Annotated in this window: 99 protein-coding genes (1 of these 99 running past the window's edge); 35 read left to right on the plus strand and 64 right to left on the minus strand. The window is 50.4% G+C overall.

All coding sequences use genetic code 11. The features are described from left to right. On the minus strand, window positions 1–564 hold a 564-nt coding region (locus L2725_RS05270), incomplete at its 3' end, for a hypothetical protein (RefSeq protein WP_249248005.1). A gap of 1,099 nt (window positions 565–1,663) precedes the next feature. On the opposite strand from L2725_RS05270, the gene L2725_RS05275 reads away from it, so the two are divergent. Beyond that, a complete protein-coding gene (locus L2725_RS05275) occupies window positions 1,664–2,260 on the plus strand; it encodes a Yip1 family protein (RefSeq protein ID WP_115135616.1) in 597 nt (198 codons plus the stop codon). 89 nt (window positions 2,261–2,349) lie between these two features. Here the strand turns inward: L2725_RS05275 and glnS are convergent, their stop codons facing one another. The 3 genes from glnS to L2725_RS05290 all read right to left on the minus strand — a co-directional run bounded on the left by glnS (window position 2,350) and on the right by L2725_RS05290 (window position 6,715). Continuing rightward, complete coding sequence (glnS, locus tag L2725_RS05280) at window positions 2,350–4,020, minus strand: glutamine--tRNA ligase (protein ID WP_249248007.1); 1,671 nt, start codon at window positions 4,018–4,020, stop codon at window positions 2,350–2,352. A gap of 165 nt (window positions 4,021–4,185) precedes the next feature. Continuing rightward, window positions 4,186–6,483, minus strand: coding sequence for a Fe(2+) transporter permease subunit FeoB (gene feoB, locus L2725_RS05285; protein WP_249248008.1), 2,298 nt, complete (start codon window positions 6,481–6,483; stop codon window positions 4,186–4,188). Continuing rightward, window positions 6,476–6,715 carry a FeoA family protein gene (locus L2725_RS05290; RefSeq protein ID WP_249248009.1) on the minus strand — a complete coding sequence of 80 codons (240 nt, stop codon included), beginning with the start codon at window positions 6,713–6,715 and terminating at the stop codon, window positions 6,476–6,478. The genes feoB and L2725_RS05290 overlap by 8 nt, the downstream gene beginning before the upstream one ends. A gap of 418 nt (window positions 6,716–7,133) precedes the next feature. On the opposite strand from L2725_RS05290, the gene L2725_RS05295 reads away from it, so the two are divergent. The 11 genes from L2725_RS05295 (at window position 7,134) to panP (ending at window position 24,787) form a co-directional block, all read left to right on the plus strand. Beyond that, on the plus strand, window positions 7,134–9,329 hold the full coding sequence (locus tag L2725_RS05295) for an OmcA/MtrC family decaheme c-type cytochrome (RefSeq protein ID WP_249248010.1): 2,196 nt from the start codon (window positions 7,134–7,136) through the stop codon (window positions 9,327–9,329). 271 nt (window positions 9,330–9,600) lie between these two features. Beyond that, window positions 9,601–11,583 carry an OmcA/MtrC family decaheme c-type cytochrome gene (locus L2725_RS05300; RefSeq protein WP_249248011.1) on the plus strand — a complete coding sequence of 661 codons (1,983 nt, stop codon included), beginning with the start codon at window positions 9,601–9,603 and terminating at the stop codon, window positions 11,581–11,583. Window positions 11,584–11,687: 104 nt separating this feature from the next. After that, complete coding sequence (locus tag L2725_RS05305) at window positions 11,688–12,629, plus strand: DmsE family decaheme c-type cytochrome (RefSeq protein WP_283164234.1); 942 nt, start codon at window positions 11,688–11,690, stop codon at window positions 12,627–12,629. A 13-nt stretch (window positions 12,630–12,642) separates the two neighbouring features. Then, window positions 12,643–14,751 carry an MtrB/PioB family decaheme-associated outer membrane protein gene (locus L2725_RS05310; RefSeq protein WP_249248013.1) on the plus strand — a complete coding sequence of 703 codons (2,109 nt, stop codon included), beginning with the start codon at window positions 12,643–12,645 and terminating at the stop codon, window positions 14,749–14,751. Between the two features lie 333 nt (window positions 14,752–15,084). Next, entirely contained in the window at window positions 15,085–17,418 is a 2,334-nt protein-coding gene (locus tag L2725_RS05315) for a M4 family metallopeptidase (RefSeq protein WP_249248015.1), read from the plus strand. A gap of 288 nt (window positions 17,419–17,706) precedes the next feature. After that, complete coding sequence (locus tag L2725_RS05320) at window positions 17,707–18,297, plus strand: hypothetical protein (RefSeq protein ID WP_249248017.1); 591 nt, start codon at window positions 17,707–17,709, stop codon at window positions 18,295–18,297. Window positions 18,298–18,331: 34 nt separating this feature from the next. Continuing rightward, on the plus strand, window positions 18,332–18,952 hold the full coding sequence (locus tag L2725_RS05325; protein WP_249248018.1) for a uracil-DNA glycosylase family protein: 621 nt from the start codon (window positions 18,332–18,334) through the stop codon (window positions 18,950–18,952). A gap of 1 nt (window position 18,953) precedes the next feature. Continuing rightward, window positions 18,954–20,102: a sugar diacid recognition domain-containing protein gene (locus tag L2725_RS05330; RefSeq protein ID WP_249248019.1), complete on the plus strand. Its 1,149-nt coding sequence runs from the start codon at window positions 18,954–18,956 to the stop codon at window positions 20,100–20,102. Window positions 20,103–20,333: 231 nt separating this feature from the next. After that, window positions 20,334–21,692, plus strand: coding sequence for a GntP family permease (locus L2725_RS05335; RefSeq protein ID WP_249248020.1), 1,359 nt, complete (start codon window positions 20,334–20,336; stop codon window positions 21,690–21,692). 83 nt (window positions 21,693–21,775) lie between these two features. Next, complete coding sequence (locus L2725_RS05340) at window positions 21,776–22,948, plus strand: glycerate kinase (RefSeq protein WP_249248021.1); 1,173 nt, start codon at window positions 21,776–21,778, stop codon at window positions 22,946–22,948. Between the two features lie 177 nt (window positions 22,949–23,125). Continuing rightward, complete coding sequence (panP, locus tag L2725_RS05345) at window positions 23,126–24,787, plus strand: pyridoxal-dependent aspartate 1-decarboxylase PanP (protein WP_249248022.1); 1,662 nt, start codon at window positions 23,126–23,128, stop codon at window positions 24,785–24,787. 105 nt (window positions 24,788–24,892) lie between these two features. On the opposite strand, the gene L2725_RS05350 is transcribed toward panP, so the two are convergent. Next, entirely contained in the window at window positions 24,893–25,927 is a 1,035-nt protein-coding gene (locus L2725_RS05350; protein ID WP_249248024.1) for an alpha/beta hydrolase-fold protein, read from the minus strand. 353 nt (window positions 25,928–26,280) lie between these two features. Here L2725_RS05350 and L2725_RS05355 point away from each other — a divergent pair, with 353 nt between their 5' ends. Beyond that, window positions 26,281–28,179, plus strand: a complete 1,899-nt coding sequence (locus tag L2725_RS05355) for an EAL domain-containing protein (protein WP_249248025.1) — start codon at window positions 26,281–26,283, stop codon at window positions 28,177–28,179. Between the two features lie 113 nt (window positions 28,180–28,292). Here L2725_RS05355 and L2725_RS05360 read toward each other — a convergent pair whose 3' ends face one another. From L2725_RS05360 to L2725_RS05370, 3 genes are all read right to left on the minus strand, one after another. After that, complete coding sequence (locus L2725_RS05360; RefSeq protein ID WP_249248026.1) at window positions 28,293–29,012, minus strand: helix-turn-helix transcriptional regulator; 720 nt, start codon at window positions 29,010–29,012, stop codon at window positions 28,293–28,295. Between the two features lie 94 nt (window positions 29,013–29,106). Beyond that, window positions 29,107–29,490: a VOC family protein gene (locus L2725_RS05365; protein WP_249248027.1), complete on the minus strand. Its 384-nt coding sequence runs from the start codon at window positions 29,488–29,490 to the stop codon at window positions 29,107–29,109. Between the two features lie 168 nt (window positions 29,491–29,658). Further along, window positions 29,659–31,377 (minus strand): phospho-sugar mutase, encoded by a 1,719-nt coding sequence (locus tag L2725_RS05370; RefSeq protein ID WP_249248028.1) that lies wholly within the window; start codon window positions 31,375–31,377, stop codon window positions 29,659–29,661. A 208-nt stretch (window positions 31,378–31,585) separates the two neighbouring features. Here L2725_RS05370 and L2725_RS05375 point away from each other — a divergent pair, with 208 nt between their 5' ends. Further along, complete coding sequence (locus L2725_RS05375; RefSeq protein WP_249248029.1) at window positions 31,586–32,122, plus strand: GNAT family N-acetyltransferase; 537 nt, start codon at window positions 31,586–31,588, stop codon at window positions 32,120–32,122. A 58-nt stretch (window positions 32,123–32,180) separates the two neighbouring features. Here L2725_RS05375 and L2725_RS23320 read toward each other — a convergent pair whose 3' ends face one another. Together L2725_RS23320 and L2725_RS05385 are read right to left on the minus strand one after the other, a co-directional pair. Beyond that, window positions 32,181–33,197, minus strand: a complete 1,017-nt coding sequence (locus tag L2725_RS23320) for a M48 family metallopeptidase (RefSeq protein WP_249248030.1) — start codon at window positions 33,195–33,197, stop codon at window positions 32,181–32,183. Then, window positions 33,194–34,297 (minus strand): YjgN family protein, encoded by a 1,104-nt coding sequence (locus L2725_RS05385; RefSeq protein WP_249248031.1) that lies wholly within the window; start codon window positions 34,295–34,297, stop codon window positions 33,194–33,196. The genes L2725_RS23320 and L2725_RS05385 overlap by 4 nt, the downstream gene beginning before the upstream one ends. Before the next feature lie 484 nt (window positions 34,298–34,781). On the opposite strand from L2725_RS05385, the gene L2725_RS05390 reads away from it, so the two are divergent. Next, window positions 34,782–35,990, plus strand: a complete 1,209-nt coding sequence (locus L2725_RS05390; protein WP_249248032.1) for a NupC/NupG family nucleoside CNT transporter — start codon at window positions 34,782–34,784, stop codon at window positions 35,988–35,990. A gap of 68 nt (window positions 35,991–36,058) precedes the next feature. Here the strand turns inward: L2725_RS05390 and L2725_RS05395 are convergent, their stop codons facing one another. The 9 genes from L2725_RS05395 to L2725_RS05435 form a co-directional block, all read right to left on the minus strand. Beyond that, the gene (locus L2725_RS05395) at window positions 36,059–36,769 is read right to left on the minus strand and encodes a phosphatase PAP2 family protein (RefSeq protein ID WP_249248033.1); all 711 of its coding nucleotides are present in this window, start codon (window positions 36,767–36,769) and stop codon (window positions 36,059–36,061) included. Window positions 36,770–36,828: 59 nt separating this feature from the next. Continuing rightward, window positions 36,829–37,332 carry a GNAT family N-acetyltransferase gene (locus L2725_RS05400; RefSeq protein WP_249248035.1) on the minus strand — a complete coding sequence of 168 codons (504 nt, stop codon included), beginning with the start codon at window positions 37,330–37,332 and terminating at the stop codon, window positions 36,829–36,831. 76 nt (window positions 37,333–37,408) lie between these two features. Next, window positions 37,409–37,636 (minus strand): hypothetical protein, encoded by a 228-nt coding sequence (locus L2725_RS05405; RefSeq protein ID WP_249248038.1) that lies wholly within the window; start codon window positions 37,634–37,636, stop codon window positions 37,409–37,411. 149 nt (window positions 37,637–37,785) lie between these two features. After that, window positions 37,786–38,883: an NAD-dependent epimerase/dehydratase family protein gene (locus tag L2725_RS05410; protein ID WP_249248040.1), complete on the minus strand. Its 1,098-nt coding sequence runs from the start codon at window positions 38,881–38,883 to the stop codon at window positions 37,786–37,788. After that, window positions 38,844–40,529, minus strand: a complete 1,686-nt coding sequence (locus L2725_RS05415) for a fatty acid CoA ligase family protein (protein WP_249248041.1) — start codon at window positions 40,527–40,529, stop codon at window positions 38,844–38,846. Before L2725_RS05415 ends, L2725_RS05410 begins: the two co-directional genes overlap by 40 nt. Further along, window positions 40,526–41,440 (minus strand): alpha/beta fold hydrolase, encoded by a 915-nt coding sequence (locus tag L2725_RS05420; protein ID WP_249248042.1) that lies wholly within the window; start codon window positions 41,438–41,440, stop codon window positions 40,526–40,528. The genes L2725_RS05415 and L2725_RS05420 overlap by 4 nt, the downstream gene beginning before the upstream one ends. Further along, a complete protein-coding gene (locus L2725_RS05425; RefSeq protein ID WP_249248043.1) occupies window positions 41,440–42,483 on the minus strand; it encodes a 3-oxoacyl-ACP synthase III in 1,044 nt (347 codons plus the stop codon). Before L2725_RS05425 ends, L2725_RS05420 begins: the two co-directional genes overlap by 1 nt. A 98-nt stretch (window positions 42,484–42,581) precedes the next feature. Further along, on the minus strand, window positions 42,582–43,928 hold the full coding sequence (locus L2725_RS05430; protein WP_249248044.1) for a methyltransferase: 1,347 nt from the start codon (window positions 43,926–43,928) through the stop codon (window positions 42,582–42,584). 130 nt (window positions 43,929–44,058) lie between these two features. After that, window positions 44,059–45,225: a chemotaxis protein gene (locus L2725_RS05435; protein ID WP_249248045.1), complete on the minus strand. Its 1,167-nt coding sequence runs from the start codon at window positions 45,223–45,225 to the stop codon at window positions 44,059–44,061. A gap of 132 nt (window positions 45,226–45,357) precedes the next feature. On the opposite strand from L2725_RS05435, the gene L2725_RS05440 reads away from it, so the two are divergent. Beyond that, entirely contained in the window at window positions 45,358–45,585 is a 228-nt protein-coding gene (locus L2725_RS05440) for a DUF1289 domain-containing protein (protein ID WP_249248046.1), read from the plus strand. Window positions 45,586–45,657: 72 nt separating this feature from the next. Here L2725_RS05440 and L2725_RS05445 read toward each other — a convergent pair whose 3' ends face one another. Beyond that, window positions 45,658–47,190 carry a peptide MFS transporter gene (locus tag L2725_RS05445; RefSeq protein WP_249248047.1) on the minus strand — a complete coding sequence of 511 codons (1,533 nt, stop codon included), beginning with the start codon at window positions 47,188–47,190 and terminating at the stop codon, window positions 45,658–45,660. Between the two features lie 216 nt (window positions 47,191–47,406). Continuing rightward, entirely contained in the window at window positions 47,407–47,766 is a 360-nt protein-coding gene (locus L2725_RS05450; protein ID WP_115135650.1) for a YajD family HNH nuclease, read from the minus strand. A gap of 255 nt (window positions 47,767–48,021) precedes the next feature. Here L2725_RS05450 and L2725_RS05455 point away from each other — a divergent pair, with 255 nt between their 5' ends. From L2725_RS05455 to L2725_RS05465, 3 genes are all read left to right on the plus strand, one after another. Further along, complete coding sequence (locus L2725_RS05455; protein ID WP_249248048.1) at window positions 48,022–49,911, plus strand: DUF294 nucleotidyltransferase-like domain-containing protein; 1,890 nt, start codon at window positions 48,022–48,024, stop codon at window positions 49,909–49,911. Continuing rightward, the gene (locus L2725_RS05460; protein ID WP_115135652.1) at window positions 49,908–50,657 is read left to right on the plus strand and encodes a 3'-5' exonuclease; all 750 of its coding nucleotides are present in this window, start codon (window positions 49,908–49,910) and stop codon (window positions 50,655–50,657) included. Before L2725_RS05455 ends, L2725_RS05460 begins: the two co-directional genes overlap by 4 nt. Before the next feature lie 250 nt (window positions 50,658–50,907). Then, a complete protein-coding gene (locus L2725_RS05465; RefSeq protein WP_249248049.1) occupies window positions 50,908–52,551 on the plus strand; it encodes a BCCT family transporter in 1,644 nt (547 codons plus the stop codon). Window positions 52,552–52,654: 103 nt separating this feature from the next. On the opposite strand, the gene L2725_RS05470 is transcribed toward L2725_RS05465, so the two are convergent. The 5 genes from L2725_RS05470 to L2725_RS05490 form a co-directional block, all read right to left on the minus strand. Beyond that, window positions 52,655–53,131: an energy transducer TonB gene (locus L2725_RS05470; RefSeq protein ID WP_249248050.1), complete on the minus strand. Its 477-nt coding sequence runs from the start codon at window positions 53,129–53,131 to the stop codon at window positions 52,655–52,657. A gap of 155 nt (window positions 53,132–53,286) precedes the next feature. Next, window positions 53,287–53,997 (minus strand): phosphate signaling complex protein PhoU, encoded by a 711-nt coding sequence (gene phoU / locus L2725_RS05475; RefSeq protein ID WP_115135655.1) that lies wholly within the window; start codon window positions 53,995–53,997, stop codon window positions 53,287–53,289. A gap of 74 nt (window positions 53,998–54,071) precedes the next feature. Further along, window positions 54,072–54,890: a phosphate ABC transporter ATP-binding protein PstB gene (pstB, locus tag L2725_RS05480; protein ID WP_249248051.1), complete on the minus strand. Its 819-nt coding sequence runs from the start codon at window positions 54,888–54,890 to the stop codon at window positions 54,072–54,074. Between the two features lie 33 nt (window positions 54,891–54,923). Continuing rightward, a complete protein-coding gene (gene pstA / locus L2725_RS05485; protein ID WP_249248052.1) occupies window positions 54,924–56,576 on the minus strand; it encodes a phosphate ABC transporter permease PstA in 1,653 nt (550 codons plus the stop codon). Window positions 56,577–56,621: 45 nt separating this feature from the next. Further along, window positions 56,622–58,874 (minus strand): ABC transporter permease subunit, encoded by a 2,253-nt coding sequence (locus L2725_RS05490; protein WP_249248053.1) that lies wholly within the window; start codon window positions 58,872–58,874, stop codon window positions 56,622–56,624. A 206-nt stretch (window positions 58,875–59,080) separates the two neighbouring features. On the opposite strand from L2725_RS05490, the gene L2725_RS05495 reads away from it, so the two are divergent. Next, a complete protein-coding gene (locus L2725_RS05495) occupies window positions 59,081–59,575 on the plus strand; it encodes a glycine cleavage system transcriptional repressor (RefSeq protein WP_249248054.1) in 495 nt (164 codons plus the stop codon). Window positions 59,576–59,639: 64 nt separating this feature from the next. Here the strand turns inward: L2725_RS05495 and L2725_RS05500 are convergent, their stop codons facing one another. Next, window positions 59,640–59,981, minus strand: coding sequence for a DUF805 domain-containing protein (locus tag L2725_RS05500; protein ID WP_249248055.1), 342 nt, complete (start codon window positions 59,979–59,981; stop codon window positions 59,640–59,642). A 187-nt stretch (window positions 59,982–60,168) separates the two neighbouring features. After that, window positions 60,169–60,420 carry a hypothetical protein gene (locus L2725_RS05505; protein ID WP_346347853.1) on the minus strand — a complete coding sequence of 84 codons (252 nt, stop codon included), beginning with the start codon at window positions 60,418–60,420 and terminating at the stop codon, window positions 60,169–60,171. Between the two features lie 262 nt (window positions 60,421–60,682). Here L2725_RS05505 and L2725_RS05510 point away from each other — a divergent pair, with 262 nt between their 5' ends. Beyond that, a complete protein-coding gene (locus L2725_RS05510) occupies window positions 60,683–61,504 on the plus strand; it encodes a DUF2797 domain-containing protein (protein WP_249248056.1) in 822 nt (273 codons plus the stop codon). An 81-nt stretch (window positions 61,505–61,585) separates the two neighbouring features. Here the strand turns inward: L2725_RS05510 and L2725_RS05515 are convergent, their stop codons facing one another. Together L2725_RS05515 and L2725_RS05520 are read right to left on the minus strand one after the other, a co-directional pair. After that, window positions 61,586–61,972, minus strand: a complete 387-nt coding sequence (locus L2725_RS05515; protein ID WP_249248057.1) for a cupin domain-containing protein — start codon at window positions 61,970–61,972, stop codon at window positions 61,586–61,588. Between the two features lie 164 nt (window positions 61,973–62,136). Beyond that, on the minus strand, window positions 62,137–64,986 hold the full coding sequence (locus tag L2725_RS05520; protein WP_249248058.1) for a M9 family metallopeptidase: 2,850 nt from the start codon (window positions 64,984–64,986) through the stop codon (window positions 62,137–62,139). A 589-nt stretch (window positions 64,987–65,575) separates the two neighbouring features. Here L2725_RS05520 and L2725_RS05525 point away from each other — a divergent pair. The 4 genes from L2725_RS05525 (at window position 65,576) to L2725_RS05540 (ending at window position 68,736) form a co-directional block, all read left to right on the plus strand. After that, a complete protein-coding gene (locus L2725_RS05525; protein WP_249248059.1) occupies window positions 65,576–66,520 on the plus strand; it encodes an esterase/lipase family protein in 945 nt (314 codons plus the stop codon). A gap of 25 nt (window positions 66,521–66,545) precedes the next feature. Further along, window positions 66,546–67,496 (plus strand): lipase chaperone family protein, encoded by a 951-nt coding sequence (locus tag L2725_RS05530; RefSeq protein WP_249248060.1) that lies wholly within the window; start codon window positions 66,546–66,548, stop codon window positions 67,494–67,496. 64 nt (window positions 67,497–67,560) lie between these two features. Continuing rightward, window positions 67,561–68,157 (plus strand): LysE family translocator, encoded by a 597-nt coding sequence (locus L2725_RS05535; protein ID WP_249248061.1) that lies wholly within the window; start codon window positions 67,561–67,563, stop codon window positions 68,155–68,157. A 3-nt stretch (window positions 68,158–68,160) separates the two neighbouring features. Next, window positions 68,161–68,736, plus strand: a complete 576-nt coding sequence (locus L2725_RS05540) for a DUF1415 domain-containing protein (RefSeq protein ID WP_249248062.1) — start codon at window positions 68,161–68,163, stop codon at window positions 68,734–68,736. A gap of 36 nt (window positions 68,737–68,772) precedes the next feature. Here the strand turns inward: L2725_RS05540 and L2725_RS05545 are convergent, their stop codons facing one another. The 5 genes from L2725_RS05545 to L2725_RS05565 form a co-directional block, all read right to left on the minus strand. Further along, on the minus strand, window positions 68,773–69,639 hold the full coding sequence (locus L2725_RS05545; RefSeq protein ID WP_249248063.1) for a hypothetical protein: 867 nt from the start codon (window positions 69,637–69,639) through the stop codon (window positions 68,773–68,775). 264 nt (window positions 69,640–69,903) lie between these two features. Then, complete coding sequence (locus L2725_RS05550) at window positions 69,904–71,427, minus strand: TerC family protein (RefSeq protein ID WP_249248064.1); 1,524 nt, start codon at window positions 71,425–71,427, stop codon at window positions 69,904–69,906. A gap of 503 nt (window positions 71,428–71,930) precedes the next feature. Further along, window positions 71,931–72,488 carry a GDYXXLXY domain-containing protein gene (locus L2725_RS05555; protein ID WP_249248065.1) on the minus strand — a complete coding sequence of 186 codons (558 nt, stop codon included), beginning with the start codon at window positions 72,486–72,488 and terminating at the stop codon, window positions 71,931–71,933. Then, window positions 72,478–73,788 carry a DUF2157 domain-containing protein gene (locus tag L2725_RS05560; RefSeq protein WP_249248066.1) on the minus strand — a complete coding sequence of 437 codons (1,311 nt, stop codon included), beginning with the start codon at window positions 73,786–73,788 and terminating at the stop codon, window positions 72,478–72,480. Before L2725_RS05560 ends, L2725_RS05555 begins: the two co-directional genes overlap by 11 nt. Before the next feature lie 135 nt (window positions 73,789–73,923). Continuing rightward, window positions 73,924–74,556 (minus strand): DUF998 domain-containing protein, encoded by a 633-nt coding sequence (locus tag L2725_RS05565; protein WP_249248067.1) that lies wholly within the window; start codon window positions 74,554–74,556, stop codon window positions 73,924–73,926. Between the two features lie 244 nt (window positions 74,557–74,800). Here L2725_RS05565 and sodC point away from each other — a divergent pair, with 244 nt between their 5' ends. Then, window positions 74,801–75,322, plus strand: coding sequence for a superoxide dismutase [Cu-Zn] SodC (sodC, locus tag L2725_RS05570; protein ID WP_249248068.1), 522 nt, complete (start codon window positions 74,801–74,803; stop codon window positions 75,320–75,322). Window positions 75,323–75,414: 92 nt separating this feature from the next. Here the strand turns inward: sodC and L2725_RS05575 are convergent, their stop codons facing one another. From L2725_RS05575 to L2725_RS05610, 8 genes are all read right to left on the minus strand, one after another. Next, complete coding sequence (locus L2725_RS05575; protein WP_249248069.1) at window positions 75,415–76,014, minus strand: glutathione S-transferase family protein; 600 nt, start codon at window positions 76,012–76,014, stop codon at window positions 75,415–75,417. Window positions 76,015–76,116: 102 nt separating this feature from the next. Then, the gene (locus tag L2725_RS05580) at window positions 76,117–77,712 is read right to left on the minus strand and encodes an ABC-F family ATPase (protein WP_249248071.1); all 1,596 of its coding nucleotides are present in this window, start codon (window positions 77,710–77,712) and stop codon (window positions 76,117–76,119) included. Between the two features lie 257 nt (window positions 77,713–77,969). Then, on the minus strand, window positions 77,970–79,055 hold the full coding sequence (gene rlmM, locus L2725_RS05585; protein WP_115135673.1) for a 23S rRNA (cytidine(2498)-2'-O)-methyltransferase RlmM: 1,086 nt from the start codon (window positions 79,053–79,055) through the stop codon (window positions 77,970–77,972). 166 nt (window positions 79,056–79,221) lie between these two features. Then, the gene (locus L2725_RS05590; RefSeq protein ID WP_115135674.1) at window positions 79,222–79,608 is read right to left on the minus strand and encodes a DUF423 domain-containing protein; all 387 of its coding nucleotides are present in this window, start codon (window positions 79,606–79,608) and stop codon (window positions 79,222–79,224) included. After that, window positions 79,601–80,281 carry an alpha/beta fold hydrolase gene (locus tag L2725_RS05595; RefSeq protein ID WP_428985271.1) on the minus strand — a complete coding sequence of 227 codons (681 nt, stop codon included), beginning with the start codon at window positions 80,279–80,281 and terminating at the stop codon, window positions 79,601–79,603. Before L2725_RS05595 ends, L2725_RS05590 begins: the two co-directional genes overlap by 8 nt. Continuing rightward, a complete protein-coding gene (locus tag L2725_RS05600; RefSeq protein WP_115135676.1) occupies window positions 80,262–81,173 on the minus strand; it encodes a transcriptional regulator GcvA in 912 nt (303 codons plus the stop codon). The genes L2725_RS05595 and L2725_RS05600 overlap by 20 nt, the downstream gene beginning before the upstream one ends. A gap of 259 nt (window positions 81,174–81,432) precedes the next feature. Further along, entirely contained in the window at window positions 81,433–82,509 is a 1,077-nt protein-coding gene (locus L2725_RS05605; protein WP_249248072.1) for a class II histone deacetylase, read from the minus strand. A 50-nt stretch (window positions 82,510–82,559) separates the two neighbouring features. After that, window positions 82,560–84,860, minus strand: coding sequence for a TonB-dependent receptor (locus L2725_RS05610; RefSeq protein ID WP_249248073.1), 2,301 nt, complete (start codon window positions 84,858–84,860; stop codon window positions 82,560–82,562). Between the two features lie 241 nt (window positions 84,861–85,101). Between L2725_RS05610 and L2725_RS05615 the strand changes: the two genes are divergently transcribed. After that, window positions 85,102–86,133, plus strand: coding sequence for a helix-turn-helix transcriptional regulator (locus tag L2725_RS05615; protein ID WP_249248074.1), 1,032 nt, complete (start codon window positions 85,102–85,104; stop codon window positions 86,131–86,133). A gap of 24 nt (window positions 86,134–86,157) precedes the next feature. Here L2725_RS05615 and L2725_RS05620 read toward each other — a convergent pair whose 3' ends face one another. The 18 genes from L2725_RS05620 to paaG form a co-directional block, all read right to left on the minus strand. Next, window positions 86,158–86,715 carry a c-type cytochrome gene (locus L2725_RS05620; protein ID WP_249248075.1) on the minus strand — a complete coding sequence of 186 codons (558 nt, stop codon included), beginning with the start codon at window positions 86,713–86,715 and terminating at the stop codon, window positions 86,158–86,160. A 16-nt stretch (window positions 86,716–86,731) separates the two neighbouring features. Next, complete coding sequence (locus L2725_RS05625) at window positions 86,732–87,166, minus strand: c-type cytochrome (protein ID WP_249248076.1); 435 nt, start codon at window positions 87,164–87,166, stop codon at window positions 86,732–86,734. 2 nt (window positions 87,167–87,168) lie between these two features. Further along, on the minus strand, window positions 87,169–87,684 hold the full coding sequence (locus L2725_RS05630) for a methylamine dehydrogenase light chain (RefSeq protein WP_249248077.1): 516 nt from the start codon (window positions 87,682–87,684) through the stop codon (window positions 87,169–87,171). Beyond that, on the minus strand, window positions 87,681–88,304 hold the full coding sequence (locus L2725_RS05635) for a thioredoxin fold domain-containing protein (protein ID WP_249248078.1): 624 nt from the start codon (window positions 88,302–88,304) through the stop codon (window positions 87,681–87,683). Before L2725_RS05635 ends, L2725_RS05630 begins: the two co-directional genes overlap by 4 nt. Then, window positions 88,304–88,837, minus strand: a complete 534-nt coding sequence (locus tag L2725_RS05640) for a MauE/DoxX family redox-associated membrane protein (RefSeq protein WP_249248079.1) — start codon at window positions 88,835–88,837, stop codon at window positions 88,304–88,306. Before L2725_RS05640 ends, L2725_RS05635 begins: the two co-directional genes overlap by 1 nt. Beyond that, window positions 88,837–90,081, minus strand: a complete 1,245-nt coding sequence (locus L2725_RS05645; protein ID WP_249248080.1) for an amine dehydrogenase large subunit — start codon at window positions 90,079–90,081, stop codon at window positions 88,837–88,839. The genes L2725_RS05640 and L2725_RS05645 overlap by 1 nt, the downstream gene beginning before the upstream one ends. A 13-nt stretch (window positions 90,082–90,094) precedes the next feature. Then, window positions 90,095–91,516, minus strand: a complete 1,422-nt coding sequence (locus tag L2725_RS05650) for an aldehyde dehydrogenase family protein (RefSeq protein WP_249248082.1) — start codon at window positions 91,514–91,516, stop codon at window positions 90,095–90,097. Window positions 91,517–91,935: 419 nt separating this feature from the next. Continuing rightward, entirely contained in the window at window positions 91,936–94,047 is a 2,112-nt protein-coding gene (locus L2725_RS05655) for a 3-hydroxyacyl-CoA dehydrogenase NAD-binding domain-containing protein (protein ID WP_249248084.1), read from the minus strand. 20 nt (window positions 94,048–94,067) lie between these two features. Continuing rightward, a complete protein-coding gene (locus L2725_RS05660; protein WP_249248085.1) occupies window positions 94,068–94,385 on the minus strand; it encodes an EthD family reductase in 318 nt (105 codons plus the stop codon). A 31-nt stretch (window positions 94,386–94,416) separates the two neighbouring features. After that, on the minus strand, window positions 94,417–95,352 hold the full coding sequence (locus L2725_RS05665; RefSeq protein ID WP_249248086.1) for a PaaX family transcriptional regulator: 936 nt from the start codon (window positions 95,350–95,352) through the stop codon (window positions 94,417–94,419). A gap of 113 nt (window positions 95,353–95,465) precedes the next feature. Continuing rightward, entirely contained in the window at window positions 95,466–96,539 is a 1,074-nt protein-coding gene (locus tag L2725_RS05670; RefSeq protein WP_249248087.1) for a 2Fe-2S iron-sulfur cluster-binding protein, read from the minus strand. A gap of 54 nt (window positions 96,540–96,593) precedes the next feature. Continuing rightward, window positions 96,594–97,088 carry a 1,2-phenylacetyl-CoA epoxidase subunit PaaD gene (paaD, locus tag L2725_RS05675; RefSeq protein WP_249248088.1) on the minus strand — a complete coding sequence of 165 codons (495 nt, stop codon included), beginning with the start codon at window positions 97,086–97,088 and terminating at the stop codon, window positions 96,594–96,596. 26 nt (window positions 97,089–97,114) lie between these two features. Next, the gene (gene paaC, locus L2725_RS05680) at window positions 97,115–97,861 is read right to left on the minus strand and encodes a 1,2-phenylacetyl-CoA epoxidase subunit PaaC (RefSeq protein WP_249248089.1); all 747 of its coding nucleotides are present in this window, start codon (window positions 97,859–97,861) and stop codon (window positions 97,115–97,117) included. 9 nt (window positions 97,862–97,870) lie between these two features. Further along, window positions 97,871–98,167, minus strand: a complete 297-nt coding sequence (gene paaB / locus L2725_RS05685) for a 1,2-phenylacetyl-CoA epoxidase subunit PaaB (RefSeq protein ID WP_249248090.1) — start codon at window positions 98,165–98,167, stop codon at window positions 97,871–97,873. A 10-nt stretch (window positions 98,168–98,177) separates the two neighbouring features. Next, on the minus strand, window positions 98,178–99,134 hold the full coding sequence (gene paaA / locus L2725_RS05690) for a 1,2-phenylacetyl-CoA epoxidase subunit PaaA (protein ID WP_249248091.1): 957 nt from the start codon (window positions 99,132–99,134) through the stop codon (window positions 98,178–98,180). 98 nt (window positions 99,135–99,232) lie between these two features. After that, window positions 99,233–100,435, minus strand: a complete 1,203-nt coding sequence (pcaF, locus tag L2725_RS05695) for a 3-oxoadipyl-CoA thiolase (protein ID WP_249248092.1) — start codon at window positions 100,433–100,435, stop codon at window positions 99,233–99,235. Window positions 100,436–100,447: 12 nt separating this feature from the next. Continuing rightward, window positions 100,448–100,906 (minus strand): hydroxyphenylacetyl-CoA thioesterase PaaI, encoded by a 459-nt coding sequence (paaI, locus tag L2725_RS05700; protein ID WP_249248093.1) that lies wholly within the window; start codon window positions 100,904–100,906, stop codon window positions 100,448–100,450. A 25-nt stretch (window positions 100,907–100,931) separates the two neighbouring features. Next, a complete protein-coding gene (paaG, locus tag L2725_RS05705; protein ID WP_283164213.1) occupies window positions 100,932–101,720 on the minus strand; it encodes a 2-(1,2-epoxy-1,2-dihydrophenyl)acetyl-CoA isomerase PaaG in 789 nt (262 codons plus the stop codon). Between the two features lie 69 nt (window positions 101,721–101,789). Here paaG and L2725_RS05710 point away from each other — a divergent pair, with 69 nt between their 5' ends. Continuing rightward, on the plus strand, window positions 101,790–102,392 hold the full coding sequence (locus tag L2725_RS05710) for an acyltransferase (RefSeq protein WP_249248095.1): 603 nt from the start codon (window positions 101,790–101,792) through the stop codon (window positions 102,390–102,392). 12 nt (window positions 102,393–102,404) lie between these two features. Here the strand turns inward: L2725_RS05710 and paaZ are convergent, their stop codons facing one another. Further along, window positions 102,405–104,456, minus strand: coding sequence for a phenylacetic acid degradation bifunctional protein PaaZ (gene paaZ, locus L2725_RS05715; RefSeq protein ID WP_249248096.1), 2,052 nt, complete (start codon window positions 104,454–104,456; stop codon window positions 102,405–102,407). A 190-nt stretch (window positions 104,457–104,646) separates the two neighbouring features. Between paaZ and paaK the strand changes: the two genes are divergently transcribed. From paaK to L2725_RS05730, 3 genes are all read left to right on the plus strand, one after another. After that, window positions 104,647–105,942, plus strand: a complete 1,296-nt coding sequence (paaK, locus tag L2725_RS05720; protein ID WP_249248097.1) for a phenylacetate--CoA ligase PaaK — start codon at window positions 104,647–104,649, stop codon at window positions 105,940–105,942. Window positions 105,943–105,964: 22 nt separating this feature from the next. Next, window positions 105,965–106,678 carry a helix-turn-helix transcriptional regulator gene (locus tag L2725_RS05725; RefSeq protein ID WP_249248098.1) on the plus strand — a complete coding sequence of 238 codons (714 nt, stop codon included), beginning with the start codon at window positions 105,965–105,967 and terminating at the stop codon, window positions 106,676–106,678. Window positions 106,679–106,935: 257 nt separating this feature from the next. Next, window positions 106,936–108,276 (plus strand): MFS transporter, encoded by a 1,341-nt coding sequence (locus L2725_RS05730; RefSeq protein ID WP_249248099.1) that lies wholly within the window; start codon window positions 106,936–106,938, stop codon window positions 108,274–108,276. Window positions 108,277–108,432: 156 nt separating this feature from the next. On the opposite strand, the gene L2725_RS05735 is transcribed toward L2725_RS05730, so the two are convergent. Continuing rightward, entirely contained in the window at window positions 108,433–108,645 is a 213-nt protein-coding gene (locus L2725_RS05735; RefSeq protein WP_249248100.1) for a DUF2783 domain-containing protein, read from the minus strand. Continuing rightward, window positions 108,642–110,333 carry an FAD-dependent oxidoreductase gene (locus L2725_RS05740; RefSeq protein WP_249248101.1) on the minus strand — a complete coding sequence of 564 codons (1,692 nt, stop codon included), beginning with the start codon at window positions 110,331–110,333 and terminating at the stop codon, window positions 108,642–108,644. Before L2725_RS05740 ends, L2725_RS05735 begins: the two co-directional genes overlap by 4 nt. A gap of 328 nt (window positions 110,334–110,661) precedes the next feature. On the opposite strand from L2725_RS05740, the gene L2725_RS05745 reads away from it, so the two are divergent. From L2725_RS05745 to L2725_RS05760, 4 genes are all read left to right on the plus strand, one after another. Beyond that, a complete protein-coding gene (locus L2725_RS05745; RefSeq protein WP_249248102.1) occupies window positions 110,662–111,624 on the plus strand; it encodes an MBL fold metallo-hydrolase in 963 nt (320 codons plus the stop codon). 109 nt (window positions 111,625–111,733) lie between these two features. Then, window positions 111,734–112,198, plus strand: coding sequence for a MarR family winged helix-turn-helix transcriptional regulator (locus L2725_RS05750; RefSeq protein ID WP_249248103.1), 465 nt, complete (start codon window positions 111,734–111,736; stop codon window positions 112,196–112,198). 433 nt (window positions 112,199–112,631) lie between these two features. Then, window positions 112,632–113,984 (plus strand): amidase family protein, encoded by a 1,353-nt coding sequence (locus L2725_RS05755; RefSeq protein ID WP_249248104.1) that lies wholly within the window; start codon window positions 112,632–112,634, stop codon window positions 113,982–113,984. Between the two features lie 12 nt (window positions 113,985–113,996). Then, window positions 113,997–115,343 carry the 5' portion of a TonB-dependent receptor gene (locus L2725_RS05760; RefSeq protein ID WP_249248106.1) on the plus strand. 852 nt of this gene lie beyond the right edge of the window, so only the first 1,347 of its 2,199 coding nucleotides appear in the window; its start codon is at window positions 113,997–113,999; its stop codon lies beyond the right edge, outside the window.

Consider the following 115,343-nt stretch of genomic DNA (forward strand, 5'->3'; position numbering starts at 1 on the left):
GTTACCTTCTGAAGGGTTAGTAAAGTCTGGAACTTCACCACCAGTGCCTGAACCAGGATTGTGGATACCATGGTCTTGTTCAAAACCCGGCTCCAGTTCACCAGAGCCGTCTGGGTTGATACCAGAACCCTCACCCTCTGATGGGTTACCTTCTGAAGGGTTAGTAAAGTCCGGCAGCAAACCACCACCTGCTTCCGGATGACCCCACTCTGGCATTTCTGCACCTGCCATAGCAAGGTTCATACTATCCACTGTACCTTGCAGGTCACCATTCATATCGGCGACATTTTGGTTGTGGCCTAAGACCTCATCATACATATCGGAAGTAATATTATTATTAGCAATAACATCTACCGCGGGCGCACCACCAGTGCTAGTAAAAGTGGTATCTTCATCCACGATATACTTGAACATGTTACCGTTAGCATCATGAATATTTACTACCCCTGTATGCAAGGCATTCGCGGTTGCAGACCAACCATCAGGGAGAACCACTTCGTTAGCAGTTGCCAAGGAACATGTACCAAAGAAGGAGCACAAAATTGCGAGTTTTTTAATTTTCATTTCGGTTTACTAAAACTGAGGAAAGAGTTGATATTTGGAGTAAATAGTCATTTAACTCCTTTCTTCATCACCTTGTTCATGCTCTAAATCGGGTTAAGCATGGACATAGTAAAGAATCAAATTTAGGGGCTCTTATCCAACAGCCAGCAATCAGCAATCAAAGCCAGATAGACCCAGACAAATTTGATGGGAGAATATTATTTGGGCGGGATGAGGGGAAATAGTTATTTATGGTTAAATCTATTGTGTAAGTACTATGTAACATCGAGAATACGTATTTAAGTTTGAGCCAGTAATAGCCACATATCTTACTGTTAGCACCACACGTCCAATTTTGCCTCCCCATAATAGCTATCGCTTTCCATTAGCAGGCGCTCCCAAACACCATTACAGAACACCGGCAACCATTTGTTTTTAATGTAATTTATATCTAACGTAAGCACAAGTATAACTACCTTACATTGCTCACAGCGGTCTGTAACTTCGAGTACATTGATAAAACTATTTCTGAAAACTCAATCAATAGCCCTTATTGCACAGGAGCTTGAGGATTTCCTTGCATTGTTACTGACTAACTCAGAGGATTCAGTCACTTAATCACCTGAATAAAGAACATACCAGAAGCTAAAAACTCGATGCTGGTGTATGTGCATCGCAAATGTTGCCAAAGAGACAACTAGAAAAGTGTACGATATTCGAAAGAGCGATTGAAACCAAAGAAAATACTCTACTATTCTCGGTACCCTATCTTGTAAACAATAAATCTTATCAATTCGGAAACTATTTGCTTATCGAACACCACCAGCCTGACGTCACAACAACATAGACCTGGCAAGTTTGTCACACACAATCGACTCTTCGAGGGCGCACATATCCCTATGGTTTATAGGGGTAATTTTAAAGCATGATTTGGCGTTAGTGCAGAAACCTATGAGTTTGAAGGATAAATACCTGACAGCTTCAGATGTATATACAGAGTGATCACTCACATCTTGCCTCTTGACCCAAGTTAAAATTTAGTTAATAACTAGAGGTGTGCAGTATCAGTTCGTCTGATGTTTGGCGAGCACAAGGTTTCAGCTAAACGAGGATAATTATAATGATATTGAATCACTTGATGGGGTTGTATATTCATCCCAAGCAGGAATGGCAAGCAATTGAACGCAATCACGAAAAAACCGGCAGCAGTCTGAGCCACATCCTCCTTATTTCTCTAATACCGGCAATCTGCAGCTATATTGCCAATACCCGTATTGGCTGGAACCCGGGTGCAGGTGAGCCACTGTTTCTAACTGAGCAAAGCGCCCTGTTCATGTCCGTAGGTATGTACTTCGGACTGATCGCAGGCGTATTCGCACTGGCCTATCTGGTATTCTGGATGGCCAAAACCTTTGACGCCGACCCAAGTTATACCCAGGCACTTGAACTGGCAGTGTACACAGCAACACCTCTGTTTATGGTGGGCTTTGCGGCTCTGTATCCAATACTTTGGTTTATTATGCTGGTTGGTTTGGCGGGCTTAAGTTACTCAGTTTATCTGCTGTATACCGGCGTACCCATCCTGATGAAGATCCCTGAAGAGAAAGGCTTTATCTACGCCAGCTCTGTGGTGACCTGTGGCCTGGTATTGCTGGTTGCGCTGATGGCGACCAGTGTCATTCTCTGGTCCTACGGCCTCGGCCCTGCTATCCAATAGACATGACAAATACCTGATTACATACGCAAAAAACAAAAAGGCCACCCATGGGTGGCCTTTTCAATTTCAGCAGTTAATCACTTACACGATTAAGCGAAAGAGTCACGCAGTGCAACAGTCAGGTTGAACACCAGGTTTTCCGGCGTGGAATCCTTGCTGTCAGCGCAGAAGTAACCTTCACGCTCGAACTGATAAGCTTCGCAGACTTTGGCATTAACCAGGCCAGCCTCGGCAAAACCATGCTCAATGACCAGTGACTCAGGGTTCAGTACTTCGTCAACAGTTTCTGCTGCGCCTGGGTTGGCATCGCTGAAAAGACGGTCATACAGACGGAACTCGGCCGGTACAGCAGTAGTGGCTTCTACCCAGTGAATAACGCCTTTCACTTTGCGACCGTCGCTTGGATTCTGGCCCAGAGTTTCTGGATCATAGGTACAGTAGACAGTGGTTACATTACCTTCTGCATCCTTGTCACAACGCTCTGCTTTGATCACATAGGCGTTACGCAGGCGCACTTCTTTACCCATTACCAGGCGCTTGTAGTGCTTATTGGCTTCTTCGCGGAAGTCAGCAGCGTCGATGTAAACTTCACGACCAAATGCCAGTTCACGGCTACCCATCTCCGGGTGGTTAGGGTGAACCGGGGCAGACACATATTCCAGCTCGCCTTCAGGGAAGTTTTCAATCACGACCTTGATTGGCTTGATAACAGCCATGGCGCGTGGTGCATGTTCGTTCAGTTCTTCACGAATACAGGCTTCCAGCATGCCAACTTCAACCAGGTTGTCCTGCTTGGTCACACCGATGCGCTTACAGAATTCACGGATAGACGCCGGAGTGTAGCCACGACGACGCAGACCAGCGATAGTCGGCATGCGAGGGTCGTCCCAACCGGAAACCAGTTCACGTACCACCAGATCGTTAAGCTTACGCTTGGACATCAGGGTGTATTCCAGGTTCAGTCGGCTGAACTCGTACTGACGGGTACGATCAGGAGCCTGGAAATCGTTCAGGTTATCCAACACCCAGTCGTACAAACGACGGTTGTCCTGGAACTCCAGCGTACACAGGGAGTGAGTGATGTTTTCCAGCGCATCAGAGATACAGTGAGTAAAGTCGTACATTGGATAAATGCACCACTTGTCACCAGTCTGATGGTGATGGGCAAACTTCACGCGATAGATAACCGGGTCACGCATACACATAAATGGTGATGCCATGTCGATCTTGGCACGCAGAGTACACTCACCCTCTTTGAATTCGCCTTTGCGCATTTTTTCAAACAGCGCCAGGTTCTCTTCAACAGGGGTGTCACGATATGGGCTGTTCTTGCCAGGCTCTTTCAGGGTGCCACGGTATTCGCGAGTTTCTTCACCATTGAGGAAACACACATAAGCCAGACCTTTTTCAATCAGCTCAACCGCATAGCCGTGCAGCTGGTCAAAATAGTTGGACGAGTAACGAACGTCACCGCTCCATTGGAATCCCAGCCACTGGACGTCTGCCTGAATAGAGTTCACATAGTCGATGTTCTCTTTCTCAGGATTGGTATCATCAAAACGCAGGTTACACTCACCCTGGTAATCACGGGCGATACCAAAGTTTAAACAGATAGATTTAGCGTGACCGATATGAAGAAAGCCGTTCGGCTCAGGCGGAAAACGGGTGTGTACACTGGAGTGTTTACCGCTTTTCAGATCTTCATCGATGATGTTACGGATGAAGTTGCTTGGACGAACTTCGTTGTCCACGTGACTCATGGAATTCCTCTTGGTGAACAGTGGCAAAATAATCAATGGCGCATGATCCTACAGATCCTGCTTTTACACAATGGCTGTTAGAAAAAATGCCGCCAAACTATGGCCGAAAAGCATAACAAAAAAGCAGCCCGCAGGCTGCTTTTGCACATTAACAACCCGACATGATTATCCGGTAATCACTTTAACGCCCGGAATAATCTGCTGGGTGCGACGTCCTTTGCGCTTCAGCCAGAAGAAGAAGGCAACCAATGCTGCAACCAAACCAACCATCCAGGCTGCACTGCTTACCGGGTGGGCCGCAAAACTGGCCGCTTGATAAACGAAGGTAGCAACGCCATAAGCCAGACCGAAGGTCCACAGGGCTGCAAAGCGAGCCCAGCGCATGCCAAATTCGTTAACCAGCGCACCCATTGCTGCCACACATGGCGTATAAAGCAGTACAAACAGCAGGTAACAGAAGGCTGCCAGCGTAGTGCCAAAACCAACCTGCAGCGCACTGAAAGTAGAGGTATCAACACCCTGCTCTTCTGCCGCGACTTGCTGGTCTGAAACATCTCCCACATCAAGAGACATAGGATCTCGCAAATTAATTCCAAACAGGTTATCAGGAATAGTATGCAGCGCTTCGGTAAAGCTCTCGCTCAGCGGTGTCAGATCGCCGTCATCACCACCGGTTGCTGGTGAGTACAGGCTATTCAGGGTGCCAACAACGGCTTCTTTGGCGAAGATACCGGTCACGATACCCACAGTTGCCTGCCAGTTGTCCTGCTCAAGACCCATAGGAGCAAATACAGGAGTTACCTTCTGGCTCACCACACTCAGCACAGAATCCCGGCTGTCCTGATGACCGAAGCTACCGTCAGTACCGATAGAGTTAACAAAGTTCAGCAGAGTCACCACCACCACAATGGTTTTACCCGCGCCCATAATAAAGCCCTTGGTGCGCTTGGAGGCACGTTTCAAGGTTGGCTTCAGCTTTGGCATTTCATAGTCTGGCAGCTCCATCACCACCGCACTTGAGCTACCTGGCAGCAAAGTATGGTGAAGCAGCAAACCAGTTCCGATAGCCGCCAGAATGCCGATGATATACAGCAGGAATACCAGGTTCTGACCGCTCTCAGGGAAGAAGGCCGCTGCAAACAGGGCGTATACTGGCAGACGGGCACCACAGGACATAAATGGCGCCATCATACCCGTCACGATACGCTCGCGTTCGTTACCCAGGGTACGGGTCGCCATAATAGCAGGCACAGAACAGCCAAAGCCCACAATCATAGGCACGAAAGCTTTGCCCGGTAGACCAATACGACGCATCAGACCATCAATGACGAATGCGGCGCGGGACATATAGCCTGAGCTTTCCAATACAGACAGCGCCAAAAACAGCGCCGCAATAACCGGGATAAAGGTCGCTACGGTTTGAATACCGCCACCGACGCCTCCGGCCAGAATGGTGATAAGCCACTCAGGAGCGCCAATGTTGGCAAGCAGAGCACCGAAGTGGTCTACAAACACAGCGCCCGCTGTGATATCAAAGAAGTCGATGAAAGAGCTGCCCACGTTAATCGCGAACAGGAACATCAAATACATCACCAACAGGAAAATAGGTACGCCCATAATCGGGTGCAACACCACCTTATCCAACTTGGCGCTAAAGGTTTCGTGGGGCCTGGTTACCACAGAAGCATTGAAAATCTGCTCAACGAACTCGTAGCGACGACCAGCGATCATCACTTCGATATCCTTGCCCTCGGCCTTGAGTTTGTCGGCACAACCCGTTACTTCATGACTCAGCTGACCATTGGCGCAAGCGCCACATCCCAGACCGTGACCGAACAAGGCCAGTGCACGTCCACGACCCAACTCCGGCTGACGTTCACGGACAACAGACACAGCACTTTCGATGGCTGCATCATAATCCAACATCAAAGGTGATTCGTCGATTTTGCCTTCCAGCAGCTCAACAAACTTGGCCTGAACCAGGTCAATATCAGTGCCTTCACGAGCAGAGACACCAATAACAGGACAACCCAGTGCCTGACTCATTTTGGCAAAATCAATCTCAATACCGCGCTCCAGCGCAGCATCCATTTTGTTGATCACCACCACCATAGGAATGCCCAGCTCACGCAGCTGTACAGACAGGTACAGGTGACGCTCCAGGTTGGTCGCATCTACCAGGTTGATAATGCCATCAATCTGCTGTTCAGACAGATACTGCTGCGCAATTTGCTCATCCAGGGAGCAATCACACTGGTTGCCCGCAGGCAGAATATCGTAAATCCCGGGCAAGTCAGTCAGGAACACTTCGGCGCCGTTCAGGCTGAACTGACCAGTTTTTTTCTCAACTGTTACACCAGACCAGTTACCCACCTGCTGGTTGGCACCTGTCAAAGCATTAAAAAGCGTGGATTTACCGGCGTTAGGGTTACCGACCGTCACACAATGGAACTGCTTAGTCATTGGTTTTTACTACCTCAATAATGTCGGCCAAATCGCGACGCATACACAGCTTGCTGCCACGAATATCCAGTTCCAGTCCCGAGCCCATTGGCGCACGACGGATAAGGGTAAGTTTGGTCTGGGGGGTAATCCCCATAGACAGGAGTTTGCGCTTGACTGTTTGAGGCAGCTCAATATGCCCAATGTCAGCAATCACGGCGATATCACCGGGATTGAGTTCACTTAACTTCATGTACGATTTCCACCTTTGGCAATACGGGTTGCCAGAAAAACTGTGGGGATTCTACCCCAGCCAATCAGAGAAAAGTTTTATCTTGATCAAGCTTTCAAGCGAAAACGATAATGGTTTTCAATTGTGATTACCAGTCACCCCGCTCCGCTTTCGTCGAAAGCGACTCAACGCCTCCCATGACAAGCCTGAACCCAGGCTTAACCTCCTGCCAAAAAACACTTATCAATCAATACATCAGCACGCCAAATACCTATAAAGAAATAGTCAGATCCAGTTCACATATCCGCCCTAAAACACCTGCGAAAAATCGCGCATTTGTTAGCCTTGTCGTTGGAAAACTAATTCCATACATCTTCTAAGGGCTTATTTAGCTAAGCCCATGAAAAGATGATGAATATAACAATTGCAGGGAAATATTATGATGAAACGGTTTAACCTGAAACGCAGCTATCTCGCGCTGCTGGGTGCCGGCATGTTGTCCATGGCTATGGTGGGCTGTGGCAGTGACGGGGATGATGGTGAAGACGGTAAAGATGGTGTTGTAGGCTCTCCCATCTCAGCAGTTTCCACAGTATCAGCCAAAATCACCTCAGCTTCTGTCAGTGATACTGGCATCCTCACAGTAAACTTCTCCCTGAGCGATGCCAACGGTGCAGCAGTCCTGGCGCTGAAAAATACCGATATCTCTGCTGTATCCTTTGGTCGTATGGGCACTGAAGATGAAGTGGGCCTGACAGATCTGGAAGGCAAGCCAAGAGATATCTGGCTGAGCTACTTCAATAAAGACAAAGGTGACGGTCACTACACCGGCTCATCCTATTTTAAAGGTGGCGATTGCGAAGACTGTCTGACCGACAATAACGATGGCACATACACGCTTGTCCTCAATAAAGAGATAGATACTCTGGACAAGTACGCCTATGTGGCTGATGTGACCAATGGTATCTATCTGGGCATCAAGGCAAGCAACACCGCCGGTGCAACCTTGCGTGACAACAGCTTCTTCTACTGGCAGCCAAGTTCAGACACTGCTCAGGAAAAACCTAAGGCCGTTATCGCCAACGAAACCTGTCAAAGTTGCCACCGCCCTGGCCATGCCGGCGAGCTGGCGTTCCATGGTGGAAAACATACCACGTTGGAGTCCTGTACTTTCTGTCACGCAGACTACAACACTTATTCCAAGCAGGATAAAGATGAGAATGGTCAGCCTGTAGGCGAACCATACGTCTTTGACGGCTCTATCAAAGGTATGGCTCATGATATCCACAGTCATGAGTACTACAACGGCATCTACCCTCAATCCGGTGGTAACTGTCTGACCTGTCACCAGCCTGATGAAAACCTGGCCATGGCTGATGCCTGGAAGGCTGATCTGGATACTGCAACCTGTATGAACTGTCACAACAGTCCGTACGCAGTTCCTTCCTGGCACTGGGACAGTGACAAAGGCCAAATTGCCGAAGGTAAAGAAAACTGCGTCAGCTGCCACAGCGCAGAAGGCGAAGGTTACCGTGGCGCTGAGCGAGGCCATTACACCGAAAACGCCAATGCCAATTCCACTCAGTTGAAAGTCGTCTTTAACTCAGTGAATGTTGCAGCTGACAAGCTGTCTGTCACCGCCAACTTTAAGGTAATGGATGGCGAAGATTTGGTACCTCTGTCCCAAATCGACCCTCGCCCATACAAGTACGGCGGCTATAACAGTGCAGTTGTGTTCAACGGTATTAGCGGTGATGACTTCAATGTGAACTATCAGAAAGTTGGATTCGACAACCTGACCCAACTGGAAGATGGCAGCATCCAGGCTGTTATTGCAGAGCCGACTTACAAAGTAACCCAGGCTCTGGCAGGTGATGCTGTTGTCGCCATGTCCAGCCAGCTGCATGTGTGCTATGAGTCAAAAGGTAAGCGCACAGACTGTGTGGCCGCGGATTTGGACAGTGGAAAGCAGTCCGCTCCTTACCTGGTCAGCGACACCTTCTACTTCAATCAGGATGGTACAGCCTGGGAAGGCAAGGATAACGCCACTACACCTCGAACTCAGCATGCTGAGATGAAGGCTTGTCAGGACTGTCACACCACATCTATTACCCATAGATACAGCCATGATATGGACGGTTGTGCCAGCTGCCACAACGGTACCCGCGACAAGAAAGGTCAGGGCCCTTCCAATCTGGCTTACATTGTTCACAGCCAACACTACCTCAACGGCTTCTTCAAGAAGACTGATTGTCAAAGCTGCCACGGCACCGACGGCTTTAGTCTGAATAAGATTGCCGGTGATGCTGCACCAGTGGCATTTGGCACAACCGATGGCCAACGTCTCGGTGCATCCAATGAGCAAACTGTGGTTTCTCCTCAGACTGCTGCTTGTGTGAGCTGTCACCTGCCTCCTTATGCACTCAGTGACGCTGCTGTGGGTCATATCAAGTCATTTGGTGGTGTGATTGAGGTCAACACTCTGACCGTTGGTGAAGAGCAGGTTAAAGTTCTTGGTGTTGCCGCTTCAGATTATGACGCAGAAGCCCAAGCTGCAGGTCCAGAAACCTGTTCAACCTGTCACACCAGCGACAAGTTGCTTGAACAGCACAAAAACTGGGGATTTGGTTGGTAAAAACCTTTCCCTGAAATCTGAATGAGGGAGGCTTGGCCTCCCTCTTTTTTATCTATCCGCTTCCATCTCCACTCAAGATTTATACCTCTAAAGAAATAGCCGGATCCAGTTCACACTCTGGGGCCTCTTCTGCAGCTTTTTCCACCATAAAAAGGTACTTTTTATGTGGGGAATTAAATTCCAGCACCTATCCAAGTCTTTAATAGATTTATAAAAAAGAGCTGCATAGACAGCCAACTCTTGGAAGGTGTATCACTATGCAGGGAAACAAATGATGAACACTAAATACACTAAATTGGCTATGCTGGTCGCTTCAGGCGCCCTGACCGTCGCCCTCTCTGGTTGTGGTGGTGATGATGGCAATGCTGGTAACCCCGGAAATCCGGGCGGTCCGGCAGCCACCTCAGTTGCCCAGCTGAATCTTGATGTTACTGGCATCAGCCACAGCGACAAAACAACAACCGTCACAGTATTTGCTACCAATGAAGAAGACATTCCGGTTGTTGGTCTTAAAGACTTTGAAATTAAAAAAGTCGCCCAACTGATCCCTGTAGGAGCCACTGGCGCAGGTAACGCGGCTTCCTGGCAGATCATTGGTTCGCAAAAGGTTTTCACCGATAACAAAGATGGCAGCTATACGTTCACCGTTGAAACTGAAGGTTTCAATCCTGAACTGACCCAGAGATACAATCTCATCGCCGCTGCATCGACACTGCTGGATGGCACTACCTCAGTACCCCGCACTGAATATACAGAAGACATGGCCAGCGATGGCAGCGACGCCAAGTACACAAAAAATGTAGTCGCCGCAGAAACCTGTAACACCTGTCACACTGACACCAAGAAGATTTACCACGGCTATACCGATCTCGATACCTGTATCACTTGCCACAATGATGAGTTGGCAGCAGATCGCAGAGTAGAAGCTGGTTTCAATCACCTGATCCACAATGTCCACAACAGCGCCAAACCATGGGGCAAAGATGGCAGCAAGGATGCCGTTGCCGCCCACGCTATCGTGCAGGACAACTGTCAGGCTTGCCACATCAAGCCTGCAGATGACAACCATGAACTGGCAGAATGGGGCAACTGGTCTCGCGTGCCCACCATGGAAACCTGCTCCAGCTGTCACACTGACATCGACTTCAAGACAGGCAATGGCCACCCGGCCCAGAGCGATAACTCCAACTGTATCGCCTGTCACAATGCCAGCTGGACAGAAGAGATCCATCTGGCTAAGTCAACTGATAAGCGTGACTTCATTAACAGCTACGGACTGGATTCAAGCCTGAGCGTTTCAGCAGATAACATAGGCACCATCAGCGTTGGTATTGTCGATATCAACGGTAACCCTGTCGATGTGCAAAAGATGATTGGCCAAATCCAGCAATTGGAAACCATTACCAACGTTGGACCAAACTTCCCAATCATGGGTTATAACCCTGCTCCGGAAACAGACTACAAAAAAGTGGTGATTAACCTGGTTAAAGCAGGTCAGTTGCAGGATGGCGTAGAAGTTGTCGACAACCGCCTGGTTGCCAACACCACCACCCTGCCGGTAACAGCCACAGGCGCAGATACAGACACAGCCTTTACCTTCATTGGACTGGGCGTTTGTAACGATGGCAAGCAAGCTGTTGATTGCGTTGAAGGCTCAGAATATACAGGGATGAAAGCCGACCTGGTGTTTGCCACCAAAACCGGTGAAGCACCTTCCATGCGCCACACTGACTCTGTGAACTTCGATACCTGTATCGAGTGTCATGGTGACAGCTTCGACATGCACAAAGGCTACCACCCAGGCTTTGTGCTGAGTGACCAGTTAGCCCGCATCGTAGACGGCAAAGAAGTGGTTGGTGTTGATGGCTGCGTATCCTGCCACACCCCACACGGAACCTACGCATCTGGTGGTAACCGTGGTGCGCTGGAAATGAAACTTCACAAGACTCACAGCGACTTCTACGGCCTGATCGGTGGTGATTGTGCTCAGTGTCACAACGACTTCAACCTGGATTCCTACAAAGTGAAAGGTGCTCTGGCAACTGAAGGGGGTTACACCACTCCAATCACGGCAACCTGTACCTCCTGTCACAGCAGCGACTATATGGGCCATAGCCTGAACGATCTGCAGAACTTCGGTGCAATTGTTGACGGTACATTCGCAGAAGCCAATGACGCTGCAGTAGCAGGAACCGAAACCTGTCTGTTCTGCCACAAGCCTACCGTTGCCAACCACGGTGCGGTGCAGATGTAAGGTCTGACGGCCTGAGGGGCAGCCTTGCTGCCCCTGTCTGTCACTTAACGCATTCGCAGGGAATCACTATGAAAATCAATAAAACTCTAAAAGGCTTGCTGGCAATGGTTGTAATGGCTTTCGCCACCGCTATGCCTGCTACAGCCGCCAAATGGGACGATAAAATGTCCCCTCAGGAAGTCGAGGCTGTTCTCGACAAAAAATTCGTCGAAGGTAAGTACTCTCCCAAAGGTGCTGACTCCTGTTTGATGTGTCACCGCAAGGGCGAAGGAGTCATGGATATCTTCAAAGGTCCTCACGGCGACATGACCCACAGCAAGGGACCAATGGCTGGTCTGCAGTGCGAAGCCTGCCACGGCCCTATGGGTAGCCACAACCGTGGCGGTAAAGAGCCGATGATCACCTTTGGTTCTGAATCAAGCCTGTCCCCGGAAAAGCAAAACAGTGTCTGTATGTCTTGCCACCAGGATGATGAACGCATGAACTGGAATGGCGGACACCATGACAACGCAGATGTTGCCTGTGCCGACTGTCACAATATTCACGTAGCTAAAGACCCTGTGCTGGAAAAACAGACTGAAGTGGCAGTTTGTACCAACTGTCATACCAAGCAAAAAGCCGATCTGCACAAGCGCTCTGCTCACCCAATGAAGTGGGCGGAAATGACCTGCAGCGACTGTCACAACCCACACGGTACGCTGGCTGAAGCCGATCTGAACAAGCCTTCCATCAATAAGTCCTGCTACGAGTGCCACGCTGAAAAGCGCGGCCCAAAGCTGTGGGAGCATGCACCGGTAACCGAAAACTGCGTCAGCTGCCACAACCCGCATGGCAGCGTGAATGACGGCATGCTCAAGACCCGTGCACCTCAGTTGTGTCAGCAGTGTCACGCCAGCGATGGCCATGCTTCTGCCGCTTATCTGGGCAACACGCCTTTCGGTGGCGAGGTAGGTAACAATGCCTTTACCGGCGGACGCAGCTGTTTGAACTGCCACAGCCAGGTTCACGGTTCCAACCACCCATCCGGCAAACTGCTGCAGCGCTAAGGGAGAGACAAGGATGAAAGCTAATCTCAATCTGATTACCCTCGCCCTGCTGGCGGCAAGCAGCAGTGCGATGGCGGCTGAAACTGAAACCAAACAGGTCGTCAGCTATGGTTTGGCCCATGCCAATACAGCCAAAGTTAAATTTGCGGCCTGGAAGTGTGGCCGCTGCGAAGCCAACACCGGGACTGAAGGCACTATCACCGTTGGCGTAGGCTATGCCGATGCGGATGACGTCCACGCAGCTAATGCCCTGGGTACTGATGATACCTTTGCCTACAAACTCAATGCAGATGTTGGTTATAAGTCTGAATCCGGCTACCAGGCCGAGTTTAACGCCCTGAACCTGGGCATGGACTCCAGCCGCGCCGAGCTGAGTGCCGGTAAAGCAGGTCAGTACGATATCAACCTGAACTACCGCACCATTAAGACGTATACGACAGATGATGCATTAACCCCTTATCAGGGTGTTGGTGGCAATGATCTGACGCTGCCGTCCAACTGGGTGACGGCCGGTACCACAGACGGCATGACTATGCTGGCCACCAGCCTTAACCCTGTTGAGCTGTCACTGAAGCGTGAGCGCGCAGGTATCGGCTTTAACCTCGAGGGTGACTCCCTGTGGAGTACCTATGTGGATTACCAGCGTGAAAACAAAACGGGTTTGAAGACTGCCTCCGGTAGTTTCTTCAATCAGTCGATGATGCTGGCAGAGCCAGTGGACTACACCACAGATATTCTCGAAGCCGGTATCAAACTGCGTGGCGACTACTGGTTTACCGCCCTGTCCTACTCAGGTTCTGTATTTAAAAATGAATACAGCGTATTGGCCTTTGATAACGCCTTTAACCCAACCTTTGGCGCACAAACCAGAGGCTACATGGCGTTGGATCCGGACAATGAAGCCCATACAGTTTCTCTGGCAGGTGTATACAACGACGGTACCATGTCGCTGCAGGGCCGTGCCTATCTGGGTCAGATGAGTCAGGATGAGCCCCTGGTCACTTCTGGCTATGGCTATCAACTGCCTGCAGAAGCTGTCGATGCCCAGGTTGACCTGACAGGTATCGATACCCGGGTCACTTATCGTCTGACCCGCAGTCTGCGCCTCCAGGGTAGCTATGACTACTACGACAGAGATAACCAGACCCAGGTCGAAGAGTGGACCCAGATCAGCATCAACAACGTCAACGGTACCGTGGCCTACAACGTGCCTTATGACCATAGCCGTCACCGTGCCAAACTGCAGGCTGATTATCGTATTACTTCAGGGGTGAAGCTGGATGGTGGTTATGAATATCGTCGTGATGACCGCAGTTATCAGGATCGCGAAGTCACAGATGAGAACAATCTCTGGGCTCGCCTGAACTACACCAGCCTGGAAAACTGGGATTTCCGTTTGAAAGCTGACTACGGTATGCGAGATGGTTCCCGCTTCCAGGCTTCTGAACTGACCTCCACTGAAAATAACGAACTGCTGCGCCGTTACAATCTGGCCGACCGTCAACGTACTGCCTTTGAGTTCACCGTGACTCATACGCCAGTCGACACTGTCACCCTGGATTTGAGCACACGTTATGCATTGGATGACTACGATGAAACTGAGATTGGTCTGACTGAGTCTGAAGATTTCAGCTACGACCTGAGCCTCAGCTGGCAAGCCGGCAAAGATCTGTTGCTGACTGCTTTCTACGGCGCTCAAACCATAGAGTCACAGCAAAATGGTTCCAGCAACTTCAGCGGCCCAACCTGGACCAGTAACATCGAAGATGAGTTCAGCTATATCGGTGCTGGAGCCCGTTACGACAACCTGATGGCAGACAAACTGACTCTGGGTGTCGACTACAACTATGGCGACTCCAAGAGTAATACTCAGGTGACTCAGGGCATCACGGGTAGCTATGGTGACTACTACTCCAGGTCCCACAGCCTGAACCTGTACGGTGAGTACCTTATCAGCGAGCAGGCGACACTGCGGATGGACTACCGCATGGAGAAGTACAAAGACAATGACCCTGCCAACAGCATAGCACCGGACGATATCTGGAATGTGCTGAGCTTTGGCAACCTGAACCATGACTACAATGCACATTTGGTGATGGTGAGTCTGCAATATAAACTCTAGTCAAAACCTGATATTAAAGGCCCTGCGGGGCCTTTTTTATTGCCTGAACGCCTTCCGGTTGCCTAATACCTAACTCCTAACCAAAAAGGAGTCATTGACCATTTTCAATGACTTACAAGACTAAAAATAGGGCTTTGGTGTAGTTGTCCCCCGACTCACGCCAGCACTAGCATAGTGATTACGACCTTCCCTCCGAATGAAGCGTCAACTTTCTATACGGCCTTGCCGTAACACAGGATGTCAAATTACAGAATGGATTTTGAACCCGCCTTCAGCTTCAGCTAAGCGCCATTCAATGCTGTATTCATTCACAGGAAGAAGGCAATCAATAACATGATAAAAACCAAATTAACCGCCCTCGCGCTGGCAATGGGATGCGGCCTGTCGTTGGCTCATGCCGCCAACGTCGTCGATGTATCCCAGGTTCAGATGCTGAAAAGTGGCAACAGCCCTGTAGCCATGTTGGGACTGGACAAAGGGAATGAGCTGAAAGCAGTCCGCTCAGTCAACCTGGGCAAAGGCTTAACCAAAGAGCGTCTGCAGCAATATGTGTCAGGGGTACCCGTCTATGGTATGTCTGTCGCCGCCGCCAAGTCGAATAAGGGGTACTCTGACTTAAGTGGTAAGGTACTGACAGGCATAGAGAATGCTGAAAAGTTCGTTCAGCCGTCACTGTCCAGGGCTCAAGCCCTGAACCTAGCCAAAACCTTCAAGTCAGGAAAGGCGGCCAAAAACATCCGCAATGAACAGGCCAAACTCTGGCTGTATCCAATGGCCTCAGGCGAAACCCACCTGGTCTATATCACTTCACATGTAGTTGAAGATGGTCATCACGTCAGCCGTCCAATGAGCATTATCGATGCTCACTCAGGTAAGGTTTTACAAAGCTGGGATGGCATCAACCATGCTGAAGTCGGTACAGGCCCTGGTGGTAATGAGAAAACCGGCCAGTACGAGTATGGTACTGACTTTGGTTTTAACGACGTTGAGCAGAGTGGCAGCACCTGTACCATGAACAACGACAACGTTAAAACGGTCAACCTTAACCATGGTACCTCAGGCAGCACTGCCTTCAGCTATGACTGTCCGCGCAACACAGTTAAAGAGATCAACGGCGCCTATTCACCACTTAATGACGCTCACTTCTTCGGTGGTGTGGTGTACGACATGTACAGTGAGTGGTACAACACTGCGCCTTTGACCTTCCAGCTGACCATGCGGGTTCATTACGGTAACAGCTATGAAAACGCATTCTGGGATGGCAGTGCCATGACCTTTGGTGATGGTGCTACCACCTTCTATCCTTTGGTCTCACTGGACGTATCTTCTCACGAAGTGAGCCATGGCTTTACCGAGCAAAACTCCAATCTGGTTTACGCCAACCAATCCGGTGGAATGAACGAAGCTTTCTCGGATATGGCGGGTGAAGCTGCCGAGTTCTTTATGAATGGCACCAATGACTGGCTGGTCGGCGGTACTATCTTTAAAGGCGATGGTGCGCTGCGTTACTTCGACGACCCAACCCGGGATGGTCGTTCAATCGGTCATATCGACGACTATGCCGATGGTATGGATGTTCACTTCAGCTCAGGTATCTTCAATAAGGCCTTCTATACCCTGGCCAACACAGATGGCTGGGATGTTCGCAAGGCATTCGAAGTCTTTGTTGTCGCGAATCAACTTTACTGGCAGCCAAACAGCCTGATGTATGAAGGCGCCTGTGGTGTGCAGTCTGCGGCCTCCGATAAGGGTTACAGCACTGCAGATGTTGATGCAGCGTTCGCGGTTGTTGGCCTCACACCTTGTGATGCGCCACCACCACCGCCACCACCAGAGGCTGACCCACTGACCAATGGTGTACCGGTAACCGGACTGTCAGGAGCAACAGGCAACAAGCAGTACTTTACCCTTGAAGTACCTGCGGATGCGACAGATCTGAATTTTGTTACCGCCGGTGACAGCGGTGATGCTGATCTGTATGTGAAGTTTGGCCAGGCACCAACCACCAGCGACTTCGACTGTCGCTCCTGGAGTGGCAGCAGCAACGAAACCTGCGCCATAGACCCAGCAGCTGAAGGCACCTATTGGGTAATGATTAATGCCTACAGTGGTTATTCCGACCTGTCTTTGACCGGTAGTTACAATGGTGATGAGCCAACGCCAAACGAACCTCCTGTTGCATCGTTCGATGTCACCTGGGACGGTGCCGTAGGTAGCTTTGTGAGCACCAGTACTGACAGTGACGGTTCTATTGCTTCCTGGAGCTGGGATTTTGGTAATGGTGAAACCGGCAGCGGTGAATCTGTCAGCCACAGATACACAGCCTCAGGTAACTATGATGTGACCCTGACAGTTACCGATGATGATGGTGCTCAGGACTCAGTGACTCAGAACTTTGACGTTACAGTACCGGACTCAGACATCATGCTGGAGTCTACCCGAGCGCTTAAATCACGCCGCGGCAGTGTGCGTATTTCTTTAGCTTGGGAAGGTGGCAGCGCCGATATGTACGAAGTCTACCGAGATGATCAGATGGTTGGCACAACATCCCGCGAACGCTTCAACGACAGATTCCGTGTCGGCGGTGGTGACTCTGTGGATGTGAACTACAGAGTGTGTGAAGCCGATGGAGCCTGCTCCAACACCATCAATGTCACCATTGACTGATAACAGTTAAACTTGTCCAAATGGGGCCTTTGTGGCCCCATTTTTTTGACTCTGCACAAAACAAAACATCAGAATTGCAATCAACTCAGTTTTATCAGTACGACTGATTCACAGAGCTGAAGTTTGACTGACCTATAAATTGCCCCTTTGCCCTGCCCTTTTGGGGCTCACAGAAACAAGCTGCCGCTGTGACCGAATTCAAACTCCCTGAAAAAGCGTTTACTGATACTTGATTCAAATCAGGGTTTCACACATCTTAAGCTCATCTCAAATCAAACTTCTCAGTAGATGCGTACACCTTTTATCACTCTGGCTGCAGTAGCAGCCTTGATGTTACCCACTTTTCCGGTAATGGCATTTGATCCATCCGGCACCATGGCGTCTATTTTTATCATTCTGGGGCTGGGGAGTTTCACCCTGCTCAACATGGTATTGCAGGGGCTGTTTTACTTCACCGGCCCGTACAGCAGAAGAGATTTTGCCCGCATCCATGCCGGGATCAGTATCCTGATGCCATTGGCGGCAATGGTTCTGGCAGTAAAGGACAATGCCGGCACCGCAGATATGATACTTAAACTGGGTGCGATACTGATTGCCAGCGGCTTTGCTCTAATGCCGCTGCTGCTGAAATCTTCAGCCAAACAACCTACACCCAACAGTGGGCTTTGGATCGCCCTGGGGGCATTCGCTCTCATGCTGCCTGGCATGATTATCCCGGTAATAGGCATAGTTGCTGCTGCCGTCGCAGCTGTGGCACTTAACTATGCTCAGGACCTAAAAGCACGACTGGTTGCTGTCATCGCGCTGATCCCATCCATCAGTATGTTCCTGTACTGGACAGTCCAAAAGGTGAGTTTGCTTGTGGCCGGTGGCGCCTGATATAAACAGAGACCAACAAAAACAGGAGGCAGAGATGAGCAACCGGGAATGTAACGCCCTTCTCAAACAGATCCGGGATTGCACCATTTGCACAGCATCTCTGCCGCTTTCTCCTCTGCCCATACTGCAAGCCAGCAGCGGAGCCAAAATTCTGATTGCCGGCCAGGCTCCGGGGATAAAGACCCATCAAAAAGCCCGCCCTTTCGATGACGCCAGCGGTGAAAGGCTGCGAAGCTGGTTGGGTGTAGATAAAGAGACCTTCTACAATCCTGAGTTATTTGCCATCGTCCCCATGGGCTTTTGTTTTCCCGGTACCTTTGAGAAAGAAGGTAAAAAACAGGGTGACAAACCACCTAGGCCAGAGTGCGCCGCTAACTGGCACCCCAGGTTACTGCCTCAGCTTAACCAGATAGAGCTCACGCTGGTGCTGGGCCAATACGCCATCGATTATCATATTCAGCCTTTATTGCCGGAAAACGAAAGCAAGATTAACGTCACCCAGGCGGTAGAACGCTGGCAGGAGTTCTGGCCCCACAAGCTGGTACTGCCCCACCCCAGTCCCCGTAACAACCTTTGGCTGAAGCGCCATCCTGAATTTGAACAAACCCTGCTGCCACTGCTGAGACGCAGGGTACACGAGATACTTAACTCCTGATATGTACCAACTGGATGCCACTATCGCCGGTGAAATTGTTCACCGCACCATGAAAATTATCGGTCACAACATCAATGTGATGAACAGTGAGGGCGTGATCCTGGGCTCAGGTGATGTCAGTCGTCTCGGCCAGTGTCATCAGGGAGCCTGTGAGGCCATCGCCCTTGGAAAGGTGGTTGAAATCCCCTCTGACTGTGAAGTCAGTGGCGTCAAACCCGGTATCAACCTGCCACTCACCTTTCAGGAGCAGATTATCGGTGTTATCGGGATTACGGGAGAGCCGGAGAAGCTCAGTCACTATGGTGAACTGCTTAAGATGACCGCCGAAATGATTGTCGAACAGGCCAACCTGATGGACCAGCTGCAATGGAAAAACCGTCGCAGGGAAGAGTTTATTCTGCAGTTAATCAAGGCGAGCGCCGGTGATATATCCAAACTGGCAAACTGGGCCAGACAGCTGGATCTGGATATCCGCAAGCCCCGGGTGGCAGCCATTATTGAGGTGAGCTCTGCCGGTGGAGATGAGCTGAAACAGATATTGCACCTGCTGCAATTTCCCGAACGAGACAACCTGGTGGCCATGACCTCTCTGTCCAGACTGGTCATTCTCAAACCCGCATTTCTGGATGGCAAAAGCTGGAGCCGTGAAGCGGAAAGCGAACGTATCGATCGCTTGCTAGAACGTCTGCCCAAAGCGCAACGCAACAAGTTGAAAATTGCGCTCGGGCATTTCTTCCCCGGAGACGGTGGTATCGCCCGCTCCTATCAAAGCGCACTGGAAACCCTGACTCTGGGGCAGAGACTGCAACCTGCACAAAATAAATATCTGTATCAGGAGTTTGAAAGCCAGGTGCTGCTCAGTGAACTGGCTGCCAGCTGGCGCGGAGAAGAACTCAGCCGCCCCTATGTCAGCTTGCAGGCATCCGACAAAAGCGGCCAGCTTTGTAAAACACTGGATGCCTATATTGCTTCGGGCGGGGAGCCGGGGGCCTGCGCAGATGCCCTCTATATCCACAGAAATACCCTGAGATACCGGCTGGAAAAAATCAGCCGGATCACCGACCTGGATTTAAGCAACCTGGATCAACTGCTGCGCCTTAACCTCGCCAGATTGCTGAGCCAAAGCCGTTTTCCCGCCAATAACGAGTGATTTGGCCCATCCGGGCCTAAGTTCTTTCAAGCAGAGCCTGATAAAAGGCCAGGATCACGTTTTGTGCATTTGCACAAAAAACGGGGCGATATTCGCTTGAAATCCGTGTGGCGCCACAAAGTAAAAGCGCCCGTCATCATTGATAATGACCGTCTCTGTCGCCTCCTCAATAAGCACTCAAAGAAGCGCTGAGGCCTGACGGCAACACAATAATATCAATGGAAGAACCCTATGACCCTTATCCTTACCCTGCTGGCTGTGGTGGCCTTTATCGTGTTTGCCACTGCCAAACTGAAAATGCATCCTTTTCTGACCTTGCTGCTGGCAACCTTTATGGCGGCATTCGCCTTTGGCCTGCCTGCAGCAGACATTGCCAAAACCATCACCTCAGGTTTCGGCGGTATCCTGGGTTATATTGGCCTGGTGATCGTACTGGGTACCATTATCGGTACCATTCTGGAGAAAAGCGGCGCAGCCATTACCCTGGCTGATGTCGTGATTCGGGTGCTGGGACAAAGGTTCCCCAATCTGACTATGTCCATCATCGGCTATATCGTTTCAATCCCGGTATTTTGTGATTCCGGCTTTGTGATCCTCAACTCGCTTAAACAGTCCCTGGCCAACCGCATGAAGGTCTCCAGCGTCGCCATGAGCGTGGCGCTGGCAACAGGTCTGTATGCCACTCACACCTTTGTTCCACCTACGCCAGGCCCTATTGCCGCTGCCGGTAACCTGGGGCTTGAAGCTCATCTGGGCCTGGTGATTGTGATTGGTTTGTTTTTGGCAGCTATTGCTGCTTTGGCGGGCCTTTGGTGGGCCAACCGCTTTGCCGGTGTCGAGCCTGATGGTGAAGGAGCCCAGGAGCTGACTGCTCAGGCAGAGCAATATGAAACTCTGAAAGCCAGCTATGGCGAACTGCCAAAGCCTCTGCCGGCGTTTGCCCCCATTCTGGTCCCAATCCTGCTGATCTGTTTGGGCTCTATTGCCAACTTCCCATCCAAGCCATTTGGCGAAGAGGTGATTTGGCAGGTACTGAACTTCCTGGGTCAGCCACTGAACGCACTGATGATTGGTCTGTTTCTGTCTCTGGGTCTGCTGAAGAGTGGTGACCGCCTGAAAGAGTTCAGCGACCGCATCAGCCAGGGACTGGTGATCGCCGCGCCTATCTTGCTTATTACCGGTGCCGGTGGCGCGTTCGGCGCTGTTATCAAAGCCACTCCGATTGGCGATTTTCTGGGATCCAGCCTGTCTGCACTGGGCATAGGTATCTTTATGCCATTCGTCGTGGCCGCGGCACTTAAGTCTGCCCAAGGCTCCTCAACCGTAGCTCTGGTGGCCACCTCTGCACTGGTAGCCCCTATGCTGGGCGATATTGGCCTGGGCACTGAAATGGGTCGTGTGCTGACCGTTATGGCAATCGGTGCCGGTGCCATGACAGTGTCTCATGCCAACGACAGCTTCTTCTGGGTGGTGACTCAGTTCAGCCGTATGAGCGTATCTCAGGCGTACCGCGCCCAAACCATGGCAACGGCCGTACAGGGCTGTACTGCGATGGCACTGGTTTATATCCTGTCCCTGTTCCTGCTTTAATGTCGGCGATAACCGACAGGTTCTGATCATACAACCAGAGTGGGAGCCAGACTCACAGTCCTGCTCCCACTACAGGAAATATCATGAAGATAGTGATTGCCCCAGACTCATTTAAAGAAAGCCTGAGCGCCCTTGAAGTGGCCAGAGCTATTGAGAAGGGATTCAAGCGGGAATTTCCCGATGCGGATTATCAGATTGTTCCCATGGCCGACGGCGGTGAGGGCACTGTCGATGCTTTGGTTGACGCCACCGGCGGTAAACTGGTCCACCTGGATGTCACCGGACCTCTGGGCAACAGAGTCCAGGCCAGATACGGCATTCTTGGAGATAACGGTGCCTCCTCAGCCGACAAGATTAACGCTGCGACAGCCATTATTGAGATGGCATCAGCCTCGGGGTTACATCTGGTACCACAAAACTTGCGAGATCCTTTGCTGACCTCCAGCTTCGGCACAGGCGAACTGATCCGCGATGCGCTGGATAAGGGAGTGCGTCATCTGATCCTCGGTCTGGGAGGCAGCGCCACCAATGATGGTGGCGCGGGAATGCTGCAGGCGCTGGGAGCCGAACTGCTTAATGCTCAGGGTCAAAGTCTGCCTGCGGGGGGCGAGGCCTTGTTAGAGCTGGCAGCCATAGATCTCAGTGAACTGCACCCGGCCCTAAAACAAACCCGCATCGATGTGGCCTGCGACGTGGACAATCCTCTGTGCGGTATTCGCGGCGCATCCCATATCTTTGGCCCACAAAAAGGCGCAACTCAGGAGATGGTACATCTGCTGGATAAAGCCCTGGGGCAATTTGCCCATGTGGTATGCCACCAATGGCCAGATAAAGCGCCTATGGCCCTGCTTCCCGGCACTGGCGCCGCAGGAGGTATGGGATATGCCATGGTGGCGCTGCTGGACGCCAGCCTGACGCCCGGCGTGGAATTGGTGATAACCGCACTGGACTTGGATGCCGCCATTACCGGTGCCAATCTGGTTATTACCGGTGAAGGCCGTATCGATGGGCAGACAGTCTATGGCAAGACGCCTATGGGCGTGCTCAACACCGCCAAACGCCACAATGTTCCCTGCATTGCATTGGCTGGATGCCTTGGGCAGGAAGCCGACGCCATCAAAGCACATGGTATGAAGGCAATCTTTCCCATAGTGCCCGCCTCCGTCACGCTGGAGCAGGCACTGGCTACCGGTGCTGCCAACCTGGAACGCACAGCAGCCAATGTGGCCGGTATGATGCGTTTGGCCCAGTCCTGAACCACTACTTACGCTCTTTCTAAGCCCGCCCTTTAAATTCAAAAGGATGCGGGCTTTTTTATTTACCGCCACGGAAACTTGCCGCATGAATGACCATGCAGTAAAGTTGCAACATTTTGACAATCGCCCTTCCCCCTGATAAATCAAGGGCTGGAACATATAATTACAAGAGCATTGATGACGCCAAAACAACTCCGTCACGCCACGGCCTCTGAAGCTGCGCTGATGCGCGTGTTCACCGTGCCGGAAGAGCCAGAATCCACTCTGGGACAGATAGAGAGCAAGCTGTCCCGGGATCTTGCGGGTTTCCTGCAGGAAAGCATCGCCGCGCTGGAAAAGCCGCTGTCAGAGGTGGAAAAAGACTTCCAGCGTCATACTATTCCCGAGCAGCCCAGATTTGTCTCCGATTACGTCGACGAGATGATGCAGAATCTGGTGGCCCACTCTGTGCACACGGCCGCACCTTCTTTTATCGGGCATATGACCTCAGCGCTGCCCTACTTTGTGCTGCCACTGTCCAAGATGATGGTAGGCCTGAACCAGAATCTGGTAAAAATAGAAACCTCCAAAGCCTTTACTCCACTGGAGCGTCAGGTGTTGGGGATGATGCACCATCTGGTCTATGGCAGAGATGAAGGCTTCTACAAGAACTGGCTGCACAGTGCCAATCATGCGCTGGGAGCTTTCTGCTCCGGCGGCACAGTGGCCAATATTACAGCTTTGTGGATTGCCCGTAATAAATTACTTGGCCCAAAAGGCAGCTTTAAAGGTATCGCCAGAGAAGGCCTGCACCGCTCACTCAAGCATTATGGCTGGGATGATCTGGCGATTCTGGTGTCACAGCGGGGCCATTACTCCCTGGGGAAAGCGGCCGATCTGCTGGGCATTGGCCGCAGTAATATTTACACAGTACCAACCGATGCCAATAACAAGGTAGATATGGCCGCTATGCGTGCCAAAGCTGCCGAGCTGAATGCCAGAAATATCAGAGTTATGGCGATTGTCGGCGTCGCCGGCACCACAGAAACCGGCAATATCGACCCACTAGCAGAACTTGCTCAGTTGGCTGCCGAGCTTGAATGTCATTTCCACGTGGATGCAGCCTGGGGCGGTGCAACTTTGCTGTCCAACAAATACCGTCATCTTATGACTGGTGTAGAACTGGCTGATTCGATCACCATTGATGCCCACAAGCAGATGTATGTGCCCATGGGCGCAGGTATGGTGCTGTTTAAAGACCCCGCCTCTGCCGGCAGTATCGAGCATCACGCCGAGTATATTCTACGTAAAGGTTCCAAGGATTTAGGCAGTCAGACGCTGGAAGGATCCCGCCCGGGAATGGCGATGTTGGTGCACGCCTGTCTGCAGATTATCGGCCAGCAAGGCTATGAAATTCTGATTAACAACAGTCTGGAAAAAGCCAGATTCTTTGCTGATGCCATTGATGCCCACCCGGACTTTGAACTCACCAGCCATCCCGAACTGTGCCTGCTCACCTACAGGTATGTGCCAGCCCAGGTGCAAGAAGCAATGGCTCAGGCCAGAGCAGAAGGGAATGCCGAGCTGCTGGAGCAATTTAACTCTCTGCTGGACAGCCTCACCCGCTTCATCCAAAAAAGCCAGCGTGAACAGGGTAAGTCTTTTGTCTCCCGTACCCGGATTCCCGCACAACTCTACCCCGACCGTAAAACCACGGTATTCCGTGTGGTATTGGCCAACCCACTGACCACAGAGGCCATTCTTGAAGAGGTATTGGCTGAGCAGGGCGAGATTGCCGCCCGCAGTCGGCAGAATCTCACCAAGCTATTAGCACTGGCCACCAGAACATCGGTAGCCTGATGCCAGTCCAATAAAAAGACGGTGAGCAATCACCGCCTTTTTATTGGATATTCAATTCCAGTCGTCAGTCTCAAACACTCGGTTCATACTGTAACCAGGCTAATTTCAAAGTTTCTCCAACCCAGCTTCAAAGACTTCCAGGTATTGGCTATTGTTTTGTTTCGCCAATGCAACCGCCTTTCGCATATAGCCAAGCGCCTGCTCTTTGTCACCTGTGAGTGCCAGCGCATCTGCCATCGCTTTATTAGCCCACGGAGAGCGCGGATAGATCTCCAAATAGACTCTGGCGCCCGCCAGAGCTTTGGCCGGGTCTTTTTTCACATCAATAATTTGCTGTATTGGCTGGCCAATTTGCCACTCCGCACCTTTTACCCTGGTGCCGTATCTGGCGTTAAGCTGCTTGAAGTGACTTTTAAACACTCCCGGGTTAGCCACCACCTCATCAAACTCCAACAGCCAATCATTAAATTGACTTCGAAAGGCCAGGATCTGCGACAGCAGCGGCGTGGTCATATGGTCTTCATCGGGCAGGTCATAGGTCTCAATATCGGGATAAACCGCCATCAACTTCTCCAGGTACGCATCATAGGCCTGTTTCTGCCGCCCTTGCTCATTGGCCAGACTTAAAAAGATATAAGGCTTGTGGCTGGAGTCTGTGGCTGAAATGCTGTTAACCAAAACCTGCTCATCCCACCACAGCGACGGGCTGAACAGATGATAGGCATCAAACAGCTCTGGGTTCTGCTTAAGCACATACGCGCCAAACAAGCCGCCCAATGAATGACCGGCCAGCATGTCATAGCCTGACGTCCGGAAGCCTTGATTAATTGCAGGCATCAGCTCCTGTTTCAAAAAGCTAAGATAGGTATCAGCCTGACCAGACACTCTTGAGCTTTGTTTATCCCGGGTCGGCGTGAAGAACTTAAATCTGTCGACCCCGGGGATGGCTACCACCAGGATTTCCGGCATCACATCAGTGGATTCAAGGAACTTTGCGTTGATGGCGGTATGTTCACCATGCTGAGCACCATCAAGTACATAAAGCACAGGGTAGACCTGATCTGTAGCAGTATCATAGGAGTCAGGTGTAAACACTTCGACTTTCAGGCTGTGGCCAAGTGCATTGGACTCAATATCCATCAAGACACCAAAAGCATTTGGCAAACATGCGATCGAAAACAAAACCAGTAATGCAATTCTTTGCATAGCTAACATCCCCTGTCGTATTTCAGCGTTCCCTGAACCTCTATCCTACGGGGCCACTAAATCATAAAGCAAACACCAAAGGGGATTACCCTGAAGATTAAATTCAGGTTAATTAGACAAACAGGTCATTTTTAAATAACAACTCAACTGTATAATTTCAGCTTTGCTTATTCTGGCCTGATTATATGCGAGCGTATTTACGTTTAAACAGCAGTAATTTCTTTTTGGCAGCCAGAGAGTCTTTCATTGCATTGCTGCCCTTTATTCTAATCAGTTCAAGTGTTTCTTTGGTTGAAATTTTGCTGATTGCCTTCTTCCCTGGATTCGCTGACAGCAAGCCCATTGGCGCCCTTGAGAGTTTTTCCCTGACCCTGAATTTCGCCTTTCCTTTGGTGGTGATGGTGTCTTTGTCTGTTCACTTTGCCAAGTATCTCAGACAGTCTCTGCTTGGTGTTGTGACCTTATCTTTAATGGTACTGCTGGCGTTGCATGCCCATATTCAACCCGGCAATCCTTTCATCGATTACGCGCCAGAAATATTGAATGACCCCAGAGTATTTATTCTCCCCGTTACAGCGGCTTATACCCTTAAATGGCTGACAGGTATCAAGCTGTTTAAGCTGTCCCGTAAACATGGATTGAGTTCATATCTGGCGTTGCACCTTAACCTGGCAGTCCCCATTGCCCTTGGATTTATATTCTTGCTGGTGCTTTTTACCCTGCTGGCTATCTCTCTGGAGGGAGTGGAACAGGCATTGAGAGCTAATCTGCAAACCATGTCGCCCCGGGAACAACTATTGGGACTGAGCGGAGTACGACTGGTTTTCTGGAGTCTGGGTATTCATGGCGACAGCGCGTATATGCTGTTCCCTCATGTCGTTCAGGAGATGCAACCTGTGGCAAAGGGGATCAGTAATCGTAACTTTATCGATCTGGTCGCCGGTATCGGTGGCAGTGGGGCAACACTGTCGCTTGTTATCGCAATTTTCTGGCGTGGAAAGGGACACAGTCTCAAGGTCGCCAAAGTAGCCGCGCCTTTTTCATTGTTCAACCTCAATGAGCCCCTGCTTTATGGCCTGCCAATCGCCTTCAACCCTCGATTGATGTTGCCTTTTATGTTGGTACCTTGCGTCAACATACTGCTGACTTATCAGGCTCTGGAGTGGGGCTGGTTGAGCTTTAATGGTCAGGCTTTTCCCTGGATAACCCCGCCTTTACTCAATGCCTGGTTAATCAGCCACAATATGACGGTTGTGCTGTTTCAGCTGCTATTAGTCGCTATAGGCGTGTTTATCTACCTGCCTTTCGTTCGGGCTTCCATATGGGAGACAGTATCCGACCATCATCATAATGACGTCGTCAAGAGGCTAACCATGGGAGAGGAGCTTGATTTACAGGCGGAGTCCAATTACGTCCATGAGCAATTCTCCAGGCTGGCAGATAATCGTCGGGTTCATAATATTGTCCAGCGGGTATTGGCTGGCGATTTGCAGGTCTATTTTCAACCCAAGCTGAATCTCAATCGAAGAGAGGTGGTGGGGTTTGAGGCACTGATCAGGCTAAAGGAGCAGGATGGTAGTATTTCCAAGCCCTTTTTTATCGATGCGTTTCAACGATGTGGTTATGCTTCGACGCTGGACAGATATGTCATTACTTCGGTTGCTGAAACCTTGGAGCAATGGGCAGCTGATGGCTTTACCCCTGTCGTAGCCATCAATCTGGATCCATCCAGCCTGGTGAATGATGAGATCATCTTGCTGCTGAAGAGCTCGCTTGGGGCGAGAGCACAACAGATAGAGATAGAGATACTCGAAACAGCTGTGATGGATGATGTTGAAAAGGTAAACCAATGTCTCGCTGTACTGAAGGATATCGGATTCCGATTCCTGCTGGATGATTTTGGCACTGGATACTCCAGCCTTGGGGTACTGACTCAGCTGGACGTCGATGGGGTAAAGCTGGACCGAAGCATATTAACTCAGGCCTGCGATGGTAAAGGGGAGCTTTTATATCGTCAGATCTGTCAGCTATGCCAAAGTCAGGATCTGCAGTTGGTTGCTGAAGGGATAGAAACCGAAGAGGAAGAGAGATTTGTTTGTCAGGCTGGTGTTAACTACGTTCAGGGATGGCGTTACGCCAAAGCGATGCCAGCGAATGAAGCCAAACGGTTTGTTCTGGACAAATAGAAACCGGTTGAACCCACGATAAACGACTCTGCTGATGTGCCGTCGGGAACCGTTTGGTTCAAAAAAACGCCCGATTGGGTTGGACGGCACAATCTCATTGGCCTATCGTGGAGCTAACTGGATTTATCAGAGTGCAGGTTAAAGCTGCAATCCTCTTCATATTTCGCCTCCATCTGTGCGATATAATCAGAGAGTTCCTGCCCCGGTATTACGGGAAAGGGCTTCACCTGCACTGTCAGCTCCTGAATACGATCAACCCGGAAGTTACGGAAGGCATTGCGCAATAAACACCAACTCAGCAGTGTCCAGGTGCCACGCCAGAAATAGATCGCCAAAGGGTGGATCTGCCGCTCACTGTCCTGCTTTTCGGCATCCCGATAATTCATCAACACAGGGTGTCTTTGCTGACAGGCCAGTCTAAGTGGGTCGAGAAATTTAAACTCATCCTGATCTATGTAAAAGTCAGGAGAGAACATCAAAGAGTGGTAGCCCCGAAGACGCTCCGGCAGCACAGCTTCAACCTTGATCAACGCCTGTCTTGCTGCACTGCCCAGCGATTTACCGCCCCAGGTTTCCACCATTCGCATCCCTACCTGTATCGCCTCCAGTTCTGCCTCATTAAACATCAAAGGCGGGATATTGGCTTCCTGCCTGAGCAGATAGCCCACTCCCGCCTCGCCTTCAATAGGCACGCCGGACAGGCACAGATCCTGAATATCGCGATAAACAGTGCGAACCGATACCTCCAGCCTGTCAGCCAGTTGCTGCGCCGTAGTCAGGCGTCTGTGCCTGAGGATTTGTACTATCTGAAACAGTCGGTCAGCGCGTCGCATTGGGGCTCCGTTTACTCATAGCGATTCCGATAACTCACAGTCTGATTAAATTGTACATAAACTCAGGCATCAACAAGCCAGTGTCAGCTCAACATCAGGCTTCCATTGACCACAGGCCAACCTTGTTGCCCTCACAGTCCTTGAAGATTGCGATATGGCCGCATTCACCGTCTTTAATTGGCATTGGTGGCAACAAAATCTCTATTTCACCCTGCTCCAGTCTGGCCACCGCCAGAGACACGGGTTTTCCCAGATGCAGATAAACCAAAGAGCCCGCCATGGAGGGTGTCATCATGTCACATTTCACCAGAGCAACGCCTGCTCCCTGTTGATCTTCCTGTTCAATCAAAGCCATCTCCATCCCCTCCATAGACTCATGCCTGAAGGTCAGCCCCAAATGCTGTTGATAAAATTTAACGGCTCTATCCATATCTGCCACTGGGATCTCTCCCCACACCAACACTGCTTGTTGCAACATAGCTTTTCTCCTTTTCTGTCGCCGGAATTGGCGATGGAAAGAGCATAAGCCGGGGCTACTGACAGCATAGTGTCAGTAGTGATGAATGACTGCTTCTTAAGATATAAAAAAGCCCTGCGTACCGGGCTTTTACTTTATAAGCTGAAAACAAGAATAAGGCAGCGCCATTTATTGAGGCAATGATGCCTGGTGAGCTGAGATAAAGTTGTCCATCAGCTCTCTGGCGCGCACTTGCGCCTCTTTCAGGGACTCAGAATCGTCCATGGCCGTCACTACCTCGTAGTAGCATTTAATCTTGGGCTCGGTACCTGATGGTCTGACGATGACCCTGCTGCCGTTGTCCAGCCAGTAAGTCAGAACATCACTGGCAGGAAGATCTATGGCTTCAACTCTACCATCGGCAAAGCTCCTCTTGCTATGCTTGATGTCTTCAATCAAGGTCACCGCGGCATCACCTATGTGAGACGGCGGGTTTTGCCGCAGAAAAGCCCCGATATTCGGCGTTTCCGGTCTGAGTTTTATGCTCACCTGATCATTTAAATGGAAGCCATGCTCACGATAAATGGATTCCAATCTGTCCCATACCGTCAGCCCGGCAGCATTAAGCTCTGCCACCATTTGCACAAAAGCCAGCTGAGCAGTCAGGCCATCTTTGTCCCACACTGTGGAGCCTACGGTATAACCCAGTGCCTCTTCGTAGGCGAACAGAAACGCGGCATCGTCTGACTGCAACGTCTGCCCAACATTCATCAGCCATTTAAACCCGGTCAAAGTGGTATAAGGTGTACCCCCCAGTGTTGAAGCGACTTTGGCGAGCAAGCTCGAAGACACAATAGTATTGCCCACCAGCTTTTGATTGGCTGGCGCATGGGACAGCAGATAATGCCCCAGCAGCACACCGACCTGATCTCCTGTCAACATCTGATAGTGCCCGGGGCCGGCCTGTACCGCCACAGCAAACCTGTCTGCATCAGGATCATTGGCACAGGCAAGCAGAGCGTCATGCTTAACCGCTTCGGCAATCACCAGATCCATGGCGCCTTTCTCTTCAGGGTTGGGAAAGGCAACCGTCGGGAAATTCCCATCAGGCAAACGCTGAGCCGCCACGGAGTACACGTTGTCAAAACCAGCATCGCGCAACAGTGTCTCAGCCATTTCCGCCCCGACGCCATGCATAGCGGTGTAACTCAAACTGACGTTGGCTTTGCCGTGGGGCGCAAGCTCAGGAGATGCTTCAACAGCTCTTCTATAGGTCTGATAGTAATCATCCTGCAGCCACACTAAAGTGCCGGCCTTGGTGGCTTCACTCAGGTCCGCCAATTTCAACTCAGTGTTGGCTGCAGCTTCAATACAGGCGGCGATGCCAGCATCGTGGGGAGGGATGATCTGGGCTCCGTTTTCCCAATACACCTTGTAGCCATTGTATTCAGGGGGGTTGTGACTGGCGGTCACGACAATGCCTGCCGCGGCGTTAAAGTGTTTCACACCAAACGCCACCAAAGGGGTCGCGGCGACCTTAAAGGTTAACCTGACCTTTATCCCCAACGCGGTTAGGATAGCGGCTGCATCGTGGGCAAACTGACGAGAATCGTTGCGACCGTCATAGCCAATAACCACCCCTCTTACTTTGGCATCTTTAACCTGCCGCAACAGGTATTGACCCAGGCCTGCAGAGGTCTGTTGCACCACCAGACGATTCATTCGGCTTGGTCCTGCGCCCACTACCCCGCGCAATCCTGCGGTTCCAAACTCCAGTCGACCACTGAATCGCTCCGCTAATTCGGACTCGTTTCCGGCATCCAACAAAGACTGAATTTCCGCTTTAGTGTGGGCGTCTGGATCCAGCTCCAGCCAGCGGCTGACCTGAAAATGCAAATGAGTGTTCATACTTGACTGCCTGTCTTAAGATATCTTTCCTCACCCTAAAAAAAACCCCGGGGCCAAACAAGTTAAATTTGTTTCAAATCCTCCGATTAACATAATAGGCATATCGTCTGTCGGGGCTTATACCAATCCGCCTGACAGATTGATCTCATCTCTGCCTTGCCAGCCACCGGAGCACAAATTTGTCTTGGTGGTCGTCAGGCGCCGACGTATGATGCAAGCCTGCCCTCTCATCATAGTAACCATGACTGACAACAGCCTTTCTATCTGCCCTCTTACCAGGGACAAGCTTGCGGTATACCGCCCGGCTCTGGAAGCCCTGACACTGGCTCCGGATCAGCTGCAACATATTGAATCCATAACCGAATGTCTGGCTGAGGCAGAGCAGGATAAATGTTTCGTTCCGGCAGCGCTGCTACTGAGCCAACAGGTTGTCGGTTTTGCCATGTACGGCCTGTTCGATGAAGCCCATGGCCCAAGGGTTTGGTTTGATCGCTTTATGCTGGACACTTGGTCGCAGGGAAAGGGATTGGGAAAGGCCTTTGGCCAATTAATGCTGGCGTTTCTTTGTGAGCACTATCAAACAGAGACTGTTTATCTGAGTGTTTACAGTGATAATCAGGTCGCTATTCACCTCTATCAGCAGCTTGGGTTTGCCTTTAACGGCGAACAGGACAGCAAGGGAGAGCTGGTCATGGTTTACCAATCTGAGCAGCCGTCATTGACCCAGCCATTATCACAAGAATAAAAAGGGACCAAATTCGATTTTGGTCCCTTACTTCATTTCTCGAACAACAACCGTTACTTTATTCGGGAGTAAACTGCTCCGCGTATTCAATGCGCTCCGAGATCCCCGGGTGAGTAGACAGGTATTGACGACTCTCCTCACCGTCTCCCAGTTCCAGCTGATGCGCCTTCGCCAGAGCCCTCATAGCATCGGCGAAGGCTACGGGCGATATCCCCAACAACACCAGCTTGTTCAACGCATAGTCATCGGCTTCCCGCTCCATATCTCTTGAAAAGGCACTTTCAATCAACACTGAGCCTGTGCCAAGCAACACTTCAGATGAAGTTTCCAAATCGCCAAACAGCATGGCGACAACAATGGCAGCTCCGGCGCTTTGCGCAACCATTTTAACGCTATGTTGATGCTTCACATGGCCAATCTCATGCAGGAGCACAGCCAGAGAGGCATGCCGGTTATCTTTAAGCAACTCGGCCAGCTCGTCAGTCATCACTATCTGACCATTGGGTAAGGCAAAAGCATTAGCTCCAAGCACATCCGAGCGATAGAAGCCCAGTTGATACCTTTCCCGGTCCAGTTTCAGGGTATCGAGGGCATTATTCCAATCCGACTCGATATCCGATTTCACCGACGCCTCAAGCTCACTGGGATCGAGCATGGTCTTCTCTATGATGAGAAAGGCCTGACTGCCCATCTGCTCGATCACTTCATCAGGGACAAAGTGAACGCTGGCCTGAGCCGCGGCTGGCAATAAATGAAAAAACATCAAATACAAGGCAACAGGTACTGCAATCACGGCACCGATAATCACAGCCTTGCTGCGCTCCAGTTTCTCCGCCAGTCGACTTTGACCAAACTGCCATCTGTGGTGCTTGTCTCGGGGCACAAACCGGGCGCCAGTGACAAACACCACCTCGCTGGCAACGCCGGGAATAGGCGATGCAACCTTGACCTCATCCAAACCCACCTGTTCCAGGCAGGTGTCACCATTGATGACCTTTATCCCCTGCCCGGAATGCTCAAGCACAGCCTCAATACATTCCGAATGGCCGGCACGGTAATACTGTCCTGTGATCACGTCAGTGCAATATCCATATCAAACAGCTGGGAAGCTTCCTCACCGAACGCAGAGTTTCCATCCTGTTTATCATCCACAACCTGCTCTGCCCCCGGCAACACAGTCACCTTGGTGGCATCAGCCAGATATTTTGACTTTCTGACCTTGGTCCATGGATAAGCCAATCCCAGGCTGAAAACTATCGCCAATGCATTAGTGACATGCAGCATGCCATAACCAAATGGAGAGAGTTCAGACTCAAACTCTGCCACATCATCGAACTTGCTGTTGGCAAAGATGTGATTACGGATATAGCTCTCATAAATACCTGTGACCAATCCAATCATCACGATATAAACCGCAAAAACAGCAGCCATGGCAAAAGGACTTGGGTCTGCTACCGCCGTAGTTTCAGGATCCATTGCCCCAATCCCCATGCTGACGCTAAGTACCGTCATCGCAACGACGCCAAACATACCGCTCACCACAAATACGATTAACGCCGCAAGGTAATACTGGGAACCGCTAAGCTTGGTTTGCAGAGGCAAATCGCCATATCGAATATTGCTGTAGAGATACTCATCGATCTTTTTCAATACCCACGGGAACGCCAGGTACAGAGTAAATACACTCATAATAGGCAGCAGAATAAAATGCGCCAGCGCCCCACCATAGCTGCCCTCAAAGGAGAACCTTACGTTACGGTACTGAGTCATACGAAGGTGGAATCTCATTCCCTGATTAATCAACCAAGGGGAGAGAAATAGCATCACAACAATGGCTATAGCCCCGGCAACGGGAAAGTAACTGGTCAACACGTAGTAAGCAATAAACAGAATAAGTGCCAGAATCCGCCCTTTCAGAATTTGCATCGGCGTTGCCAGATAATTGAATCTATGGCCGTCAATTTCAGTATTCGAATAGAAATACTGATGGGTTCTCACTTTGGCCCAGGCGGAATAGATACCCAAAGTCACTATGGACAACAGGATATTGACTATCCAGATCCCAAAGAACTCTCCCGCCTGACCGGAAAAGTTCACCGGTACGGTTCTGCCTGGACTCTGGTCACTCTCATCAGGTATTTCTTGTTTAATGTTTGATTGTTTTACGTCTTCCATTACTGCCTCTTATTAACTTCGCCCGATCGGCACAACTTGTAACATTTAACCAACATCCTTTCAATCAGTCTAAACGGTGCAGCCCCTCTCTTTAGGGTTAGTTCTCCCGCCACCAGTTGTTAACTTTGATGGCGAAATTTGGATTGCTTTTATCAAGCTCGGAATGCTTTGATTAATGGAATGAAAAATTAGACTTTACTGATGATGATTAACTTGTCACCTGTGAAGAGCATGCAGTAGACTCCGCTCCCGGCCTGGGGAGCCTAACTCCCCATAAGCCACCTAGTTCAAGCTGTCACCTGGATGTGAGTGACCCCAAGGAGCCGGACCGGCATCACTTTATGCTTGTTATCAAGGTGACTTCCATGATCTGTTTATGGCCGGTTCTTATCGGACAAACCCCTTATGGGCTTTGCTTCCTCAAAACCGCCGCAGCTGGCGACCTGATACCTGCGGTTTTGGTTTGAATTTTTGAGGAGTAAAGATGCAATTGCTTATGGGATTGCTTGGGGTTGTTTCACTGTTCGCCATTGCCTGGCTGCTTTCTGAAAAGCGCACAGCTATTAACTGGCGTACCATCTTTGGTGCATTTGCCATTCAAACCGGCTTTGCGGCACTGGTGCTCTATTTCCCTGCCGGTCAAAGTGCTTTGGCTGTTGTCAGTAACGGTGCAGCCGGTCTGATGAGCTTTGCCGATGAAGGCATTAACTTCCTGTTTGGTCCATTGGCGCAGAACGGCTTTGTATTCTTTATTCGCGTACTACCGCTGATCATCTTCTTCAGCGCACTTATCTCCATTCTTTACTATCTGGGCATTATGCAGTGGGTTATCCGCGTACTTGGTGGCGGCCTGCAAAAAGTACTGGGTATCAGCCGCAGCGAATCTATCATAGCCACCGGCAACATCTTCCTGTCACAGGCAGAAACCCCACTTCTGGTTCGTCCTTTCCTTTCCCGCATGACCCGCTCTGAACTCTTTACCGTGATGACCTGTGGTATGGCATCGGTAGCAGGCTCAGTGTTGGGTGGTTATGCCGCCATGGGCGTAGACATGAAGTACCTGATTGCCGCTGCCTTTATGTCGGCTCCGGGCAGCTTGATGATGGCCAAAATCCTGATCCCCGAGCGTGATGTACCTGTACCTCAGCATGAAGTAGAGATGGAAAGCAGCCAGCAAAGCAACGTGCTGGACGCTATGGCCACGGGCGCCATGAATGGTATGAAAGTGGCCGTGGCCGTGGGTACCATTTTGCTTGCCATGATCAGTATTATCGCCATGGTGAACTACGGCCTGCAGAGTCTGGGTACTGTATTCGGCATCGACAACCTCAGCATGCAGAGCATTCTGGGCTATGTGTTTGCCCCGGTAGCTTTCCTGATTGGTATTCCTGTCAATGAGATGGCGCAGGCAGGTTCGCTGATCGGTCAGAAACTGATCCTGAACGAATTCGTGGCTTATATGGACTTTGCCAGCTTTAAAGACACCATCAGTGCCCACAGCCAGGTGATCATCACCTTCGCACTGTGTGGTTTCGCCAATCTGGCTTCTATTGCAGTACAAATTGGCTCTATCGGTGCCCTGGTTCCAGAGCGTCGCAGTGAAATTGCCAGCCTGGGCTTGCGTGCCGTACTGGCAGCGACGCTGGCTAACCTGATGAGTGCGGCGCTGGCAGGTATCTTTATCAGCTTGTAAGCATTGACCCGCATGAATACGAAAAGGGAGCCTGAGCTCCCTTTTTTATTGGTCTGAACAACAGAGGCTTAATCTTTAGCTGCCCGCTTAAACCACAACAAATACAAGCTTGCCGCAATCCACCAGGCAATCATCAGACTCCACAGGCCGTGGCTCATAAAGTGGGCTCCTCTGAGTTGCTGGGCCAAATCAAAACTGCCCCCCAAAAGCAACACCGACACCAGGGCGACCCAACGCAAACGGGGGCAATAAACCCTGGCGACAAAAAACAGCGCAATCCAGCCATATCCGCCAGCCGCATGGCCGCCGGGGAAACAGCGTCCGGGTGTCACATCATCAGGCAATAAACTAAAGGTAGGTACGTAAATCTGGCTGCCTCCGAATGGCAACAAATCCCAGGGGCAATTGACATGAGTAAGGCTCTTGAGCACGCCCACCAGGAGTACAGTCAGCAGGAAGCACAGTAGCAGATAGCTTAGAGGGACTCTGGCTGCTGTGAGCCTGGGGACCCTCCAACTGAGACCGATCAACACCATCACAATAACTGCGATGGCCACCACAAGATCATGTCCACCGCCATGCAGCAAGGTATCGGGGATAAAGCTATGTCGCCATGGCCAACCAGACTCAGGGGTACCAGACTCTAACTCAAACCACCACAAGGAGAGTTTCAGGTCCCACTCCCCCCACTCGGAGAGCAGATTGAACAACGCAAATAGTAAGGTGGGAAGGATAAGCAGTGACCAAATCTCACTGCGATATGTGTTGGTGGCAGACAAACTTGTCTCCGGCGGGTAGTCAGGCGCACAAGTATACGCCCGCTACCCACCAAGGGAAGTTAAAGCCCAACAGTTTTAGCCATCAGCTCCACATCAACATACTCACCATTTCGGAAGGCATAGCCTTTGGCTCTCCCCTCAAGCTCAAACCCAAGGCTCTGATAAAGGGCTATCGCAGCATGATTATCTGTGTATACCTCAATCTCGATACGCTTTATCGCCAGCCAATTAAAGGCCAGCTCCATCGCCGCTTGCATCAGCGCTTTACCCACTCCCTGGCCCCGGGCAGATTCACACACCCCCAGGCCCAAATTGGCAACATGCTTACGCCTGGGGTTGTCATGCACCATCATCCCCAGCTGTCCCAGAATACGCTCATCCTGCTCTGCGACCAGACTGTAAAATCCAGGTGTCACCTGTCCAAGTTTCTTCTCCCAGAGCTGCTGGGACGGAAAAGGCAACTGTAGCGTCCCTGAATAACAGGATGCCTGAGCATAGATCGCTCTTATCTGAGCGATATCGTTAAATTCACTTCTGCGTATATGCCAATTCCTGTCTTCCATACTTGCTCCATTTTCTCAGGACATAAAAAAAGCGCCCCTTCCGGGGCGCTTGACGTGGTTTGATTAAAACAAAAAGTCAGCGCGATGCCCCGGAAGCAGAATCTCCGGTCAGCATTAGCGTCTCAATATTGTTGTCGTTATTCATTACTGTTACCGAGTCCGGCTTATCCGTGATACGGGCAACTTCAGCGGACAGAGAGTAGTAACCGGGGTCCACATCCCCGGCTTCGTTGCGAATAGAACTGAGGGAGCTAAGCAGCATAACGCTGACCCCCACAAATCCCGCAACCCACCTTAATCTCATTACCTGCTCCTTTATATTCTGCGTCAGAAAGGCGCACCTTTTATTGTCCGTTCAGGCAAATTAGCTGTGAGTGAATCCCTGCTCACGATGTAAGACATTACCACATGTAAAAACAATGTAACAACACGTAACCAGGAAGTTTGCTGAATTTATTTTTTCAGGCTGGACTTGAGTCTTTGCATCCCCTCATCCACAGACACCAAAGGTCGGTAACCCAGATCTGATTTGGCCGCATCCAAACGGTAAAAATGACTGCAACTCAATTGCCTGGCAACAAATCGTGTCATTGGTGGCTCAGCGGATATGCCAAGCAGGGTATAGAAAACCTCCATTGCCGCCCCTACCCAATAAGCAAAAGTTGAGTTCACTCTTTTACTCACGCCCGGAAGGCCGTCACAGGCCAGAATGCGGTTCAGTACTTCAGCCATAGGCATGGGTTCATCATTGGAAAGAAAATAGGCCTTTCCCGCGGCTTTTTCGGGTTGTTGCAACAGGGTTTTGGCTGCCAACAGATGCGCCCAGGCAGCATTGTCCACATAAATGGTATCCACCAGTTTGTCTTTATCACCCAGCAGCCGAAGTCGCCCCTGCCTGCCACGTTCCAACACCCTGGGTACCAGATGCGGATCACCCGGCCCCCAAATCAGGTGAGGCCTCAGGGCCACCACAGTCAGCCTTTGTCCGCCTTTAACTTCGGCTCCCTGAGCAGACAGCACCATCTTCTCCGCCAGAGATTTAGTTCGGCCGTATGCATTGAGATACCGCTCGGCATGAGGTGTTGACTCATCAATGCCCTCTTCATCATGACCGGCAAAGGTCACGCTGGGGGTACTGGTATAGACAAGATTGGTAACTCCGGCCTGTTGGCAGGCAGCAATGATATTAGCCGTACCATCCACATTGGTCTCAAAATATTCCCGCTCGGCCCCCCAAACTCCAGCTTTAGCGGCAACGTGAAACACCAGCTGACAGCCTTCACAGGCAGCTTTAACCGCATCAATATCTGTCAGGCTGGCACTGATTTGCTCAATCCCCAGCTCATCCAGACTGGCATGCTGACTGCGGCTGAGACTAACCACTTCGATACCGGCAGCATACAATCGGCGGCAAAGTGCTAGCCCAAGAAAACCACCACCACCTGTGACCAGAACTTTGTCGACAGCTGTTGCTATCTGCTGCAGTACCTGTGTCTCTTCAGACGCCAGAGCTACGCCGTCCAGGCTTTTTGCCAACGCTTCTGCGCCCATTGCGCCAGTTTCTCCCTGAATATTTTTGCATTATGGCGAACATCCATCGGGAAGCCGTCATGTTGAATAAAGTGGTTTATCCCAAGGGTATGAGAATACTCTTGTGAAAGCGTTGCAAGCTGGCTGAAAACCGTATCGGCATAAACATCTGCGGCCAACTCAACACACAATACCGGGGTAATACTCCCCTCAATTTCCACCGCTACCAGTGCTGTGCGAATCACACCGGGATGGGTGTTGAAGATCCGTTCACAGGGCAAGGTAAACCAGGTCTTCTCAGCGCCGCAGACCCTGTGACCCATGCGGCCACACATCCATAAACGCCCCATACTATCAAGATAGCCAACATCGCCCATCCGGTGCCAAAATTCGGTCCCGTCAGCGACTTTGGCTTTGCTTGTGGCTGCAGGGTTGTCATAGTACGCAGCACTTGCCACAGCCCCCTTTACCCATATCTCACCAATCTGTCCTTCACTGAGCCACTCAGCGTCTTTAACGTTACCGATAGTCCCGTTATCTATTCGGGCAATACGAATCTCGGCAGCAACCGGATAGCCTACGCAAATTCCACCTCCGGTATCGGTTTGTGGCGCTGTGGAAGCAAGCTGACTGGAGGGAAACATGCTCACAGGCAGGGCTTCGGTGGCACCATAGGAGTTCAGCACCTCAACACCATCAGCAAGCAGTTTACGCAGTCTGGTTATCTGACCAATATCTGCCGGAGCACCGGCTGAGATCACTCTTTGTACGCTGGCAAGCCGGGTTCGAATGCTGGCTTCCTCCTGCTCATTTCCAGGATAGTTTGCCAGCTTGGCGAGCAGCGCAGGATTGAGAAAAAGGTTAGTGCACCGATAACGCTCAACGGCGCGCAGTAACACTTCAGGATCGGCAGTAATAGGCCTGGAAGCATCCATATCCGGAATAATGGACGCCATGCCCAATGCCGGGCCAAACAGGGCGAACAGAGGAAAAGTAGCCAGATCCCTTTCGCCGGGCTTGATACCATAGTCCTGCTTTAACGACTGGATCTGGGCGTTGAACATAGTATGGGTGTACTCAACGCCCTTGGGTTCACCTGTGGAGCCACTGGTATACAGGATGGCGCAAAGCTGATCTTCAGCGGGCAGCTGTGGCTGATACACGGCATCAACCGAAACATCTGCCAACATGCGTTTAAGGGACTTGCCGCCCCAAATCCCGCTTCCTCCAACCGTCACCACTTTTTGAACCGTTTCTTTGCCCCAGCCCAGCAAACGCCTCGCCAGCTGAGCTTTGGGAATACCGATAAAAACATCAGGCCGGGCTTTAGCAAGGCAGGTTTTCAGGTTAGCGGTCCCCATTCCCGGATCGACCATGACTGGGATAATACCAGCTTTAAACAGGGCAAAGGTCAGTGCAAAAAACTCCAGTCCCGGCGTCACCATCAGCACAGCTTTCATTCCACCGACAATGCCTTGCTCCCGCAGCGCCAGTGCGATTCTGTCACTGAGGCGCTCCAACTGCGCCAAAGTCAGTTCTTCAAACTCTCCATTGGCCAGCTGACGTGCAACAGCCAAATCATCAGGTCGTGACAGCGCCGCTGTTTTCAGGTGTTCGCAAAGATTGTTGGGAGTCGCCAGCGGGAGTTCGTGTCCCCCCGGCGTCATGCTGCGGCACCGTCTTTTTGGGAGCCACGGGCCATAAACCCACGAATGGCGGCAATCACCTCGTCGCTGGCATCTTCAAGAATATAGTGACCACAATCGGGGAACTCCCTGTAGTCCGCATCGGGAAAGCGCTGTTTCCATCCGGCCAGGAAGTGACGATCAAACACAAAGTCCTGATGACCCCAGCAGATGAGCTTTGGTATTTCGGCAAACTCAGTCAGAGACGCCTCAATATCTGACACCAATTGATAGCCCCTGTCGCCATGCTTAAGTGGAATATCCTGCACAAATCTCAGGGTCGCGATCCTGTTAGCCCAGTTGTTGTAGGGGGCCACATAGCTTTTACGCACAGGAGAGGACATAGGATGTCGCTTTACACCCACTCTGGATGCGGCGGAAGAAAAGGCATTAAAGCCCCTCACCAAGAAGGTTCCCAGCCAGGTATCGCGGCAAATTTTCAAAGCCAGGGGCAGTGGCTTACTGGCGGGCAGATGAAATGCTGCAGTATTAAGCAGTACCAGACGTTTAATTCTCTGCGGATAACGGGCAGCGTAGCCCATGCCTATCATGCCACCCCAATCGTGCAGCACCAGAGTGATATTATCGGTGACACCCAGATGGCTGAGCAGCGCGTCCAGATCATCAATACGCTGCTCAAGGTGGTAGTCATAACTTGAGTCATCAGGCTTATCTGACAGACCACAACCAATGTGGTCCGGCACGATACAACGAAACATGGGGGACAGTTCTGTCACCAGATTGCGATAGTAATAACTCCAGCTGGGGTTACCGTGCACCATCACAACGGCTTCGCCCTCACCTTCATCCAGGTAGTGGAGATTATGTCCGTTGCAGGAGAAAAATCGTCGCTGAAAAGGGTATTCAGCCAGTTGCAGTTTACCGTGTTCCATCACCACTCCAGCGCCAACATCATGCAATTCAGGCCACTGCCAATCCCCAGAAAACCGACCTTGTCACCGGGCTTGAGAAAGCCCTGTTCGCAAGCCATGGCGGCGCTGGCAGGCAAAGCGACGCTTCCCATGTTGCCCAGCTTGGCAAACGTCGGAAACTCCTTATCCATCGGGATATCCAGCGCCGAAAGAACCTGTTTACGGTTGGCCTCGCCCACCTGGTGACAAATCACCTTATCGACCTGCTCATGGGACCAGGCATTCTGAGTCAGAAACTGCTGCCAGGTATCCTGCGCCAGTGCCACCCCATGCTTGAGCAGGGACACTGCATCGGTACGCATCTCGTCCCGGTAGAGATCTTCTCCGGCAGGTGCCATTCCCCAATGACACAGTCCATTGTGCTCCGGGGCACTCAGCTGAGTTGCGCCTCTAAGCTTATGCGCTCCAGCTGACGCAAGAGATGCGTCGGTCAGCACCACAGCCACCCCGCCAGAACCGCCGGTCAAGGTGGCCAGCGTAGAGGCAAAGCCCTGCATGGTCGGTACTTTAAGCAATTTATTGATACTGGACTCAACAATGTCACGGGCTGACTCGCAGGCGACAACAACACCGGCGCGTATCTGTCCCAGCTCAATGCGGTTGGCAACATCCAACATACCGGACAACACACCCAGGCAGGCATTGCTGATGTCATACACTACGGTTTGGCGGGAAGTACCCAGCTCGGCAGCCACCCGACAGGCGGTCGCGGGCTCATGCTGTTCACGGCAAACGCCGGTATAGATAAGGGCACCGATATCAGAGATGGCGACACCTGATGCGGACAAAGCTTTACGGGCAGCACTGACAGCACCTTCAGAGACTTTAAATCCTTTAGGCCACCAACGGCGCTGCTCAATTCCTGTCAGCGCGGCCAACTGGCCGGGTGGAATACGAAACTTCTCGTACAACGGCTGCAACCGCTGTTCAAGTTGAGTACTGCTGATAATGTCAGGGGCCAACTCATATCCCAACCCACTGACAAAAACTCGGGAATAATTCATGGACCCAGGTTCTCCGGCGGCAATCCAATTGCGCACTTATTGTTAACTGGGTCACATTTGAGCAAGAATCGCCCGTGAATTCAATACAAAACCACTTATCAGGCCTGAGTTTTGCGGGCCTGGATCAGAGCATTGCGAGGGGTGACGGATTGGTCACAAAAAGCTCTGATATTCACTTCATATCCCTGTTCTTCCAGAAAACAGACGCGATCAAGCAGCAGCCAGTGCTCCAATGGCCCACGCAGCAGATGCGCCACCAGATCCAGCCTGCGCACCAATCCAAGCCGTGCAGTGCCTATGGCTTCATAACCGGCAACCTCCAGTCCTGAGGGCAATTCCAGTTGCTTGCGCTGCGCTCCCCAGCGCACAAATTCAGTGAAACTGCCGCTTAGTTGAGACTGCTTGATTGTGGGCAAAGGCAGGTAAGTATCTTCATTTCTGACCTCACGCTGCAGTCGGTCAAAGCCAAGACGCCAGGCCATCTCTTTATTGCGTAGAAGATTGGCTGTATCTGATGCAATCACACTGTGCTGCAATGGCAATTGCAACTCCTGCTTTGACAGTTCAAACCCTGTGGCTTTAGCAGCTACCGACAGGGGCTGATATTGGTTATCGCGGATCAGGTGGTAACAGCATGGGGAGATAGAGATAGAGTTCATACCGGCTTTGGCTCCCTGTTTCAGCAGGCTGATATGGAGGTCTCCACAGGCGTGCAACGCCACGGCATGGCTGCTGCCGGTAAACAGCTCTGTTGGTGCGTTAAAAGCATCGCCACAGATAAATTCCTGAGGCAACTGCCAGCGCTGGGCAAAGCTTTCCCCCGCATCACACAGCGCCTGCTGCCACTCCAGGCTAACCACTGGCAGACCTGTAGATTTGGCCAGCAAACGGCCCAGATGCCCTTTCCCTGCGCACCACTCCAGCACACTGGGACTGGTCTCAGACTGACTGACAACAGACTCAGGGCTGATGTGCCCGAGCTCAGCGCTGTTGGCCTCACATTCAGGGCTGCTGGCAAAAGGTAGCGCCAGCACAAAATCGGTGATCTGTTGCCACTTACGCCCTTTGATGTGGGCGCTGAAATGAGCCAACTCTTTATCGTCGATATTCAGGGATTGTACGGGCAGAGGCCTGGGTAAACAGATCCCCAACAAACTCTCGAGCCCGTATTCATCGAAAGCTGTATCCGCTTGGGCCAAATCGGCTTTAAGGGCTGGCAACAAGGTCCGCAGCAGGCGTTCCGAATTGGCATCAATGTTATCCAACTCATCATCATTAATGGCATTAACCACGCAGGCCAGTTCAGGAAAGTGCTCAGCCCAGGGCAAATCACTGCAATCAAAGGTGCGCAAACGCCACAGTGGACTGAGCATCTCCAGTAAAGCCGTCAATCGAAGCAGCAGTTCGCTGTGGGAATAGTGTTCATAGGCACGGGAAGACAGCACGTAATGATTTCCTGAAATGATGCAATGAAAAAGGCGCTGCGGATACCTGTCCGCAACGCCCTGATTTTAACTTTTGCCAGCTATGATTCAAAGCCTGAGCAATGAGCCAGTGGCCTTAGCTGTACTTAGGTTAAGCTCTATCCGCCTGTTTGTTGGCCTGTTTCATCCCAATACGTTTACCCAGCCATACCCCAAGCCCCAGAGGCGCGAAGAAGACGACCACCAGAAAGAGCACAATATAGAGGATCAGGCTTTTCAGCACATTGGTGATCTCTTCAAACACCTGAGCTACAGTGCGTTGCACCAGAGCATCTGCCTCTTTAGCCACCGCCTGACGCTCACGGTCAACCATCTGCTCGAGCGCCATCCGCTCACGCTCCACCATCTTCTCCAGTGCCTGACGCTCCACTGACAACTGTGCCAGATTGCGCTCGGCGCTGGCATCCAGCTGAGCCAGCAGAGGGGTCAACTCATGGCGCAAATCCACCGCCAGTTCAGACATCATCTGAGGGCTTTGGGCCATCAATGCCTGGAACCTGGCCGAAGTTTCACTGATATCTTTTAAAGTCTGTTGCACCTCGGCAGAGTTAATATTGGAGTGCAGGGCAAACAGCTCTGCTTTCCACCCCAGAATCTTGGGAGTCTGACCCGCCAGCATCGCCATACGGTCTGACATATCACTCATCACCTCAGGCACGCTGCCGAAGGTTTTCACCGCTTCAAACTCACCGATATTGCGGTACTTAAGCCAGTCATTAAAGGCAGACACCCTTGGGAAGGTAATATCAAACAAGGGATTAGCTGCGACATACTGTTTGATAAAGGCTTTATTGGTTGCAAAGTCAGATTGGCTCATCAGTCCCTGCATGCGGCGCTCATAGTCTGCCAGTAACTGTTGGCTGGTTTTGGCCGCCAGTTCGGTACGCTCACCAAACAGGTCTTCACCTTTACCATTTTCAAAGAAGTCCGCCATCTGTGCAGTAAAGGCCCAGGTATCGACCATAGCCGCGACCGGAGAAACCTGAAATATCGTCTGCCCCAGGGTTTGCTCAGCATAAATTTTCCACATCAGGGCATTGGACTTCACCATGATGTCGTCAGATTGCAAAATCACATCGGCGCTCTGCTCCACTCCAGCGTAGAAGGTGGTAGCGTATTCACGGGTAAACACCCGCATCCCCAACTGCTCCTGGGGCAATGGCTCAATACCACTTTCCAGCTTCACCTCAAGCAAAGAGCAGCCAGAAGTCATTAGCAACAAACATAAAATCAGACCAAAATACCTTAAAAAACCCATGAGAACTCCACCACAGCACACGATTGCAAACACCCGGGGATTCTAGCATTATGCCGACTCTTCCCCCGAATGATACGAAAAAAGGGTGAGCCATCTCACACTGGTTTCCCACTAATCACGACAAGGATGACTATGCGTTCCCCCTGTGTTGCCCACTGCGGCCTGAATGATGAAGACTACTGTATGGGCTGCTTCCGCCACATTGAAGAGATAGTGGGCTGGTCATCAGCCAGTGATGAGCGTAAGCAACAAATTATCGATGCGCTGCCTGAGCGCAAAGCCAAATTCAATGGTGAAGCCAACACCCAGAAACTGGGGCGGGACAAGTGGCTGGCGACAGAAGCCAGGCTGAAATCCTGAGATTCAAAGGATAAGTGCAATAAAATGCCCTGCCATTGGGTCCAATGGCAGGGCTGTCAATTATCATGACCGCTATGACTGCTCGGGCACTGCTTCACTTTTAGCGGCAGCATGAGCCTGATGAGTGGCAGTGAGCCTGCGCATCAAAGGCAATACAGCCAGCGCCAGCAAAGTGCAGAACAGTGCCGCAATTCCCAGCTTGGTAAACAGGCTGGTATAGATAGGCAGGGTTTCCAGCGGATTGGTCAGGCCCTCAGGCACACTGGCAAAGTTAGCCACCACTCCCCCCAGGTACTGAGAAATCCCTGACGCCACAAAGTAAGCCCCCATCATAAAGCCCCCCATGCGCGCAGGCACATAACGGGCTATCATCGCCAATCCCAGACCACTCACCAACAACTCACCCAGCGAGTAAGCACCATAGCCTGCAATCATCACCCAGGATGAGGTCTTGCCATTGACCGCAAAGTTACCGGCAAAGCCGTAAATAAAGAATCCGGCAGCCACTACGGCAAAGCCCAGCGCAAACTTGGCCGCGATGGAGATATCTTTGTTATTACGACCAGCGGTGGCATATACCCAGGCCAGAATAGGACTCAGGATCATAATCCAAATGGGGTTCAGCGCCTGGAACTGAGCCGGAGACCAGGTCCACAGATGTGCACCAAATACAGTAAAGTCCCAGTTCACATTACGCAGGGCAAACAGTGCCAGTGACGTGGACATCTGCTGATAGAAAATAAAGAAGAATACCGTTTGTACCGTCAGGATCAGCGCCGCAATCAAGCCTGCGCGCTCACTGGGTTCACTGCTGCGGATAAGGTGAGCAAAAATCCCCAATACCACTGCGCCAGCGGTATACACAAACAGGCGGGCTATGGTCTCTGACTCCAGAATAATGGTGGACATCAGCACAATCAGCACGGAAGCGCCCAGCACCATCATCAGCTTCTTTTTGTCTACCGGATGTTTGTCCGGCTCTGAGCCATAAGCATCCAGGGTAAATCGCATCACCATGTAGTTGGCCATACCCACTAGCAGACCGATAAAACACACGGCAAAAGCCGCATGCCAGCCGAACTGCTCACCATAGTGATGACTCACATAGTCCTTAATCCAGGGGGTCAACAGCATGGAGAAGGTAGAGCCAATGTTCACCGCCATGTAGTAGATGGTGAAAGCACTGTCGATTTTGGCATCTTCGCCGTCATAAATTTTACGGACCAAATTACCGGCATTGGGTTTGAACAGGCCGTTACCCACTACAATCACACCCAGCGCCATAAACAGGAACAGGGTATTCTCTGTAGGCACTGTCATCAGGGCATAACCTATGGCCAGAATACCAGCGCCAAGCAGCATGGTGCGTTTGGTTCCCAGCACCTTGTCACCAACCCAACCACCTATGGCGGGAGAAACGTAGATCAGTGCCGCACAGGCACTCCAGACCAGGTTGGCACGGCTATCCTCAAAACCAAGGCGTTGCACCATAAAGTAAACGATCAGCGCCTGCATGCCGTAATAGCCAAAGCGCTCCCAAAGCTCGATGAGAGAGACTGTCATAAAGGACTTGGTCTGACTCACCCGGGAATTGGCAGTAGTCATTCATTCCGCCTTATATTGAATGGGTGAACAGCACGGCGGACAGGATTTTCGCGCCGGACAAAGACAATTGTTCAGCACAATAACAAGTGAAACCGCGTGTTAAAAGTGAATTAGTGTTTAACTCAAACTCCCGTCCTTATTGGGTTTGAGCCCGTCCTGACACAAAAAAACGGGCATATCGCCCGCTTTATCATGAAACCTTGTACAGATTTCTGTTTACTTCTTCATCATCGCCTTGAGATCGGCAAAGGGATTGTAGGTGGCAGCCTGCTGTTTGGTCTCTGTGGTATCGCCATACTGCACCAGTTCTTCATAACGTGAGTGCTCATTGTCATGGCAATAAAGACACAGCAATTCCCAGTTGGAACCGTCTGAAGGATTGTTGTCATGATTGTGGTCCCTGTGGTGCACAGTCAGCTCACTCAGATTCTTGTGGGTGAACTCACGGGTGCAACGGCCACAAATCCATGGATACAGCTTGAGGGCCTGCTCACGATACCCCTTCTCACGCTGTGCCTTGTACTCTCTTTGCTGGGCCAACACACGATCCAGTTTACTTTGTCCTGCCTGAGTCATTTTGCTCTCATCTTACCTGGCCGAAAGTCATCACTTTCAGTCGCAAATTATCATCTATTACCTGTACACACCTTCTAACACTGCGCTGCGTTAACGTCCAGTACAGCGTGTTGTCTCACCAGGTCAGAAGCGGATCCAGTTCACACATTAACGTCAAGTTCTGACCTATCCCTCAACTGTAGAGGTGGAAATCATTGCATCATTCAGGGCAGAGTGATAGCTATCACATCCAGAAAAAAACGACCGGAATCGTAGATGGAAGCCGAACAACTGGAAGTACTGAATTTTATTTCCCAATATGCCCCCTTTGATGAGCTGCCGGAAGAGAAGCTCAAAGAGATCGCCCTCAATACTGAAGTCGCCTATTACAGGGCTGACAGCATGATTCTGAACAACGGCGATATCATCAAAGATCTCTATATGATCCGCAGCGGCGTGGTGGAAGTTTATCTGCGTAAGGGTGACAAGGGTGAACTTTACAATCGACTGGATACAGGCGCGGTATTTGGCCAGAAAGGCCTGTTGATGAACAACAAGGTGCGCATGCCTGCCAAAGCGATAGAAGATACTCTGGTCTACTGTATTCCTGATCCTCTGTTTAAAACCCTGTGTGATGAATTTGACCATTTTGCCGACTTTATGGAGTGGCAGGATGGCACCCAGCTGCGCAATGCTATCTCCACCCGCGCCGAAGGCAACGACCTGACCACGGTGAAAGCCCGTAAACTGCTGACTCGCGAACCTGTATCCCTGCCCCCGGATGCCAGTATTCAAACCGCCGCCAACCTGATGGCTGAAGAGAACGTCACTTCGGTTATCGTGGTTCGTAACCCTGAAGATATTGAAGATGAAGATACAGATATCTTGCTGGGGATCCTTACCGATCGTGACCTCTGCATCCGGGTATTGGCCAATGGTATCGATACCCAAACCCCTGTGTCTGAGGTAATGAGCGCCGATGTTGTGTCCCTGGACTACAACGCCTACGTATTTGAAGCCATGATGATGATGCTCAGATACAACCTGCACCACCTGCCCATTCTCAAGGATAAGAAACCGGTGGGCGTAATAGGTATGACAGATATCGTCCGCTACGAGTCGCAAAACAGCCTGCTGCTGGTTAACTCCATTTATACCTGTCACACCAAAGAGGAACTGGCGTCTCTGTCCCACCAGGTCAAAGACTGCTTTGTTCGCATGGTGGATGAAGATGCCAACGCTCATATGGTGGGTACTGCCATGTCGGTTATTGGCCGTAGCTTCAAGCAACGACTGGCGGAGTTGGCCGAAGAGGAGTTGGGCGCTGCGCCTGTGCCCTACTGTCTGGTAGCCATGGGTTCCATGGCCCGGGATGAACAACTGATCGTCACAGATCAGGATAACGCCCTTATTCTGGATGACAGTTACGATGAGGCCCTGCACGGCGACTACTTTAAGCGCTTTGCCGATTTTGTCTGTGATGGCCTCAATGCCTGTGGCTACGCCTATTGCAGCGGTGACATCATGTGCTCCAACCCCAAGTGGCGTATGACGCGGGCCCAGTGGGAAGCCTGTTTTGCTCAGTGGATAGATGCCCCCAATCCCGAAACCCTGCTTAACTCCTCCATCTTCTTCGATATCGATGGTGTATATGGCCGCCTCAAGTGGGCCGAGCAACTGAGGGGGTTTGTGGTACGCCGTGCCCGCCGCAATAATCGCTTCCTGGCATGCATGGCCCACAACGCCATTAACCGCACGCCGCCACTGGGATTCTTTAAAGACTTTGTGATGGAAAAAGATGGCCGTCACAGAAACTCTATTAACCTCAAACGTCGAGGCACTGCACCACTGGCAGATCTGGTACGGGTACATGCGCTGGCAGTAGGGTCGACCGCCCGCAACTCCTTTGAGCGCCTGGACGATATTATCGCCGCCGGTATCCTGCCAAAAGGGCGGGCTCAGGATTTGCGGGACGCCATGGAGCTTATCTATACCGTACGGATCCGACATCAGGCACTGGATATCGAGCAGGGTGAAGAGCCTGACAACAGCGTTGAACCTGAGAACATGTCTGACTTTGAACGCCGCAACCTGAAAGCCGCTTTCCAGATCCTCAGCAATGCCCAAAGCTTTATTAAGTTCCGCTATCAAAGGAGTCATTCATGATCTCCCTGCTACGGGCTGAACCTCGCAGTGATAGCCTACTGGATACCAGCAGCACGCCAGACTGGCCTGCCCTGTTTGCAGAGCTGAAGCAGACTGCAAAGGACAGCAGACTGCAGCGCTTTTATCAGACACCGCCAGCAGCCGGCAATACACCTGTCAGCCAGATAGAATTTGTGGCGCTGGATTTCGAAACCACAGGATTAAATCCTGAGAAAGATGAAATTATCAGCATAGGTCTGGTACCCTTTAGCCAGCAAAGGATCCACTGCCGGGGCTCAGCCCACTGGATAGTGAACCCAAAACGTCCCCTGAATGAAGAGTCAGTGGTCATTCACGGGATCACCCATTCTGATGTTGAAGAGGCACCGGATCTTCTGGTTATTCTGGATCAGGTGTTGGCAGCGCTCGCCGGCAAAATCGTTGTTGTTCATTACAAACAGATAGAACGCCAGTTTATGGATAAGGCGCTGCAAAGCCGGCTGGGTGAGGGCATCCTGTTTCCTGTAGTGGATACGCTGGATATCGAGGCCGCAGTGCAACGCAGGGCATGTCAGGGATGGCTTAATCGGCTCAAGGGCAAGAAGCCCGGTTCCGTCAGACTGGGGCGGGCAAGGGAAAGATACGGTTTACCCGCTTATCAACCCCATCATGCCCTCACAGACGCACTGGCAACCGCAGAATTACTGCAGGCGCAATTGGCCTGGCATTACTCGCCGGATACGCCTATCAGCGAAATCTGGCAATAATTTGCACAGTGTAAACAGCAGGTTGTCCAAAGCCTGCTCATATGTACCAGGAAACCATAATTTTGTAATGGGTATTGCTTTACTTTGATGTTAACAGGGATATGATTGGTCGCCCCAATCATGAGAGAAACCTCCAACGTTTCCGTTCCGCACTGATAACAATCAAGCAGAATAGCCTGTGAAACTGCGACACAGTTCCCAATGATTTCAGGATTGGCTTTTTTTTGATCACGTCTTTGAGGAGTTAAACGTGAGCGACAATAACAATGGCGGTATTCAACGCCCTGACGGCAAGGTCAAGGCAATTGATACTGATTACCAAATCGGGCAGGACAATATTGCCCTGAAAGTCGGTCCCCTTGGACTCGACATTCACAACCGGGTTTTTGCCATCTCCGGCTTGTCGGTTGTGCTTTTCGTGGTGCTTACCCTGGCATTTCGTGAAAGTGTGGAACCTTTCTTCTCCGGTCTCCGTGGTTGGCTGGTGTCCAATATGGACTGGTTCTTTATGTCTGCCGGCAACATCTTCGTGGTGGTTTGTCTGGTATTGATTGTTACCCCGCTGGGCCGTGTGCGTATTGGGGGGACTGAAGCGACTCCGGATTACAGCTACGCAGGTTGGCTGGCGATGCTGTTTGCTGCCGGCATGGGTATTGGCCTGGTGTTCTTCGGTGTATCCGAGCCTATGTCCCACTTCAGTGCAGCTCTGGGCGGCGTGACCATGGAAAGTGGGGTACGTACCGACTGGGCGCCGCTGGATGGCGCAGTAGGTGACAACGCCACTGCTCAGGCTCTGGGTATGGCTGCCACCATTTATCACTGGGCACTGCATCCCTGGTCCATCTACGCCCTGCTGGCACTGGGTCTGGCAATCTTCTCCTTTAACAAGGGCCTGCCACTGACCATGCGCTCTATCTTCTACCCGCTGTTTGGTGAGCGTGTATGGGGTTGGACAGGTCATATCATTGATATTCTGGCGGTTGTCGCGACTGTGTTTGGTCTGGCTACCTCTCTGGGTTACGGTGCCTCTCAAGCGGCCACTGGTCTGAACTTCCTGTTCGGTATCCCAGTGACAGAAACGACTCAGGTCGTGCTGATCGTTATCATCACCTCGCTGGCGCTGGTCTCTGTGATTGCCGGTCTGGACAGTGGTGTAAAGCGCCTGTCTGAAATTAACATGGGGCTGGCAGCCTTGCTGCTGCTGTTCGTGATTGTTGTGGGTCCAACCGCAGCGATTCTGACCGGCTTCTTCCACAATATCGTGTCATACCTTGAATATCTGCCTTCTCTGTCTATGCCATTTGGCCGTGAAGACTTGAACTACTCTCAGGGTTGGACAGCCTTCTACTGGGCTTGGTGGATCTCCTGGTCACCATTTGTGGGTATGTTTATTGCCCGTGTATCCCGTGGCCGCAGCGTGCGCGAATTCATTACCTGTGTAATCCTGATCCCGTCCACAGTGTGTGTATTGTGGATGACAGCATTCGGCGGTACAGCTATCAGCCAATATGTGAATGATGGTTACAAAGCGGTGTTTGACGCAGATCTGCCGCTTAAACTGTTCGCTATGCTGGATGTAATGCCACTGGCTGAAATCACCTCTTTCGTGGGTATTATTCTGATCGTGGTGTTCTTCATCACCTCAGCTGACTCAGGCTCTCTGGTAATTGATACCATTGCTGCCGGCGGCAAGGTGGACGCGCCTATGCCTCAGCGTATCTTCTGGTGCAGCTTTGCAGGCCTGGTGGCTATCGCCCTGATGCTGGGTGGTGGTTTGGCTGCAGCTCAGGCGATGGCGGTAACCACAGGCCTGCCGTTTACCCTGGTTCTGCTGGTCGCAACCCTGTCCCTGTTGAAGGGACTGATAAGCGAGCCAAGGCCAGCGAAAAAGTAATCTATTACTCACCCTGGGCAGATGAATGTCAGCGCCCAACAAGTAGATAGAGAAATACAAAAAGGGGCCGGTTGGCCCCTTTTTGTGAGCTAAAGAGACTGATTCAGATTTTAATTAAGGTTCCCACAGCAGAGACCATATCCTCTCCCCGGCACTGAGTGTTGGCCAGCAACCTGGCTTCAGAGCATTCTCCCTTAACCTCTTCCACGCAAAACTCAAACCGGGTTTGAGTTTTAATCGGTTGCTCCAGGTTTCCGGCAGGCACCTGCTGCCACTGCCAATCAGCAATACTCTGACGGGCAGATTTGGCAAACTTACTGCGGGAGGCATCAACCACTTCGATCTCAGTGATCTGATAATCAGGCGTCACTACGTACTCCAGCGTGGCGCAGCCACTGCGTCTGGCCTTGGCTTCGGCGATGGGATATCTGGGTTCCTTTCGCACCAATTGCTTCCATTTAGCTTTGGTCATCTCGCCTTCAGTCAAAGCAAGTCCTGCATATTCAGAATGACTGGCCGAGCCTGTACTCTGACAAGCCGTCAGTGTCAGCAAGGCTAACGTAGACATGATGAACTTCATACCACCTCCATGTTGAAGAAAGTCGTAACTAAAACAGAAAACTATCCTATCTCCTGCCAGTGCAACAAACAATCACCGGTTCGGGCGATAACCCGGGCTATTGCCAGGCCAATTAAAAAGGAGCCAAATGGCTCCTTTTTAGGCGTCGAAACAAATCAGTCCCGAATATCTTTTTCCATATCCTCATAGGAGGTATGGCGCACGTCTTTACCCTTCACATAGTAAATCACGTACTCACAGATATTCTTACAGCGGTCACCAACACGCTCAACTGCCCGGGCAGCCCAGAGTACATCCAGCACCTCAGGAATCGAGCGTGGGTCTTCCATCATATAAGTCATCAACTGACGAATAATGCCCTCATACTCTTTGTCCAGTACAGCGTCCTGTTTATGCAGCTCAAACGCTGCCTCGGCATCCATACGGGCCAGAGTGTCCAGGGTGTTGTGCAAGGTGCGGGTTGCATGGCGTCCCATATTCTCAATACTCACCAGGAGTGGACGCTGATTATTGGCCCGCTTCTCAACCGCAGCCTTGGCAATACGAACACAGGAGTCACCGATACGCTCAAGATCAGCAATGGTTTTAGTGATGGCGATAATCAGACGCAAATCACTGGCCGCTGGCTGCCGCTTGGCAATAATGCGAGTGCACTCTTCATCAATGGCGACTTCCATACCATTAACCTTGTGGTCACCCTCAATCACTTTCTGAGCCAATTCAGCATCCAGGCTGCCCAAGGCATCCAGCGCCTGCTCCAGCTGACGTTCAACCAGACCGCCCATAGCCAGTACCCGGTTACGAATATCTTCCAGCTCAGCACTGAACTGCCCAGAGATGTGTTTGTTAAGATTCATATTTTCCATTGACGCTTAAACCTTTTGCTTAATCTACTCCAGATTATTGAAAGCGGCCAGACATCAGCCCACCCATCGGCAAATTAGCCGTAACGACCTGTGATGTAGTCCTCAGTCCGTCGTTCCTTAGGCGTGGTAAATATGGTGTTGGTATCAGCATACTCCACCAGTTCCCCCATATACATAAAGGCAGTCTGATCCGAAACCCGGGCCGCCTGCTGCATGTTATGGGTCACAATCACCACTGTATATTTGGCTTTGAGCTCCGAGATCAGCTCTTCAATCGTCAGAGTTGAAATGGGATCCAGTGCCGATGTTGGCTCATCGAGCAGCAGCACTTCAGGCTCGATGGCAATGGCACGGGCAATCACCAGACGCTGCTGCTGACCACCGGAGAGACCGAATGCATTGTCATGGAGACGGTCTTTCACCTCGTCCCAGATTGCTGCACCGCGCAGTGAGCGCTCACAGGCTTCATCCAGTTTGCGGCGGTCGTTAATGCCCTGCAGACGCAGGCCATAGACTACGTTTTCATAAATGGATTTTGGGAAAGGATTGGGACGCTGGAATACCATACCGACGTTACGACGCAGGGCGGCGACATCAACGCTTTTGTCATAGATGTTTTGTCCCTGCAGCAGGATCTCACCGGTAATATGGCAGTGATCCACCAGGTCATTCATACGGTTAATGCAACGCAGCAACGTGGATTTACCGCAACCTGAAGGCCCGATAAATGCGGTCACCTGATTCTTTGGGATCAGCATGGAAACGTCAAACAGCGCCTGCTTATCGCCATATTTCAGATCCAGATTGCGAATTTCCAATGCTGTCTCTGCCGGAGCCAGGTTACTCAGGTCCCTTGCGTCGGTGTTAATTGCTTGAGTATCTATTGAAATCATTTGCTCTACCATCACTTGAGAATACGGCTGTTATTAGTGTTCCAGAGAGCGGAATTTTTCCCGCAAGTGGTTACGCACACTGATTGCTGTCAGATTCAGTGCAACAATCACAGTCACCAGCAAGAATGAGGTGGCATAAACCAAGGGGCGTGCCGCTTCTACATTGGGGCTCTGGAAACCCACGTCGTAAATATGGAAACCCAGGTGCATGAACTTGCGTTCAAGGTGTACAAAGGGAAAGTTCATATCAATCGGCAGTGTCGGTGCCAGTTTCACTACGCCCACCAACATCAAAGGGGCTACCTCACCGGCAGCACGGGCCACCGCCAGAATCAAACCTGTCATAATCGCCGGGCTGGCCATAGGGATAACAATACGCCACAGGGTTTCTGCCTTGGTGGCGCCCAGTGCCAAACTGCCCTGACGCACCGCACTTGGAATGCGGGACAAGCCCTCTTCGGTAGACACTATCACCACGGGCAGGGTCAAAATTGCCAGGGTTAAGGCTGACCAGATAACACCGGGCGAACCAAAGGTAGGTGCCGGCAGCGCTTCAGGGTAAAACAGTTGGTCAAGGGAGCCGCCCAACATATAGACGAAGAAACCCAGACCAAATACCCCATAAACGATAGAAGGCACACCGGCCAGGTTAATCACCGCAATGCGGATCATCTTGGTCACCGGGCCTTTCTTCGCATATTCGTGCAGATAAATGGCGGCAATAACGCCGAATGGGGTCACAATCACCGCCATCAGCATCACCATAAATACAGTACCGAAAATGGCCGGGAATACGCCGCCTTCAGTGTTGGCTTCCCTTGGGTCATCTATGATGAAACCACCAACGCTCTTAAACCAGTGACCCACTTTGGTCATCAGTCCCATATCGTTTGGATAGGTCACATCCAGCACCTGAGACAGGTTCAGGGTAACTTCCTGGCCACGCATATCACGAACAACCACGCCATCACGGCCAGCAGCCTCGCGCAATGCAAATAGCTCGGTCTCAAGCACTTTGTATTCATCGTTCAGCGCCTGTCTGGCAAGCTCCAACTCAGTTTTGCGGGTATCGGTCAGTTCGCCATCCAACTCGTAACCACGCTCTTTCAGACGCAGACGTTCCAGCTCATAATTGATGGAGCCAATATCCTGCTTCTGCAACGTCATCGCGTCGTCATTGAGGTCAACGGCACGCTGAACATGCTCCTTCAGCATCACCCTGAGGTTGTCAGCGGGCAATCGCTTACCATCTTCAATCACAGCAACCGGATAGCCATAAAAGTTACCATTTTTGGTACGTTCAAATACGGCCAGATCTTTAGGCAAACTTTCACTGACAATGTCGGTACCCAGCACCCAGCGGAAGTCCAGGCCAACAAATTCCCGGTTACCTGTTTTGACCAGATAACGGGTAACGAACTCCCCGGGATAAGGGTTGAACTCGTAACCGGCTGACTCCAGACGCGCCGTGGGCACCTGCTCTCTATCATACAACTGGCCAATCAGAGTGGACTCGCTACCAGAGCTGTCACGCAGTTGCCACTCATAAACTTCAGCTGGCCAGAAGTAGCTCAGTCCACGCCAGGCGATCAGCAGCAACAAACCCAATACCGCAATCAAACTCAGACTGACAGCGCCCCCTGTCATCCAAATCCAGGGAGAGCCAGACTTAAACCACTTATTCATTGCCCATTTCCTTAACCTCGAAATCGAGTTGTTATTCGTTGTTACTTACAGTGAACTGTAACGTTCACGAAGACGCTGTCTCACCACCTCTGCCAGGGTGTTAAAGCAGAAGGTAAATACAAACAGCACGAATGCCGCCAGGAAGAGCACCCGATAATGGGTACTGCCAATTGCGGACTCAGGCATCTCTACCGCAATATTGGCGGCCAGGGTACGCATGCCCTCAAATACGCTCCACTCCATAATCGGCGTATTGCCTGTAGCCATAAGCACAATCATGGTCTCCCCTACCGCGCGGCCAAGGCCCATCATCACAGCGGAGAAGATACCCGGGCTGGCAGTGAGCAACACAACACGGGTCAGGGTTTGCCAGGGGGTAGCACCCAGTGCCAGCGAGCCATTGGAAAGATGACGGGGCACAGAGAACACAGCGTCTTCAGCAATGGAGAAGATGGTCGGGATAACGGCAAAGCCCATGGCGATACCCACAACCAGGGCGTTTCTCTGGTCAAAGGTGATTCCCAGCTCATTGGTAATGTACTGACGGGTGTCACCGTCAAACAGCCAGAGTTCCAGCACAGGACTGAATTCAAATGCCGCCCAACCCACGAGACACAAAATCGGCACCAGGAACAGCTCTTTAAACTCTTCTGGCAGCTTGAGTTTGATGGCTGCCGGCAGCACCTGCCAAATCACTGCGGTCGCTAATATGGTCAGCGGCAGCAATATTAGCAAGAGCACCATACCCGGCAGGTTTTCCTCCACCAGCGGGGCCAGCCACAAACCAGCCAGGAAGCCCAGAATCACAGTCGGCAGAGCTTCCATAATTTCAACCGTTGGCTTAACAAAGCCCCGCACCTTGGGAGACATAAAGTAGGCGGTATAGACTGCCCCGGCGATGGCCAGAGGCACAGCAAACAGCATGGCGTAGAAGGCTGCCTTCATGGTGCCGAACACCAGAGGCATCAGGCTTAACTTGGCTTCAAAGTCATCTGAACCTGAAGTGGACTGCCATACATATTGAGGCTCAGGGTAGCCTTCATACCAGACCTTCTGCCATAGTGCGCTCCAGGAAACTTCAGGGTGATCATTCTCAACCCTGAACAGATGTAGTTTTTCGCCCGCATCCACTACCAACGCACTTGCACGGGGACTGAAACCCATAATTTTGGTGTCTTTCAGATCGAAAGTTTTATCGAACAGGTCGCGCTCACTGGTGGTGTAGTGCAGCGACAGTTCGCCTTCCGGGGTGATGGTAACAAAGCTCTTGCGGAAGAATTCAGGAGCGATGGCAGCAACCTGACCACCGGCGTTGAAGTCGCGGATTTCACGGTACAAACGTCCTTTGTCGCTGGCGACCTGGAAGTATTGGGCGACCCGACCATCATCAAAGCTGACCAGAACAGAACTGGCTCCGGCCAGCAGACTGATATTGGTGATACTGGTGTTTGGCTCTTTAACCTCAATCACCTGCATCAGGCTGATTTCGTCCAGATAACGAATATCGTAAACAAAAATTCGGTTACCACTGTGCAGCAACAATTGTCTCTGATCAGGCGTCATCAGTTGCTGAGTCACCTGCCTGGGAGTATCCGGAATCGTCTCATGCTCGCTGACCCACTCAACCTCTTCAGTCAGCATGTTCTCCTCACCACTCATACGAGTGATAGCCCAGTTACCATTGCTGTCACGGTAACTGAATGTCATCTTATCGCTGGCATAGCCAAAGGAGAGATCCCGGACCTCGGAGCCATCCTTGGTCACTGCCATTGGCTGCTGCCCTTCAGGGTATCTCAGCCTTGGCGTAATCAAACGCACGTTGTCAGGGTAGGTCACACCAAAATCGACCTTAACCAGAAGTACAGAGCCATCACTCAGCCCCAAAGCATATTTCTGCTCAGCAGCCGTTGCCACTGCTGCACTGGTGACAGTCACACCAGCAGGAAGCGTTGGCTTGAACTCGCCCAGTGATTTGCCATCAACAGCTCGGAAAAACTCCACCAGACCGGAGTCGGCTACCCGGTAGAGAATTTCATTTTGCTCATCACTACCAACCATCAAGGCCTTTGATTGGGTTTGCTGATAGCTGACCTCAGTCACAGGCTCGACTTCAGCACTGTCAAAAATCGGCTTTACCACGTATAAGAGGTAGAAAAAGATCAACAGCAAGGCCACAAATACCATGATGCCACCTACGGTGACTCCCACGGCAGTAGCTTTGTCGGTGAATGCCCTGCGGCTGGTTCTGTGACCTGCCTTCAAGATGGAATGGGCAGCCCCTGGCAAACTTTGTTCCATTCATTACCTCTGTATTTAGGTATCAGCAAACGTTCTGATTAATGATTTTCATCGCTTTTTTCTGGGCTTACAGCCATTGCTGTGTTACCACTATTCCTCAGTGGCCCCAACCTGGATTCAATCCTTTTTAGTTGTGGCCCGAAGTATATGACGTCAATATGACAGCATTGTTACATAGCGCATGATTTCGCCACAGGAGTACCTCTATGCTGCGATACCTCATCACTTTGCAAGCACCTGACAGACAAGGATTGGTTGAACAACTGGCACACGCAGTCAGTCGTCACGGGGGCAACTGGCTGGATTCTGAGATGCGACATATAGACGGCACCTTTGCCGCCATGATGGTCGTTGAAGTACCTGCCCTGAAATGGGACGCCTTGCTGGAAAACCTTGAGTGTATCGATGGTCTGACAATGACCCACAGTAAGATTTCTGCAGGCCCAACCCCAAAATACCGCAGCGACTTTCAGTTTGTCGCCTATGACCGGGCGGGATTAGTACTGGATATTTCGAATAAAATCAACAAACTTGGCATTAATATCGAGCAATTCAGCAGCCAGTATGATGCCGCAGGTCATACCGGGGTTCCGCTGTTTAAAGCAAATTTAGGTCTGGGTATGGCCAATGAAGAACAGGAAGAAGCCCTGCGCCAATCTCTGTATGAGCTGGGGGATGATGTGGTACTGGATAAAGTCTGATACCAAATTAATCAGGAACAAAAAAGGAGGCTAATGCCTCCTTTTGTTATTTAATCACGCACTATTACGCCATCTTAGGGTTGGCGCCATAATCATTTTCATCATGGCTGTCCTGAACAAAGAAGACTATCAGAACAATGAATCCAATCACTGGGAGCAAATACAGCAACTGCCACCAGCCACTGCGACCGGTATCATGCAGACGACGGGCACCGATGGCCAGAGAAGGGATCAGCACTGCAAGAGAATATATGCTTCCCAACATCATTATACCTAACATATTATCGACAAGAGTCAGTACTATTGAAACGATAAAGTTGAACAGTAAAAACATCCAGAATTCTTTACGGCGAGCCCGGCCATTGAACTCAGCAAACTTTTTCCACGCCCCGATGTAATATTCCATAGCGACTCCTTTGTATTTATTTGGGTGGCAGGCATCGGCAGGAGTCAGTAACCCCCAAACCGAACGACGGCCAATTTACAATCGCTGCAAACTTAACACAAAGATAACAATTGCCAATCACCCTAAAGCATTAAGCAGTAGAGGTCATACCAATAAAAGTCTAAGCACACTGGGGTAGTAATCGGGCTTATGCGGCCAATCTGCCGTTTCTAACCAGAGCCCTGCGGACATTTCGGCACATTTTGCCAAAACGGTTAAGGTCATCAAACCCAGGAGCAATGCCTCTGTTGATACTGTGCTGCCAGTAGCTGAGTTCAGAGTCCACCATCTCCATCAACTTTTTTGGGCAGCCTATACAAGAGTTATCCGGACCACATACAAAAGTATCCTCCTCGTATAGAGGAAACTCCTGCTTTACCGCATCGATAATCTGCTGCATTGCGGTGATTCTATCGGGCTTTTGGGTCATAGCGCATAAGGTCGGGTGGTGAAATATGCAGCTATTCTACGCCTCCTTTTTGCTGACGCTATTCTCCCAAATAGGTAGCATACAAAAGGATTAACACCGATTAATCCTGCAGTATTTTCACTAACTCTTAATCGATAAAAGCGCTCATAGCTGATGGACTAACTCTGGTACACTCCCAAGACATTGAAAAGGCCCGCGTTCGACGGGCCCATGAATATCAAGAGTGAGCACTATGCAAGGAACCCTTTCCAAGATGCGCGCCAGTCTGGATGACCAGGCGCAGGTCCAGTATCAGCTGCCGGTTGGCGACGAAGAGCTGGCACTCAACCCTTTGATCGGCAAGTCGCTGTCGATCATCCATTCCGGCAATATCTACTGCTGCAGCTGTGGTAAGAAGACCAAGAAAAGCTACTCCCAGGGTCATTGCTATGTGTGCATGCAAAAGCTGGCCAGCTGCGACATGTGCATTATGAAACCGGAGACCTGTCACTTCGATGCCGGTACCTGTCGTGAGCCTGAGTGGGCCGAAAGTCACTGCTTTGTGCCTCACTATGTTTACCTGTCCAACACCTCTGGCATTAAGGTGGGCATTACCCGCCACACTCAGATCCCAACCCGTTGGATAGATCAGGGTGCTACTCAGGGTCTGCCAATCCTCAAGGTGGCTAACCGTCGCTTGTCCGGTAAGGTGGAAATTGAGCTGGCCAAACTGATCAAAGATAAAACCAACTGGCAGGCGATGCTCAAAGGCAACGCCGACGATTTAGATCTGCAGGAACAAGCCAAACAATTGCTGCCGCAAATCCAGTCACGTCTGGATGAACTGGCCGCCGAAGAAGGCCCGGATGCTATTGAAGTGCTCGATACCGGCAGCCAGGAGATCGACTATCCGGTTGAGACCTTCCCAACCAAGGTGAAATCATTCAACCTGGACAAAGACCCAATCGCCGGTGGCGTATTAATGGGCATTAAAGGCCAGTACCTGATTTTTGATACCGGGGTAATCAATATTCGTAAGTACACCTCTTACGACGTGACGATTCAGCACGATTAAGCCGGTCAAATAGAGACAAAAAGCCCCGCACGGTAGAGCCTGCGGGGCTTTTTAATCTTGTTCAAACCCGACTTTGGCGCATTAACCTCGCGCAGCCATCTGCTCTTCAATATCTTCGTAGGCTTCGACCAGAAATCTTGGGGTACAGATCGCCAGGAAGATAAGATCGCAATCACCTGTGTTGGTGATCCTTTGAGGGCAGGATGGCGGGATCACAACCACGTCACCTGGGTTGACTTCCACTGGCGCCATATCACCAACTTCCACCAGCCCTTTGCCTTCCTGAATGTAATAACGCTCAGTAATGTCACGCACGATATGCCAGCGGGTCGTCACGCCCGGTTCAACCCGCGCACGGGCAATAGAGGCTTCAGGATCATTGTCGGAATTTGAATGCTCGACGATATAACACAGCTCAGGAGTCCAGAACTCTGTGGTCAAATCCTGATGATGTACGGCTTCTTTCATTGTTTTCTCTGCAGTAGGGCAATCATCGGGGCAGCATTCCTCAGCCCTCCCTCAGGGTCAAGCCACACTTGCCAAAACAGTTTGAGCCAGAGCACAGAACGCATATGGATGCGCAAAAGAAAAGCAGGCCTGAGCCTGCTTTCATCATCCAATCCGGGTAAGCCCTACTTTAGCTCCACCAGCAAGCTGGCACCTGAGCTGCTGGGGTTGCCCCTTGGCGCCAGGTAGTACCAGCCTTCCGCAGGGTTGGTCAGCACCAACTGCTCACGGTTACCCGCCTGCTCGGACTTAACTTCAAAACTGTCAGGGCTGGCCCAGGTTTGGCTGTTGCCGTACAGGTTCAAATCACCTGTGCCATGATCTGTGCTGACGGTTACCGATGGAGTGTTTGCCGGCACATAGAAGTAATAGCTGGTGCGGCCATCGGCGACACAAACCGCTTCACCAAAGTTTACGCCGCCATACTCATAGGGAGTTTGGGCCTGGCAAACATCAGGCACATTGGATGGCAGCTCGGGTTCTGGCTCTGTCCCACCCTGAGATAAGGTCATGGACACTCCCTGATAACCTGAACTGGTCACCAGTGAGAAATACACCCAGCCTCGATTGGCAGTGACCGTCAGGCTGTCATCACTGCCAGCCACATCGGTACGAACATCAAAAGCTGACTCAGTTGCCCAGATACTCTGATTAAACAGAATATCCACTTCGCCTGTGCCACCGGACAAGTTCAGGGTCAGCTGAGTATTATCGGCATCCACATAGGTGTAGTAGTAATTGATACCACTGCCAGCAACACACTCCTGCTGATCCGGCGTCAGGTTGCCATCGGTAATGGTGGCCGCGCCACAGTCCTGCGTTGGGGTACCGGTGTCCGGGTCTGCATTGTCGCCAATACCATCACCGTCAGAATCAGCCCACTCGGTCGGATCCAGCGGGAACAGATCCAGGCTGTCCTCATAACCATCGTTGTCATCATCGGTATCAGCATTATTACCTATGCCGTCACCGTCGGTATCCAACGTTTCAGAGGGATCATTGGGGAAAGCATCCTGACTGTCCGGCACACCATCACCATCTGAATCCACCGGCATCACAGGGCCTGTCAGCTGGGAGTCATTGCTGGCAACCGCCTGCAACCACTGCTGCCATTCGGCCTCATAGTTATCGGCAATCGTGTTGTTGATATAGTCGAGCCAGCCCTGGGCATCGCCGCCACGCGCCAGTGCCAGCATGGCATCCACATCGCTGCGATGGTTTTCAAACATAAAGCGTACCGCCAGATAGCCCCAGCGATAAACTCTGTCTGTGCCGTCATTATATGTGGTTGCCAGCACCTGACTTAAGCTAAGTGCACCAGTGCGCGCCAGTGCCACAGCCTCATCGTTACGGTTCTGACGGGACAGGTACTCGGCCAGACCTTCGCTCCACCATACTGACTTACCGGTATTAATGTCGAAATAGTTGAAGGCGCCATAGAGGTTGAAACGACCATCCAGATAATGGACATACTCATGCTCCAGGTTCCACACCACAAACTCATCAGTGATCCAACTGGCTTCATGGGCGATAAATCGGGCCTGATTGTTCTGATCTGCCGGGTTGCCTTCCAGGTACATGCCACCATTATTGGTATCTATGCCGAAAATGATGCCAGCGTAATTATCATAGTTGGTGTAATCATCGAAGATATTGACCTGCAAACTGGTGTTGTAATCATCCGCCACCGGGGTATAACCGGTCGCCAGCACCTGATGGAAGAGCACCTCTTCCGCCGCCATCAGATCACAGGATTGGGTCAGCTCGGCATCATTCATCGCCTGGGCACGAATACTGATGGAATCGGAGCAGACGTAGTTTATGCCCAGTACCGTTTGTTCAAGCTCCTGCTCCCAGCCGCAAATACCAAACGCCTCACATTGCCCAGGATTGTAATAGTCCAGATAACCTGCACCATCCGCCCACTGAGGGCTCATGCGGGCAAACTTGGCCATATACTGCTGAATACCGGCATTGAGCTCGTTTTTCAGCGCATCCGACAGGCCCCAGCGCTCGTGATACACATAAAAGCGACCATACTCACCCAGCGCATCACTGGATTCATAGGCATATTCTGAGTTGATGATGTAGTCGGCCGTGGCAATGTTCAGCAATGCTTTGCGCAGATCACCATACTGCTCTGCCTGTTGGTTATATTCATCCACCCAGTAACCGCGATACAGCACAGTCAACGCACTGGTCAGGGCGCTGCGATGAGACCAGGAGTTCAGATACTCAGGCGAGAAGGCTTGCAGATAATCCAGCACATAAGGCACAGACTCCGCCATATTGTAGCTGCTGTCCCAGGTGGTAAAGAACTCAGACAGGGTGCGCCCGGCATAGTCTGAGGTATCCATCAGATAGGGGTTTTTGGCGTACTCCAGCAGCAGCTCTCGCACCGCCTGAGAAGCACTGTTGTCACTATAGGTCAGGTCATCGTTGTAAAACTCTATGTAGAAGGCGCCGCGCAGAAAATAGAACAGCTGCTGCATGTCGCGGCCACTGCGACTGTCGTAGCTGGCGGCCTGCGCCCTGGCCAGATTAGCCACTGCCACCACATTCTCGCTTTGATAAGTCGCTACCGCCAGCGCATCATTCTGACGATACAGCTCAGAAATACACTCAAAGTCTGAGTTCACCACAAAGTCATACAGGTCCTGACCTTTGAGATTGGCAAATCCCTGATAATCAGGGCAGCCCTCGGCCGTGGACATCACTCTGGCCTGACGGGTTGTCACAGGCGCAGCTTCCACCGGGCTTTGGCTGACACCGCTTATGGTGCGCTCAGCCTTGTCGGTTTGGCTCAACGCATGAATCACAGGATTGCGACTGACTGGCGCCGACAGTGAATCTGCATCGGCATGGTTTTCAGGGTGATGGTGAGAGTGACCAGTAGCCTGCGCCTGCAAGGCAACAGGCAGCAAAGAGCTGACAGCCAGAGCCAACAGGCCGGCTGGGGACAATTTAAATGACATTGATTATTCTCCGGTTAACCCGCCACTGCGTACCGGATGCTGAACCACTTAATCAGCTGACACCAAGCCAGAAACCAGGTCTGTCTGGGTGTGCTGGAAGACGGGGTTAATTATCCTTGTTGTATAGCCTTGTAAAAACAAGGCCTTGGTCTAAAGCCAAGTTTGTTATACAGCATATTGTATACAAATTTCACCCATGAACGGTAAATATCATACTTTTGAATTAGTTATGACTATCCCTGCTGGTTAGACCTAACATTTCCTTTTGAATCCATTGAGATTTCTCAGTCTTAATTCCAAATTGTTCTAAAAACAATCAATGGATATAAGGCAAATTTAGATTCCGCCTCAACTGATTTACAGTCATAGAAAAATACTCATACCTGCGTTTAAAACAATTTCCGGATAATGCAAAACCCCATGCCACTGAAATATCAGAGCATTGCAGCCATAAAGGATTTGCTTTACTGCTGGATACAACCGTTACAACCAGTCATTGCAGTAGTGGCTTGATCGACCTCTGGTTGCGATGGTGCTGCATGTGCCAATAAGGCCCAGCGTCCAAAAACAATCCAAAGAGGACAAATCAGTGAATTTTGCCAACAAGCTCAGCAATAAACTCAATCCCGCAAAGTCTCTGTTTGCAGCCCTGCTGCTCACACTAACCTTAACTCCACAGGCTCAAGCAGCCGCTCCCCAGCACCCTATCGTTCTGGTCCACGGCATTTATGGATTTGATGCCCTTCTGGGCATCGATTACTTTTACCGGGTACCGCAAACCCTGCGCGCCATGGGGGCAAAAGTCTATGTAGCTCAGGTATCCCAGGCCAACAGTACCGAAGTCAGGGGTGAACAGTTAAGACAGTACATTCAAGGCGTGCTGGCCCACTCAGGCGCCAGTAAGGTCAATATTATCGGCCACAGCCACGGTGGCCCAACCGCCAGATATGTCGCCAGTGTCAGCCCTGAGATAGTGGCGTCGGTCACCTCCATTGGCGGCGTCAACTGGGGCAGTCGTTTTGCCGATTTCCTGCGGGGCCATATTCGCCCTGACTCCTGGACCGAATGGATGGTACGTATCGGGATGGAAGGCCTGGCGAGAGCCATAGCTACTCTTTCCGGTAACCCGGCAACACCTCAGGACGCCCTGGCGATGGCAGAGTCTCTCACCACCAGAGGCTCAGTCGCTTTCAACCAGAGGTACCCAGAGGGTATGCCTGCCTCCTACTGCGGTCAGGGACGTAAATGGGTCAATGGTGTTGCCTACTTCTCCTGGTCCGGCTCCGGCGTATTCACCAATGGCTTTGACCTGTCCGACTACCCATTGAGCCTGACGGCACTGGTTTTCAATGAACCCAACGATGGTTTGGTTGCCAGCTGCAGTACCCATCTGGGGCAGGTTATCCGCAATAACTACCGCATGAATCATATGGATGAAGTAAATCAGGTCTTTGGTCTTGTCAGCTGGTTTGAGACCAATCCTTTGACCCTGTTCCGGCAGCATGCCAATCGTCTGGCCCAGCATGGCCTGTAAACGCAAGCGGTAAGGAGCGATAACGATGACGCAGCAGCCCAAATCCCCTGATATTTGGCATTACAAACCCTGGTGGATTGCGGCTGCTGTTGTCCTGTTGCTGCTTATCTGGCTCGGACTTTCTACCAGGCAGCAAACTCCACCACCAGCTTTAACGGATGCAGATGCGGAGGTTAGAGTAACTTCATCCGTGACCGCACAGTCCAAACCTGCGATGGAAACCACCCAGCCAGACCCACAACAAGGATCCGGTAACCCGCTGGTGTTAAATGAACAATTGAAATGGCAGTTTGATGACCTGATCCATTCAGCAGATGGCGACGACACCAAGCTCCCTTCACTGCTAAGTGAACTGGCCCTAAGCCTTAATCTCAGTGACGATGCAGAGTTGAATCTCATGGATTTGTTCAGCCGCTACCGCCAATACCTGATGGCAGTTGCTGAACTCAAACTGGGAGTGAACACTGAAAGCCTGCTCAGCGCTGATGATACCCGCAGCTTTTTGCGCCGGGCCCACGCTCTCCAGTTCGAATTTTTCTCTGACCCGGAAATAGCCGCCTTCTTTGGCGATGCCAACCGTTATGATCAGCAGGCTCTGGCACGCATAACGGCACAAGCTGGCCATGATGCGTCAAGCCTTAAACAGCAACTGGACAGTCTACCTGAGCAAGACAGAGAGACTCTGTTACCTTCGGTACAAGCACTGGCCCTGACAGAATCTTTGTCTGGTCAGCAAGCGCCTGCCGATTTGACCTTTGAGCAGCAGCAAAAACTCCAGGAGTTTCAACATCAAAACCTGAAGTGGCAGCAAAGGGTGGAGGCCGTGATTAAGTTGCAGCAACAGCTTGCTGACACTCAGGATGCCGATCTGATATTAGCTGACTATCTCGCGAGCGGATTTACCCTTGCCGAACGTCGCAGGCTGGATGTTTTCCTGCGTCACCCCGAATTACTGAATTTGCAGGGTAATGAGTGACAAGCCAACAGGGATAGGTAGAATTAGCGTCCCTTAAAATGCTGAATGAGCCCAATCATACCCAATGGACCTGCTGCTCGCCCTGTGTACCTTTGTGTTCACCACGGCTGTTTCTCCCGGCCCCAATAATATTCTGCTGATGAGCTCAGGAGTTAACTTTGGGTTTCGTCGCAGCCTGCCGCTGATCTCAGGGATCTGTATTGGGTTTCCCTCCATGGTACTCGCTGTTGGACTGGGGCTTAGCGAAGTGTTTCAGCGCTTCCCGCTGATGCACACCAGCATTAAGACTCTGGGTATCTGCTACCTGCTGTATATGGCATATCGGCTGGTGATGAGTCGGAGCGAAATCGAAACCCGCAATCGTCCTGAGCCTTTGGGCTTCTTCCAGGCCGCGGCGTTTCAATGGGTAAACCCCAAAGCCTGGGTGATGGCCATTGGCGCCATGGGGGCTTTTACCAGCCTGAATGACCCTCTTACTCCCCAGGTTCTTAAAATCAGTTCGGTATTCTTTTTTATCGGTGTCCCTACCGCCCTGCTCTGGCTGGGTCTGGGATTATCGCTCAAGCGTTTTCTCAACGCCCCCCACAGACAACGCAGATTCAATCTGTTGATGGCCAGCCTGCTGGTACTTTCCATCGTGCCGATTATCCTGCCGGAGTAATTTATGAACGCCCCTCAATCCAAATCAGCGGCTGATGTCGCCCAACAGCAGATCGCCAACTGGGTGCGCAGTTTCATTGTGAAGTACAACATCTGCCCTTTCGCCCGTCCGGATCTGGACGCGAACAATATGCGCTACTGTGTTGCACATTCAAGCGATCTGGAGACGGTATTGATGTCACTGGTGGAAGAGTGCGTATTTATGGACAGCAATCCCCAGGTAAACACCAGCCTGTTTATTCTGCCGGAGGGGTTTGAGCAATTTGATGACTATCTGGATCTTCTGGATATCGCCAATGCATTGCTGCAGGCTCAGGGCTATGAAGGCACGTACCAGTTGGCCAGCTTCCACCCGGATTACTGCTTTGAAGGGGAAGAGGAGTCAGACGCCGCCAACTATACCAATCGCGCGCCGCTGCCTGTATTGCACATTATTCGCGAATCGGCACTGGCAGCAGCCCTGGCTGAATACAAAGATCCTGAATCCATTCCTGAGCGCAATATTCAGTTCACCCGCCGCAAAGGCGCGAATTTCTTTGAACTGATACTGCAGGCATGCAAAGCCTCCAAATCAGATTGAATACAGGGCTGGACTGAGTACCACCAGCCCGAACAGTCAGTCAGCAACGGTGACTCTGGCCCATATCTTACTCAGTCCAACTTCAGTAATTTCCTCAATAACCACTTTTTGTCCAGGAACGAGAAAACCTAGGGAGTCACCATATCTGTATCCCAACAGGGTAAACACAGGTGATTTTGTTCTGAGGTTTACACTTTCTTTGACCCTATATTCAGTGCCCGAAATCGGTTCTCCCTGATCAATATCGATAGTCCGGAATTGCCAGCGGTCACCGGGGAAGTAGCCTATGTAGATCCAACCTTCTGAGTCCTGGGCTACCTGCCGTTTTTCTTTGGCTGTATCTTCCAGCATCTCAAGCTGTACCTTCTGCTCCTGGATGCTGGCGAGTTGCCCCTGAATTTTCTCGCCACTGGCTTCCACTTCGGTTCCCAACTTTTCCAGCGCCTGATCTGATCCTGAGTTCAGGGTTAATTCCTTGATACGGCCGAGCAATATACCATTTTGATCACCAGCCTCTTTCAACCTGACTTCAGCCAGTTCGAGTTCGCTTTTTGCCCGCCTGGCGTCTTCCTCTATTCGGGTAGTGATCAGTTCAAGTTTGGCTACCTGAGCATCATGACGGACGGTATTTTGTTGCAGTGTGAATTCGGCGGTTTCAATTTTTTGATTCAAGCTGAGCTGAGAGGGAAGAAACACATACTGAATATAAGCCGCAAATATCAACGCCAAAGACACACCGGCAGCCAAAGGTCTCAGGAATTTCCGACTGAAGAAAAATGATTGATTTACCTCCGAATCGAGTAGCCGGGTTTCCAACTCCAGCTTTCTCAATTCCGCTTCCTCTCTGGCGATTTCTGCAAGAATTCGCCTGGCTTCAATCTCTCGTAAATCATCTTCTGTCATAGGCTTAGCCCTGAGTCGCTGTTGATTACACCCAAGATACGGAACCGTGAGCGGCGACTGAATTACTCTTTCGGGTTAAATGATGGTGAGAATATTCTGGAATGGCCTGACGCAGTCAATGAGGGCAAGTGAGCCTTTTCTTTTAACTCTGGCTATTGGCGCAAGCCTCTAAAATACAAATGCCGGAATAACAAAAAGGCCACCGACTGTCGCCTGTGGCCTTTTAAAATATTGAATCAGGGGGGCTGGACAACTGACTGCAGATTACAGTCTGTGGACCCTAACCTCCAGAATCCTGAGTTCATCCACCTGTATCACTTCGAACCGGAAGCCCTCACGCTCCACGCTTTCACCGGCTTTGGGCAAAGATCCAAACTCAGCCAACAGCATACCGGCGACCGTTACGTATTCTTCCTCAGGATCAACCAGACCTGTGATCTCCAGCTTATGCTCCAGATCGTGCAGCGCAGTGCAGCCTTTAACCTGCCAACTGTCTCCGGTCTGGATAATCTCCGGCAGCTCATCGGCATCAGGGAACTCACCCACAATAGATTCCAACAAGTCGTGCAATGTCACCAGTCCCTGCACACTGCCGAATTCATCGGTCAGAATCGCCAGATTGGTGCGGTTCAACCTGAAGCCCTGCAGCAAGCGCATGGCGGTAATGCTGTCAGGTACCACCATGGCCGGCTGACTGCGGGCCAACGCCTGAATATCTTCGCCCTGCTCCAGAGCCAGCAACATATCTTTACTGCGTACTACGCCCAGCAGTTCATCCAGCGAGCCATTACACACAGGGAACAACTGATGAGAACTGGTGCGGATCTGCTGTTTAAGCGCATCGGCATCATCCTGAATATCCAGCCAGCAAATCTCATTGCGGGGCGTCATCAGGGTACGTACTGACCGTTCAGCCAGCGACAGTACGCCTGTCACCATCTCTCTTTCATGGGCATCAAAGCCCGGCGTCAAGCCTTCTGGTGTCACAGGCTCATCGGCATCAAACTCAATACGGCCACCCATGAGTTTAACAATGGCATCAGTAGTGCGTTGACGCAGCGGCGTGTGCTCTTCCCTTTTCAGGCTGTTGCGACGAATCAGTTGGTTAAAGGCCTCAATCAAAATCGAGAAGCCCATGGCGGCATACAGATAGCCTTTTGGAATATGGAAACCAAAACCTTCGGCCACCAGGCTACAGCCAATCATCAGCAGGAAGCTCAAACACAGCACCACAACCGTAGGGTGAGCATTCACAAAGTCGGTAATCCACTTGGAGCCTACCAACATAACGACCATTGCAACCACAACGGCAATCATCATCACCGTCAGGTTATCCACCATACCTACCGCGGTAATAATGGAGTCCAGGCTGAATACAGCATCCAGTGCCAGGATCTGGGCGATGATCACTCCGAAACTGGCATACACATTGGTTTTACTGGCCTGACGGCTTTCGCCTTCCAGACGCTCGTGCAGCTCCATAGTGGCCTTGGCCAGCAGGAACAGACCACCGGAAATCAGAATGATATCCCGCCACGAGAAGGTCAGCGTGCCGATACTGAACAGGGGCTGAGTAAGCGTGACCAGCCAGGAAACAATACTCAGCAGACCCAGACGCATCAGCAGCGCCAGTGTCAAACCGATAGTACGAGCTTTGTCCCTTTGATGTGGGGGCAGCTTTTTAACCAGGATGGCGATAAATACCAGGTTGTCGATACCCAGTACAATCTCAAGAATAATCAGGGTAACAAGACCGGCCCAAATTTGGGGATCAGTCAGGAACTCCATGGGGAAACCTCTTTAGACGACGCTCGGAAGTGAGCAGGCCATAAATTACCTGCAGATGATGCCATCACAAAATCGGGAATTCCGATGTAATTAACGAAAGTTAATAAAGGATACAGCCTGATACAGACAAGGGGTTGTGTTGACGATTTTATGACAGCTTTTAATGTTCAACTCAGATAACTGCCGCTTTCCCGGCAAAAGCGTTAAACAATGTTTAATACATTCAGTTAGCCCGGTTTACGGCTGATAGCATCATAATTTTCAATCCCGGCAACAGCCCTGTTCAGATTCAGCCTCTGCTGATATTTCTGTTCTATGTTGGATGATTCACTGATACCGGCCGGATACAAGAGTAACTTACCAGACTAAAGCGCTCTATCTTTGCGACGGAGTTTAACTGTCTTGTTGAGAAAAAGGCCGCTCCATTCAACTCCCAGGTCCTGGGGTAATTGGAGCGGTCTTTCATATTAATCGCACAGGAGTTTAAGGGCTGTTGTCGTGAATCAATCACCAGACTCTTCACTCAGGTCACAGGGCTCACCATTGCAATAAAGGGCATTTAACGCCGCTTTGCCATCGGATGACAGATAGACTTGAGCACTCACCTTATCCGAGGTGAGCTCACGCTCAGCAGCCAATGCCTTCTCTTTAGGCAAAAAGAAGGCTTCAATCCCATAATCCAATCGATAGTATTCACTGCTGACAAAGCGGATCCGGCCGCCAATAAAAGTGCCCTCTCCCGGCTTAGTGGCTGACAGTTTCACCGGCATCGGCTGCTGACCATCCATGTTCAGAGTCAGATAAACCTTTTGCCCATCTTTGAATTTGCCATCGGCAATATCTGTGGGCACCCGTGAAATGCTGTAGTTAAGGCGCACATAGTTGCCACGAAATAAACTGCGGGGATCGTACGGCTCGGTCGGCAGCATCACGGGCTGACCAAACCACAAAGGTGCCACCGAACTTAAGTACTCCACTGCCAGTACGCCGGTTTGCAGCACTATGGTCAGCAATATCCCGGTCACAAGCCATCTGGGACGAGCTGTTTTGTTACTCTTCACGGGCTGCCTCCCTGCGATAACGCCAGTATCGGGCAGCGCCATAAAGCACTGCAGCACACAACATAAACAGCATGGCCCCTCCGATATAGTCACCCACCAGATCAAAGTATCTGAGCAAGGCCGTCAGCAACAACACACTGACTCCCGTATAAAAAGCTGTGCCGTTGGATTCGTCTATACCGCGACGGATACTGTAAATACCGGTAAATACCAACATTAGATTGGTCAGGACTGTCATCACCTGATCGGGTAGCAGCATCATCTCAGTGTTGAGAAACCCCAGAGTATAGAACAGGCCATTGGCCCCCAGAGCAATACGGGCAAAGATGGAACTGTGCCAACTCAGGGCGATGGCGCAGATACTCGCAGCCCCCACAATCATAGTCAGAATTGAGCCCGACCAGGTGAGCTCGGTCCTCAACTCACGCCACATTCCATCAAAACTCAGTACGACCAGCGTAAAAATACCGAGCAAAAGAACACAGTGCTGCAGTGCGTGACCATATGCTTTCAGATGAAACCGATTTGCACTCATCATGCGCCAGGCGCCACCGGCCAACATCAAGCCCAAGGCAATATTGATGGCCAGGGTATCCGGCTCCCAATGGTATTGCCACCAGTCACCCAGATACCAGTTCATCAGTAGATTCAGCCACAGCAGTAAGCTCAAAATACTGAGCAGGAACAGCAGACGGCTGCTGCCGGCGACCAGGGATACCCACAAAGTCACCAGCGCAAACAGAGGGAAGAGAGCCGGGAAAAAGTCTTCAAAAGATTCAACAAACATCCAGATTATGGCCAGCGCCAACACCTGCAATGCCAGCAAGCGACTGCGACACAAAGCCGCCAGAGGCAGTATACCGAGCGCCCACCACAAGATGCCGTCGGGATAGTGTTCACCCAGATGGTAAATCTGGGCAATCAGCATAATGGACGCACCATAGCAAAGGCCACCGAAAAACAGCCAGATAACCCCGGCCTGCTCTTTACCGGCAAGAAATACCCGGGCACCCTGCAGATTAACCACCAGGGTCAGCAGTATCAGCCCCAGCATCCGGGCCATTCTGGGGATCTCATCCCAGTTATGGGACATAATAAGGATAAGCGCCAGACCGGCAAACAAGGCCGCCATGGCCGTCAACAGGAAGTAGCCAAAGCTGTGCCCCTCAGCATCCTGCCAGCTGGCTCCAGAGCGACTGAGAATGGCTTCTCCCTGCTCGGCGGAGATCAATCCGTCATCGACCCAGGACTTGAGCTCGCGTACGCTGTCCCGCCTGAAAAACCTGAACCCTTTCATCATTTCCCTTTACTGCATCCAGAGCCGAGGCAGCTGAAGCAGGTTGTTGATTAGTGATTAATCATCAACTTAAGCCATCAGACTGACCTCATCAAGCGACCAATGCCTTTGTTATGCTCAATCCGGGCGGTCTGTCTGCTATGCCATGCGGGCAGCTGTGCGACCCAGCAGCATAAACCACAGGTACATCAGAGTTTCCATGGCACGCTGCATCAACCCCACAAAAGGCAGATCCGGATTAAGATTAAGCAGTAAGCCAAAAGCCAGTATCGCCACCGCCACACCTGCCATCATCAGGGTAAACCCGCCAGGCCATTGCCGGGCGGACACCGAGGTCACCAGCACCCCGGAGATCCCTGCAAGATAGGCAAAAGTGCCAAGGGTAATATGCAAGCCATGGGCAAAACTGGCCTGCTCTACCGGGCGACATTCAAAGTCACAGGCAAAGATACTGGCACCAATCAACAACAGGGCATAGATACCTATAAGGCCAATACCAAGGCGTGTGGGCACGCTTTGTGGCAGCACAGGCAATGCCATGGCCAGAAAAACCAACAGCAAAATTTCAGTGGGCACAAATCCCAGATAATTTACCAGCCAGGCATGGGGCGCACCTGTGGCACCCAGCTCACTCATATACTGAGATATATGGCTGTAGTCAGGATAAAACAGCCCGCCTACCAAGACGGTAAATACCAGCCACAGGTAACTGATCAGCGGCAATCGGCGGATCCATTCGTGGCGGGAAAAGATCAGAAACTGGCCCAACATAACGCACTCCCTGTGTCCATTTTCGACGCAAAATCAATCAATAGTAATGAAGTATCCCGGCCTCTGTCCAGCCGCGAACCATACTCTACATATGTCTAATACAGCATTGTTTTTAAAATAAAAAACCGTTTAAGCCAATCGAATTATTCCGCTATTTATAGGCATCTGGCTCACAGACTCATGAGCCTCAGGGTGCCATGATGATATCCACACAGCTGCCGCTGTACCCACATGGAGAAAGAATATGAACAAGACTCTGATAGCATCGCTCGCCTTGATGGCAAGCGCCTCAACCTTCGCCGCCGACACCGCCACAGTTGATATGGAACTGGTTACAGCCCAAGGCAACAAAACCATAGGCACTATCACCCTGATCCAATCTGATTACGGCCTGGTACTGACTCCACAAATTCACGGTTTAACCGCCGGCCTGCATGGCTTCCATATCCATGCCAAAGGCAGCTGCGCACCTTCAACCAAGGATGGCAAAACCATTCTGGCAGGAGCGGCCGGCGGTCACTATGACCCGGACAACACAGGTAAGCACGGTCATCCCTGGGATACCGGCAACCACAAAGGCGATCTGCCAGCCCTGTATGTTGACCACCATGGCAATGCCAGCTATCCGGTTCTGGCGCCCAAGCTGACTCTGGCTGAAGTGAAAGGCAAGGCGATTATGGTGCATGTGGGTGGTGATAATCACTCAGATCACCCGGCCCCTCTGGGCGGTGGCGGTGCGCGCATGGCCTGTGGTGTGATCCAATAAGCGAACCTTGCAGGGAAAGCCAGTGAGATTGGCGTAAGGTAAGCAAACGCCGGGTTATTTGACCCGGCGTTTTGTTTATAAGAGGTTAGCAATCAGCCCTGCATGCCCACATAGCCCGGCTGGGCCTGCATCCTTGCTATCCAGGCTTGAATACCGGGATAGTTGACCAAATCAAAGCCCCCTTCGTGGGCGACATGGGTATAGGCATACAAAGAGATATCAGCACAAGTCACGCTATCGCCACACAGGTATGGCGTCCTTTGCAGTTGCTGCTCCATCACATCCAGGGCTCTGTAACCCGGAGCATGCTTGGCGTCATACTCGGCCCTGCGATCATCCGGCAGCCCCAGATACAGTTGAATAAAGCGAGCCACGGCAATATAGGGTTCGTGGCTATATTGCTCAAAGCTCTGCCATTGGGCTACCCGGGACAGCTCAAAAGCGTCTTCTGGCAATAGATGAGAGCCGTGAGCAAGATAATTAAGAATGGCGTTGGACTCACTCAAAGAGCGTCCATCATCAAGCTGCATAGCCGGAATTTTGCCGTTGGGGTTGATGGCCAGATATTCAGGGGTTTTGTTTTCACCTTTGAGGGCGTTCACATTGACCCACTCATGCTCAATATTCAAAAGCGCGCACACCAGCTTAAGTTTGTAACAGTTGCCAGAACTGATATCGCCGTAAATCTTCATCTTGCTCTCCCTCGCTGAAATGCTGATACAAAAAAGCCCACTTTCGTGGGCTCTTTGGGTTAAGTCAACTGACTTCTATTCAAGACTGCTACACAGGCCAGATTACTCTTCGATACCTTTGCTGCGCAGGAACTCATCGTAGCTTCCCTTGAAGTCAGTCACGCCGTTGGCAGTGATCTCGATGATGCGGTTCGCCAGAGAGGATACAAACGCACGGTCGTGAGATACGAAGAACAGAGTACCTTCGTACATTTCCAGAGCGTTGTTCAGCGACTCAATAGACTCCATATCTAGGTGGTTGGTTGGTTCGTCCATCACCAGGATGTTTGGCTTTTGCATGATCATCTTACCGAACAGCATACGACCCTGCTCACCACCAGACAGTACTTTGACAGACTTCTTAATGTCATCGGCACCAAACAGCATACGACCCAGAATACCGCGGACAGCCTGCTCGTCGTCACCCTCTTTCTTCCACTGACTCATCCAGTCGAATACCGTCATATCGTTTTCAAAATCAGCAGCGTGATCCTGAGCGTAGTAACCGATAGTGGAATTTTCAGACCAGTGGATAGTGCCTTCATCCTGCGGCAGTTCGTGGATCAGGGTGCGAACCATAGTGGTTTTACCGGCACCGTTCTCACCCAGAATGGCAATACGCTCACCTACTTCGGCGATCATGTTGAAGCCTTTGAACAGAGACTCACCGTCAAAACCTTTGGCCAGGTTCTCAACCACCAGCGCGTTGCGGAACAGTTTCTTTTCCTGCTCGAAACGAATGTATGGGTTGATACGGCTGGAGGCCTTAACTTCGTCCAGCTTGATCTTATCAATCTGCTTGGCACGGGAAGTGGCCTGCTTGGCTTTAGACGCGTTGGCAGAGAATCGGGATACGAAGGTCTGCAGCTCGGCAATCTGAGCTTTCTTCTTGGCGTTATCAGCCAGCAGACGCTCACGAGCCTGAGTCGCAGCAGTCATGTACTCGTCATAGTTACCTGGGTAAACGCGCAGTTCACCATAGTCCAGATCCGCCATATGGGTACATACGGAGTTCAGGAAGTAACGGTCGTGAGAGATGATGATCATGGTGCTGTTACGCTGGTTCAGCATATCCTGCAACCAACGAATGGTGTCGATATCCAGGTTGTTGGTTGGTTCGTCGAGCAGCAGTACATCAGGATCTGAGAACAGCGCCTGTGCCAGCAGCACACGCAGTTTCCAGCCTGGTGCCACTTCGCTCATCGGGCCGAAATGCTGCTCCAGTGGAATACCCACGCCCAGCAGCAGTTCACCGGCACGGCTTTCGGCGGTGTAACCGTCCATCTCGGCAAATTCCATCTCCAGCTCAGCAACCTTGATGCCGTCCTCTTCTGTCATTTCTGGCAGAGAGTAGATACGGTCACGTTCCTGCTTCACAGCCCACAGCTCTTTGTGACCCATGATCACGGTATCAACTACGCTGTACTGCTCGTAGGCGAACTGATCCTGGTTCAGTTTACCCAGACGCTCATTCACATCCAGAGACACGTTGCCGCTGGTTGGCTCCAGTTCACCGCTGAGAATTTTCATAAAGGTGGACTTACCGCAGCCGTTGGCACCGATAAGACCGTAGCGGTTACCGCCGCCAAACTTAACCGAGATATTTTCAAACAGTGGCTTAGCGCCAAACTGCATGGTGATATTCGCTGTAGTGATCAATGTGAAGTTCCAAATATTTGTGGGTGTGGCGGACCAAATCTCTGGCGCAAACTGGCCAAAACTTATGCCGCAAAAATCAAACGCGGCACTATATCAAATTGAGTTGACGATGTCATGGAATGAGCGGGATTAGTCGCACCACAAAAATCAAATGCGGCGCACGCTCTGAGCAGCAACTAAAACCCGTCAAGATGTCATGAGTCAGGCAAACCATCAGAGACAAAAAAGCACCTCAGTGAGGTGCTTTTGATTGGTGCTTAGTTCCAGCCACGCTCCGGGTACAACCAGAGGTGTACTGTCACCTCATCACGATCGTGATACAGGTGCTTACAGTTGATGCGGAAGTCCTCTACTCCGTTTTCACGCAGAATTTCATCCATGGTTGCCAGAATCTGATGCACTTCTTTAAAGCGGCTCTTCATTGGCAATTTCAGGTTAAAGATCGCTTCTTTAAACCAGCCATTAATCGCCCAGGCTTCCATCAGCTCGGCCACGCGGCTTGGCTTTTCTACCATGTCACACACCAGCCAGTAGATGTTCTTACGTGGCGGCTCCCAACGGAAACCATCAGCCATATGGTGTTTCACCTGGCCGGTTTCCATCAGCTTGTCGTTCATTGGTCCATTGTCGATGGCATGTACCATCATGCCACGGCGCACCAGCTGATAGGTCCAGCCGCCGGGACAGGCGCCCAGATCCACGGCGTTCAAACCACTGCGCAGACGGGTTTCCTGATCTTCTTTCGGAATAAAGTGAATAAAGGCTTCATCCAATTTCAGAGTTGAGCGGCTTGGCGCATCAGCCGGGAACTTCAGGCGGGGAATACCACCGAAATGAGGCGATGAGTTATTGCTGTAGGAGTAACCGGCATAGGCCTGACCCGGTGCCACAAAACACACATGGATAATTGGACGGCGGGAGTTCTCCTTCTGCAACAGATTGCCATGCTTACGCAGACTCTGACGCAGGGGGACAGTGAACTTACGGCAGAAAGCCGACAGCTCTTTGGACTCATTGGTGTCTGGAGTTTCCACTCTCAGCTCACCGCCATTTTCCACCTGGCTCAGGGCTTCAACAATAGGCGTAACTCTGTCTTCCTGTGGCAGGTCTGACAACAGCTCAGATGCCGCAAACATCTGGCGGGCAAACACCAGTGAGTCCAGACTCAGCTCTCTGGCCAGACGGTCGGCGTCACCATCGGCAAAACACTGGAAAATCACATAGGCGTCATCACGGTTGGCTTTAACGAAACCACCGACATTCAATTCACCAGCACGCAGCTGGATTTCAGCCGCACAGTCTTTTTCATAGCCTGCACGACAAAACAAAAACAGATTCTTCATCAGGAACCCTGGTCAATCCGGGCAAAATGCCCCATAGCAAAACGGTGTGCAGTATATACCCAAACCCTGTGAAGATGTATCTCTGTATCTTGCACATAGTGCCAGCGCAAACAAAAAGTGCGGCATGTCATTTGACGATGCCGCACTTAATCTGGTTAAGGCAGGGTCAGTTCTGCTCAACCACTTTGTCACGCCATACGGCGACCGCAATCAGCAGCCAACCTATCAGAAACAGTCCGCCCCCCATTGGCGTAATTGGTCCTGTCCACTTGGTGCCGAGCAAAGCATACAGATACAAAGAGCCGGAAAACAGCAGGATACCGCCAGCAAAACACCAGGCCGCCCAGTCCAGCAATCTGCTCTTCATCCAGTGACCGGCGAAAGCCACGGCGATAATGGCGAAGGTGTGGTAGAACTGGTATTCCACCCCGAGGTTAAAAATCTCAATCATTTTAGGGGCCGCAATATGCTTCAAACCATGGGCCCCAAAAGCGCCCAGAGCCACAGCCAGAAAGCCACTCAGAGATGCCAACAACAGCCAGCCTTTACGCATTTTCTTCTCCCAAAAAACCAACACAATAACCTATGGCCAATGCCAGATTAGCCTCTATTGTGGTGCCGGACGACTTGCGGGGGACAAAGCTGTGATCGCCATCAGGGATAAGTTCAATGCGAGTGTTGTCGCCGCACTCCCACTCTTTGGTTTTCTCGTAGCTGCCGAAGCTGTCACGCTCACCCTGCAACACCAACACGGGGACTTTTGATTGCTGCAAAGGCTCAAGTCTGGGCTCGGCTTCTACGCCTTTACGTTTAATTGCTATAAAGGGATATCCCAGACAAACCACCCCATTGACCGCCTCTGCCGCTTGCTCATCGCCAGCCAATATCGCCGCCATACGCGACCCCATGGACTTCCCCACCAACCAGATGCGGTCAGCGCCGGAAGCTTTGGCAAGTTCAAGGTACTGGCCAAAACACTCCAGCAATTTGGGCGCTCTGTCCGGTGGACGACGCTTGCCATCTTGGGCGCGTTTCTGCATATAGGGGAAATTAAAGCGCACTACGGCCATGCCTTTGGCCGCCAAACCATGAGCCATGACCGTCATAAACTCGTGGTCCATTCCGGCACCGGCGCCATGGGCCAGTAACACCAGATCCCCTCCGGTTTTCAGCTCACCATCAAGTATCACATGGCCGGCATCAATCTCAGCCTGGAAGCAATTCACTGCGTGACTCCTCTGCAAACATATCCAGCATCCACTCTCTGAATGCCGCAATTTTTCCAAGTTCTGCATGGCTTTGCTGACACACCAGATAGTAGGCGTCTTTACTCACGAGCACTTCCTGAAATGGACACACCAGACGCCCTGCTTTGATATCCGGGCGGGCAAGTACTGAGTAACCCAGTGCCACCCCCTGACCATGGGCAGCAGCCTGCAGCACCAAAGAGGAGTGACTGAAAATAGGTCCCTGATTCACATTGACGTCTGTCACCCCACACTGCTTAAACCAGGCCTGCCAATCCTGACGGCTGGAGTCGTGCAACAGGGTATGAAACTTGAGATCAGCGGGCTTTTCCAGTGGTTTGGGACCGTTGAGTAGCAAAGGGGAGCACACGGGGATAAGCACTTCGTTACGCAGCTTGTCGGCACGTACACCTGGCCAGTTGCCCTGACCATAATAGATGGCCACATCCACATCATCTGCCAGGCTGGCAGAGTCTGAGTCCACCGCTTTGATACGAACATCAATATCAGGGTTTTTCTCACTGAACTTAGCCAGACGTGGCACCAACCACTGAATCGCGAAACTGGGGGACATGGCGACAGTAAGCGAACCGATAGCTCCCCGGGCCAACAGACGATCTGTCGCCTCACCCAGCTGCACAAAGATATCCTTGATATCGAGGAAATAGCTCTGCCCTTCTTCTGTCAGCAGCAATGAGCGATTTTTGCGGCGGAACAACTTCAGTCCCAGAAACTCTTCCAACGCCTTAATTTGATGACTCACCGCCGCCTGAGTCACGAACAGCTCTTCTGCTGCACGGGTAAAGCTCAGGTGACGGGCCGCCGCCTCAAACGCTTTGACTGCATTGAGAGGAGGTAAACGTCTGGACATAGTGGTCACTTCCCTTGTTTGTATGCCAACACAGGCCTTCACCCGTGACGCCGATTTTCCTGGGTTTCACCTGAAAATGCTGCACGGGTTAACAGGATTAGTTTTTCTAATCGCTATTGTGACATTTTCTCGGGTAAACATACCAGCCGCTATCCTTAGTATTTACACCTAACTCACTGGAAACTTTGACGAGCGGGCACAAAAAAGCCGCATTCGCAGGTGCGGCTTACGTCTCAAACAATGATCTGTGGTATCAAAGCTAATCCCAGTTGGCAGTCACTTCGGTCATTACTTTATGCCACTTATCAAGCAAGGCTCTGTGGTGAGGTTGAATATCAGCACCGCCCATTGATTGATGGATCTCTAAAAAAGGATCATCCATGCCACTATCCTTGCCACTCAACTCCTCCATTACCGCAAGGCCATGGTATGGCACAGTCGAGGCGTTATATCCCCCTTCATGACAAAAAACCAATTTGCCATCACAAAGTTCAGCGGCTGCGGCCATCATGATTCTGGTCAAATGTCTAAAGCCATAGCTGGTGACACATTGCCTGCCCAAGGGGTCAAATATGCCCGCATCAAACCCACAGGGAACAATAATCAGCTCGGGCTTATAGGCTCGCAGCAAGGGAACAACAGTCTCTTCCAGCAGAGCAATGTAGGTCTGATCTCCAGTACCGGGTGGCAGGGGGAAATTCCAGTTATAACCCTCACCAGCCTCTCTCCCTTGCTCTTGAAAAAAACCCGTATTGGGTGGAAAACACCTATCCTGATGCACAGAAACAGTGAGCACACTTGGATCTTCAAGGAAGATGGCTTCAGCACCGTTGCCATGGTGAACATCCCAATCTACAAATGCGATACGCTTTAAACCGTAATGCTTCTGAGCATATTTGGCCGCGATAGCCGCATTGTTAATCAAACAAAACCCAATTCCCTGGTCTGGTTCCGCATGATGACCGGCCGGACGTATCAATGCATAACCGTTGTCTACAACCCCCTCCATGACATTTTTGACCAACTCGACCAAGCCACCGGAAGCCAACCTGGCTATGCTGTATGAACCTCTCCCCATGGGGACAAAGGGGCCCGCTTCACCACCCGTTTCATCAAGGGCCTCCAATTTTGAAATATATTGGTCTGTGTGAACCCTTTCGATAGCTTCACGCTCCAGAGCAACCGCATCAATTGGCACCAGGTGTTTCGTCATTCCTGTCGCATCCAACAGGTTTTTAATCCTTCTTTTGGTTTCAGGCCCATCGGCATGCTCGAAAGGTTGAACATCATATCCGGCTGCCATTATCCCTGCGGCATTTCCAGTGTTATGCCACATGTATCTTTCATTCCATACAAATCCTGTTTTCATAATTGACTACCCTTTTGTCAGAAATCATAGGAGATGGAGACGCCGTACTCTCTGGGACGGGCTGCATTCACTTCGACCAAACCAAAGCCAGGTTTATCTGCAACACCACTGGTGATGTAGACTTCATCCGTGAGGTTTCGACCATATAAACTGACACTCCAGGCCTGATTGTGAGGTTTATAGGTGGCAGTCATATTGACCAGAGTAAGGCCCTTTTGGATAAGTTCCGGCGTGTTGATAGCATCGTTGGCAACCTTGGACTTGTAGTTAGCATCAACCCTCAGGTTCAGATCACCATACTCCCCTACCGGCAGGTAATATTGAGCTCCCACGCTCAACGAATTCTCCGGTGTATTGACGAACATCATGTCTTTGGTGATTGGGTTCACTATCGGGGTACCGAAAGACCCAGTGACTGCAGCGTCCAGACGCGAATACTCAGCATCCAACAGCCCGTAATTGAGGTTAAATGTCAGATCTTCTGTCGCCAACAACACAAGATCCAGCTCAAGCCCTCTGATCCTTCCCTCTGCCGCATTGATGGTTCTGGGAATACCGTTATCAAATACCACCACCTGAATATCGTCATAATTGGCCGAGAACCCGGCGAAGTTCAGCCTGGCTCGATCATCCCAGAAGTCGGCTTTCAGACCCAATTCCCAGGTATCAACTTCTTCAGGTTTAAAGGAAGTTGGTGCTGGCAGGGGCAGACCATATCTAGGGTTAAAGCCACCACTTTTATAGCCCTGAGAATAAGACAAGTAGGTTATAAAGTTAGGCTGCCAGGTGTATCTGGCGATGGCTCGACCAGAGACGTTTGAGAAGGTCTCATTGGCAACCGGGTTCGCAATTGCCTGAGCCCCACCAATAAGATATCCGGAGGTATCAACGCCCTTATCATCTTCACTCCACCTCAGCCCCAGAGTCACATCCAGGCTGTCGGTCAGCGCATATTCAGCCTCACCAAATACAGCCTTACTCGAATTATCTATACTGGTGCCATCCCCTCTGGCATCGACCCTGAATATATTGGGACAGATACCTGCAGGAATTAAATTGGGCCCCCCAATCCCCTCAAGGTTGCAACCCACTCCCTCATTGGCATAAATATCAAAGGTTTCCTGAGCAAAGGAAACAGTGACACGGTCAGAGCCTTTTTCCTCCATGTAATAAAGGCCAACAATCCAATCCATCCTGTCGGAGAAAGCCTGCCCTGAAACCTGAAACTCCTGGCTGAACTGATGGTGTTCCATTTCGTTATAGGTCGATACCAGATCCAGTGGGGAGCCATCAGGGTCCCGGCCAAATTGGGTGTCAAACTCCCGAAAGCCACTGATAGACTTCAGCGATAATGAGTCTGTTAACTCCAGATTAGCCTCAAGGGAGACACCTAAAATGTCATACTTGGAGCCAGTGGGGCCGGTCGCATTACTGGTGAAGAGATCATTAGTCAGCCATTGCTTGTCATAACGCTGCGTCCCCGCGGGCAGTCCCGGCAACAGCGCAAAGGCGGCCAGTGCCGGATTGGTATTTCCGGCCAGAGGGTTACCGCCAATCAAGTTGTTGTATGCCAAACCGCCGAAAATAGTAGTTGGTGCTCCAATTTGATCTGGGTCGTTATTGACTAAAGTCGAGACTGGAGATTCTTCATCCGCCCGACTCCAATCAGCGGAGAGATCAAAAGTTAGCGCATCACTGGCATACCACCTTGAACTAAACCGAGCTGAGCGTTTTTCCTCACCTCCCAAAGATTGCCCTGTGATTAAACGGCGACCATAGCCATCCTTATCGTTAACGCCTACTGACAGCCGGGAAAACCAGTTGTCCGTCAAAGGCACATTGACGTAACCTCTGAACTTACGGTGACTGAAATTCCCCAGTGTCACTTCAGCACCACCGGAAAACTCCTCATCAGGCTTCTTGGTCACCACACTGATAGCGCCACCAATGGTATTTTTACCAAACAGGGTTCCCTGTGGTCCTCTGACAATTTCAATTCTGTCCACATCCATTGAGTCAAATATTGAACCTGTGGACCGGGCGATATAAACCCCATCGAGGTAGATGCCTACCCCGGGATCGCTGGTGAATACAAAATCTGACTGACCGACTCCCCGAATAAAAACGGAGGCAGCATTACTGCTGCCACTGATAGGGGCTGTACTGTCAAAGGTCAGGTTTGACACAAAATCGGCGACCTGAGAAATATCACCGATTCCACGGCTTTTTAAACTGTCCTGATTGAATGCAGCAATGGAAAGCGGTGTCTCCTGAATGCTTTCCACTTTTTTTCGAGCACTGACCTCTATCACCTCCATTTTTGAAGAAGTTTCTTCCTCTGCCCATGACACCGGCAAGCCTGTGAAAATACTTGCTATAATAACTGCTAAAGGGGTCAGTCTTTTTCTTTCTTTTCTGTATTTATTCATCATGGCTTCCTTTAGGTGGTCATGAATTTTTATAGGTACCACTTGGAATATAAACAATACTTTCCACAGTGAATTGACATTTACAGCCAAATCACTGACATTTGAAACCATAATAAATATAGAGGTACTTATGACTACCTACCAAAACACACTCTCCCCCAGATTCATAACCTATATCAGAGACTTCCTTCTTGATAACGAGGTAGATTACGAGAGTTTTTTAAGTGCTATCGATATATCAATATTGAATATGGAGGAAATGTCCCCAAGCATCCCGAGTAATAAAATCGCATTTTTATTCGAAAAAATATCAGAAAAGCTCAACAATCCTAACTTAGCAATTGAGCTGGCCAGCAATTTCCACTATGAATCCAGCAGTATGATCGTTATGGCTTGTATGGCATCGAAAGACGTCAGTCACATGCTACATACACTTACCCGATTTGATAAATTCGTAGACAGTGCTATTTTTCTGAAAATGGAAATAAACAGAACTGAAGTCTGTGTAAGTATTGACGTGTCAACAGAGAATCATGTCTGCGCAGACCAAATAAACCTATACTTAGTGTCATTTTTCATTCTATTCATTAGTAAAGCAACCAGAAAACCACTACCAGTCAACCGCTTATCTTTAGCGCTCAAATCTATAGATAATATCGACTTTGATTTACTTGGTGTAGACTCAAGACATATTTCACATAACAAAACCATCAATAAGATATATTTCCCAACAGAATTTCTAAGCACCTGCTTATACTCTTCCAACGAGCTGCTTCACGAAGTACTGACCAACGCACTCGAACACTACTTTTCGTATCAGAGTAATAACAGCAATTGGATCGATGTTGTCAGCAGGGAAATATTGCTGCAATTCAAAGATGGCTCTCCCACCCTGGAGTCTATCGCAAGCGGGATGGGCGTATCGCCAAGCACCTTGAGAAGACTACTCTCTGAAGAAGAGATTTGCTTTAAAACGCTAAAAAACAATGCCGTTATTCAGAGAGCAAAATATTACCTTAACCATACATCCATGAGTGTAACTGAAATCGCGCTTGAGCTGGGATACTCCGAATCCAGTGCTTTTTGCAGAGCATTTAAGTCAATGGAAAACTGCACACCGGATACTTTCAGAAAGACACATTCCTATAGAGAACAATATTAAATGCCGTCTCTACTTGTTATATTATCAATTCCCAATCTGCTGATAATAATCGGCAACACTTCGCAACTGCTCTTCTGTCATGTCAGAAATCACTGAGTTCATAATCATAGATTGTCTTTTCCCGTTTTTTATACTCATTAACTGATTAAAAAGATAATCAGCATGTTGCCCAGAGATATTTGGCCACTCATCATTTACAGCGTATCCCTTGGCAGTATGACAGGGCATACAATAACCACTCACATTTCTTCCCTGTTGATTTATCACTTTAGCAGGAGGAATAGCTACCTGCTGACTAGAATAATAATCAGCCAAAAACTCCATATCTTGATCTGTTAAATTATTCAAAACAGGCGTCATCAATGCATTTTTCCTTGCACCTGACTTAAAGCGTTTCAACTGAGTGACTATATAACCTTTGTTTTGACCAGCTAAATTGGGCCAGGCCGAATTAGCAGAAATACCATTACTACCGTGACAAACTGCGCATTGTTGTACCAAGGTAGTGCGATCTGTTGATAAAGAAAAGGGCGAGTAGAGTATAATCGATATGGCGAACACCTTAATTATTTTCACTGACATAATCAATCACACCTTTTCATTTGTTAATATTAACTAATAATTTCTGACGTTTTTCTGATAAATCAATTAATGGAATAGCTCTGACTGAATGAATTTCATCTGCCGTAAAGAGGGCATCACTATTTGTATTTTGACTGGCAAACGCCACAAGCATCCAGTTCAAGAGTTCAGCCAATTCAGCATCATTCAGGGGAGCACTCGCTACGCCTGGCACCTGGATAATGAATTGCTTCCCCTCTTTGGAGGCGATCAGTTTATTCAGGCTTTCAGTCAGATCAGGAACCTCTTTAGCGCCACGTCCATCAGGCAAGTGGCAGCCCTGACAAAACAACTGATAATGAAAAAGTGCTCGCTCAGGCTTGTAATCATATGCGTCATCAGCGGCAACCTTGTCCCCATAGCCAATTATAAAAAGTAAGGGCCAAACAGCTAACTTACTGACGGCGTTCATCTCTATTGCCCTTCTTCAAATGCGACGCCCACCACAACAGCTGTTGAGCAATGGTAAACCGATGACTCAGCTCCCAGGCACCAATTGACGTCGTTTGACTTGTCTGCACGGTATATTGGCCTGTCGCCTTCGTCCCGCTGGCACAGACAGGTGCCGCATTGAGTTTTGCCACAACAGTCATTGTAAGAAATGACATAGTTACGGCCGTCAATAGGGTTTTTGCAGGTACCAATCCAGGTCAGGGGAGACATTTCAGTGCCAGGGGGACACGTGTTATAGCTGCCTCCACAACACTCACACAAAAAACCATCCACCGCACAATAGCGCCAATAGTCGCAACTGGCTGGATCACCGTGCTCTGCTGGCCTTGTTGTCTCTGCGGCTCTGGCAACCGGCAATAATGGCACTGTGCCAGCTCCCACCAGCGATGCTCCCAACCACTTTATAAAGCTGCGCCTGGAGTCTGTCTGAGCAATTTTTCTTGCCGACTGTTCGAATAACTTATCCAGTATTTTCATTGCTGAGTGACCTCTGCTGCATTCTGTGCCAGGCCAGAACGCTTAAAATGTTCCTGTATGGACGCGACCTGCTTTTCATTTGCTTCAAATAAGCTGTCCAGGTGCTCTCTGGAGTTGATAATGCCAAATGCTGCTATTTTGCCCTGCTCGTCAATCAACACTCCGTAGGGCAATTTAGCCACCCCAAAACTGCGCCCCAATTGTTCAGAAACAAGGTAGGGATAGGCTGATAATTGATGAGATGTTGAAAACGTCTCGTGATCCTGCTGCTTGCCATCGCTGGCAATAATCAAATCCATCCAGTCGGATTCAACTTTGGCGGCAGACAATAATGTTGGCAGTAGGGTCTTACATACCGGGCAATCCGGAGACAGGAAAAACAGTAACTGAGCACGTTCAAGCTGATTGCCACCAATATTGATAGCACCATGAAACAGCGAATTGAGTTTTAACTCAGGGGCAAACTTACCAACAGATAGTTGCTGATTCATCGCCAATGCGCCTGCAGGAGCAACCCGTTCGAACAACACACCGACCTGTCTTGTCAGGGCAAATATCAATATCCCCTCAACAATCACCACAGCCCAAAGCAGGATATTTGTCAGCCATAGCATCTCCATCACTGTCTCCTCATCAGTCGTATTCTTTGATGGTTAGCAATCAACTGATCAGCACTTAGATAAAGCACAATAATAAAGATAGCTAACATGGATACGTTCAACCACCCTTCCCAGGTTCCCGGTGAGGGCGTGTCACCTGATACACCACACAGCACAATCAGTATCAGGTTTCTTACCAATAATTCGTAACTCACATTCAGTGACAGGGCTGACGAACTACAGCCACATTTAACTTCTCTCCGACCTCTGAGTAATTGACTGATCATCAGCAGCAAATACAGGCTCAGAAGCAACCCTGCTAATTTGATCGCCAGTTGACTGGTGGATGGGAATACCAGTGCCAACGCCACCATTACTTCAGTACTGCCAACCAATATGATCACCAGGTCTGCCAAACGCCTGTGTGTAATGCCGTACATGTTGAATATATCCCGGAAACCATGGCGGTTCGCTGGGTTCAACTTATTCAAGCCTGCACTGACAAACAGCCAGATCAGAAATAGCAAAAAGCCATATTGAGCCATCGTCATCATTAATATGCCTTAAACACCACTAAGGGAGTTTGATTACCAAAATCAGCCAGAGTTTGCTCAAGCTTGCCTGTCGCAACATCGATAACATCCAGATTCAACTCACCATTGGTGACAACCAATTTGGGCTCTTTTCCCCGTGTCACGGCTATTGATATCGCCCAGTTCGGTGCTTCGATAGTCTTGATCCGGGTACGGGTCTTAGGATCCACTACCCATACCTGAGATCCACCATGGGTTTGGGAACCATCAAATCCTTCCGGGTTCATGATGATGTACAAACGCCCGGCATCATCAACATCCATCAGCGCCAATCCCCCCGGACGCATCGATGTCTGTTGTTCCTGCTCATTCAACAGCGACCACTCCCCTTTATAGCTGGCAACATCTCCACGCAGATCCAGCTCATGCATCTCACCTTTAAAGCCCGGAAAATAGGCTATGCCATCAACAATTGCGGGACGTTCAAAGATGGGAGTGTCGTCGGTATCAAAAAAGGGGGGGATCAATACCTGCTCCTTTTTGTCACCGTCATCGGTGAGCACAGAAGTCATTAACCCACCGTTGTTGCATATTGAAGTCACACTGCGGCGACCGGTTGGGTAGGTCAGCACACACCCGGGAGTTTCTATGGTGCTGACGATCTCTCTGGTATCCAGATCCACCACAGTAAATGATGCGGCGGGTGTAAAATTAGCAACATAAAGCAGCTTTTCATCCGGGGATATTGCAATAGCGTGGCGTCTTGGCAGCGATGTCAGACGGGTCTTGGGCAAAACCAACTCTTTTATCGGGGAAAGCCTTGTACTGTCATAGATAACCAAGTAGTCGGTTTTCTTGCCGCGGCTTCCACGCTCATGAAAAGACTCAACAATGTAGAATTCATCGCGCTCCTTTGCCGGAAGAAAGTTACCCAAAAGGTTCTTGTCAACAATACCTTTAATGCGCTTTGCATGCTTGGTTTCTGTGACATCCATCAGGATAACTTTGCCACCAAACATACTGAAGAAACTGCCCTCATCTACGTACATCCAGGTGTTAGGCAAATTCCTCGGTAAAGTGACCACCCTGCCCAGTGGCTCAAGAGGTAGCGGCGGCAGATTAGGGTTGGCAACAGGTTGTTGCTGGCTGTTCGCATCCCCCTGTGACTGCTCAGCCCTGCACGAACCTGGTACCAAGGTGACAACACAAACGGTTGCCACTACAAGGCTTAACAACAATACGTTTTTAGCCAGACTGGTCATCATTTTCTCCCGTACCTTATTTGCTCAACTTGACGGTTTGTAACCAGGTATATTCCTCCAGCCCATAGAGACCGAATTCAACGCCGATACCAGACTGTTTTATCCCACCAAAGGGTGCATTGGGCTGAATAGCGCCATGATCATTTATCCAGACCGACCCCGCTTGCATGCGTTGCGCCAACAGTTCAGCCAGAACAATATCAGAGCTCCAAATCGAGGCTCCCAATCCTGAATCGTTACTATTGGCGATATTTACCACCTCTTCGATGCTCTGATACTTGATAATGGGAACCGCGGGGCCAAACTGCTCCTGCGCAACCAGACTGAAACTGTCATCAATATTGCCAATCAAAGTAGGTTGATAGAAATAACCCGGCCCCTCGATCCGGGCGCCGCCATGGAGCAACTCAGCCCCCCTGGCCAGCGCGTCGTTAATCAAAGATTCGACCTTTTCCAACTGCATTTTATTTTGCAACGGCCCTAAATCACTCTTGGGTAATAAGCCGTCACCCACCTTAATCTGCTGTGCAATTTGCGTTAGCTCCTCACAGACTTTGTCATACACACTTTCGTGAACATATAAGCGTTTCAGACAGGCGCAGGTTTGGCCGTTATTGTGGAAACAGGCACCAAATAACTTGGGTGCAATCGCCTCAATATCTGCGTCAGGCAACACTATGCCGGCATCATTTCCACCCAACTCGAGGGTGATTCTTTTAAGGTCTGCAGCGGCTGTTGCCATAATCTGCTTGCCGGTTGCGGTAGAGCCGGTAAACACAATTTTGTTAACGCCGGGATGGGAGATAAGGGCTTGACCGGTTTGTCCCCCTCCGGTCGCTAAATTAAGCACGCCGGCGGGTAACACTTCATTGGCTAATTCGATAAATCTATGGGTCGCGACAGGAGTGAGAGGAGAAGGTTTAATAACAAGGGTATTACCCGCCTTGAGAGCAGGTATCACATGCCAGATTGCTATCATCAAAGGCCAATTCCAGGGCGTAATCGACGCGACAACCCCGAGCGGCCTGCGATGCACTTCAATTCTGGCGTTATCATCATCCTGAATCAGATCCACCGGCAATTTAAGTGCGGCAGTCGCCTTAAGCCAGGCAATCGCCCCCCCAACTTCCATGGTGGCGCCAACGAAATTCAGCCCGGTAACCGGTTTACCGGTTTCCTGAACCACCAGGTTTATCAATTCCGCCTGATGAGTCTCCAACTTCTCTGCCAAAGCCATCAACAATTCGGTCCGGCGCTCGTCGGACTCTGCACTCCAGTCAGGAAATGCGCATTTGGCCGCATCAACGGCGCTGTCGACGTGCTGAGCCCCGGAATCAGCACATTGGGCAAAACAAACCTCGTTGGCAGGGTTTATCACGTCAAAGAGCACGTCAGTATCAACTTCGACTCCGTTAATAATTGGCTTAACTATTTTCATTTTTATCAGTCCCCAAATTACCCCTGACTCCCGACTGGCCCCGAAAATCCCCCAGGCTCAACTCGTCCGCCCTAATGAAATCGATAACAAATTGATTACATCCACTATAAGCCTGGGTTGGCTCCATTAATTGACATAAGCAACCAATTTATTGACAGCTAAGCTGATTATCTTTGATATCTGCGGTTCACTTTTTGGCAGGACAGCGCAGCAGGCAGGGATTGATATTCATCAGACAGGAGCGGTAACAGAAAGGACGGCAGACAACAGAACAGGATTGGTAAAAACAGAGGAGAGACTGCAGGCATTTTCACCGGCAGTCAGCAGTAAACCAGCTAATACGAGAGTCTCAGGCCACTTCAATTGTTGTTTAGATGAGCGAGGTCATAACAACAGAATTTATCAAGCCTGCGTCGACTCTAGCCTGCAAAAATCAGCTCAAGATCATCATGGTCCACGATTGGCCAAACGCTGCTCCCATATTGCAGTCTCATCGTCTCCAACAAAGCTGAAACGCGTCCCCTGCCAAGGGATCTAGCCCAATATACAGGGCCACCTCGGTGCCGGGGAAATCCGTAACCGTGCAACCAAATAATGTCGACAAGATCGACATCGGCCACAATCCCCTCTTTCAGTAATTGGATAGCTTCGCTAATCAGCGCCAACATGGCACGCTGCTGAATATCGGCCACTGACAGGGATACAGGCTCTATGCCCAGGGCAGTTGACTCGGCATTAACAATTGCCTGAGCAGACTCTGAGGGATGCTGCTTTCCATCAACATAGTGATAAAACCCGGCCTGAGTTTTCCGCCCCAGACGGCCATGTTCAACCATAGCTGCAGAAGGTCTGAAAAAGCCCGGATCATCGGGGTTCGGGGGTAATCGGCTTCGGGCTTGATAGCCTATATCTATGCCACTGAGATCCTGCACCGCAAGGGGCCCCATCGCCATACCAAACTCCGTCATCGCCCCGTCTACTGCGACAATACTGTTACCTTCAAGCAGGATTTGCTGTACTTCCCGGCCATAGCGGGTATACATGCGATTAGCTGCAAAGCCAAAACATACGCCAACCTGCACTGGAAACTTTTTGAGCCTTAACGCAACCTGATGCATCTGCGCCAATACCCTTTTCGACGTAAAATCCGCTCTCACTATCTCCACCAACTTCATCACATTGGCAGGACTGAAGAAATGAAGCCCAACAACCTGCTGTGGTCTGGAAGTGACCCCGGCAATATCATTGATATCAAGATAGGAAGTATTGGTCGCCATCACAGCATCAGCTGAACATATCTCATCCAGCTGTGAAAAGATCGCTTTTTTGACCTCAATGTTCTCGAAGGCAGCTTCTACCACCAGCTCACACCTGGACAGCAGACCATAATCGGTCCCTGTCACCACAGTCTCCAACAAGGCTTGAACGTCACTGTCACTGATCTGTCCCCGCTTCACTTTTGATTGATAGCTCTGTCTGAGCCTGTCCAGGCCAGCGTGACAAGCCCCCTGAGTCTGTTCTATCCATATCAGGGAATATCCTGCATCAATGAAACTGCGGACAATACCTGTCCCCATGTTTCCTGCGCCTATCACGCCAACCTTGGTTATCTGGGGATAGTCAGGTTTGACCCTTTGTGCGGCGTGCTTTTTGACTCTGGTTTCAAGGAAGAAGCCATATCTGAGCGCTTTTGATTGGATTGAGCTGCGCAAAGACAGGAACAGCTCACGCTGATGCCGGTATGCGTCATTGAATGCCCCGGGAGCCAGACAGGCCTGCTTCAGTGTGTCCAGCAAGAGCATCGGCGCATTGACGCCTTTGGCTCTGCGTTTAACTTTTGCGGATATGACCTGCCAATCCAGTGAACGTCCCTGTAGTAATATCTCTTCCAAAGGTGGCGCTACCGGCTTACGCCCCTGAATCTTTGCATACATACACAGCGCTGCAGACAGCAACGCGTCCTGAGGTGCCTGGCTTTGCTCGGGTGTGACCAAACGGTGAATCAATCGGCTATCCCCCCAACGTTCGGCTTTTTGGGGCTGACCGGAGCAAGCAAAGTCTATAGCTGGCTCAAATCCCGCCACTGCGGCCAGTCTTAATGCTCCCCCGGCGCCGGGAATCAGGCCCAGATTCACTTCCGGCAACCCTAATTGGGTACCCATCATGGCAATGCGGTAATGGCAGGCCAGCGCCAACTCAAAACCCCCTCCCAGGGTATGGCCGTGTAATAGCGCAAATACCGGAAATGGCATCGCTTCCAATTTCGTCAGGATATCAGGTAACTGGGGTTCCAAAGCGGGACCGTCCATCTCTCTGATATCTGCGCCGGCGATAAAAGTGCTTCCTGCACACGCAATGAACAGTGCCGAAATAGCCTGGCTTTCAAGCACATCAAGTTCCCGGGCCAATGCAGCTCTCAAAGGCTGTGCCAACGCGTTTACCGGCGGCGAGTCTATGGTTAACACGGCTATATTGCCATCGGGAGTGGCGGCAGTGGTTCCTTCAGCGGTCAGGTAGCATACGGATAGCATTCTCAATCTCCTGTGATTCGTTACGAATGAACCTGTGAAAACATTATCCGGGGATGCACATTGGTGTAGTTGGGAACATCTTCCATCGCCTGGGCAGCGGTGGATTTAATGGCGGCCAGCGCTTCGTTAATATCGTTGAAGTAAAGGTAACCTACAGCATGAAAGGGAGCTGAGCCAGCCTGCTCAGACGGAGCATCAACCTCCCAACGACAGCAGCCATGCTCGTGGCACAAGCTTGCCATCATGGGCATATGGCTCTTGATGTAATAGTTCAGATCAAACTGTTCAACCGCGCTGTGTTGTCGGCTTTTGAGATAACTGATGGTGACGCGGATCATCTTGCCTCCTCAACGCACCACCATCAATCAGTTATGGTTGCGCGATATCTTTACTTAAATAAAAGCGTTGCCAGAAGCCTTCGGAAACATGGGGCAAGTACCCCTGAGCGTTTTCAAGGCTATCTTTGATATAAGCTAATGACGGTAAAGCCAACTCACTGTATAGCTTGCCGGCTAACTCCTTAGCCTCAGCGCCCTCCCAGCCACTTGGCAACATATCTTCCGGCAGAGGCTTGTCATTCAACACCACTCTGCGATATTCATGGATCAATAGAACCCTCAGTAAAAAGCAGGTCTCGTTATCGGGCATTTCACCACTGCTCACTTTTCTCAAAATCGGCCGATAGGCATCAAGTAGCTCCTGATAGTTATTGGCAACCTCAGCTAACTGCCAGGACTCAGTGACCGTATTGAGCAACACCTCACGTGAATAGGGGCCATCAACTTTACAGCTCCAAACTATGACGGCTCCCCGTAATCCCAATTCCATCAAAGTCTCATCCAGGCTTTGCTTATCGACCTCAATATGGGCGTAGACGCCACTGGCCAACAGGCTGAAACCCAACCACTGCAACTGTTTCTTCAGCGGCTCTTTCTTACCTTCCGGCACCGCCACGGGCATCAATAACGTCCAGGTATTCACCTGCGGAAACTGGGTTGCGTAAATTCGCTTAGCCGCCTTTTCATGGTGCAATCTTGCTGAGTCACTAAGCGCGTAATAGCTCCTTCGTCCAACCTTCTTGGTGGTTAACCAATCATTCTTGACCAGGCGAAAGACACTGGTACGAACCAGACGCTCACTGAAACCCAACTTGGCCATTGCCTCAATCAGACTTCCCAGCCATATCCAATGGCCATGCTGAGAAATCACATCGCCAAACAGAGTCACCAGCATAGAGGGGCCACTGATCCCTTCGTCTTTGATCCGCTTTTTAATAAACTTGAGAAATAGATCTTGCTCAGACACTGTATTGACCTTAAATCAGAGACATATAGTCCCATTGTGCCACAAGTTAAAAACTGGCCGCTATCTCTGCGAATGACCGCTGGATTGACATCTAACGGGGTACACTTTTGATTTCAGGTCACATCAAAGTCGATCTCTACATCATCGGATATGGGGTGGGATTGGCAGGTCAACACCATACCGCTTTCCACTTCCTGTTCGGTCAGACTATGATTCAAATCCATTTCCACCTGCCCTTTAATCACCCTGGCTTTACAGGTCGCACAAACGCCACCTTTGCATGAAAACGGCAAGTCTGCTCCCTGAGCCAATGCCGCATCCAATATTGTTTCTCCGGAAGCGGCAAGCTGAATAGAGAGCTTCCTTCCCGCAATTTTTAACTTCACCTGTCTTGAACGATCACCATATTCTTGCTGTCTGCGCTCAGCATTCTGTTTTATCTGGTCGCCGGCAAAAAACAGCTCGGTGTGAACCCTGAATTTATCGAAGCCGAGATTAATAAGCCCAGTTTCCACCTCACTCACCATTTGAGATGGGCCACAGAGGTAGAATTCATCGATACTCTCCAGGTTCAGTAAGCCGCCCTGATTCATCGCCACAAGTTTGTCGGTCGACACCCGGCCATTGTGGACCTCAATATCTGACTCTTCACGACTGAAAACAGGGATAAGCTCAAATCTACCCAGGTATCGGTTTTTAAGAAAAAACAACCGCTCGCGGAACATCATGCTCTGGCGGGTTTGATTACCATAAACCAGGCTCACCTGACTCTCGGGTTGTTGCTGTAACAAGCTTTCGGCAATGGACAACATAGGGGTAATGCCACTGCCTGCGGCAATTAAGCACACCCTCTTGGAAACGGATGTATCACAAATAAAATTGCCTGCCGGTGGTAGAGCCTGCAAAGTATCACCGACCGCCAGTTGGTCGATGGCAAATCCAGAGAATTTACCATCCGGTACTCGCTTGATACCTACCTCCAGCCGATCCGCTGAAACCGGGGCACTGATGGAATAACAACGACGCACTTTTTCATTCTCAATCTCAGACTCGAGCGTCAGATACTGACCCGGCTGAAACTGAAAGTTGTGTTTCAACGACAAAGGAACATCAAATGACACGGCGACAGAATCTTTAGTCAAGGGAGTCACCGCTGCCACAGAAATGGTATGTAACCTGTTATTCATCCAACCACCCTCAGTTCTGGGTTTTAAGCCGTGGTAACCTGACACAAGGCCCAATTACAGCGGCTTGAAATAATCAAAAGTTTCGAAGCAATTTTCGCACTTATACAACGACTTACATGCCGTCGAACCAAACTGACTAAGCAGTCTTACGCCACGGCTCTGGCACAGTGGACACACCACAATATGTTCACAGGCTGCAATCCCGGACTCGATCATCAATTGTCTGCCCCGGGGAGATATCCAATCCGTTGTCCAAGCCGGGGACAGGCTCACCTCGATATCAACATCACTGTGGCCATACTTGTCCAAACAAGCCTTGATATCCTCCTGCATAATATTCAGCGCGGGGCAGCCACTATAGGTAGGACAGATTGTCACTTTACAGCGGCCCGCCACATCGACAGAAACATCTTGCAAGACCCCCAGATCCCATAAGCTGACACCAGGAATCTCCGGGTCATACACCTCATCAAGCATGTCAAATAGTTCAGAAAACTTATGCTGCTGACGAAATACCCGCCGGGCAATATACTCGGGAGAGGTTGTCACTATGACCCCAAAGCCTCGCGCCTCCATTACCATTTCGCCCCGGGAAAGCACCTGGCAAGGTACTGCATTTCAGCCAACATAGGCCCCAGATGCTCGGAATGCTCACCACGACGACCACCGGTAACAAACCAGTCTTTGTCAGGTAACTCAATATTCAGGCGGGCGCTGAGATCATTGATATTGGTCATCCAGGTGTCCTTTAAATCAGCGCGATTGACAGCAACGCCCGAAAGTAATGACTCAGCTTGAGTCGTCTCAAACAACTCGTGTCTGTATCCCCACAATTCATCTATGGCGGCCAACAACCGGCGACGACTTTCTTCAGTACCTTCGGCCAAAACACAAATCCAGTTACGGCTGCGAACCAGATGATATCCAGACTCCTTGATACACTTGGCAGCAATGCCGGCAAGAGTTTCATCCTTACTGTGAGAAAGCGCACTGAAGTAAAGTTGAGAGAATTCATCGAGAAACCATTGACGGGCCATAGTGAAAGCAAAATCACCAATGGGCAGTTCATGGATGAGCAGATTGGTATATTCCCGCTCCGAACGACACATCGCGAAATCATCCTCACTGCGTTTTTGTTCATCCAATACAGAGGCATATTGGTAAAACATTCTTGCCCGGCCCAGAATATCCAGTGCCACATTGGTCAGCGCAATATCCTCTTCCAGCGTCGGGCCGTTGCTGCACCACTCAGTCAGTCGCTGACTGAGCACCATATTGTCATCTGCCAGTCCCAGCACGTATTTCAACAAAGGCGTATCCATTGCATTCTCCTACATGTTGTTGACTGCATCAGGCAGGGAAATGAACTGTGCATGTCGGTAGGGTTTATCATCCATGGGGTCATAGAAGTTCGCGACATCACTCTCCTGGGAGGCATGAATATGAGTAGACTTCACCACCCAGATGCTGACGCCTTCACTGCGACGGATATAAACATCTCTGGCGTAAGTCAGCGCCTGCTCCTGGCTATCAGCCCGTAAGCTGCCGACATGTTTATGTTCAAGTCCTCTGGCTGAGCGGACAAATACCTCATACAGCACATTGTGATTGGTCGATTTATTCGTCATGGTATGCTCCTTAAGCGACTCGCTGGCCAGCTTGTTTTATATCGTATGCCGCCATCGCCTGACGTACCCAGGCACCCTCATCCTGAGCACGTTTGTGATGCCTGATCCGCTCCCGGTTACAGGGACCATTGCCATTTATCACACGCTCAAACTCTCTCCAGTCGATATCACCGAAGTCATAATGGCCACGCTGTGCATTCCAGGCCAGATCGGAATCGGGAATTTTCAACCCAAGAAACTCAGCCTGAGGCACGGTTTGATCGACAAATTTCTGTCGGAGATCATCATTGGATTTACGCTTAATTTTCCACCCCATCGACCGCTGAGAATGAGCAGACTCTCTATCATGAGGGCCAAACATCATCAGCGATGGCCACCACCAACGATTAAGCGCATCCTGCGCCATCGCTTTTTGTTCTTCGCTCCCTTCACACAGCTTAATCAGGATGTTGTAGCCCTGACGCTGATGGAAACTCTCTTCCTTACAAATCTTGATCATTGCTCTTGAATAAGGGCCATAAGAGGTGAGCTGCAAAGAGATCTGATTCACTATCGCAGCACCATCAACCAGCCAACCTATAGCGCCGATATCAGCCCAGGTCAGGGTTGGATAGTTGAAAATCGAGGCGTACTTGGCACGCTGCTGATGCATGGCTGTAACCATTTCATCCCGTGTAATGCCCAGCGTCTCGGTAGCGCTGTACAGATATAAACCGTGTCCGGCTTCATCCTGTACTTTGGCCAACAGCACCATCTTACGATGCAGGTTTGGGGCCCTGGAGAGCCAGTTCCCTTCAGGCTGCATACCTATCACTTCTGAATGCGCATGCTGGGACATTTGACGAATAAGGTTGGCCCGGTAGGCCTCAGGCATCCAATCCTTTGGCTCAATTTTGTCGTCGGCTGCAATCTTGGCTTCAAACTGCTCCAACAATTGCTGTTCAATCTGACATTCTGCTTTGGTCATGGTGCCTCACCAGTTCATTTAACTCACCTGCAATACAATGTGATACATATTTAAAACTTTTTCAACACAAAATGTATCACAATTGAAAAATAAATATCTCAAAATCGCTCCAACACCAGCGCAATCCCCTGCCCGACACCAATACACATAGTGCATAATGCGTATCGCCCCTGACGTCGTTGCAGCTCATAGGCCGCTGTCGTTACCAATCTGGCGCCGCTCATACCCAAGGGGTGCCCCAGTGCGATAGCGCCGCCATTGGGATTGACTCTCGGGTCATCATCAGCCACTCCCAGCTGCCTGAGCACCGCCAGTGCCTGAGCAGCAAAAGCTTCGTTTAACTCAATAACATCCATTTGGGATAAGGTGAGTCCCAGCTGAGAAAGTACTTTATTGGTGGCAGTGACCGGACCGATACCCATCACTCTGGGCTCGACGCCAGAAGTTGCCATCCCCAACACTCTGGCAATTGGCTTGAGCTTGTATTCCGCTGCAGCGTCAGCATTGCCCATTAGCAGCGCGCAGGCGCCGTCGTTAATTCCTGAAGCATTACCTGCAGTCACTGAGCCTCCATCTTTGAAAGGCGTTGGCAATCCCGACAGGCCCTCGAGACTGGTGTCAGCTCTGGGGTGTTCATCCTTCTCTACCCAGGCCTCCTGGCGTCTTGCAGTGACTTTGACTGCAACAATTTCCTGTTCAAACCTGCCCTGATTGATAGCGCTGACGGCTTTTTGCTGACTCCTTAACGCGAACTTGTCTTGGTCTTCCCGGCTGATCCCATATTCCTCTGCAACGTTTTCAGCAGTTTCCGGCATAGAATCAACACCATATTGCTGCTTCATCTGAGCATTGATAAAACGCCATCCCATAGTGGTGTCGTGGATAGCCATAGACCTGTCGAATGGCTTCTCACCTTTCCCCATCACATAAGGGGCTCTGCTCATCGCCTCGATACCACCGGCAATCGCCAGGTTTATTTCACCGGCTTTAATCGCTCTGGCCGCGGTCCCGACGGCATCCAGTCCTGAACCGCACAAACGATTTATAGTCACTGCCGGTGTCGTCACCGGCAACCCCGCCAACAACGCCGACATCCGGGCGACATTACGATTGTCCTCTCCGGCCTGGTTGGCACACCCATAGAAGAGTTCGTCCACCCGACCAAAGTCCACACCTGGGTTCCTATCCATTAAAGCTTTAATAGGTACGGCTCCCAGATCATCAGCTCTAACGCCGGACAGTGCACCGGCATATCGCCCAATCGGCGTTCTGATTGCATCGAAAATAAGTACTTCCTTCATCTTTTTTAGTCCTCACATATCCCAGTTGCTTACTCCAACCTGACGTCCACGACACTCGGCGATAATGGTCTGATCTTGTTGACGGACAGTAACGTCACAGTAGATGTGCCTTCCCTGGGTTAAATACACTCTTGCATAGGCTGTTAACCTGTCTCCCAGATAGGCAGGGTTAATGAAATCTATCTGTGCCGCTGCAGTTACCGCTTTCACTCCTGCCGCGTTGCACGCAAATGCCAGGGCACTGTCTGCCAGAGTGAATATCAGTCCTCCATGACAGATATCATGGCCATTCGTCATCTTGTCAGTGATCGTCATTTGTACTCTTGCGTGTTGTGGACCATGTTCGATGATGGACATTCCCAGCTCTCTGGAGAAACCATCTAACTTCATCATCGCCTGGCCGATGCGCTTTGCTTTTTGGTTAGCCTGTGGGCTTGCGGCTTTCCCGTTCAATTTGCCATTTGCGCTCATGTCTCGTGTCTCGCTCCCATATCCGCTACTTCCCGGTAAATACCGGATGGCGCTTGTTGAGGAAAGCATCCACACCTTCCCGATAGTCATCGGAATACCCCAACTCCTGCATCGCCATTCGCTCCGCTTCCTGCTGCTGTTGAAGTGGAGTGCTCATCGAGGCATTCAATAGCTGTTTGGTCCTGGCAAGTGCTCTGGTAGGCATATTGGCAAGCTCAGCAGTCACTTTTCTGGCTTCTTCCATCAGGCTGTCACTATCCACAACCTGCCAAATCAAGCCCCACTGCAGAGCCGTCTGCGCATCAAGTTTATGTCCCAACATCGCCATCGCCTTAGCTCTGGGCAGCCCAATTGCACGGGGCAAATGCCAGGTTGCACCCGAGTCAGGCACCAAACCCACTTTGCAAAATGACAAAATGAAGCTGGCCTTATTGGCGGCATAAACCAGATCACAGGCCATAACGATAGATGCCCCTGCACCTGCAGCAACACCGTTAACAGCACAAACCACAGGCTTGGGCATAGCGGTCAGTCGCCTGATAAGGGGGTTATAAAAATGCTCCACCGACTCCCCCAGATCTCTGGGCGTATCACCGGGGGCCACACTGCGATCACTGAGATCCTGACCAGCACAAAACCCCCTTCCAGCACCGGTTAACAACACTGCACGTACTTCAGGATCTGTCGCTGCACTGTCTAGCGCTGCCGCTAACTCTTTATGCATGGTCTGATTGAAACTGTTCAGCGAATCAGGACGGTTCAATGTGATACACATGTATCCACCTTCATTTTCAACAAGTATCGTTTCAGGCATTGTTTAATCCTCTTTTGATATGACATCATGAGTCCAATGAACTGGTTCCAGTCCTTTAAAGGAGCACTTATGCCCATTTACGCGATTGAGCAACATATCCCTGTGGTTGACCCTTCCAGTTACATCCATCCCACAGCGACCATCATCGGGGATGTCGTCATAGGTAAGCATTGCTACATAGGCCCAAATGCAAGCCTGCGTGGCGACTTTGGCAGCATAAAAATTGGTGACTACTGCAACGTTCAGGATAATTGCGTCATTCACTCTTTCCCTGAACAAGCCTGCGTACTGGAAAGTCACAGCCACATTGGCCACGCGGCCGTACTCCACGGGTGCCATATTGGTCATCACGCACTGATCGGCATAAACTGCGTGGTGATGGACATGGCCACAATAGGCAGTGAATCTATAGTGGCCGCCTCGTCCTTTATTAAGAGTCGCTATAACTGCCCGCCAAGATCCCTGCTGATAGGCTCACCGGCAAAACTCATCCGTACCGTCAGCGATGAGGAATTTGCATGGAAGCGTCAGGGGACGGATGAGTACATTGAATTGACCCAGCGTTGCCTGAACAGCCTCAGAGAAGTCAGCCCACTGACTGAAGTCGAGACAGATCGGCCCACCTATAGCAGTGTTAAGGGACACGCCCCTAAAACACCCGGCAGTCAGTAGCCACTTATCAATTCAGACCTGGGACTGCCGATAAGCCACCAGCGTCAGGACCTCATACAATGCCACCACCTCATAATGCTGATTGGTGACTTTGACATCCCATACGATCACGCCTGCCGGGTGCGTATCATCAGGTCGCGGAGTCTTTTGCACTTTACGCTTGACTGTCAGCTCCACCTGAATTGTGTCGCCAATACCTGCCGGGTTAATAAATCTCAAATTATCCAAACCATAGTTGGCTAGAACCGGCCCGGGAGATGGCTCAACAAACATTCCTGCTGCTGCAGAAATCACGAAGTAGCCATGGGCAACACGCTGACCAAACAAAGAGTCTGCCGCAGAGGTTTCATCAAAGTGTGCATAGAAGTGGTCACCGGAGAGACAGCCAAAGTTCACTATGTCTGCTTCAGTAATTGTTCGTCTGTGGGTGGTTAGGCCATCGCCTACCTGAAGATCTTCAAAGTACTTTTTAAAGGGATGGACAGGGTCAAGGCGACGATCAGCGCCAGCGACATACTCTCGCGTCACAGAAGTCAGAGCGTTGGGTGAGCCCTGAACTGCCGTGCGTTGCATATAGTGTTTAACGGCTCGTAAGCCACCGAGCTCTTCCCCTCCGCCAGCCCTGCCCGGCCCACCATGAACCAAAGATGGTAAAGGAGAACCATGACCCGTCGACTCTTTCATCGACTCTCGGTTATTCACCAGAATTCGACCGTTATAGGGTGCCATCTCATGAACCAGTCGATGAATATTTTCCTGGTCATAGCTGAACAGAGATGACACCAGGCTTCCCCTTCCCCTGGCGACCAAGTCTCCAATCTGATCAAAATCATCATAAGGCATCAACGTAGAGACAGGGCCAAATGCTTCAACTTCATGAACCAGCTGACTCGTCAGTGGGGTATCACAATAAAGTAAGCATGGTGCCATAAACGCCCCTTTGTCAGTGCTAAAACCACTTGTGTCTATGCCTTCCCAGCCAGACATCAGTGATTCGCAATCCCCCAAAAGCTTCTCGACACTGTCCAGTACATCCTGTCGCTGTGCTTTGCCGACCAGGGCGCCCATACGAACAGTGTCATTTGCGGGGTCACCAATTGGGGTGCGCAGTAGTCTTTGTTTAAGGGATTCAGAGACGGTTTCGACAAGGTTGCGGGGGACAAATATCCGTCGAATGGCGGTACACTTTTGCCCGGCTTTGGTGGTCATTTCACGATGAACTTCTTTAACGAAGGCATTGAACTCAGGAGAATCCGGACGAACGTCCGGTGCCAATATACAGGCATTAAGAGAGTCCGCTTCCATATTAAATGGAATATTCTTATCAGTAATATTTGGGTGACTTCTGAGCATTTTCCCGGTCGATGCAGAGCCGGTAAAGGTGACAGAATCTTGTTCATCCAGGTGCTCAAAAAGGTCACCGACACCACCACATATCAGCTGAATAGCGCCATTGGGTAAAATACCACTGGCAATGATTTCCTTCACCACAGCATGAGTTAAATAACTGGTAACAGTGCCGGGTTTTACAATGACAGGAACACCGGCTATCAAACTCGGAGCAATCTTTTCCAACATTCCCCAGACAGGAAAATTGAACGCATTAATGTGAAAAGATACGCCTCTCTTGGACGTGAGAATATGCTGCCCCAAAAAACTGCCGCCTGCAGACAGGGGTTCGACATCGCCTTCAACAATAAAACGTTCATTTGCCAATGCGCGGCGGGCCATACTGGAATAGCTGAACAGGGTACCAATGCCACCTTCAATATCGATCCAACTGTCTGCCCGGGTGGCGCCGGTAAAGTAAGATAAGCGATAAAACTCTTCCTTTTTACTCATCAGGTGAGCTGCCAGCTTCTTCAACAGGTTGGCTCTTTCATGGATCGTCATTTGACGAAGTGATACACCACCAACCTGACGACCATACTCAACCACGTCATCAAATCCAGACGCCAATCCATTCAGTGTGAACAGCTCCTTGCCATCTACTGCACTATTGAGCGTAACACTTTTATCACCATCACCCCGCCATGCACCGCAAACATAACTATCTATTTTCATTGCTGTTCACCATATAAAAACCTAACTGACGAACAAATAATAAACACAAAACAATCTAAAGTGATACATATTTTTGTTGTATTTTTAAATTTATGAATTACTTTATGAGTAACAAATTGATTACATTTACACCGCGAAGCGGTTACTTTTTAACCTGGCATAGAGGTTTTGACGCCAGTACGGGGGAGAGATGGCACTTAACAGACAGAGCTTACAAGTGGGACGAGATCCGATTGAACATGCCAGTATTGATGAGCTTAGAAGCCTGCAACTTACTCGACTGAAAGCAACGCTACAGCACGCGTTTGATAATTCTCCCGCATATCGTGCCAAGTTTATTGAAGCCGGTGTTACTCCAGCGGATCTGACCAGCCTGGAAGATCTGGCCAAATTTCCTTTCACGACGAAACAGGATTTGCGACAACATTACCCCTTCGGTTTTTTTGCCAAACCCATGGAAGAGATTGTCAGAGTTCACGCCTCCAGCGGCACCACCGGACAGCCCACGGTAGTGGGATACACCCAAAATGACATCAACACCTGGTCTGACGTAGTGGCACGCTCTATTTATGCAGCAGGTGGCCGCCCCAATGACAAGGTGCATATTGCCTACGGCTATGGACTATTTACCGGGGGGCTTGGGGCACACTATGGCGCTGAACGGTTGGGGTGTACCGTGATCCCCATGTCTGGCGGTCAGACAGATAAGCAGGTAAAGCTTATTCGGGACTTCGACCCGGACATCATCATGGTCACCCCATCCTATATGTTGAATATCCTGGATTGTATGGACAAACATGGGATCGACCCACAAACGTTGGCATTAAGGTGCGGCATTTTTGGTGCAGAGCCCTGGACGGGCTCCATGCGCAAGAATATCGAGAAACGCGCCGGGATCGACGCGGTAGATATTTATGGTTTATCTGAGGTCATGGGCCCGGGAGTTGCTCAGGAATGTGTTGAATCAAAGGATGGGCCTATCGTTTGGGAGGACCATTTTTACCCGGAAATCATTAACCCTGAAACGGGTGAAGTGGTCGAAGACGGAGAATATGGTGAGCTGGTCTTCACCAGCCTGACCAAAGAAGCGATGCCAGTGATTCGCTATCGAACACGGGATTTAACCCGATTATTGTCCCCCACCTCCCGCAGCATGAGAAGAATAGACAAGATAACCGGCAGAAGTGACGACATGCTGATTATCAGAGGCGTCAACGTATTCCCATCTCAGATAGAAGAACAATTGTTGTCTGTTGAAGGTCTCAGTCCACACTACGTGCTGGAACTGGAGAAAAAAGGGAATATGGATCAATTGACGGTCAAGGTTGAGCCGAGCGGCGATCAATCCCTGAGTACAGCAGCCGCAAGGCAACTGCAGCGCAATATCAAAAATCTGATTGGGATAAGCAGCCAGGTTGTCTTGGTTGAACCAGAGAGTATTCCACGCTCACAAGGTAAAGCCTGTCGGGTGATGGACTTGAGGTGATGCACTAACGGGAGGAGCTAGCATGTATGTCTCACAACAAGAGCTTAGAAACATGATGTCGCTGGTACAGTACATCAGCTCGCAAGGTATAAGCCAATCAAGCAGGAAAACAATACTGCAAAAGGTGATGCATTGTGTGGGTGCTGATCACGGCGCATCCTGCCACTGGGACCAAGCCAGGGGCACGGATACTGATACCGTATACGAGAATATGTCTGACAAAAATATTGAGGACTATCAACAATATTTCCAATATTGCGATCCCATCACCAAGCAGCTGAGACGGTATCATCGAGCTGTGTCTGTCAATGAAGTCATCTCCCGGGACAGGCTTATTAAAAGTGAATTCTATAACGACTTTCTTCAGGCTGATGGACTCTGTTATGGGATAAACCTTCACGTCTATGATGGTCTGCACCACAAGTTTGATTTGAGATTATGGAGAAGCAAACGCAAAGGTGACTTTGATAAGAAGCAGCTGATGCAACTTGACCTGCTTCTGCCACATTTTCAACTGATGGGAGAGCAAACCACCAAGTCATCCCCCATGATTGAGTGGCAACTGACGCCAAAGGAACAGACAGTGGTCAATTACCTCAAGTCAGGACTGAATGATAAAAGCATCGCCAGGGCAATGCATCTCTCGGTCACAACGATTCGCTCTCATATTCGATCCGTATACAGCAAGGCTGATGTCCACAGCCGAACAGAACTGATAGCACAGCTAAATCACTAACTAAACGGGAACAGCTCCCTGTTTGTTACTGAGCCTTGCGTCGTCGACATGGTAACGATACAGCAGGCTATAGATTCGCATCCCCTTTTCGGAGCTTCCCCAGCTGTGCTGCAAAAACTCATCAATCGTCAGGATGTTTTACACGCCCCCGGCTCCACATCATAAGACAGCCTGAAGCTGTATTTTTCAAGGTGGCCACTCAGGCTGAGATTCAAATGTGCGCGCTATATATAACAACATAAAAATAAGGGTAAACCATGGTTCAAACATCAGCCGAACTTAGTCATCCCACACTCAAAGCACAACTCATTGATAGCAAGCCCATAAGGTATTTCCAATGGATAATTCTGGTGCTTGCGGTCTGTATCAACATCCTGGATGGATTCGATGTGACTGCGATGGCCTATGCTGCGCATCACGTCGGGGAAGAATTACAGCTTTCTGAAGATAAATTGGGGCTGCTGTTCAGCGTCACACTGGCAGGTATGATGTTGGGAGCCACTGCCCTTACTCCTCTCAGTGACGCATTCGGCCGGCGTCCAACCATCATTGTCTGGCTCGGCATTATCGGTATCAGTGTCTTATTGACAGCTTTGTCGACATCCTTGTGGAGCATGATATTACTTCGCCTTATTACTGGGTTGGGCGTAGGTGCCATGCTTGCCAATGTAACTGTACTGGTGAGTGAATATACTCCAAAAGCCAGAGCCAGCTTTGCTGTCATGGCCATTGTCGCTGGTTACCCAGCTGGTGCATCCATGGGTGGGTTTGTGGCTGCCCCATTATTGGCTGATTATGGCTGGCCAGCGGTGTTTATTGCCGGAGGCTCTCTCACTCTGATACTGATGATGTTAGCTATCGCCTTTATACCTGAATCATTGGAGTTCCTGCAGACCAAACAAACACCGACCAACCTGGTTCGGTTAAATAAGCTACTAAAAAAATTGGGAGAACCTTCGCTGAACTCCTATGCTGACATCCAGGCCATTAGTAACATGCAGCATCAGAAATCGGCTCAGCCAAGCAATGCCTTCGGGCTACTTAATGCAGAATTCCGGGGGAAAACCCTGACACTCTGGGCCACTTTTTTCTTTTGCTTTATTTGCCTTTATTTCCTGATGAGTTGGTTACCCAAATTGGTGATCAACTCTGGACTGAGTGAATCAATGGGCATTTACGCATCTATCGCCTTAAATGGTGGCGGCGCGATTGGCATTCTTACCCTGGGCTTCTTTACCCGCCGTCTGGCTCTATCTGTATTAATTGCCATTTTTTTGCTTGTGGCTGCAGTGGGGATGACAGCGATTAAGTTGTTCACCAGTCCGGAGCTGTTTCTTGGTTATCTGTTTGTGCTGGGATTTCTTTTACAAGGAGGCTTCACCGGGCTGTATGCCATTGCTGCCAAGCTTTATCCGGTAGAAATCAGAGCAACAGGCGTAGGCTGGGCCATTGGTCTTGGGCGGTTTGGTGCCGTGGTAGGGCCTTATGTCGGCGGTTTGCTGATTGCAGCTTCAGTCTCAATGGAATGGAACTTTATTCTGTTCGCCATCCCGCTGAGTATTGCAGGCCTGTTTGCGTACAAGCTAAAAGTCAGGTAACCGAGTATCCCTGAATCTGTTGAACGTTCAGCATCAGCGTCAGGGGTTCTCCGACCTCAATCAAGAGCTCATACTCCAATACGTCGACCTGAGCTTATTGTCAAAGCAGTCAGGAGTTGGTCATAACGCTCTTGTTATATAAGGGCATCCTTTAATCTATTGGCTTTGGTGGCTGGCTGTCACCGATTGACCAGCAATCTCGAGAGCTTCCTTTAATACCTGATTATCACCAATATGATTGGCCATCAGCAGGATTAATCGAGCATTGACCTCCAGGCTTTGGCTGTCATCCAGTGAACGATGCAGCGCCATCAGAGCTTCATAAAAGCTGTCACCATCAGTGAAGTTAACTTGTGTAACCAGCTTCATGGCATCACCTCCATATCAAATCCCAAGGCTCTGTTCACGGCCGATATCAGGCTGTCACTTGTAAACTCTCGCCAACGACCTGCCACCACCTGATCCGGCCGGAACAGATAGCAGGTACCAGGCTCAAGTTGGTACCTCTGCGCCACATATCCCCAGGGATCGCAGATACACATTGCCCCCTTGGGAACCTCCAAATCTGTAGATTCCGAAAATAAAAAAATAGGCACTAAATCAACCCCAACCGATTGCAACAGCTCTGGGAGAGACTCACCCACCCGGGAAATATCTGTCTTGTCTATTGCGATTAACAGGGTAAAACGGGTGCCCAGGATATCAATCAGCCAGGAGGTCTTGTCACCAATGATGATAGGTGCATCAAGTGCTGCAGAGCCCGGCGCAACACCGCCATCAAAAGCCTCTTCATCATCCAAAGTGTTAAGAGGCGAGTCGAGATAGCGGGCAGGTGTGGATAACCGCCCGCTGTTAACCAAAGTTCGGGCAAACTCATAGTCTTTTGCCAACTGCAGTGTGGCATCTCTGAAAACCCGGCTGATTTTATTCTTGGGTGTGATGAAATCGGTGGCGCGGGTGGAGTTAAGTATATTTTCATCTGCGGCCATTTGGCGTTCGATATCATAGGTTTTCAATAATGTTGTAGGCCCCTGCTGCTTAAGCACTGATGCCAGCTTCCACCCCAGATTATCCACTGATTGTATTGCACCATTTGCCCCTCTTGCACCGAATGGACTGACCTGATGGGCCGCGTCTCCAAGAAATATCACTCTATCATGTATAAAACTGTCCAGTTTTCGGCATTGAAAGGTATAAACACTGGCCCACTCCAGCTGAAAATCGACATCCTCACCCAACATAGCTTCAAGGCGTGGACGGATATTGGCTTCCAGCACCTCCCTCTGAGGATCAGCATCCCATCCCAATTGCAGGTCAATCCGCCAGACATCATCCGCTTGACGATGGAGTAACGCTGACTGGTTAGGATGAAATGGCGGGTCGAACCAAAACCAACGCTCAGTGGGAAATTCAGCCTGCATAAGCACATCAGCAATTAAGAATCTATCTTTGAAAACCTGCCCGCGACTCTCCAGTCCCAGTTGTTTTCTTATCGGACTATTGGCGCCATCGGCCACCAACATATAGTCACAGGTTAAGACATAACTCCCTTCCGGAGTTTCCACCTTAAGCCTGTTACCTTTCACCCCGGGCGTCACTTCAGTAACCCGATTCAGCCAACGTAAATCTACCTGCTGCTGAGTATCGATAAACTCCACCAGATATTGTTCCAGATAATACTGCTGCAAGTTAATGAAGGCCGGCAGTTTGTGTTTCTTCTCTGGCAACAGGTCAAATTCATATACCAGATCTTGCTGGAAAAAAACCTTACCCTTTTTCCAGGTCACCCCTTTCTCCAACATAGGAGAAACGCAGCGGTAACGGTTGAGGATTTCCAATGTTCGTTTGGCGAAACAGATGGCACGGGACCCTACACTGACAGTGTTGTTATCATCAAGAATGACACTTGGAATGCCCTGCATGGCTAAATCCAGTCCCATAGCCAACCCTGTCGGTCCCGCGCCGACAATGACCACAGGGTGATGCACTGCAGTGCCCTGGTTCAAATCACTGTGATGTTTGAAGGGGTATCTCGGATTTTCAAAAGTGGTTTGCATGGTCTATCACACCACAAAAAACAATTCTCAACTGAAACTAAATTAATACCGGTTGATGCATATTATCAAGTGCTAAATTTAGCTTAATTCATCCCTTCCACAATTAGCTCAAGCAGTGCCAATCCACTTAACGGCATTCAAGAACACAGCAAAGCTAACAAATACAATACTTAAAGACGTCAAACGTACGAATAAACAGTGTTAAAACGAAAAAGCGATACAGGCCAAACAGTCGGACTTTATTTGGGTAACAAAGACAAACTGGTTTCAAATGAGAATTTTCATGTTAGGTTTAGATTGCCACCTTAACCTAACCGGAGAGCAGATTATGACAAGCAAGCCTTTCGCATCATCAGCAGATTTGGGAGAAAAGCGGGAATCACTGGAAGTGCTGGCAGAGGGGGTCTATGCACTTACCGCAGAAGGTGATCCAAATATTGGCGCCATCGAAGCTGAAGACTTCATTATTGCATTTGAAGCCAGAGCGACTCCTAAAGCAGCGAGAGATTGGCTCGACATCCTGAGACAACATACCCAAAAGCCAGTGAAATATCTGGTCTTGTCCCATTATCATGCGGTCCGGGTCCTGGGGGCTTGTGCATTTAATGCCCAATCTATTCTTGCCCACGAACAGACAAAATATCTGATAGAAGAGCGGGGCGAGCAAGATTGGGCCAGTGAGTACGGCCGTATGCCACGGTTATTCAGGCAGCCTGAAGAGATCCCTGGCCTGACGCATCCGGATATCGTGTTCAATGACAGGATGGAGATCCCCCTTGGCGGAGACAGAGGTAGCCTGGTTCTTGAATACTGCGGGCGTGGCCATACTGCCGGTGATATTGTCGCCTGGTTGCCTAAGCACAAAATTTTATTCGCAGGGGACTTGGTCGAAGCTCAAGCAGCGTTATACACAGGAGATGCATTCCATTTCGACTGGTCTACAGGCACCCTGGACAAAGTGCAATCCTATCAAGCTGAAACTCTGATAGGGGGAAGAGGAGCGGTTGTCAGAGGCAATGCAAACGTTAACGCCGCTATTGAACAAACCAGACAATTTCTCAAGGATATGATTAACAAAGTGGGCGCAGTCCATAAACGTGGTGGCACGCTAAAAGAGGCGTTTCTGGAAACTCACAGACATTTAGAGCCCCAATTTGGGCAATGGCCCATATTCGAACACTGCCTTCCATTCGACGTAAAACGATTGTGGGACGAATTTGATGGTATTGACTGGCCACAGATTTGGACAGCAGAAAAAGATCGGGAAGTGTGGGATGCGCTGCAAGACTGATGCAGGTCTCAGACCCATGTACTGATTTGGCTGACACTCAATTATTTAATCACTGGCAGAGTTTGTCAGTGGCCAATACAGACACCCAATTTTGAGTAATCAACTGAAAATGAATGAGAAACAACAACCAAGCTTATTACTTCATCATTTCATCCCCTACCGCCTTGCGAACCTCGCTGACACCGTCAGTACGGCGTGTTCGAAGATCTATCGTGACACCTTCGGATTGTCTATTCCGGAGTGGCGGATACTGGCAAGACTCGCTGAGCAAGATGGCCTGAACAGTAAGTTAATTGGACGTATTACCTTTATGGATAAATCAAAGGTGTCCAGAGCGGTCAAACAGCTCGAAGATAAGGGCTTATTGGTACGTTCAACCCAGCAAGACAAAAGGGTTTGTCAGCTGTCGCTGACAAAAAAAGGACTGGAGTTATATAACCAACTGGTCCCCATTGCTTTGGAATGGGAATCTGAATTACTCAGCTCGCTCAGTATTACCGAATACAGGGATTTGCTCCGTATTCTGGAAAAGCTCGATGTTAAAGCTGCAGACTTATCAAATTCAGACGATTAGCATGTTCAAAAATGCATGTGAACTCGTTATATCGCCTGAATGATTGCCCAAAACCTAAGGTGGAGGGCCGAATCTGCTTACTCATGTCAGCTAGTTAACACTCCCACGTCCTGTACAGGCAGATTAACCAATTATCCCTATTCCCCGCTCGACTCATTTTACGCTATCCATATTGGATTATCTGAGCAGTAAACCCTGCCCTCACCTCATCCCGCACCGCACCGCACCGCACTCAACTTTCTCATCAATCGTGAGGATATAGGTCATTTTCATCACCTGCTAATAATGGTTCATCCCAAGGCATATCACTGTTTAACGATAACCAAGAGGATTTAGGGTGCTGAAGAACAACAAGCAATATCATCTGATTTTATTGTGTTTCTTACTGTTGGGTTGCACAACTCAGTCCCAAAAAGCCTCAGAGACCAAGGTAATGGATACAACACAAACAACTAATCCAGAGCAGGCTTTTAAAGAGAAAATCCAAACTCAATATCTGCGTGCCGAAGCGTACCAACAACATTGGGCCTATATCACCTATCAAGGGGTGCCAGATAGCTCACTCCCCTTTAAGCAAAGTGAGTTACCTCTGCAGGGAATGACCCTGGCCGTTAAAGACAATATCGATGTAGCAGGCATGCCGACCACCGCAGGCACCAGGGCATTACTGAGCAATGTCCCCGGTAAAGATGCAAGCGTTGTCAGTAGAGTGAAAAATGCCGGCGCCGTCATTAATGGTAAGGCGAACATGCATGAACTTGCATACGGCATCACAAGTATCAACCCGGCATTTGGCGCGGTAGCCAATGCCCACAATCCCCTTTATTTCGCAGGCGGAAGTAGTGGCGGTACCGCTGTGGCTATAGCACTCGGCCTGGCTGATGCAGGTCTGGGCACAGATACCGGTGGGTCATCCCGTATTCCAGCGGCCTTGAATGGCATCGTCGGTTTTCGTCCAACGACGGGACGTTACCCCAACGATGGTCTGATACTCATATCTGAAACTCGCGACACAGTCGGCCCGCTGGCAAAAGATGTGTCCACTGTCGCCAAACTGGATTCAGTACTGGCGGGGGAATCCGACCTCTCTCTGCCCGTGCCAGACGTCAATGATGTGCGTCTGGGGGTGCCAGACAGCTACTTTTATGACGAGCTGTCACCGGAAGTCGATGCGGCGATGACAAGCCTGTTGGAACTGTTGGCACAGTCAGGTATCACCCTGGTTCCCGTGGACGTTGCCGGTCTCGAAGAGCTGAATAATCACGTCAGTTTTCCGGTCGTCATGTATGAATCAGCCCGGCATATCAAAGCAATCGTCGAGCAACGCTTGCCATCCATGGGGTTGGAGGATTTTATCTCGCAAATCAGCAGCGAAGATGTGCGTGGATTAGTCTCAGGTCTTTACAGCGAACCCACACCAGAAACCGTATACAGGGAAGCTATTGAGGTCTACAGGCCAAAGTTGCAGCAACTTTATCAACAGTTGTTTGATGACAATAAATTAGATGCCCTCATTTTCCCCACAACCTCTAGACCGGCTGACACCATCGCCGATTCTGTAACCCATGTATCAGTGAACGGCGAGATGAGACCGACCTTCACAACCTATATCAGAAATACAGATCCAGCGAGCAATGCCGGGATCCCCGGAATCGCGCTCCCTATAGGTAAAACAGATAACAATTTGCCGCTCAGCGTAGAACTGGATGGTGCTGCGGGTTCAGACCGCCACCTGCTGGCTGTGGCTCTGTTAATCGAAACCCTGCTGTCAACAAATAACGACTAAGAGGAAAGTGACATGTTTTACAGCGCTAAAGCTATCCCGCCCCTGATGTTCCTGTGGTTATGGAGCAATGCGGTCAGCGGCCAGGAAGAGAATACCCAGGAAAACACAGAAGAGCCCAAAGCAGCATTGGAAACCATTACTGTCACCGCACAGCGTCGGGACGAAAGCGTCCAAAAGGTGCCAGTGGCAGTTACTGCAATGAATGCAGATATGATAGAAAGGCAAGACGTTCATAACCTCAATACCATTGCAACCCGGGTCCCGGGTCTCACATTCAGTCCCTTCTCCCCGGGTCAGAACATCATCAGTTTAAGAGGTGCCTCCTCCAATGATGACGGCGCGGGTACAGACAATTCAGTCGCTGTCTTTATCGATGATGTTTACCTGGGCAGAGTTTCCAATGTTAATCCTGAGATGTTTGATATTGAGCGAATTGAGGTGCTGCGGGGTCCACAAGGGACACTTTATGGTAAAAACACCATTGGCGGCGCCATCAATATTATCTCCAAGTTACCCAATCTCGATGAGTTGGAAGCCAAACTAAAGCTCAATATTGGTAACTACTCTCGCTTTGATACTGCAGGATTTATCAGCGGCCCGCTGTCGGAAAACATCGCTGGTAAATTGAGTTTTTCCAACCGGGTCAATGATGGTTGGGTCAATAACGTGACGCTCGACAAGAAGCAGAAGGACAATGATGTCTTTGCGGTGCGGGGACAGCTGTTGTTCGACAACAGCGATTTTCAAACATTATTAAGTGCTGACTATTCCAGGTTAAATGTCGAAGACATGGCACGAATCCCCGTGGATACCGGCGATGAATTGGACCCGGCCATATGGTACCCAAGCTATGCTGCAGTCTGTCCCGAAGGAGCACCATTTTGCGCCGCTGGTGCAATCGATGGTTACTCAAAGCAGACCGCCTATGGCCTGAGTGCAAAGCTCACCTGGGACTTCGATGCTGGTCAACTGATTTCAATCTCGGCTTACCGGGACAGTAAATCAGATTGGAATATGGATTCAACTGGCAGCCCGGCTTTGGCGTTAATCGACGATATTTATGAAACAAGTGATCAGTTTTCTCAAGAGTTCCGCTGGGTAAGTGAACTGGACTCCTTCAAGTACGTCAGTGGACTTTGGTATATGACGGAAAATACAGATCGCTCAGAGTGTTTTGACCTTTCCGTTGGCAGTGACTGTACCCTGGCAACAGATGGCAGTGACTACTATCGTCAGGTCAATAAAACGGAAAGTTATGCCATTTTCGGCCAGGGCGACTGGAATTTTACTGATGATTGGATCCTGACTCTCGGTGGTCGCTACTCGTACGAGACCAAAACCATAGACAACCAGGCTATT

The sequence above is a fragment of the Shewanella corallii genome (genome assembly GCF_023349125.1).
GTDB classification, from domain to species: Bacteria; Pseudomonadota; Gammaproteobacteria; order Enterobacterales; family Shewanellaceae; genus Shewanella; species Shewanella corallii.

Bases quoted from the DNA above. Each gene is read 5' to 3' on its own strand.
- L2725_RS05435 (WP_249248045.1), bottom strand. From the start codon at position 45,225: ATGGGTTTTTTAAGGTATTTTGGTCTGATTTTATGTTTGTTGCTAATG.
- L2725_RS05565 (WP_249248067.1), bottom strand. From the start codon at position 74,556: ATGTTGGGCCAGTTTCTGATCTTTTCCCGCCACGAATGGATCCGCCGA.
- paaK (WP_249248097.1), top strand. From the start codon at position 104,647: ATGGCACTTAACAGACAGAGCTTACAAGTGGGACGAGATCCGATTGAA.
- pstB (WP_249248051.1), bottom strand. From the start codon at position 54,890: ATGATTTCAATAGATACTCAAGCAATTAACACCGACGCAAGGGACCTG.
- L2725_RS05305 (WP_283164234.1), top strand. From the start codon at position 11,688: ATGGTTGTAATGGCTTTCGCCACCGCTATGCCTGCTACAGCCGCCAAA.
- L2725_RS05500 (WP_249248055.1), bottom strand. From the start codon at position 59,981: ATGGAATATTACATCGGGGCGTGGAAAAAGTTTGCTGAGTTCAATGGC.
- L2725_RS05490 (WP_249248053.1), bottom strand. From the start codon at position 58,874: ATGGAACAAAGTTTGCCAGGGGCTGCCCATTCCATCTTGAAGGCAGGT.
- L2725_RS05330 (WP_249248019.1), top strand. From the start codon at position 18,954: ATGTACCAACTGGATGCCACTATCGCCGGTGAAATTGTTCACCGCACC.
- sodC (WP_249248068.1), top strand. From the start codon at position 74,801: ATGAACAAGACTCTGATAGCATCGCTCGCCTTGATGGCAAGCGCCTCA.
- phoU (WP_115135655.1), bottom strand. From the start codon at position 53,997: ATGGAAAATATGAATCTTAACAAACACATCTCTGGGCAGTTCAGTGCT.
- L2725_RS05390 (WP_249248032.1), top strand. From the start codon at position 34,782: ATGCAATTGCTTATGGGATTGCTTGGGGTTGTTTCACTGTTCGCCATT.
- L2725_RS05300 (WP_249248011.1), top strand. From the start codon at position 9,601: ATGATGAACACTAAATACACTAAATTGGCTATGCTGGTCGCTTCAGGC.
- L2725_RS05495 (WP_249248054.1), top strand. From the start codon at position 59,081: ATGCTGCGATACCTCATCACTTTGCAAGCACCTGACAGACAAGGATTG.
- feoB (WP_249248008.1), bottom strand. From the start codon at position 6,483: ATGACTAAGCAGTTCCATTGTGTGACGGTCGGTAACCCTAACGCCGGT.
- L2725_RS05360 (WP_249248026.1), bottom strand. From the start codon at position 29,012: ATGCGACGCGCTGACCGACTGTTTCAGATAGTACAAATCCTCAGGCAC.
- L2725_RS05290 (WP_249248009.1), bottom strand. From the start codon at position 6,715: ATGAAGTTAAGTGAACTCAATCCCGGTGATATCGCCGTGATTGCTGAC.
- L2725_RS05750 (WP_249248103.1), top strand. From the start codon at position 111,734: ATGAATGAGAAACAACAACCAAGCTTATTACTTCATCATTTCATCCCC.
- L2725_RS05710 (WP_249248095.1), top strand. From the start codon at position 101,790: ATGCCCATTTACGCGATTGAGCAACATATCCCTGTGGTTGACCCTTCC.
- paaI (WP_249248093.1), bottom strand. From the start codon at position 100,906: ATGAGCGCAAATGGCAAATTGAACGGGAAAGCCGCAAGCCCACAGGCT.
- L2725_RS05560 (WP_249248066.1), bottom strand. From the start codon at position 73,788: ATGATGAAAGGGTTCAGGTTTTTCAGGCGGGACAGCGTACGCGAGCTC.
- panP (WP_249248022.1), top strand. From the start codon at position 23,126: ATGACGCCAAAACAACTCCGTCACGCCACGGCCTCTGAAGCTGCGCTG.
- L2725_RS05610 (WP_249248073.1), bottom strand. From the start codon at position 84,860: ATGGAGGTGATAGAGGTCAGTGCTCGAAAAAAAGTGGAAAGCATTCAG.
- L2725_RS05730 (WP_249248099.1), top strand. From the start codon at position 106,936: ATGGTTCAAACATCAGCCGAACTTAGTCATCCCACACTCAAAGCACAA.
- L2725_RS05605 (WP_249248072.1), bottom strand. From the start codon at position 82,509: ATGTGGCATAACACTGGAAATGCCGCAGGGATAATGGCAGCCGGATAT.
- L2725_RS05335 (WP_249248020.1), top strand. From the start codon at position 20,334: ATGACCCTTATCCTTACCCTGCTGGCTGTGGTGGCCTTTATCGTGTTT.
- L2725_RS05375 (WP_249248029.1), top strand. From the start codon at position 31,586: ATGATGCAAGCCTGCCCTCTCATCATAGTAACCATGACTGACAACAGC.
- paaG (WP_283164213.1), bottom strand. From the start codon at position 101,720: ATGCCTGAAACGATACTTGTTGAAAATGAAGGTGGATACATGTGTATC.
- L2725_RS05410 (WP_249248040.1), bottom strand. From the start codon at position 38,883: ATGGGCGCAGAAGCGTTGGCAAAAAGCCTGGACGGCGTAGCTCTGGCG.
- L2725_RS05405 (WP_249248038.1), bottom strand. From the start codon at position 37,636: ATGAGATTAAGGTGGGTTGCGGGATTTGTGGGGGTCAGCGTTATGCTG.
- L2725_RS05310 (WP_249248013.1), top strand. From the start codon at position 12,643: ATGAAAGCTAATCTCAATCTGATTACCCTCGCCCTGCTGGCGGCAAGC.
- paaA (WP_249248091.1), bottom strand. From the start codon at position 99,134: ATGACCAAAGCAGAATGTCAGATTGAACAGCAATTGTTGGAGCAGTTT.
- L2725_RS05575 (WP_249248069.1), bottom strand. From the start codon at position 76,014: ATGAAGATTTACGGCGATATCAGTTCTGGCAACTGTTACAAACTTAAG.
- L2725_RS05660 (WP_249248085.1), bottom strand. From the start codon at position 94,385: ATGATCCGCGTCACCATCAGTTATCTCAAAAGCCGACAACACAGCGCG.
- L2725_RS05455 (WP_249248048.1), top strand. From the start codon at position 48,022: ATGGAAGCCGAACAACTGGAAGTACTGAATTTTATTTCCCAATATGCC.
- L2725_RS05640 (WP_249248079.1), bottom strand. From the start codon at position 88,837: ATGATGACGATGGCTCAATATGGCTTTTTGCTATTTCTGATCTGGCTG.
- L2725_RS05510 (WP_249248056.1), top strand. From the start codon at position 60,683: ATGCAAGGAACCCTTTCCAAGATGCGCGCCAGTCTGGATGACCAGGCG.
- L2725_RS05400 (WP_249248035.1), bottom strand. From the start codon at position 37,332: ATGGAAGACAGGAATTGGCATATACGCAGAAGTGAATTTAACGATATC.
- L2725_RS05630 (WP_249248077.1), bottom strand. From the start codon at position 87,684: ATGAAAATACTGGATAAGTTATTCGAACAGTCGGCAAGAAAAATTGCT.
- L2725_RS05670 (WP_249248087.1), bottom strand. From the start codon at position 96,539: ATGAATAACAGGTTACATACCATTTCTGTGGCAGCGGTGACTCCCTTG.
- L2725_RS05645 (WP_249248080.1), bottom strand. From the start codon at position 90,081: ATGATGACCAGTCTGGCTAAAAACGTATTGTTGTTAAGCCTTGTAGTG.
- L2725_RS05445 (WP_249248047.1), bottom strand. From the start codon at position 47,190: ATGACTACTGCCAATTCCCGGGTGAGTCAGACCAAGTCCTTTATGACA.
- L2725_RS05340 (WP_249248021.1), top strand. From the start codon at position 21,776: ATGAAGATAGTGATTGCCCCAGACTCATTTAAAGAAAGCCTGAGCGCC.
- L2725_RS05325 (WP_249248018.1), top strand. From the start codon at position 18,332: ATGAGCAACCGGGAATGTAACGCCCTTCTCAAACAGATCCGGGATTGC.
- L2725_RS05415 (WP_249248041.1), bottom strand. From the start codon at position 40,529: ATGACGCCGGGGGGACACGAACTCCCGCTGGCGACTCCCAACAATCTT.
- L2725_RS05370 (WP_249248028.1), bottom strand. From the start codon at position 31,377: ATGAACACTCATTTGCATTTTCAGGTCAGCCGCTGGCTGGAGCTGGAT.
- L2725_RS05590 (WP_115135674.1), bottom strand. From the start codon at position 79,608: ATGCGTAAAGGCTGGCTGTTGTTGGCATCTCTGAGTGGCTTTCTGGCT.
- L2725_RS05650 (WP_249248082.1), bottom strand. From the start codon at position 91,516: ATGAAAATAGTTAAGCCAATTATTAACGGAGTCGAAGTTGATACTGAC.
- L2725_RS05350 (WP_249248024.1), bottom strand. From the start codon at position 25,927: ATGGATATTGAGTCCAATGCACTTGGCCACAGCCTGAAAGTCGAAGTG.
- L2725_RS05740 (WP_249248101.1), bottom strand. From the start codon at position 110,333: ATGCAAACCACTTTTGAAAATCCGAGATACCCCTTCAAACATCACAGT.
- L2725_RS05520 (WP_249248058.1), bottom strand. From the start codon at position 64,986: ATGTCATTTAAATTGTCCCCAGCCGGCCTGTTGGCTCTGGCTGTCAGC.
- L2725_RS05460 (WP_115135652.1), top strand. From the start codon at position 49,908: ATGATCTCCCTGCTACGGGCTGAACCTCGCAGTGATAGCCTACTGGAT.
- L2725_RS05745 (WP_249248102.1), top strand. From the start codon at position 110,662: ATGACAAGCAAGCCTTTCGCATCATCAGCAGATTTGGGAGAAAAGCGG.
- L2725_RS05440 (WP_249248046.1), top strand. From the start codon at position 45,358: ATGCGTTCCCCCTGTGTTGCCCACTGCGGCCTGAATGATGAAGACTAC.
- pstA (WP_249248052.1), bottom strand. From the start codon at position 56,576: ATGAATAAGTGGTTTAAGTCTGGCTCTCCCTGGATTTGGATGACAGGG.
- L2725_RS05505 (WP_346347853.1), bottom strand. From the start codon at position 60,420: ATGCAGCAGATTATCGATGCGGTAAAGCAGGAGTTTCCTCTATACGAG.
- glnS (WP_249248007.1), bottom strand. From the start codon at position 4,020: ATGAGTCACGTGGACAACGAAGTTCGTCCAAGCAACTTCATCCGTAAC.
- paaZ (WP_249248096.1), bottom strand. From the start codon at position 104,456: ATGAAAATAGATAGTTATGTTTGCGGTGCATGGCGGGGTGATGGTGAT.
- L2725_RS05550 (WP_249248064.1), bottom strand. From the start codon at position 71,427: ATGGAGTTCCTGACTGATCCCCAAATTTGGGCCGGTCTTGTTACCCTG.
- L2725_RS05295 (WP_249248010.1), top strand. From the start codon at position 7,134: ATGATGAAACGGTTTAACCTGAAACGCAGCTATCTCGCGCTGCTGGGT.
- L2725_RS05385 (WP_249248031.1), bottom strand. From the start codon at position 34,297: ATGGAAGACGTAAAACAATCAAACATTAAACAAGAAATACCTGATGAG.
- L2725_RS05735 (WP_249248100.1), bottom strand. From the start codon at position 108,645: ATGAAGCTGGTTACACAAGTTAACTTCACTGATGGTGACAGCTTTTAT.
- L2725_RS05470 (WP_249248050.1), bottom strand. From the start codon at position 53,131: ATGAAGTTCATCATGTCTACGTTAGCCTTGCTGACACTGACGGCTTGT.
- L2725_RS05275 (WP_115135616.1), top strand. From the start codon at position 1,664: ATGATATTGAATCACTTGATGGGGTTGTATATTCATCCCAAGCAGGAA.
- rlmM (WP_115135673.1), bottom strand. From the start codon at position 79,055: ATGAAGAATCTGTTTTTGTTTTGTCGTGCAGGCTATGAAAAAGACTGT.
- L2725_RS05315 (WP_249248015.1), top strand. From the start codon at position 15,085: ATGATAAAAACCAAATTAACCGCCCTCGCGCTGGCAATGGGATGCGGC.
- L2725_RS05545 (WP_249248063.1), bottom strand. From the start codon at position 69,639: ATGACAGAAGATGATTTACGAGAGATTGAAGCCAGGCGAATTCTTGCA.
- L2725_RS05530 (WP_249248060.1), top strand. From the start codon at position 66,546: ATGACGCAGCAGCCCAAATCCCCTGATATTTGGCATTACAAACCCTGG.
- L2725_RS05425 (WP_249248043.1), bottom strand. From the start codon at position 42,483: ATGAATTATTCCCGAGTTTTTGTCAGTGGGTTGGGATATGAGTTGGCC.
- L2725_RS05420 (WP_249248042.1), bottom strand. From the start codon at position 41,440: ATGGAACACGGTAAACTGCAACTGGCTGAATACCCTTTTCAGCGACGA.
- L2725_RS05540 (WP_249248062.1), top strand. From the start codon at position 68,161: ATGAACGCCCCTCAATCCAAATCAGCGGCTGATGTCGCCCAACAGCAG.
- L2725_RS05655 (WP_249248084.1), bottom strand. From the start codon at position 94,047: ATGCTATCCGTATGCTACCTGACCGCTGAAGGAACCACTGCCGCCACT.
- L2725_RS05725 (WP_249248098.1), top strand. From the start codon at position 105,965: ATGTATGTCTCACAACAAGAGCTTAGAAACATGATGTCGCTGGTACAG.
- pcaF (WP_249248092.1), bottom strand. From the start codon at position 100,435: ATGAAGGAAGTACTTATTTTCGATGCAATCAGAACGCCGATTGGGCGA.
- paaC (WP_249248089.1), bottom strand. From the start codon at position 97,861: ATGGATACGCCTTTGTTGAAATACGTGCTGGGACTGGCAGATGACAAT.
- L2725_RS05450 (WP_115135650.1), bottom strand. From the start codon at position 47,766: ATGACTCAGGCAGGACAAAGTAAACTGGATCGTGTGTTGGCCCAGCAA.
- L2725_RS05615 (WP_249248074.1), top strand. From the start codon at position 85,102: ATGACTACCTACCAAAACACACTCTCCCCCAGATTCATAACCTATATC.
- L2725_RS05535 (WP_249248061.1), top strand. From the start codon at position 67,561: ATGGACCTGCTGCTCGCCCTGTGTACCTTTGTGTTCACCACGGCTGTT.
- L2725_RS05620 (WP_249248075.1), bottom strand. From the start codon at position 86,715: ATGTCAGTGAAAATAATTAAGGTGTTCGCCATATCGATTATACTCTAC.
- L2725_RS05365 (WP_249248027.1), bottom strand. From the start codon at position 29,490: ATGTTGCAACAAGCAGTGTTGGTGTGGGGAGAGATCCCAGTGGCAGAT.
- L2725_RS05600 (WP_115135676.1), bottom strand. From the start codon at position 81,173: ATGTCCAGACGTTTACCTCCTCTCAATGCAGTCAAAGCGTTTGAGGCG.
- L2725_RS05625 (WP_249248076.1), bottom strand. From the start codon at position 87,166: ATGAACGCCGTCAGTAAGTTAGCTGTTTGGCCCTTACTTTTTATAATT.
- L2725_RS05635 (WP_249248078.1), bottom strand. From the start codon at position 88,304: ATGGAGATGCTATGGCTGACAAATATCCTGCTTTGGGCTGTGGTGATT.
- paaB (WP_249248090.1), bottom strand. From the start codon at position 98,167: ATGACGAATAAATCGACCAATCACAATGTGCTGTATGAGGTATTTGTC.
- L2725_RS05320 (WP_249248017.1), top strand. From the start codon at position 17,707: ATGCGTACACCTTTTATCACTCTGGCTGCAGTAGCAGCCTTGATGTTA.
- L2725_RS05755 (WP_249248104.1), top strand. From the start codon at position 112,632: ATGGATACAACACAAACAACTAATCCAGAGCAGGCTTTTAAAGAGAAA.
- L2725_RS05515 (WP_249248057.1), bottom strand. From the start codon at position 61,972: ATGAAAGAAGCCGTACATCATCAGGATTTGACCACAGAGTTCTGGACT.